At 70.2% G+C, this 110,625-nt stretch carries 116 protein-coding genes and 1 riboswitch (1 of these 117 only partly in view); of the genes, 40 read left to right on the forward strand and 76 right to left on the reverse strand.

Translation table 11 applies throughout. The annotated features are described in order from the left end of the window. Positions 1–264 (forward strand): hypothetical protein (locus tag AB0L64_RS32725; protein WP_363716477.1); only part of this gene is annotated, 264 nt, incomplete at its 5' end. A gap of 239 nt (positions 265–503) precedes the next feature. On the opposite strand, the gene tyrS is transcribed toward AB0L64_RS32725, so the two are convergent. Both tyrS and AB0L64_RS32735 read right to left on the reverse strand, forming a co-directional pair. Beyond that, complete coding sequence (gene tyrS / locus AB0L64_RS32730) at positions 504–1,796, reverse strand: tyrosine--tRNA ligase (RefSeq protein ID WP_363716479.1); 1,293 nt, start codon at positions 1,794–1,796, stop codon at positions 504–506. A 61-nt stretch (positions 1,797–1,857) separates the two neighbouring features. Continuing rightward, positions 1,858–2,895 (reverse strand): phosphatase domain-containing protein, encoded by a 1,038-nt coding sequence (locus tag AB0L64_RS32735; RefSeq protein WP_355699067.1) that lies wholly within the window; start codon positions 2,893–2,895, stop codon positions 1,858–1,860. A gap of 109 nt (positions 2,896–3,004) precedes the next feature. On the opposite strand from AB0L64_RS32735, the gene AB0L64_RS32740 reads away from it, so the two are divergent. Continuing rightward, positions 3,005–3,952, forward strand: coding sequence for an LLM class flavin-dependent oxidoreductase (locus AB0L64_RS32740; protein ID WP_363716481.1), 948 nt, complete (start codon positions 3,005–3,007; stop codon positions 3,950–3,952). Here AB0L64_RS32740 and AB0L64_RS32745 read toward each other — a convergent pair. The 10 genes from AB0L64_RS32745 to argC all read right to left on the reverse strand — a co-directional run bounded on the left by AB0L64_RS32745 (position 3,949) and on the right by argC (position 13,240). Then, positions 3,949–4,620: a DNA-3-methyladenine glycosylase gene (locus tag AB0L64_RS32745; protein WP_363716483.1), complete on the reverse strand. Its 672-nt coding sequence runs from the start codon at positions 4,618–4,620 to the stop codon at positions 3,949–3,951. The genes AB0L64_RS32740 and AB0L64_RS32745 overlap by 4 nt on opposite strands. 167 nt (positions 4,621–4,787) lie before the next feature. Then, positions 4,788–6,215 carry an argininosuccinate lyase gene (gene argH / locus AB0L64_RS32750; protein WP_363716485.1) on the reverse strand — a complete coding sequence of 476 codons (1,428 nt, stop codon included), beginning with the start codon at positions 6,213–6,215 and terminating at the stop codon, positions 4,788–4,790. Positions 6,216–6,231: 16 nt separating this feature from the next. Further along, a complete protein-coding gene (locus tag AB0L64_RS32755; RefSeq protein WP_363716487.1) occupies positions 6,232–6,915 on the reverse strand; it encodes a hypothetical protein in 684 nt (227 codons plus the stop codon). Next, positions 6,912–7,430, reverse strand: coding sequence for a sigma-70 family RNA polymerase sigma factor (locus AB0L64_RS32760; protein WP_363716489.1), 519 nt, complete (start codon positions 7,428–7,430; stop codon positions 6,912–6,914). Before AB0L64_RS32760 ends, AB0L64_RS32755 begins: the two co-directional genes overlap by 4 nt. Before the next feature lie 58 nt (positions 7,431–7,488). Beyond that, entirely contained in the window at positions 7,489–7,998 is a 510-nt protein-coding gene (locus AB0L64_RS32765; protein WP_363716491.1) for an arginine repressor, read from the reverse strand. Next, on the reverse strand, positions 7,995–8,924 hold the full coding sequence (gene argF / locus AB0L64_RS32770; RefSeq protein ID WP_363717048.1) for an ornithine carbamoyltransferase: 930 nt from the start codon (positions 8,922–8,924) through the stop codon (positions 7,995–7,997). Before argF ends, AB0L64_RS32765 begins: the two co-directional genes overlap by 4 nt. A gap of 2 nt (positions 8,925–8,926) precedes the next feature. After that, positions 8,927–10,129: an acetylornithine transaminase gene (locus AB0L64_RS32775; RefSeq protein ID WP_363716493.1), complete on the reverse strand. Its 1,203-nt coding sequence runs from the start codon at positions 10,127–10,129 to the stop codon at positions 8,927–8,929. Beyond that, complete coding sequence (gene argB / locus AB0L64_RS32780; protein WP_355699059.1) at positions 10,126–11,001, reverse strand: acetylglutamate kinase; 876 nt, start codon at positions 10,999–11,001, stop codon at positions 10,126–10,128. The genes AB0L64_RS32775 and argB overlap by 4 nt, the downstream gene beginning before the upstream one ends. Continuing rightward, positions 10,998–12,212, reverse strand: a complete 1,215-nt coding sequence (argJ, locus tag AB0L64_RS32785) for a bifunctional glutamate N-acetyltransferase/amino-acid acetyltransferase ArgJ (protein WP_363716495.1) — start codon at positions 12,210–12,212, stop codon at positions 10,998–11,000. The genes argB and argJ overlap by 4 nt, the downstream gene beginning before the upstream one ends. Then, a complete protein-coding gene (gene argC / locus AB0L64_RS32790) occupies positions 12,209–13,240 on the reverse strand; it encodes an N-acetyl-gamma-glutamyl-phosphate reductase (protein ID WP_363716497.1) in 1,032 nt (343 codons plus the stop codon). Before argC ends, argJ begins: the two co-directional genes overlap by 4 nt. Before the next feature lie 182 nt (positions 13,241–13,422). Here argC and AB0L64_RS32795 point away from each other — a divergent pair, with 182 nt between their 5' ends. The 3 genes from AB0L64_RS32795 to AB0L64_RS32805 are packed head-to-tail and all read left to right on the forward strand — an operon-like array spanning position 13,423 to position 15,400. Continuing rightward, positions 13,423–13,977 (forward strand): carboxymuconolactone decarboxylase family protein, encoded by a 555-nt coding sequence (locus AB0L64_RS32795; protein WP_363716499.1) that lies wholly within the window; start codon positions 13,423–13,425, stop codon positions 13,975–13,977. Beyond that, entirely contained in the window at positions 13,974–14,837 is an 864-nt protein-coding gene (locus tag AB0L64_RS32800) for an RNA polymerase sigma-70 factor (protein WP_363716501.1), read from the forward strand. Before AB0L64_RS32795 ends, AB0L64_RS32800 begins: the two co-directional genes overlap by 4 nt. 44 nt (positions 14,838–14,881) lie before the next feature. Then, positions 14,882–15,400 (forward strand): GNAT family N-acetyltransferase, encoded by a 519-nt coding sequence (locus AB0L64_RS32805; protein ID WP_363716503.1) that lies wholly within the window; start codon positions 14,882–14,884, stop codon positions 15,398–15,400. Between the two features lie 76 nt (positions 15,401–15,476). On the opposite strand, the gene AB0L64_RS32810 is transcribed toward AB0L64_RS32805, so the two are convergent. From AB0L64_RS32810 to AB0L64_RS32850, 9 genes are all read right to left on the reverse strand, one after another. Continuing rightward, the gene (locus AB0L64_RS32810) at positions 15,477–21,128 is read right to left on the reverse strand and encodes an Ig-like domain-containing protein (protein WP_363716505.1); all 5,652 of its coding nucleotides are present in this window, start codon (positions 21,126–21,128) and stop codon (positions 15,477–15,479) included. Between the two features lie 182 nt (positions 21,129–21,310). Next, a complete protein-coding gene (locus AB0L64_RS32815) occupies positions 21,311–23,521 on the reverse strand; it encodes a hypothetical protein (protein WP_363716507.1) in 2,211 nt (736 codons plus the stop codon). After that, positions 23,518–24,504, reverse strand: a complete 987-nt coding sequence (locus tag AB0L64_RS32820; RefSeq protein ID WP_363716509.1) for a glycosyltransferase family 2 protein — start codon at positions 24,502–24,504, stop codon at positions 23,518–23,520. Before AB0L64_RS32820 ends, AB0L64_RS32815 begins: the two co-directional genes overlap by 4 nt. Positions 24,505–24,544: 40 nt before the next feature. Beyond that, positions 24,545–26,086: a gamma-glutamyltransferase gene (locus AB0L64_RS32825; RefSeq protein WP_363716511.1), complete on the reverse strand. Its 1,542-nt coding sequence runs from the start codon at positions 26,084–26,086 to the stop codon at positions 24,545–24,547. 5 nt (positions 26,087–26,091) lie between these two features. Beyond that, the gene (pheT, locus tag AB0L64_RS32830; RefSeq protein WP_363716513.1) at positions 26,092–28,665 is read right to left on the reverse strand and encodes a phenylalanine--tRNA ligase subunit beta; all 2,574 of its coding nucleotides are present in this window, start codon (positions 28,663–28,665) and stop codon (positions 26,092–26,094) included. Further along, entirely contained in the window at positions 28,665–29,774 is a 1,110-nt protein-coding gene (gene pheS, locus AB0L64_RS32835; protein ID WP_363716515.1) for a phenylalanine--tRNA ligase subunit alpha, read from the reverse strand. Before pheS ends, pheT begins: the two co-directional genes overlap by 1 nt. 111 nt (positions 29,775–29,885) lie before the next feature. After that, positions 29,886–30,776 carry a hypothetical protein gene (locus AB0L64_RS32840; protein ID WP_363716517.1) on the reverse strand — a complete coding sequence of 297 codons (891 nt, stop codon included), beginning with the start codon at positions 30,774–30,776 and terminating at the stop codon, positions 29,886–29,888. A gap of 118 nt (positions 30,777–30,894) precedes the next feature. Further along, positions 30,895–31,230 (reverse strand): hypothetical protein, encoded by a 336-nt coding sequence (locus AB0L64_RS32845; protein ID WP_363716519.1) that lies wholly within the window; start codon positions 31,228–31,230, stop codon positions 30,895–30,897. Positions 31,231–31,301: 71 nt separating this feature from the next. Then, positions 31,302–32,816: an MFS transporter gene (locus AB0L64_RS32850; protein WP_363716521.1), complete on the reverse strand. Its 1,515-nt coding sequence runs from the start codon at positions 32,814–32,816 to the stop codon at positions 31,302–31,304. Positions 32,817–32,872: 56 nt separating this feature from the next. Between AB0L64_RS32850 and AB0L64_RS32855 the strand changes: the two genes are divergently transcribed. Beyond that, on the forward strand, positions 32,873–33,577 hold the full coding sequence (locus AB0L64_RS32855; protein ID WP_363716523.1) for a TetR/AcrR family transcriptional regulator: 705 nt from the start codon (positions 32,873–32,875) through the stop codon (positions 33,575–33,577). On the opposite strand, the gene AB0L64_RS32860 is transcribed toward AB0L64_RS32855, so the two are convergent. From AB0L64_RS32860 to infC, 5 genes are all read right to left on the reverse strand, one after another. Then, positions 33,567–34,463, reverse strand: a complete 897-nt coding sequence (locus tag AB0L64_RS32860) for a CehA/McbA family metallohydrolase (RefSeq protein ID WP_363716525.1) — start codon at positions 34,461–34,463, stop codon at positions 33,567–33,569. The two genes, AB0L64_RS32855 and AB0L64_RS32860, sit on opposite strands and share 11 nt — an antisense overlap. Beyond that, positions 34,460–35,263, reverse strand: coding sequence for an RNA methyltransferase (locus AB0L64_RS32865; RefSeq protein ID WP_363716526.1), 804 nt, complete (start codon positions 35,261–35,263; stop codon positions 34,460–34,462). Before AB0L64_RS32865 ends, AB0L64_RS32860 begins: the two co-directional genes overlap by 4 nt. 20 nt (positions 35,264–35,283) lie before the next feature. After that, the gene (gene rplT, locus AB0L64_RS32870; RefSeq protein WP_131296281.1) at positions 35,284–35,673 is read right to left on the reverse strand and encodes a 50S ribosomal protein L20; all 390 of its coding nucleotides are present in this window, start codon (positions 35,671–35,673) and stop codon (positions 35,284–35,286) included. A gap of 80 nt (positions 35,674–35,753) precedes the next feature. Further along, positions 35,754–35,948 carry a 50S ribosomal protein L35 gene (gene rpmI / locus AB0L64_RS32875; RefSeq protein WP_184842517.1) on the reverse strand — a complete coding sequence of 65 codons (195 nt, stop codon included), beginning with the start codon at positions 35,946–35,948 and terminating at the stop codon, positions 35,754–35,756. A gap of 82 nt (positions 35,949–36,030) precedes the next feature. Continuing rightward, positions 36,031–36,708 carry a translation initiation factor IF-3 gene (gene infC / locus AB0L64_RS32880; RefSeq protein ID WP_355475946.1) on the reverse strand — a complete coding sequence of 226 codons (678 nt, stop codon included), beginning with the start codon at positions 36,706–36,708 and terminating at the stop codon, positions 36,031–36,033. Between the two features lie 296 nt (positions 36,709–37,004). Here infC and AB0L64_RS32885 point away from each other — a divergent pair, with 296 nt between their 5' ends. Together AB0L64_RS32885 and AB0L64_RS32890 are read left to right on the forward strand one after the other, a co-directional pair. Continuing rightward, positions 37,005–37,421 carry a DUF1844 domain-containing protein gene (locus AB0L64_RS32885; RefSeq protein WP_363716529.1) on the forward strand — a complete coding sequence of 139 codons (417 nt, stop codon included), beginning with the start codon at positions 37,005–37,007 and terminating at the stop codon, positions 37,419–37,421. Between the two features lie 34 nt (positions 37,422–37,455). Continuing rightward, positions 37,456–38,433 carry an aldo/keto reductase gene (locus AB0L64_RS32890; protein ID WP_363716531.1) on the forward strand — a complete coding sequence of 326 codons (978 nt, stop codon included), beginning with the start codon at positions 37,456–37,458 and terminating at the stop codon, positions 38,431–38,433. Here the strand turns inward: AB0L64_RS32890 and AB0L64_RS32895 are convergent. Next, entirely contained in the window at positions 38,418–38,792 is a 375-nt protein-coding gene (locus AB0L64_RS32895; RefSeq protein WP_355699031.1) for a MerR family transcriptional regulator, read from the reverse strand. The genes AB0L64_RS32890 and AB0L64_RS32895 overlap by 16 nt on opposite strands. A 53-nt stretch (positions 38,793–38,845) precedes the next feature. Here AB0L64_RS32895 and AB0L64_RS32900 point away from each other — a divergent pair, with 53 nt between their 5' ends. Then, complete coding sequence (locus AB0L64_RS32900; RefSeq protein ID WP_363716534.1) at positions 38,846–39,706, forward strand: phosphotransferase; 861 nt, start codon at positions 38,846–38,848, stop codon at positions 39,704–39,706. A 117-nt stretch (positions 39,707–39,823) separates the two neighbouring features. Then, the gene (locus tag AB0L64_RS32905) at positions 39,824–40,213 is read left to right on the forward strand and encodes a hypothetical protein (protein ID WP_363716536.1); all 390 of its coding nucleotides are present in this window, start codon (positions 39,824–39,826) and stop codon (positions 40,211–40,213) included. 53 nt (positions 40,214–40,266) lie between these two features. Here the strand turns inward: AB0L64_RS32905 and AB0L64_RS32910 are convergent, their stop codons facing one another. Genes AB0L64_RS32910 through AB0L64_RS32920 form a run of 3 tightly spaced genes read right to left on the reverse strand, consistent with a single transcriptional unit; the run spans position 40,267 to position 43,348 of the window. Beyond that, positions 40,267–41,178 (reverse strand): carbohydrate ABC transporter permease, encoded by a 912-nt coding sequence (locus AB0L64_RS32910; RefSeq protein ID WP_363716538.1) that lies wholly within the window; start codon positions 41,176–41,178, stop codon positions 40,267–40,269. After that, entirely contained in the window at positions 41,175–42,053 is an 879-nt protein-coding gene (locus AB0L64_RS32915) for a sugar ABC transporter permease (RefSeq protein ID WP_363716540.1), read from the reverse strand. Before AB0L64_RS32915 ends, AB0L64_RS32910 begins: the two co-directional genes overlap by 4 nt. Beyond that, positions 42,053–43,348 carry a sugar ABC transporter substrate-binding protein gene (locus tag AB0L64_RS32920; RefSeq protein ID WP_363716542.1) on the reverse strand — a complete coding sequence of 432 codons (1,296 nt, stop codon included), beginning with the start codon at positions 43,346–43,348 and terminating at the stop codon, positions 42,053–42,055. The genes AB0L64_RS32915 and AB0L64_RS32920 overlap by 1 nt, the downstream gene beginning before the upstream one ends. Before the next feature lie 253 nt (positions 43,349–43,601). Here AB0L64_RS32920 and AB0L64_RS32925 point away from each other — a divergent pair, with 253 nt between their 5' ends. After that, positions 43,602–44,618 carry a LacI family DNA-binding transcriptional regulator gene (locus tag AB0L64_RS32925; protein WP_355699020.1) on the forward strand — a complete coding sequence of 339 codons (1,017 nt, stop codon included), beginning with the start codon at positions 43,602–43,604 and terminating at the stop codon, positions 44,616–44,618. Between the two features lie 38 nt (positions 44,619–44,656). Further along, a complete protein-coding gene (locus tag AB0L64_RS32930) occupies positions 44,657–45,820 on the forward strand; it encodes a glycosyl hydrolase (RefSeq protein ID WP_363716544.1) in 1,164 nt (387 codons plus the stop codon). 120 nt (positions 45,821–45,940) lie between these two features. Here the strand turns inward: AB0L64_RS32930 and AB0L64_RS32935 are convergent, their stop codons facing one another. Next, complete coding sequence (locus tag AB0L64_RS32935; RefSeq protein ID WP_363716546.1) at positions 45,941–46,657, reverse strand: TetR/AcrR family transcriptional regulator; 717 nt, start codon at positions 46,655–46,657, stop codon at positions 45,941–45,943. A gap of 140 nt (positions 46,658–46,797) precedes the next feature. Between AB0L64_RS32935 and AB0L64_RS32940 the strand changes: the two genes are divergently transcribed. Then, positions 46,798–47,223 (forward strand): DUF1707 domain-containing protein, encoded by a 426-nt coding sequence (locus AB0L64_RS32940; protein ID WP_363716548.1) that lies wholly within the window; start codon positions 46,798–46,800, stop codon positions 47,221–47,223. 1 nt (position 47,224) lies between these two features. Here AB0L64_RS32940 and AB0L64_RS32945 read toward each other — a convergent pair whose 3' ends face one another. Further along, positions 47,225–47,719 (reverse strand): SseB family protein, encoded by a 495-nt coding sequence (locus AB0L64_RS32945; protein WP_363716550.1) that lies wholly within the window; start codon positions 47,717–47,719, stop codon positions 47,225–47,227. Positions 47,720–47,807: 88 nt separating this feature from the next. On the opposite strand from AB0L64_RS32945, the gene AB0L64_RS32950 reads away from it, so the two are divergent. Both AB0L64_RS32950 and AB0L64_RS32955 read left to right on the forward strand, forming a co-directional pair. Continuing rightward, complete coding sequence (locus tag AB0L64_RS32950; RefSeq protein WP_363716552.1) at positions 47,808–48,311, forward strand: hypothetical protein; 504 nt, start codon at positions 47,808–47,810, stop codon at positions 48,309–48,311. Beyond that, on the forward strand, positions 48,298–48,972 hold the full coding sequence (locus AB0L64_RS32955) for a hypothetical protein (RefSeq protein ID WP_363716554.1): 675 nt from the start codon (positions 48,298–48,300) through the stop codon (positions 48,970–48,972). Before AB0L64_RS32950 ends, AB0L64_RS32955 begins: the two co-directional genes overlap by 14 nt. Here the strand turns inward: AB0L64_RS32955 and AB0L64_RS32960 are convergent. Together AB0L64_RS32960 and AB0L64_RS32965 are read right to left on the reverse strand one after the other, a co-directional pair. Beyond that, complete coding sequence (locus tag AB0L64_RS32960) at positions 48,951–50,630, reverse strand: DUF6596 domain-containing protein (protein WP_363716556.1); 1,680 nt, start codon at positions 50,628–50,630, stop codon at positions 48,951–48,953. The two genes, AB0L64_RS32955 and AB0L64_RS32960, sit on opposite strands and share 22 nt — an antisense overlap. Further along, complete coding sequence (locus AB0L64_RS32965; protein ID WP_355699072.1) at positions 50,630–50,965, reverse strand: YciI family protein; 336 nt, start codon at positions 50,963–50,965, stop codon at positions 50,630–50,632. Before AB0L64_RS32965 ends, AB0L64_RS32960 begins: the two co-directional genes overlap by 1 nt. A gap of 89 nt (positions 50,966–51,054) precedes the next feature. On the opposite strand from AB0L64_RS32965, the gene AB0L64_RS32970 reads away from it, so the two are divergent. Then, complete coding sequence (locus AB0L64_RS32970) at positions 51,055–51,939, forward strand: aldose 1-epimerase family protein (RefSeq protein WP_363716558.1); 885 nt, start codon at positions 51,055–51,057, stop codon at positions 51,937–51,939. On the opposite strand, the gene AB0L64_RS32975 is transcribed toward AB0L64_RS32970, so the two are convergent. Genes AB0L64_RS32975 through AB0L64_RS32985 form a run of 3 tightly spaced genes read right to left on the reverse strand, consistent with a single transcriptional unit; the run spans position 51,917 to position 53,559 of the window. After that, positions 51,917–52,384: a PH domain-containing protein gene (locus tag AB0L64_RS32975; protein WP_363716560.1), complete on the reverse strand. Its 468-nt coding sequence runs from the start codon at positions 52,382–52,384 to the stop codon at positions 51,917–51,919. The two genes, AB0L64_RS32970 and AB0L64_RS32975, sit on opposite strands and share 23 nt — an antisense overlap. A gap of 11 nt (positions 52,385–52,395) precedes the next feature. Further along, entirely contained in the window at positions 52,396–53,244 is an 849-nt protein-coding gene (gene hisG / locus AB0L64_RS32980; protein WP_363716562.1) for an ATP phosphoribosyltransferase, read from the reverse strand. 51 nt (positions 53,245–53,295) lie between these two features. Beyond that, on the reverse strand, positions 53,296–53,559 hold the full coding sequence (locus AB0L64_RS32985; RefSeq protein WP_355475986.1) for a phosphoribosyl-ATP diphosphatase: 264 nt from the start codon (positions 53,557–53,559) through the stop codon (positions 53,296–53,298). An 81-nt stretch (positions 53,560–53,640) separates the two neighbouring features. Between AB0L64_RS32985 and AB0L64_RS32990 the strand changes: the two genes are divergently transcribed. Then, positions 53,641–54,045, forward strand: a complete 405-nt coding sequence (locus tag AB0L64_RS32990) for a VOC family protein (protein ID WP_363716564.1) — start codon at positions 53,641–53,643, stop codon at positions 54,043–54,045. Here the strand turns inward: AB0L64_RS32990 and AB0L64_RS32995 are convergent. Next, positions 54,022–54,711: an MBL fold metallo-hydrolase gene (locus AB0L64_RS32995; RefSeq protein ID WP_363716566.1), complete on the reverse strand. Its 690-nt coding sequence runs from the start codon at positions 54,709–54,711 to the stop codon at positions 54,022–54,024. The two genes, AB0L64_RS32990 and AB0L64_RS32995, sit on opposite strands and share 24 nt — an antisense overlap. Before the next feature lie 18 nt (positions 54,712–54,729). Between AB0L64_RS32995 and AB0L64_RS33000 the strand changes: the two genes are divergently transcribed. Next, positions 54,730–55,827 (forward strand): P1 family peptidase, encoded by a 1,098-nt coding sequence (locus AB0L64_RS33000; protein ID WP_363716568.1) that lies wholly within the window; start codon positions 54,730–54,732, stop codon positions 55,825–55,827. Here the strand turns inward: AB0L64_RS33000 and AB0L64_RS33005 are convergent. The 3 genes from AB0L64_RS33005 to AB0L64_RS33015 form a co-directional block, all read right to left on the reverse strand. Then, entirely contained in the window at positions 55,802–56,296 is a 495-nt protein-coding gene (locus tag AB0L64_RS33005) for an anthrone oxygenase family protein (RefSeq protein ID WP_363716571.1), read from the reverse strand. The two genes, AB0L64_RS33000 and AB0L64_RS33005, sit on opposite strands and share 26 nt — an antisense overlap. Then, the gene (locus AB0L64_RS33010; RefSeq protein ID WP_363716573.1) at positions 56,296–56,934 is read right to left on the reverse strand and encodes an NAD(P)H-binding protein; all 639 of its coding nucleotides are present in this window, start codon (positions 56,932–56,934) and stop codon (positions 56,296–56,298) included. Before AB0L64_RS33010 ends, AB0L64_RS33005 begins: the two co-directional genes overlap by 1 nt. Before the next feature lie 85 nt (positions 56,935–57,019). Next, the gene (locus tag AB0L64_RS33015) at positions 57,020–57,985 is read right to left on the reverse strand and encodes a WYL domain-containing protein (protein ID WP_363716575.1); all 966 of its coding nucleotides are present in this window, start codon (positions 57,983–57,985) and stop codon (positions 57,020–57,022) included. 61 nt (positions 57,986–58,046) lie between these two features. On the opposite strand from AB0L64_RS33015, the gene AB0L64_RS33020 reads away from it, so the two are divergent. After that, positions 58,047–59,009: a hypothetical protein gene (locus AB0L64_RS33020; RefSeq protein WP_363716577.1), complete on the forward strand. Its 963-nt coding sequence runs from the start codon at positions 58,047–58,049 to the stop codon at positions 59,007–59,009. Between the two features lie 85 nt (positions 59,010–59,094). On the opposite strand, the gene ribH is transcribed toward AB0L64_RS33020, so the two are convergent. The 8 genes from ribH to AB0L64_RS33060 form a co-directional block, all read right to left on the reverse strand. Beyond that, the gene (ribH, locus tag AB0L64_RS33025; RefSeq protein ID WP_363716579.1) at positions 59,095–59,568 is read right to left on the reverse strand and encodes a 6,7-dimethyl-8-ribityllumazine synthase; all 474 of its coding nucleotides are present in this window, start codon (positions 59,566–59,568) and stop codon (positions 59,095–59,097) included. Then, positions 59,568–60,806, reverse strand: a complete 1,239-nt coding sequence (locus AB0L64_RS33030; RefSeq protein ID WP_355698984.1) for a bifunctional 3,4-dihydroxy-2-butanone-4-phosphate synthase/GTP cyclohydrolase II — start codon at positions 60,804–60,806, stop codon at positions 59,568–59,570. The genes ribH and AB0L64_RS33030 overlap by 1 nt, the downstream gene beginning before the upstream one ends. Further along, positions 60,807–61,481, reverse strand: coding sequence for a nicotinamide riboside transporter PnuC (gene pnuC / locus AB0L64_RS33035; RefSeq protein WP_355698982.1), 675 nt, complete (start codon positions 61,479–61,481; stop codon positions 60,807–60,809). After that, positions 61,478–62,104 (reverse strand): riboflavin synthase, encoded by a 627-nt coding sequence (locus AB0L64_RS33040; RefSeq protein WP_363716582.1) that lies wholly within the window; start codon positions 62,102–62,104, stop codon positions 61,478–61,480. The genes pnuC and AB0L64_RS33040 overlap by 4 nt, the downstream gene beginning before the upstream one ends. Further along, positions 62,105–63,100 (reverse strand): bifunctional diaminohydroxyphosphoribosylaminopyrimidine deaminase/5-amino-6-(5-phosphoribosylamino)uracil reductase RibD, encoded by a 996-nt coding sequence (gene ribD / locus AB0L64_RS33045; RefSeq protein WP_363717051.1) that lies wholly within the window; start codon positions 63,098–63,100, stop codon positions 62,105–62,107. It abuts the gene before it with no gap. A 172-nt stretch (positions 63,101–63,272) separates the two neighbouring features. Further along, positions 63,273–63,406, reverse strand: a riboswitch (FMN riboswitch). A gap of 57 nt (positions 63,407–63,463) precedes the next feature. Continuing rightward, positions 63,464–64,675, reverse strand: a complete 1,212-nt coding sequence (locus AB0L64_RS33050; protein WP_363716584.1) for an MFS transporter — start codon at positions 64,673–64,675, stop codon at positions 63,464–63,466. Positions 64,676–64,723: 48 nt separating this feature from the next. Beyond that, a complete protein-coding gene (locus tag AB0L64_RS33055; protein WP_363716586.1) occupies positions 64,724–65,728 on the reverse strand; it encodes a serine/threonine-protein kinase in 1,005 nt (334 codons plus the stop codon). 10 nt (positions 65,729–65,738) lie between these two features. Then, positions 65,739–67,643 carry a VWA domain-containing protein gene (locus AB0L64_RS33060; protein ID WP_363716588.1) on the reverse strand — a complete coding sequence of 635 codons (1,905 nt, stop codon included), beginning with the start codon at positions 67,641–67,643 and terminating at the stop codon, positions 65,739–65,741. A 109-nt stretch (positions 67,644–67,752) separates the two neighbouring features. On the opposite strand from AB0L64_RS33060, the gene AB0L64_RS33065 reads away from it, so the two are divergent. From AB0L64_RS33065 to AB0L64_RS33090, 6 genes are all read left to right on the forward strand, one after another. Next, a complete protein-coding gene (locus AB0L64_RS33065) occupies positions 67,753–68,361 on the forward strand; it encodes a DNA-binding protein (RefSeq protein WP_363716590.1) in 609 nt (202 codons plus the stop codon). 144 nt (positions 68,362–68,505) lie between these two features. Then, positions 68,506–69,360 carry an ABC transporter substrate-binding protein gene (locus AB0L64_RS33070; protein ID WP_363716592.1) on the forward strand — a complete coding sequence of 285 codons (855 nt, stop codon included), beginning with the start codon at positions 68,506–68,508 and terminating at the stop codon, positions 69,358–69,360. Further along, positions 69,360–70,124: an amino acid ABC transporter permease gene (locus AB0L64_RS33075; RefSeq protein ID WP_355698968.1), complete on the forward strand. Its 765-nt coding sequence runs from the start codon at positions 69,360–69,362 to the stop codon at positions 70,122–70,124. The genes AB0L64_RS33070 and AB0L64_RS33075 overlap by 1 nt, the downstream gene beginning before the upstream one ends. Further along, positions 70,111–70,848: an amino acid ABC transporter ATP-binding protein gene (locus AB0L64_RS33080; RefSeq protein WP_359941574.1), complete on the forward strand. Its 738-nt coding sequence runs from the start codon at positions 70,111–70,113 to the stop codon at positions 70,846–70,848. Before AB0L64_RS33075 ends, AB0L64_RS33080 begins: the two co-directional genes overlap by 14 nt. 64 nt (positions 70,849–70,912) lie before the next feature. Then, the gene (locus AB0L64_RS33085; RefSeq protein WP_363716595.1) at positions 70,913–71,596 is read left to right on the forward strand and encodes a polysaccharide deacetylase family protein; all 684 of its coding nucleotides are present in this window, start codon (positions 70,913–70,915) and stop codon (positions 71,594–71,596) included. Positions 71,597–71,729: 133 nt separating this feature from the next. Then, complete coding sequence (locus tag AB0L64_RS33090; protein WP_363716597.1) at positions 71,730–72,461, forward strand: polysaccharide deacetylase family protein; 732 nt, start codon at positions 71,730–71,732, stop codon at positions 72,459–72,461. Here the strand turns inward: AB0L64_RS33090 and AB0L64_RS33095 are convergent. After that, on the reverse strand, positions 72,458–73,249 hold the full coding sequence (locus AB0L64_RS33095) for an HAD-IIA family hydrolase (protein ID WP_359941583.1): 792 nt from the start codon (positions 73,247–73,249) through the stop codon (positions 72,458–72,460). The two genes, AB0L64_RS33090 and AB0L64_RS33095, sit on opposite strands and share 4 nt — an antisense overlap. 42 nt (positions 73,250–73,291) lie before the next feature. Here AB0L64_RS33095 and AB0L64_RS33100 point away from each other — a divergent pair, with 42 nt between their 5' ends. Further along, positions 73,292–74,503, forward strand: coding sequence for an MFS transporter (locus tag AB0L64_RS33100; protein WP_363716600.1), 1,212 nt, complete (start codon positions 73,292–73,294; stop codon positions 74,501–74,503). Here the strand turns inward: AB0L64_RS33100 and rpe are convergent. Continuing rightward, on the reverse strand, positions 74,468–75,133 hold the full coding sequence (gene rpe / locus AB0L64_RS33105; RefSeq protein WP_359941589.1) for a ribulose-phosphate 3-epimerase: 666 nt from the start codon (positions 75,131–75,133) through the stop codon (positions 74,468–74,470). The two genes, AB0L64_RS33100 and rpe, sit on opposite strands and share 36 nt — an antisense overlap. A gap of 34 nt (positions 75,134–75,167) precedes the next feature. After that, positions 75,168–76,016, reverse strand: coding sequence for an NAD(P)H-binding protein (locus AB0L64_RS33110; protein ID WP_363716603.1), 849 nt, complete (start codon positions 76,014–76,016; stop codon positions 75,168–75,170). A gap of 77 nt (positions 76,017–76,093) precedes the next feature. Here AB0L64_RS33110 and AB0L64_RS33115 point away from each other — a divergent pair, with 77 nt between their 5' ends. Beyond that, on the forward strand, positions 76,094–76,849 hold the full coding sequence (locus AB0L64_RS33115) for a TetR/AcrR family transcriptional regulator (protein WP_363716605.1): 756 nt from the start codon (positions 76,094–76,096) through the stop codon (positions 76,847–76,849). Here the strand turns inward: AB0L64_RS33115 and AB0L64_RS33120 are convergent. The 6 genes from AB0L64_RS33120 to AB0L64_RS33145 all read right to left on the reverse strand — a co-directional run bounded on the left by AB0L64_RS33120 (position 76,810) and on the right by AB0L64_RS33145 (position 82,455). Further along, complete coding sequence (locus tag AB0L64_RS33120) at positions 76,810–77,556, reverse strand: cobalt-precorrin-6A reductase (protein WP_363716607.1); 747 nt, start codon at positions 77,554–77,556, stop codon at positions 76,810–76,812. The genes AB0L64_RS33115 and AB0L64_RS33120 overlap by 40 nt on opposite strands. Then, positions 77,553–78,293, reverse strand: a complete 741-nt coding sequence (gene cobM, locus AB0L64_RS33125) for a precorrin-4 C(11)-methyltransferase (RefSeq protein WP_363716609.1) — start codon at positions 78,291–78,293, stop codon at positions 77,553–77,555. The genes AB0L64_RS33120 and cobM overlap by 4 nt, the downstream gene beginning before the upstream one ends. Continuing rightward, positions 78,290–79,492, reverse strand: a complete 1,203-nt coding sequence (cbiE, locus tag AB0L64_RS33130; RefSeq protein ID WP_363716611.1) for a precorrin-6y C5,15-methyltransferase (decarboxylating) subunit CbiE — start codon at positions 79,490–79,492, stop codon at positions 78,290–78,292. The genes cobM and cbiE overlap by 4 nt, the downstream gene beginning before the upstream one ends. Next, complete coding sequence (locus AB0L64_RS33135) at positions 79,482–79,862, reverse strand: PPOX class F420-dependent oxidoreductase (RefSeq protein WP_359941606.1); 381 nt, start codon at positions 79,860–79,862, stop codon at positions 79,482–79,484. The genes cbiE and AB0L64_RS33135 overlap by 11 nt, the downstream gene beginning before the upstream one ends. 83 nt (positions 79,863–79,945) lie before the next feature. Beyond that, positions 79,946–81,544, reverse strand: a complete 1,599-nt coding sequence (locus tag AB0L64_RS33140) for an ABC transporter permease (protein ID WP_363716614.1) — start codon at positions 81,542–81,544, stop codon at positions 79,946–79,948. Next, on the reverse strand, positions 81,541–82,455 hold the full coding sequence (locus AB0L64_RS33145; RefSeq protein ID WP_359941612.1) for an ABC transporter ATP-binding protein: 915 nt from the start codon (positions 82,453–82,455) through the stop codon (positions 81,541–81,543). Before AB0L64_RS33145 ends, AB0L64_RS33140 begins: the two co-directional genes overlap by 4 nt. A gap of 91 nt (positions 82,456–82,546) precedes the next feature. On the opposite strand from AB0L64_RS33145, the gene AB0L64_RS33150 reads away from it, so the two are divergent. The 3 genes from AB0L64_RS33150 to AB0L64_RS33160 all read left to right on the forward strand — a co-directional run bounded on the left by AB0L64_RS33150 (position 82,547) and on the right by AB0L64_RS33160 (position 84,117). Continuing rightward, positions 82,547–83,050, forward strand: coding sequence for a MarR family transcriptional regulator (locus tag AB0L64_RS33150; protein ID WP_363716616.1), 504 nt, complete (start codon positions 82,547–82,549; stop codon positions 83,048–83,050). Positions 83,051–83,194: 144 nt separating this feature from the next. Beyond that, positions 83,195–83,503, forward strand: coding sequence for a type IV toxin-antitoxin system AbiEi family antitoxin domain-containing protein (locus AB0L64_RS33155; RefSeq protein ID WP_363716618.1), 309 nt, complete (start codon positions 83,195–83,197; stop codon positions 83,501–83,503). Continuing rightward, positions 83,443–84,117, forward strand: coding sequence for a hypothetical protein (locus tag AB0L64_RS33160; protein WP_363716620.1), 675 nt, complete (start codon positions 83,443–83,445; stop codon positions 84,115–84,117). The genes AB0L64_RS33155 and AB0L64_RS33160 overlap by 61 nt, the downstream gene beginning before the upstream one ends. An 82-nt stretch (positions 84,118–84,199) precedes the next feature. Here AB0L64_RS33160 and AB0L64_RS33165 read toward each other — a convergent pair whose 3' ends face one another. Next, on the reverse strand, positions 84,200–84,859 hold the full coding sequence (locus tag AB0L64_RS33165; RefSeq protein WP_363716622.1) for an NBR1-Ig-like domain-containing protein: 660 nt from the start codon (positions 84,857–84,859) through the stop codon (positions 84,200–84,202). Positions 84,860–85,045: 186 nt separating this feature from the next. Here AB0L64_RS33165 and AB0L64_RS33170 point away from each other — a divergent pair, with 186 nt between their 5' ends. Continuing rightward, positions 85,046–85,516: a CHAP domain-containing protein gene (locus AB0L64_RS33170; protein WP_363716624.1), complete on the forward strand. Its 471-nt coding sequence runs from the start codon at positions 85,046–85,048 to the stop codon at positions 85,514–85,516. Positions 85,517–85,591: 75 nt separating this feature from the next. Then, positions 85,592–86,284, forward strand: a complete 693-nt coding sequence (locus AB0L64_RS33175; RefSeq protein ID WP_359941624.1) for a CHAP domain-containing protein — start codon at positions 85,592–85,594, stop codon at positions 86,282–86,284. A gap of 39 nt (positions 86,285–86,323) precedes the next feature. On the opposite strand, the gene AB0L64_RS33180 is transcribed toward AB0L64_RS33175, so the two are convergent. Then, a complete protein-coding gene (locus tag AB0L64_RS33180) occupies positions 86,324–87,046 on the reverse strand; it encodes an alpha/beta hydrolase (protein ID WP_363716626.1) in 723 nt (240 codons plus the stop codon). A 29-nt stretch (positions 87,047–87,075) separates the two neighbouring features. Then, a complete protein-coding gene (locus AB0L64_RS33185) occupies positions 87,076–88,125 on the reverse strand; it encodes a LacI family DNA-binding transcriptional regulator (protein WP_363716628.1) in 1,050 nt (349 codons plus the stop codon). A 135-nt stretch (positions 88,126–88,260) separates the two neighbouring features. Between AB0L64_RS33185 and AB0L64_RS33190 the strand changes: the two genes are divergently transcribed. The 3 genes from AB0L64_RS33190 to AB0L64_RS33200 are packed head-to-tail and all read left to right on the forward strand — an operon-like array spanning position 88,261 to position 91,367. Then, positions 88,261–89,163, forward strand: a complete 903-nt coding sequence (locus tag AB0L64_RS33190; protein WP_363716630.1) for a sugar ABC transporter permease — start codon at positions 88,261–88,263, stop codon at positions 89,161–89,163. Positions 89,164–89,173: 10 nt separating this feature from the next. Next, entirely contained in the window at positions 89,174–90,055 is an 882-nt protein-coding gene (locus AB0L64_RS33195) for a carbohydrate ABC transporter permease (protein ID WP_363716632.1), read from the forward strand. A gap of 13 nt (positions 90,056–90,068) precedes the next feature. Next, on the forward strand, positions 90,069–91,367 hold the full coding sequence (locus AB0L64_RS33200; protein ID WP_359941638.1) for an extracellular solute-binding protein: 1,299 nt from the start codon (positions 90,069–90,071) through the stop codon (positions 91,365–91,367). An 8-nt stretch (positions 91,368–91,375) separates the two neighbouring features. Here the strand turns inward: AB0L64_RS33200 and egtD are convergent, their stop codons facing one another. The 8 genes from egtD to AB0L64_RS33240 all read right to left on the reverse strand — a co-directional run bounded on the left by egtD (position 91,376) and on the right by AB0L64_RS33240 (position 99,286). Continuing rightward, complete coding sequence (gene egtD, locus AB0L64_RS33205; RefSeq protein ID WP_363716635.1) at positions 91,376–92,341, reverse strand: L-histidine N(alpha)-methyltransferase; 966 nt, start codon at positions 92,339–92,341, stop codon at positions 91,376–91,378. After that, entirely contained in the window at positions 92,338–93,099 is a 762-nt protein-coding gene (gene egtC / locus AB0L64_RS33210; protein WP_363716637.1) for an ergothioneine biosynthesis protein EgtC, read from the reverse strand. The genes egtD and egtC overlap by 4 nt, the downstream gene beginning before the upstream one ends. Then, positions 93,099–94,436, reverse strand: coding sequence for an ergothioneine biosynthesis protein EgtB (gene egtB, locus AB0L64_RS33215; RefSeq protein ID WP_363716639.1), 1,338 nt, complete (start codon positions 94,434–94,436; stop codon positions 93,099–93,101). The genes egtC and egtB overlap by 1 nt, the downstream gene beginning before the upstream one ends. Further along, the gene (locus AB0L64_RS33220; protein ID WP_363716641.1) at positions 94,433–95,653 is read right to left on the reverse strand and encodes a glutamate-cysteine ligase family protein; all 1,221 of its coding nucleotides are present in this window, start codon (positions 95,651–95,653) and stop codon (positions 94,433–94,435) included. Before AB0L64_RS33220 ends, egtB begins: the two co-directional genes overlap by 4 nt. A 159-nt stretch (positions 95,654–95,812) precedes the next feature. Then, the gene (locus AB0L64_RS33225) at positions 95,813–96,466 is read right to left on the reverse strand and encodes a (2Fe-2S)-binding protein (RefSeq protein ID WP_363716643.1); all 654 of its coding nucleotides are present in this window, start codon (positions 96,464–96,466) and stop codon (positions 95,813–95,815) included. Continuing rightward, entirely contained in the window at positions 96,463–97,236 is a 774-nt protein-coding gene (locus AB0L64_RS33230) for an ABC transporter ATP-binding protein (RefSeq protein WP_363716645.1), read from the reverse strand. The genes AB0L64_RS33225 and AB0L64_RS33230 overlap by 4 nt, the downstream gene beginning before the upstream one ends. Further along, a complete protein-coding gene (locus AB0L64_RS33235; protein WP_363716647.1) occupies positions 97,236–98,273 on the reverse strand; it encodes an iron chelate uptake ABC transporter family permease subunit in 1,038 nt (345 codons plus the stop codon). The genes AB0L64_RS33230 and AB0L64_RS33235 overlap by 1 nt, the downstream gene beginning before the upstream one ends. Then, positions 98,270–99,286 (reverse strand): iron ABC transporter permease, encoded by a 1,017-nt coding sequence (locus AB0L64_RS33240; RefSeq protein WP_363716649.1) that lies wholly within the window; start codon positions 99,284–99,286, stop codon positions 98,270–98,272. The genes AB0L64_RS33235 and AB0L64_RS33240 overlap by 4 nt, the downstream gene beginning before the upstream one ends. 78 nt (positions 99,287–99,364) lie before the next feature. Here AB0L64_RS33240 and AB0L64_RS33245 point away from each other — a divergent pair, with 78 nt between their 5' ends. Together AB0L64_RS33245 and AB0L64_RS33250 are read left to right on the forward strand one after the other, a co-directional pair. Next, positions 99,365–100,342, forward strand: a complete 978-nt coding sequence (locus AB0L64_RS33245) for an iron-siderophore ABC transporter substrate-binding protein (protein ID WP_363716651.1) — start codon at positions 99,365–99,367, stop codon at positions 100,340–100,342. 18 nt (positions 100,343–100,360) lie between these two features. Beyond that, positions 100,361–101,005, forward strand: coding sequence for a hypothetical protein (locus AB0L64_RS33250; RefSeq protein ID WP_363716653.1), 645 nt, complete (start codon positions 100,361–100,363; stop codon positions 101,003–101,005). Here the strand turns inward: AB0L64_RS33250 and AB0L64_RS33255 are convergent. The 5 genes from AB0L64_RS33255 to folP are packed head-to-tail and all read right to left on the reverse strand — an operon-like array spanning position 101,002 to position 104,894. After that, the gene (locus tag AB0L64_RS33255) at positions 101,002–101,910 is read right to left on the reverse strand and encodes an alpha/beta fold hydrolase (protein ID WP_363716655.1); all 909 of its coding nucleotides are present in this window, start codon (positions 101,908–101,910) and stop codon (positions 101,002–101,004) included. The two genes, AB0L64_RS33250 and AB0L64_RS33255, sit on opposite strands and share 4 nt — an antisense overlap. Positions 101,911–101,963: 53 nt before the next feature. Continuing rightward, positions 101,964–102,581 carry a TetR/AcrR family transcriptional regulator gene (locus AB0L64_RS33260; RefSeq protein WP_363716657.1) on the reverse strand — a complete coding sequence of 206 codons (618 nt, stop codon included), beginning with the start codon at positions 102,579–102,581 and terminating at the stop codon, positions 101,964–101,966. A gap of 1 nt (position 102,582) precedes the next feature. Further along, positions 102,583–103,284 carry a class III extradiol dioxygenase subunit B-like domain-containing protein gene (locus tag AB0L64_RS33265; protein ID WP_363716659.1) on the reverse strand — a complete coding sequence of 234 codons (702 nt, stop codon included), beginning with the start codon at positions 103,282–103,284 and terminating at the stop codon, positions 102,583–102,585. A 3-nt stretch (positions 103,285–103,287) separates the two neighbouring features. Continuing rightward, positions 103,288–104,013, reverse strand: coding sequence for a pyrimidine reductase family protein (locus AB0L64_RS33270; RefSeq protein WP_363716661.1), 726 nt, complete (start codon positions 104,011–104,013; stop codon positions 103,288–103,290). After that, the gene (folP, locus tag AB0L64_RS33275) at positions 104,013–104,894 is read right to left on the reverse strand and encodes a dihydropteroate synthase (RefSeq protein WP_363716664.1); all 882 of its coding nucleotides are present in this window, start codon (positions 104,892–104,894) and stop codon (positions 104,013–104,015) included. The genes AB0L64_RS33270 and folP overlap by 1 nt, the downstream gene beginning before the upstream one ends. Positions 104,895–105,081: 187 nt before the next feature. Here folP and AB0L64_RS33280 point away from each other — a divergent pair, with 187 nt between their 5' ends. The 3 genes from AB0L64_RS33280 to AB0L64_RS33290 are packed head-to-tail and all read left to right on the forward strand — an operon-like array spanning position 105,082 to position 108,106. Next, positions 105,082–106,398, forward strand: a complete 1,317-nt coding sequence (locus AB0L64_RS33280) for an L-fuconate dehydratase (RefSeq protein ID WP_363716666.1) — start codon at positions 105,082–105,084, stop codon at positions 106,396–106,398. Beyond that, positions 106,395–107,144: an SDR family oxidoreductase gene (locus tag AB0L64_RS33285; RefSeq protein WP_359925177.1), complete on the forward strand. Its 750-nt coding sequence runs from the start codon at positions 106,395–106,397 to the stop codon at positions 107,142–107,144. Before AB0L64_RS33280 ends, AB0L64_RS33285 begins: the two co-directional genes overlap by 4 nt. Further along, on the forward strand, positions 107,144–108,106 hold the full coding sequence (locus tag AB0L64_RS33290) for an aldo/keto reductase (RefSeq protein ID WP_363716669.1): 963 nt from the start codon (positions 107,144–107,146) through the stop codon (positions 108,104–108,106). Before AB0L64_RS33285 ends, AB0L64_RS33290 begins: the two co-directional genes overlap by 1 nt. On the opposite strand, the gene AB0L64_RS33295 is transcribed toward AB0L64_RS33290, so the two are convergent. Continuing rightward, on the reverse strand, positions 108,096–109,634 hold the full coding sequence (locus tag AB0L64_RS33295; RefSeq protein WP_363716672.1) for a helix-turn-helix domain-containing protein: 1,539 nt from the start codon (positions 109,632–109,634) through the stop codon (positions 108,096–108,098). The two genes, AB0L64_RS33290 and AB0L64_RS33295, sit on opposite strands and share 11 nt — an antisense overlap. Next, a protein-coding gene (locus tag AB0L64_RS33300; protein ID WP_363716674.1) for a DUF917 domain-containing protein crosses the window boundary here: on the reverse strand, positions 109,631–110,625 show its 3' portion. It continues 76 nt past the right edge of the window; 995 of the gene's 1,071 nt are visible here — the last part of the coding sequence; its start codon lies off the right edge, out of view; the stop codon is at positions 109,631–109,633. The genes AB0L64_RS33295 and AB0L64_RS33300 overlap by 4 nt, the downstream gene beginning before the upstream one ends.

Raw genomic sequence — 110,625 nt, forward strand, 5'->3', positions numbered from 1 at the left:
TGGCTTGTCATCCGTAATAATTTCAAAGGAATCCACCCACAGACAAACAACAACCCACACCCCAAGATCAAAGACCCAGGGCTAGGAGAAGTCATTCAACGCCTGTGGACAGGGTTAATGCATCTTTCGGCATTGACTTTCGGCACGCTGTTGAGTTCTCAAGAATCGGACGCACACCGCAGTCTGACTTCTCAGCCAGGCTCCCGGGGCAACCTGCAGTACTTTACCGGAGCAGATCCACCGAGTCAAGTCCCAGTTTTCTGACCCTCCACCCGCATCCAAGCTACCGCCCCGAGTCAGACGACCCGGTTCGGCTCAGCTAGCCTTGGGGGGTTCGGAGCGACCGGCCGCTTTCGCGTCCCGCGCCTCGCTCCAACGAAGAGAACATTACGTGGCCCGCAGGTCGACGGTCAAATCGGTTCCCGGTGCGCTGAATCACAGGCCTGTAATTTGCCGTCGGCAACCCCGATGTGGGAGTGGAGCCCACTCCCACGCCGGCACCGTCAGCCCTGCGTCCGCGCGGCCAGAACCCCTGCGAAGGAACGCTTCCCGCGACGCAGCACCAGCACGCCTCCAGGCAGCAGGTCCTCCGCGGCCGGCACGTACTCGGCGTCCTTCACCTTCTCGTTGTTCAAGTACGCACCGCCTTCGGCGACCGTGCGCCGCGCAGCCGACTTGCTGGCCACCAGCCCCGACTTCACCAGCAGGTCGCCGTACGTCGGCATCGGTTCACCGGCGCCCAGCTCCACATGCGGTGCTTCGCGCAGCGCCGCCACCAGAGTCGAGCCGTCGAGCGACCCCAACTCCCCTTGGCCGAACAAGGCCTTCGACGCCTCCTGCACGCGTAGGGTCTCGTCGGCCCCGTGAACCAGGGTCGTCAGCTCCTCCGCCAGTGCTCGCTGCGCTTCGCGGGCCTGAGGGCGTTCCGCGGTCGCCTGTTCGAGGGCGGCCAGCTCCTCCGGCGTACGGAACGTGTAGAAGCGCACGAGCTGCATCACGTCCCGGTCGTCGCTGTTGAACCAGAACTGGTAGAACGCGTACGGCGTTGTCAGCTCCCGGTCCAGCCACACCGTGCCGGACTCCGTCTTCCCGAACTTCGTGCCGTCGGCCTTGGTCACCAGCGGTGTCGCCAGTGCGTGTGCCTTCCCGGCCTCCGCCCGGCGGATGAGCTCGACGCCCGCGGTCAGGTTCCCCCACTGGTCGCTGCCACCGGTCTGCAGCGTGCAGTTGTGCCGCCTGTACAGCTCGAGGAAGTCCAGGGACTGCAGCAGCACGTAGCTGAACTCCGTGTAGCTGATCCCCTGCTCCAGCCGGGCCTTCACCACTTCACGGCCGAGCATCCGGTTCACCGGGAAGTGCTTCCCGATGTCCCGCAGGAAGTCGAGGGTGTTGAGGTCCTTAGTCCACTCGTAGTTGTTGACGATCCGGGCCGGGTTCGGCAGGGACGGATCGAAGTCGACGAACTTCTCCACCTGGGCGCGGACCTTCTCGACCCACTCGTGCACCACGTCCTTCGGGTTCAGCACCCGCTCGGAGGTCTCCTTGGGGTCACCGATCAGCCCGGTGGCGCCGCCGACGAGCCCGATCGGGTTGTGGCCGGCCAACTGGAGTCGCCGCAGCGTCAGCAGTTGCAGCAAGTTGCCCATGTGCAGGCTGGGCGCGGTGGGGTCGAACCCGACATAGGAGGTGATCGGTCCTGCCGCCATCGAGGCCCGGAGAGCGTCCGGGTCGGTGGAGTGGGCGATCAGGCCACGGCTCTGCAGGTCGTCGAGCACCTGAGTGCGGCGTTCGGTCACTAGTTCTCTCCTCGAGTACGTCGGGTCGGTACCAGTGTCCTGTACGGCGGCGTACCGCGACTCAGGTGGGTTCGGGACGTGTCAGCACCGACCGCAGCTGTGGGCGCAGCGCGTGTCCGTCCGGTCCCTGCACCGTGACCGCGGTCGGTCTGTGCGGGTCATGGGCGCCGGGGTCCGTGTTCGGGACCGGGAGACCGTGGGACAGGACCTGCTCGGCCGGAGTCAGCTGGCGGATCCCGATGGCCAGCACATGGTCCGGATGCGTCTGCGCGAAGTCGCCGTACAACTGGGGGTCGTGCTGGCCGTCGTCACCGATCAGCACCCACCGCACGTTGGGGAACTCGCGGGCCAGCCGGCGCAGTGCGGTCCGCTTGTGTTCCTGGCCGCTCCGGAACCAGCCGGTGTTCGTCGGTCCCCAGTCCGTCATCAGCAACGGGCCCAGCGGGTACCCGTGCCGGGCCAGGAAACGGGTGAGCGTCGGCGCGGTGTTCCACGCCCCGGTGGACAGGTAGAACATCGGCGCACCGGGGTGGTCCGCCAGCAGCTCCTCGTACAGACCGGCCATTCCGGGTACGACGCGGCGCGCCTGCTCGTCGCGGACGAACGTGTTCCACGCCGCGATCAGCGGACGCGGCAGCATCGTCAGGATCACCGTGTCGTCGATGTCGCTGACGAGTCCGAACGTGGCCTCGGGGTCCGGGACGAAGATCCGCGCCCGCGCCTGCCGGTCGCCGCGCACCCCCAGCACGACCTCGTGCCACCCGGGGGGCAGCACCACCGGCACGTTCAGGTCGATGAAGCCGCCGCGATCGGTCACGGTCTCGAACGTCTGGCCGCTGACCGTGACGGTGACCGGCACCTTGGTCGCCGGCGCCGTCACGAACACGCGCCAGCCGCGCACCACCTGGTCCTCGTCGTACCGCGGCTGGTTGCGCGGATCGCGGCCGAGCACCACACGGGCCAGCACCCGGACGAACTCGGTGTTGCCGTAGCCGACCTGCGGGATGATCCGCTCCTGCCAGCCACGACGCCGAAGCACCGCCTGCACCCCGAGGTTGAACCAGTCCTCGAGACGGGACGAGTAGTGCGGACGGGCCATACCAGAAACCTACCCGTCGCACGGGCCGCTAGTCGTCCTGCCTCGCGGTCCGCGGACACCTTTCACACGTCCTTCACGAACTGTCGGTCGCGTCGCCTACCGTCTCTGCATGACCGCTCTCGGAATGTGCTTCCCGCGTACCTATCCGGCCGCGCTCGTCACCGACGTGGCGCGGCGGCTCGACCGCGGCGGCGCGGACGGGCTGTGGATCATCGAGGACTGCTTCTTCACCGCCGGCCCGTCGCTGGTGGCGGCCGCGCTGACGTCGACCGAGCGGCTGACCGTCGGGCTCGGGATCGTGCCGGCCGTCGCGCGCACGGCCGCGGTGACCGCGATGGAGTTCGCGACGCTGGAAGCTCTCGGGCCCGGGCGGTTCCTGCCGGGCATCGGTCACGGCGTGCAGTCGTGGATGGGGCAGATGGGCGCCCGGCCGAAGTCGCCGTTGACGGCGCTCGACGAGGTGACGACCAGTGTGACCCGGTTGCTGCGCGGCGAGGAGGTCAGTTTCGAGGGGACGACGGTCCGCCTCGACAAGGTGAAGCTGGACGCGCCGCCGGCCGACGTACCGCCGATCCTGCTCGGGGTGCAGGGCCCGAAGTCGATGGCGCTGGCCGGGCGGGTGGCCAACGGGGTCGTCCTGGCCGAGCCCGCCACCGCGGCGTACGTACGTCAGTCGGTGGAGCATGCCGGATCGCCCGACGGGTTCGTGGTCGCGGTGTTCACGTCGATGTGCGTGCGCAAGGACCGCAAGACGGCGTACGAGTGGACCGCGCCGTGGCTGGGTTCGCGGATCGGCGACCGGCCGCCGCAGCTGACCGCGCTGCCGTTCTTCGACGAGATGAAGGCGCTGTACGACGCGTCCGGCGAGGCGGGGCTGGTCGGGATGCCGACTGACTGGTGGACCGCGATCGGCGCGATCGGCACGGTCGACGACGCGGCCGAACACATCGCCGGGCTGGAGGCGGCCGGGGTGCACCATGTGGGGCTGTTCCCGGATCCGGAGGTCGAGCACGGGTTGCCGCAGCTGGACCACGTGCTCGAACTGGCGAACCGCTAGGCGCGCTTCTTCGGGACGTGCGGGCGGTACGGCGAGACCGTCGGGTCGTTCGGGATCCAGAACCGCCACGGGTGGTCGGGGGCTTCGCGGAGGCCGACGCGCGGGCCGGTAGCGGGTACGCCGTCGAAGCCGGGGCCGTCGAGGAGCTGGATGGACGACGTCTTCGCGAGCAGGTCGGCGCCGTTGCCCTCGCGTCCGATGCCCAGGGCAACACAGAGGCGGGCCGGGCCACGGGCGAGGTCGCGGTCCGGGTTGTTGGCGGGGCGTTTGGGGAGCGGGCCCTTGCGGACTCCAGCGTGGTTGACGACCACTTTCTGCGGCGCTGTTTGACCGCGGCGGGCGCGGGCGAGGTCGACTCCTTCGATGACCTCGCCGGCGCGGAGCAGGACGGCCGACGGGACGCCTTCCGGGCCGGCGACGACGTTCATGCAGAAGTGCATGCCGTAGGTGAAGTACACGTACAGGAAGCCGGCCGGGCCGAACATGACCGCGTTGCGCGGTGTCTCACCCCGGTAGGCGTGCGAGCCGGGGTCGTTCGGCCCGTCGTACGCCTCAACCTCGGTCACCCGGACCGCAACCGTGCCCTCGTCGGTGGTGCTGCGCAGCACCATCCCCAACAGCCGCGGCGCCACCTCCAACACAGGACCCGCCAGCTGAGAACGACGCATGCCCAGCACCTTAGGCGACAGCTAGGCGGGCCGGCCCCTCGGCCGGGTGGGCGAGGGCACCGACCGGAGACCGGACCTGGTGACCTGAGACAGGTAATAGCAGGTCTCCAGACCCCATTACTTGTCTCAGGTCTTCCGAATCGCCGGCGAACCGCTGGTGTCTGCCGTCAGGCCAGGCGGGCGGTGTGGGCGGCGGCGCGGTCGCGGAGTTCGGTGAGTTGTTCGGCTACGCGGGGTTGGGCGGTGCCTCCGCGGGTGTTGCGGGACGCGAGGGAGCCGTCGACGGTGAGGACGCTGCGGACCTCGGGGGTGAGGTGGGGGGAGATTGCGGACAGGTCGTCGTCGGTGAGGTCCCAGAGTTCGATGCCGCGCTTCTCGCATTCCTGGACGCAGGCGCCGGCCAGTTCGTGGGCGACGCGGAACGGGACCTTCTGGCGGACCAGCCATTCGGCGATGTCGGTGGCCAGTGAGAAGCCCTGAGGGGCGAGTTCTGCGAGGCGATCGGCGTTGAAGCGCAACGTGCGGATCATGCCGGTGAAAGCGGGCAGCAGCACCTCGAGGGTGTCGATGGAGTCGAAGACCGGCTCCTTGTCCTCCTGCAGGTCCCGGTTGTACGCGAGCGGCTGCGCCTTCAGCGTGGCCAGCAGACCGCTCAGGTTCCCGATCAGGCGGCCGGCCTTGCCGCGGGCGAGTTCCGCGATGTCCGGGTTCTTCTTCTGCGGCATGATGCTCGACCCGGTCGAGAACGCGTCGTCCAGCTCGACGAAACCGAACTCCTTCGTCGCCCAGATGATCACCTCTTCGGCCTGCCGGGACAGGTCGACGCCGATCTGCGCGGTGACGAACGCGAACTCCGCGACGAAGTCCCGCGCCGACGTCCCGTCGATCGAGTTCGCCGACGAGTTCGTGAAGCCCAGCTCGTGCGCGACGAAGACCGGGTCGAGCCCGAGCGAGCTGCCGGCCAGCGCGCCCGAGCCGTACGGCGAATCCGCCGCCACCCGGGCGTCCCAGTCGGCCAGCCGGTCGAGATCCCGGATCAACGGCCAGGCGTGGGCGAGCAGGTGGTGTGAGAGCAGCACCGGCTGCGCGTGCTGCAGATGCGTTCGCCCGGGCATCGCGACGCCCAGATGCCGCTCGGCCTGCTCCGCGAGCGTGTTGACCTGCTCCAGCAGCAACCGCCCGATGATCCGGCCGTGGTCACGCAGGTAGCTCTTGAACAGCGTGGCGACCTGGTCGTTCCGCGACCGTCCCGCACGCAGCCGTCCGCCCAGCTCAGGCCCGAGCCGAACGAGCAGACCGTGCTCCAGCGCCGTGTGCACGTCCTCGTCCTCGGCAGCGGGCTGGAACTCGCCGGACAGTACGTCGGCCAGCAGCCCGTCGAGGCCCGCGAGCATCGCGTCCAGGTCCTCGTCCGTCAGCAGCCCCGCGCGGTGCAGCACCTTCGCGTGCGCCTTCGACCCGGCGATGTCGTACGGCGCCAGCCGCCAGTCGAAATCCGTCGACTTGCTCAACGCCGCCAACGCATCCGCCGGCCCTCCCGAGAACCGGGCCCCCCACAACGCGGAGTCCCGGGCTGCGCTCTCTCCAGTGCTCACACAATCATCCTCTCAGTCACTTGCTCAACAGCGTGCGCCAGGTCGCGGCATCGCCCGGCGCGTACGGCCGACTGAAGCCGCATCCGAACGCGTAAGCGTCTCTCAACGGATCGGCCCCGCCCCACTGTGGTTCGCCTGCGATGAGCAACCGGCTGCCAACGGTGTAGTCAGGGAAGTCGACGGACACGTCGTACCCGGATCCCTGCGGTGGGGTGGCGGTCCGCACCGTCACGGTCCGGCTGCCGCCGACCGGTTTGAACCACTCGTGGACCGTGAAGGTCAGCAAGTAGCTCGGGAACGTCCCGCCCGGAGCACGGACGGCCTTCTGGACGATGCCGTCGAAGGCGAAGGCGCGCTTCTTCAGCTCCGCCGGCGAATACACGACTGCGCAGGAGCCGGCGATCCCTTGACTCGGCCGGGACGACGTAGCGCTCGGCTGTGAAGCGCTGGATCGTGGGCCGGGGATCGCGACCGGGTCCGGCTCCGAGGCGCCACGGTAGATCGCGACGCCGCCGATGACAGCGGCGGCGATGCTCGTCGCGGCCAGAGCAGGCACGAGCACCCGGCGACGAACGGTGCGCGTATGTGATCGTACGGCGGCCTCCTCGAGCTGACGGCGGGCGTGAGCGAGGACCTCCGCGGACGGCGGTGGAACCGCGCCGGCGGACTTCAGGTCGTCCCAGTGATCGGTGGGGTTCATCGGTCAGCCTCCTGTCGCGTCCTTGCGGGGTCGGTGAGGTGCTCGTCCATGCGTTGGCGAGCTCGGTGCAACCGCGAGCGGGCGGTGCCAGGTGGGATACCGAGCACCTGCGCGGCTTCCGTCGGGGTCAGGTTCTCCCAGGCGACCAGGAGCAGCAGTTCGCGCTCGGCTGCCGGCAGATCGTGCAGCGCCGTCCGGAGAGCCGGTCCGAGGGCCGCGGCATCCAGGCGAGCGTCGACCGCGTCCGTCTCGTCCACCGGCCGCTCGAAGCCGAGGAGCGTTGGTACGCGGAGCCGACGTTTGCGGTAGTAACCGTGCAGCACGTGCCGAGCCACTCCGAACAGCCAAGCGCGCGGGGAGCCCAGATCGGGGTCGAACGACGAGCGACCGGCGTACGCCGCGACCCACACCTCACCGAGCAGATCGTCCGCGACTCCGTCGGCCGTACGGCGGCTCAGGTACGCGTGGATGTCACCGCCGTGCGCATCGACCTGCGCCACGAACCATTCGTCCATCGCCGCTCCCCTTCACCCGCCTCACCTCGTACTTGGCGATGGTCGGCGTCAGCGTTCGCTACTTCGGTTCGCGGGCGGCGAGGGACAGGAAACGGGCGGCGAGGTCGGGGCCGCCGGTGGGGTTGCGGGAGACGACCATGACGGTGTCGTCGCCGGCGATGGTGCCGAGGACGTCGTCCAGGCCGACGTGGTCGATCGCCGACGCGAAGTACTGGGCGGCTCCCGGCGGGGTTCGCAGGATGACGAGGTTGGCGCTGCCCTCGGCGGAGACGAGCAGCTCCGACGCGACCCGGGCAAGGCGGGCCTCGAAAGCAGCCGCCTCACCGGCGCGCGGCGTCCGGTCGCCGCCTTCGCCCGGTACGGCGTACACGAGCTGGCCGGCGGCGTCGCGGACCTTCACGGCACCGATCTCGACCAGGTCGCGGGACAGCGTCGCCTGCCCGACGACCAGCCCGGACGCGGCGAGCAGGTCGGCCAGCTCGGTCTGCGACCGGACCGGCTGCCGGCCGAGCAGGTCGACGATCCGCTGCTGGCGGGCCGTCTTGGTGGTGGGAACCGCAACGCTCACGACGAGAAACTCCTTGCCAACAGCCACGACAGCAGCGCCTTCTGCGCGTGCAGCCGGTTCTCGGCTTCGTCCCAGACGACCGACTGCGGTCCGTCGATCACGGCCGCCTCGATCTCCTTGCCACGATAGGCGGGGAGGCAGTGCAACACGATCGCATCGGGCTTCGCCTTGGCGAGAAGTTCCTCGGTCACGGCGTACGGGACGAACGGCGCCTCCCGCTCGGCCGCCTCGGCCTCCTGGCCCATCGACACCCAGGTGTCGGTGGCGAGCACATCGGCTCCGTCCGCGGCCGCGATCGGGTCCTCCGTCCAGGCGACCGATCCCCCGGTCGCCTCGGCGATCGCCGCCGCACGCACGAGGACGTCCGGGTCCGGCTGGTAGTCCGCGGGCGAACCGATCACGACGTGCATGCCGGCGGTCGCGCCGCCGAGCAGGTACGAGTGCGCCATGTTGTTGGCGCCGTCGCCGAGGTACACCAGCTTCAGCCCGGAGGTCCAGCCCTTGTGCTGCCGCACGGTCTGCAGGTCGGCCAGGATCTGGCACGGGTGGAACTCGTCGGTCAATGCGTTGATCACCGGAACCGACGACGCGGCGGCCATCTCCTCGATCCGCGACTGGCCGGAGGTCCGCCAGACGATCGCCTCGACCTGCCGGTCCAGCACCCGGGCGGTGTCGGCGATCGGCTCACCGCGGCCGAGCTGCGAGGTCTGCGCGTCGATGACCAGCGGTACGCCGCCGAGCTCGGAGATCCCGACCGCGAACGAGATCCGCGTCCGGGTCGACGACTTGTCGAAGATCACCGCGACGGTCTTCGGACCCGCGAGCGGCTGGTGCCCGTGCCGGTCCCCGGCCAGCTGCGCGGCCAGCGTCAGTACTTCGTCCTGCTCGACCGGCGACAGGTCGTCGTCCCGCAAGAAGTGCCGGATCGTCACGGAACCTCCACCTGGTCGAGCAGCCCCGGCAGGGCCGCGACGAAACTGTCGGCATCAGCCTTGCCGAGGATGTACGGCGGCGCCAGCCGCAACGCGTCCGGGACCGGGTTGTTGATCACGAAGCCGGCGTCCAGCGCGAGTGCCGCCACCTGGTCCGACACCGGCGCGGTCAGCTGGATCGCGAGCAGCATCCCGCGGCCCCGGACGCCCGCGATCAGCGGGTGGTCGAGCGCGATGATCGAGGACGCGAGGTGGTTGCCGACGGCATTCACCTGCGCGAGCAGGCCGTCCCGCTCGATCACGGTCAGCACCGCCAGTCCGGCGATCGCCGCGACCGGGTTGCCGCCGAACGTCGTGCCGTGATTGCCCGGCTGGAGCAGGTCGGCCGCCGGGCCGAGCCCGACACACGCACCGATCGGGATCCCGGCGCCGAGGCCCTTCGCCACCGTCACCAGGTCCGGCGTGATGCCGTCGGCCTCGTAAGCGAACCAGGTCCCGGTCCGGCCGATCCCGGTCTGGATCTCGTCGATCCACAGCAGAGCGCCGTGCTCGGACGTGATCCGCCGCGCCGCCTGCAGGTAGCCGGCCGGCGGTACGACGACGCCGTTCTCGCCCTGGATCGGCTCGAGCACCACCGCCGCCGTCTGGTCGTCGACCGCCGCGGCCAGCGCGTCCGCATCGCCGTACGGGACGAACTCGACGTCGCCCGGCAGCGGCGCGAAGGCCTCCCGGTACGCCGGCTTCCAGGTCACCGCGAGCGCACCCATCGACCGGCCGTGGAACGCCCCGACCGTCGAGACGATCTTGGTCCGGCCGGTGCGCCGGGTGATCTTGAACGCCGCCTCGTTCGCCTCGGTGCCGGAGTTGGTGAAGAACACCTTGCCCGGCACGTCGAACAGGCCGAGCAGCTTCTCGGCGAGCGCGATCTGCGGCGCGGAGGCGAAGAAGTTCGAGACGTGGCCGAGCGTGGCGAGCTGCGACGTCACCGCGGACACCACGAACGGGTGCGCGTGGCCGAGGCAGTTCACCGCGAGTCCGCCGAGCAGGTCGAGGTACTTGTTGCCGTCGGCATCCCACAGGTACGCGCCCTCGCCGCGGACCAGGACCCGCTTCGGCGCGCCGAAGGTGTTCATCAGGGCGCCGGAGTAGCGCGACGTCAGCGCCGCCTGCGTTCCGTCGACGGTCAAGAGCTCGGTCATGACGGGATCACCTGGGTTCCACTTCCGGCGTCGGTGAAGATCTCGAGCAGCAAGGAGTGCGGCACGCGGCCGTCGATCACGGTCGCCCGGGAGACCCCGGACTCGACGGCGCGCAGGCACGCTTCCATCTTCGGCACCATGCCGGACGCCAGCGACGGCAGCAACCGGGCCAGCTCGGCGGTGTCGATCTGGGTGATGATCTCGTCGCTGTCCGGCCAGTTCCTGTACAACCCGGCGACGTCGGTCAGGACGACGAGCTTCTCCGCGCCGAGCGCCGACGCGAGCGCCGCGGCCGCGGTGTCCGCGTTCACGTTGTGCGCCTGACCGTCCTCGTCCGGGGCGATCGTCGACACCACCGGGATCCGGCCGGCGTCGATCAGGTCGATCACGGCCTCCGGGCGGACGCCGACCACGTCGCCGACCAGGCCGATGTCGACCTGCTCGCCGTCCACCAGCGCCGTCCGGCGTTCCGCGGTGAACAGGCCCGCGTCCTCACCGGACATGCCGACCGCGAACGGGCCGTGCGCGTTCAGCAGGCCGACCAACTCCCGGCCGACCTTGCCGACCAGCACCATCCCGACGACGTCCATCGCCTCGGGCGTGGTGACCCGGAGCCCGCCGCGGAACTCGCTGTCGATGCCGAGCCGGCCGAGCATGTCGCTGATCTGCGGCCCGCCGCCGTGCACGACGACGACCCGCACGCCGGCGTACCGGAGGAACACGATGTCCTCGGCGAAGGCGCGCTTGAGCTTCTCGTCGACCATCGCGTTCCCGCCGTACTTCACCACGACGGTCTTGCCGTGGAACTGCTTCAGCCACGGCAGCGCCTCGGTCAGTACGGCGGCCTTCTCGATCGCATCCGCCTGGATCATGACGAGTACGCCGAGTTCTCCTCGACGTACGCGTGCGACAGGTCCGTGGTGAGAACGGTCGCGGACGCCGGGCCGGCGTGCAGGTCGATGACCACGTCGATCTCGAGACCGCTGAGGTCCGCCTCGGACCTGTCCACGCCCTTGCCGCCTGCGACGCAGATGGCCGCGCCGTTCAGGGTGATGTCGAGCAGCGACGGGTCGAACGCCGTGGGCGCGTTGCCGACCGCCATCGCGATCCGTCCCCAGTTCGGATCGGAGGCGAAGAACGCCGTCTTGCACAGGTTGTCCTCGGCAACGATCTTGGCGGCGGCCAGCGCCTCCGCCTCGGTCGCGGCGCCCTGCACCGTGATGCTCACGTGCTTGGTGACACCCTCGGCGTCGGCCTGCAGCTGCTTCACCAGGTCAGCAGCCAGGTCCGTGAGCGCCGCTTCGAACGCCTCGGGCGTGACCGGCACGCCGGACGCGCCCGAGCTGAGCAGCAGGACGGTGTCGTTGGTCGAGGTGCCGCCGTCGACGTCGAGCCGGTTGAAGGTCTTGGCGACCGCGTTCCGCAGCGCGTGGTCGAGGTGCGGCTGGTCGAGGACGGCGTCGGTGGTGATCACGCTCAGCATCGTCGCCATGTTCGGCGCGCACATCCCCGCGCCCTTGGCGAACCCGCCGATGCTCCAGCCGTCGGCGTGCTTCAGCGCGGCCTGCTTCGGCACGTTGTCGGTCGTCATCACCGCGGTCGCGGCCGCGAGACCGGCCTCGGGCCCGTCGCCCAGCGCATCGACCCCCGCGGAGATCCCGGGAAGCACCTTGTCCATCGGAAGCCGCTCGCCGATCAGGCCGGTCGAGCAGACCCCGATCTGGGCCGCGCCGACGCCGAGCACCTCGGCCAGCTTCTCTGCGGTCTTGTGGGTGTCCTGGAAGCCTTCCGGCCCGGTGCACGCGTTGGCCCCGCCCGAGTTCAGCACGACAGCCTTCAGCGCGCCGGCCGACAGCACCTGCTGTGACCACAGCACCGGCGCGGCCTTCACCTTGTTGGTGGTGAAGACGCCGGCGGCGACGTCGTGCGGGCCGTCGTTGACCACGACGCTGAGGTCCGGCGTACCGGCTGGTTTGATCCCGGCGATCACTCCGGCCGCTCGGAAGCCGGCCGGCGCGGTCACTCCGGCGCTCCGATCGACTCCAAAATTCAGCGCAGCGTCCGGTGTGATACCTACGGTCACGGGGCTACTCCTACGAGGGGCAGGGCCGTGGTCTCGTCGAGACCGGTGGCCAGGTTCATGCACTGCACGGCGGCGCCGGCGGTGCCCTTGGTGAGGTTGTCCATCGCGGCCACGACGACGGCGCGGCCGGTGCGCTGGTCGAGGGCGACCTGCAGCTGCACGGTGTTCGCGCCGAGGGTGGCCTGCGTCTGCGGCCACTGCCCCTCGGGAAGCAGGTGGACGAAGAACTCGTCGGCGTACGCGTCCGCGTAGGCCTTCCGGAGCGTCGCGTAGTCGGTGCCGTCGGCGACCGGTGCGCTGCAGGTGGCGAGGATGCCGCGGGCCATCGGGGCGAGCACCGGCGTGAACGAGACGCTCACCGGCTGGTCGGCGTACGGCGTGAGGTTCTGCTCGATCTCCGGCGTGTGCCGGTGGACGCCGCCGACGCCGTACGCCGAGGCGGATCCCATCACCTCGGCGCCGAGCAGGTGCGTCTTCGGCGCCTTGCCCGCGCCCGACGTACCGCTGACGGCGACCACGACCAGCTGGGCCGGGTCGACGAGCTTGCTCTGCACGGCCGGCAGCATCGCCAGCGTGGAGACGGTGGGGTAACAGCCCGGTACGGCGACCCGGTTCGACCCGCGGAGCTTGTCCCGTTGCCCGGGGAGCTCCGGGAGCCCGTACGGCCACGAGCCGGCGTGCTCGCCGCCGTAGAACTCGGTCCACACCTCGGCTTCCGTCAGCCGGAAGTCCGCGCCGCAGTCGATCACGGTGACGTCAGCGCCGAGCTGCTCGGCGATGGCGGCGGACTGTCCGTGCGGAAGGGCCAGGAACACCACGTCGTGACCGGCGAGGTTCTCCGCCGTGGTCTCGACCAGGATGCGCCCGGCCAGCGGCACGAGGTGCGGATGGTGCACGCCGAGCGCCGTACCGGCGTTTCCTCCGGCGGTCAGGGCGCCGATCTCGACGTCCGGGTGGCCACTCAGCAACCGGAGCAGCTCACCCCCGGCATACCCACTGGCCCCGGCCACCGCCACCGTCACGCTCATGTGAATGAGTATGCCACGAACCGCATGAATATCCAACAGGCTCGGGTCGAGTTGATCCACTCGCGCGCCACCGCTCATACCCTGCCACGCTGAACTCCATGCGCCCAGATGTGAGCCAGGTCATGTCACAGCACGCGGGGCGGCGCGTGTCCCCCGGGTGACGACGACTTTCGGAGGTTGGGATGGCTCGGGTTGGGATGGTGCATCGGCGGGGTCTGGTGGTGCGGCTGGTGGAGTGGGGCAGCCGGCGGAAGTTCCGGAAGGTGCCGGATCCGGTGAAGGTGGCGTTGCACAACCGGCCGGTGTTGCTGTCGACGGCGCTGCTGGAAGGTACGGCGGCGCGCTGGAAGGCGCTCGCCCCGGAGCTGAAGGCGCTTGCGGTGATGGTGGCGTCGGCGCGGATCGGCTGCAGCTGGTGCATGGACTTCGGCTACTGGGAGTTCCACCACCAGGGTGTCGACCCGGCGAAGCTGCACAATGTGCCAAGGTGGCGCGACAGCGACGTCTACACGGATCTGGAGCGCGCGGTGATGGACTACACCGAGGCGATGACGGCCACTCCACCGGAAGTCACCGACGAGCAGGTCGAGCGGCTGCGGCGGGACCTGAGCGAGGAGCAGCTGGTCGAGCTGACCGCGATCGTCGCGCTGGAGAACTACCGCTCCCGGATCAACTCCGCCCTCGGACTCACCAGCCAGGGCTTCAAGGAGTTCTGCGAACTGCGGCCGGTCCGATGACCGACGACCAACTCGCCCGCGAGTTCGCCGAGCACCGGGCGGTGCTGGTCGGCGCGGCGTACCGGGTCGTCGGCAGCGTGTCCGACGCCGAGGACGTGGTCCAGGAGGCGTGGCTGCGCTGGTCTGCGATCGAGCACGACGACATCCGCGACGTGCGAGCGTACCTGATCCGGATCACCACCCGGCTCGCGCTGAACCGGCTGCGCGAGCAGAAGGCGCGCCGCGAGCAGTACGTCGGCCCGTGGCTGCCCGAGCCGCTGGCGACCGACGAGGACGACCCGGCGGCCGCGGCCGAGCTCGCGGACTCGGTCAGCATGGCGATGCTCGTCGTCCTCGAGACGCTCTCGCCGCTCGAGCGCGCCACGTTCGTGCTGCGCGAGGTCTTCGACCTGCCGTACGACGAGATCGCGGACACGCTCGGCCGCTCGGAAGCCGCCGTCCGGCAGCTCGCTCACCGGGCCCGCAGCCATGTGCACGCGCGGCAGCCGCGGCACCACGTCGACAAGGCGAGCCACGACGAGCTGACGATGCGGTTCATGCAGGCCGCCGGGTCGGGCGACTTCGACCAGGTGGTCGCGCTGCTCGCACCGGACGCGGTCCTGATCAGCGACGGCGGCGGCAAGAAGCGCGCCGCGCTGCGGCCGATCCAGGGCGCGGAGAAGATCGCCCGCTGGCTGTTCGCGGTGATCGCGGACAACCCGGGGTTCGAGATCCGGATGGGCACGCTGAACGGCGAGGTCGCCTACATCGCCTATGACGGCGACGAGCCGGACACGGTCGCGTTCCTGGAGGTCAGCGACGGCCTGATCAGCGACCTGTACCTGATTCGGAACCCGGACAAGCTGCATCAGGTGAAGTGACCGCGCCGTAGACTATCTGCAACTCAGTCGCAGATGGAGGTGCGGTGAAGTACCTGGTGGCGACCCCGGACGATGCGCTCGAGCCGGGCTTGCGGGCAGATCTGCTGGACACGTGGGTCGCGGCGACGAACGCGGGCGGCGCGGTCGGGTACACCGCGCCGGCTCCGGTCGGGAAGATCGCGGAGAACCTCGACGGCGCACTCGGGCGGGTTGCGGCCGGCCTGGACCTGCTCGGCGTCCTCCATGACGGCGAGCGGTACGTCGGGATGGGCATGCTGGTCAGCCGCGGCAGCGAGCTGCAGGCACACTGGCGCACGGTGCTGCGCGTCATGGTGCACCCCGGCAGCCAGGGCACCGGTGCGGGCCGGGTGCTGATGGAGGGGCTGCGCGGGTCCGCCGTCGACCTCGGTCTCGAGCAGCTGCAGCTGACGATCCGCGACGGCCTCGGCCTGGAGAGGTTCTACGGCCCACTCGGTTACCGCGTCGTCGGCCGCCACCCGCGTGCCGTCCGCGTCGCCCCCGACGACTACCGCGACGAGATCATGCTCGTCCTGGATCTGTAGGCCGTCACAATCGCCGGCGCGGGGCACGGACACGCGGCGACGGCCGCCGGCGGCGCGATTGTGATGGCCTGGCGGTTCACCTGCGGGTGCGTGACAGCAGCGCGAGAGTCGCGCCCAGCGCGGTGAGCAGGGCGCCGAGCGTGAGGATGATGGGCGGCGGTCCGCCGGTCGATGGGAGCTCGGCGCGGTTGACGGTGCGGAGGTCCTCGGCGGGCTCGGCGCCGACGGTGAGCCTGACCGGCGCGGCGAGCGTCGCGCCGGTCTCATCGGTCCGCTCGTAGGTGACCTTCGCGGTGCCGGTGAAGGCGGCCACCGGCTTGAGGGTGACCGTGCCGTCGGTCCCGACCGACCAGGTGCCCGCGCGGTCGGTGACGTTCTTCGCGCAACTGCCGGTCGCGGTGCGGAGACAGACCGAGCTCGGCCGGATGGTGCCGCTGTCGTTGAGCAGCGGGTTCACCGCGACCGGGTTGCCCGGCGTACCGGTGGCCGTGTCAGGGGCCGCCTTGGCGAGCAGGGGGCCGGCAACCGTGACGTCGATGAGTGCAGTGCCCGACGTGCCGTTCGCATCCGTGACTCGGTAGACCAATGCGGCCGTCGTACCGGCGAAGCCCTGCGCCGGGGTGTATGTGACGGCGTCCGCGCCGACGACGAAGGTGCCCTCGTGCGGCACGGTCACGGTCTTCTTCTCGCGACCGTCGGCCGGATCCCGCAGGACGACCGATCCCGGGCGGAGCGGTGCGGACGGGTCACCGGGCTTGTCGTTGGCGAGCACGTTTACGGCGACCGCCGTACCGAACGCCGTCTTCGCACTGTCGTCGGCGACGACCGGTCGCACCGGCAGCACAGTGACGGTGACGGTGGACCGCGCCGAGTTGCGATTGCTGTCCTTCACGTCGTACGCCGCCGGTCGCGCGGTGCCTGTGAACGCAGACTCCGGCGTGAACGTGACCTTGCCGCCGGCAACGACGTACGCACCTTGCCCGCGGATCGTGAGGTGGTCGACCAGCGCACCGCCCGGCCCGACCAGCAGCACCGACGCCGGATCGAGGGTCGCGTCCGGCCCGGGCTTGTCGTTGGCGAGCGGGTCGACCGTCACCGCGACGTGCTGCTTGGTCCGGGCCTCGTCCGGTACGGCGACCGGGCGCGCCTGCACCGTGATCGTCAACGCACCGGATCCGACCGTGCCGTTGCGGTCGGCCACCTGATACCCGACCGGGACCGCCGCGCCGGCGAACCCGTCCGCCGGCGCGAACCGGATCGCCCCGGAAGGCTGAACTGTGAACGTGCCCTCCCCCGGCACGGCCAGCGCCGCCAACGGGCTCCCGGTCACCGGATCGATCAACCGCACGCCACCCGCGACGAGCGGCGCACTCGCGTCGCCCGGCTTGTCGTTGGCCAGCACGTCGACGGCGATCGCGGTCTCGTACGGCGTGGCCGCAGCGTCGTCCTTGATCACGGGGACGACCGGCGTGACTGTGACCGTGACGGACGCGCTCGCCGTGTTCCCGGTCGTGTCGCGGACCCGATAGGCGACCGACACGACCCCGCGGTACGCCGGTTCCGGGTCGAACGTGATCTTCCCGGTCTGCACGGCGAACACGCCTTGCCCGGGGATCGTCACCCGCTGCCCCCAGGTCCCGCCGAACACCTGGACCGACTTCGCATCGAGCTCGGCACCCGTGCCCGGCTCGTCGTTCGCGAGTGGATCGACGGTGATCGTCACGTTCTGCTTGACGACAAGAGCATCCGCCACGGCCGTCGGTCCCTGGCCGACCGTCAGCAGCAGCAGACCTTCCGCGGTCGTGCCGTTGGCGTCGGCGATCCGGTACGTCGTCGGCGTCGTCACGCCCTGGAACCCCTTGACCGGCGTGAAGGTCACCGCGCCGTACGCAGCGACCGCATACGTACCTTCGCCGGCCCGGATCATCGTCTTGCCGAACTGTCCGGCCGCGTCTTTCACCACCACGCTCGCCGGCTTCAGCGGCGCCGACACGTCACCGGGCTTGTCGTTCGCCGGCACGTTGACCGTGATCGCGTGCCCGTACGGCGTGATCGCCGAGTCGTTGACCGCGACCGGGCTGACCGGCGTCACCGTCATGCTCAACGTCGAGGTCGCGTGATTGCCGTCCGAGTCGGCGACCCGGTAACTGACCGGATTCGCCTTGCCCCGGAAGCCCGGCAGCGGGTCGAACTCGACCGAGCCAGTCGACTGCACGGTGTAGGTGCCCTGGCCGGCGACCGTCAGCGTCTTCGCGGATCCGTTCAGCTCGACCGAACCGCGATCAAGCGTCGCGTCGGTGCCCGGCTGGTCGTTCGACAGCACGTTCACCGTCACGGTCACGTTCTGGAGCGTCGATGCGTTGTCGGCGACCGCGACCGGCGGCCGACCGACGGTGACGGTCAACCGCGCGGTCGCCCTGGTCCCGTTGGCGTCCGCCACCTGGTACGTCACCGGCGTACCGGGACCGCGGAACGTGGCGCCGGGATCGAAGCGGACCAGTCCCCCGGCGGCCGAGTACGCGCCCTCGTTGGGTATCCGCACCGTCGTCTTCAGTGCACCGTCGGCCGGATCGACGAGCAGCAGACTGCCCGGGACCAACGGCGCCGTCGCGTCGCCGGCCTTGTCGTTCGCGAGCACCTTCACCGTGACGCTCTTGTCGTACGGCGTCCGCGCGGCGTCATCCGTCGCGACCGGCGTGATCGGCGTGATCGTGACCGTGATCGTGGACCGCGCGGTCTGACCGAACAGGTCGGCGACCCGATAGCCGACCGGACTCGCCACGCCCCGGAAGCCGGGCAGCGGATCGACGGTGACCGCGCCGTCCGGGGTGACCTGGTAGTCGGCCTGCCCAGGGATCTTGACGATCTTCTTCAGCGAACCGTCGGCTGGATCGACGAGCGCGAGGCTGCGCGGATCGAGCGCGGTCCCCTGTCCGGCGAGGTCGTTGGCGAGCGGCGCGACGCGAGCCGTGACGTTTTGCTTCGTGGTCGCGGTATCGGGTGCAGCGCTCGGCGCGGGCGGTTTCGCGACCGTGACGGTCAGCGTCGCCGTGGCCGTCGTACCGTTCACGTCCGAGACGCGGTAGGTGACCGGCGTCGCGGCGCCGGTGAACTTCGGCAGCGGATCGACGTCGACCGTCCCGTCCACCGTCACGCGGTAGGTCGCCTGGCCGGGGATCACCACCGTCGCGGTCGGCAGCTTCGTGGCCGGATCGATCAGCCGCACGGAGGTCGGCACGAGCGGCACCGACAGGTCACCGGCCGTGTCGTTCGCGAGCACGGGCACCGTCACGTTGGTGTCGTACGCCGTACCTGCGGTGTCGTCGGACGCGTCCGGGACGACCTTGGTCACCCGGGCGGTCAGCGTCGACCTGCCGATCGCATTGTTGCTGTCGGCGACCTGGTACCCGACCGCGGTCGCAGTACCGCTGAACGTCGGCAACGGCTCGAACAGCACGCGGCCGTCGGCCCGCACCGAGTACTTGCCCTGGCCAGCGATGACGAGCGACAGCACCGGCTGCGTCGGTGTCAGCAGCCGTACGCTACCCGGTTTCAGCGCCGCGCCCGTCGGCCCCGGCTTGTCGTTGGCAAGCACGGCGGCCGCGACAGACCGGCCCTGCAGCGTAGTGATTTTGTCCGGGTTCGCGACGGGCGGGCCGGGCGCAGCGACGGAGACGGTCAGCTCGGCGCGCGCAGCCGTACCGTTCTTGTCGAGCACCTGGTAGGTCACGGGCGTGCCGACGCCGGTGAAGCCGTGCAGGGGCTGGAACGCCACGCTGCCGGCCGCAATCAGGTAGGTCCCCTGCTGGGCGATCGTCACCTGGTCGACGAGCTGCTCGCTGGCCGGATCCACCAACCGGAGCGTGGCCGGCACGAGCGGTGCGTCCGGCGAACCGGGCAGGTCGTTGTCCAGCACGGGTACGTCGAGGTCCGTGTCGAACGCGGTCCACACCGAGTCGCCGTTCGCGGTCGGCGTCACCGGCGTGACCGTGATGGTCAGCGTCGACTCCGCCGTCTGGCGGGTGGTGTCGGTGACGCGGTAGCCGATCGACGTACCGACGCCGGTGAACTGCGGCTTCGGGACGAAGTCCACACCACCGCCGGGCTTCACGACGTACTCGCCCTCGCCCGCGATCACGACCTTCTTCTTGAACGTCGCGTCGGCCGGATCACGCAGTACGACGGAACCGGGCACGAGCTGCACACCCGCGGCGGCGCGGTCGTTGGCGAGCGGCTTGACGGACAGGCTGACGTTCTGCGGAGTCGTCGCGGTGTCGGGAAGCGCGACCGGGCGGTCCGGCAGCGAGACGGTGACGGTCAGCTTCGCGGTGGCCGCCGTACCGTTGCTGTCGGCAACGCTGTAGGTGACCGGCTTGGCCGGTCCGACGAAGCCGGGCACCGGCTCGACGCGGACAGTGCCGTCGGGCATGGCGACGTACTTGGCCTGGCCGACGACGTTCACCATCTGCACGCACTTGCTGCCGTCGACGAGGCAGAGCGTCCCGGGCGCCAACGGCACACCCGGATCACCCGGCTTGTCGTTGGCGAGCACCTTGACGACGACTGCCGTGTTGAAGGCGGTCGTCGCGGTGTCGTCGGTCAGGATCGGCGGTGGCGGCGGCGTGATCGCGAACGGGTAGTCCTCGACCTCGCCGGCATCGGCCGCGCCGGTCGGCTTCTCGACCTGCGCATCGGTGTACCCGACGCGCACCCGCGCGTACGACGCTCCGGCCTTCGGCGCGAGCTCGGCCCAGCGCAGCGTCACCGTGGTCTGCCCGGCGGCGAAGGCGGCGCACGCACGCTCACCCGGCTCGAACGTCCCGTTGACGTTGACGTCGATCCACGCACACGCCCGCCCGGCCTTCGACGTACCCGCGAGCTGCAGGTCGGTCGTGTACGTCGTTCGGCTGGTCCGGAGCGGCTTGAAGGCCACACCGTCGTCGGCCTGATCCGGTGTCGCCGGGCCGGTCGTGCCGTTCGCGACGCCGGCGTTGTCCTCGGTGACGTCCTTCCCGAGGTGTACGTCGCTCAGCGCGGACCACGCGGCGCCGTACGACGCCGGTGCGTCGCCGAAGTCCTCGGGAGCCGACGCGACGACCGAGAACGCGTCGCCCGACGAGCCGTTGTTCACCGCGGGAAGCTTCGGGTGCTTGGTGAACAGCGCTGTCACGTCGAAGCTGACCTTGGTGACGACCCCGTTCACGCGGACCGATCCGCAGGCGGCAGTCGCGGACGTGTCGAGGCCGGACGGGGACTTGGTGTTGACGCAGTTCGGACCGGAGTCGTGGTCGGCGGCGGTGATCGTGTCGCTGGTGACCGCCAGGTTGTTGCCCTGGCCGAGCTTCGTGAGGCTGAGGCCCGCCGTGCTGAGCTTCAGGACCGCATGCAGCTCGGACTGCGCGGTCGTCCGGCCGCTCACGGTCCGCGTGACCGATCCGCCGAGGCCGCCGAGGTGCAGGACCGGGTTCCGCACCGGCTGGGAGAACGCGATCGTCAAGGTACCGCGCTCGCCGCAGCCGCCGATGGACGCACAGTCGCCCGTGTTCACCACCACGTCCTGCGCCGGAGTGCTCGTCCCGATCGCCGGCTGGTAGGTGGCCGGACCGATGCCGCGGAATCCGGCGGTCGTCGGATCGCCGAGCTCGGTCTGCCCGCTCACGGTGATCGTCTGCCGCAGTCCGGAGCCCGGCATCACCGTGGTCGCCTCGGTGAACGCAGTGGTCGGCACTTCGTAAGCGGTCGCTGTCAGAGTGCCGAGGCTCAACAGGCCGGTGGCAACGAGAATGGCCCCCGGTCGGGTTGCCCGCATCAGTCCCGCCCTTCCGAGCAATCAGGTGCATTGCTGCGGCCGCGTGGCGGGCGGGCCTGCGTAGACGTAACGGTCCACGCAGACTCTATGTTACGGGCAAATCACTCTCCGAGGTCGTAGATTCGGACCTTCCCGATGCTGTGTCGGCGGACGGCGAGCTGGTCGAGCGCCGGCGACACCGCTGCGTTGCGCAAGTCGGCATACAGCCAGCGGACGCCGTACTCGTCGCGCATCCTGTGCAGCACCTCGGCGGTCGGTGCGGTCAGGGCCTGGTTCGTGAGGGCAACGCGGTCGGGCCACGGCGACGGCTGCTCGGTGTAGCGGCGGCCGCCGGCGCCCTGCCGGGCCATCGCCTGGTTCGTGTACGCCCAGCCCTCGATCAGTGTGCGGCGGCCGGCGATACCGCTGACGAGATAGCCGCGGGCGTCGCAGCCTGGCGCGGTTGAACCCGCCGGACGGCACCAGGTGTTCGTCGCCACCACATCGGTGGGGGCGGAGTTCTGCCCGAGCCACAGCGCCGCCTCGGCCTCGTCCGGGTACACCCACCACCGCGCGGCCCGGTACGTCGGCGCCTTCTCGGTGTCGCCCCGGATCGCGCTCTGCACGAACGAGCTGATCGGAGCGGTCGAGAGCAGCACGAGGACGACGAACATGCCGCCGCCTGCTTGTCGCAGCGTCAGCCGCCACACGAGCAACAGGAACAGCGTGATGGCGAGAACGACCAGCAGCATCCGCGTGCTGAGCCACAACTGGCGTCCGGTCGAGGCAGCCGGAACACCACGGGCCCAGACCAGCAGACCGGCGTACCCGACCGAGAGCACGAAGGCGGCCACCGCGATCGGCACCGGACGGCCGGAGGCTCGCGCACTGATCGCGGCGAACCACCCCGCTCCGGCCAGGCTGAACGGGGCGGCGGTGTAGACGAAGTACGACTCGCTCACCGACGGATGATCGACGAGCAGGTAGCCTGCCCAGCCCGCGACCATCGCACCGAGCAGGAACCACGCGACCGGATCCCTGCGTCCGACCACGCCGAACCCGGCCCAGGACATCGCCTGCAGAGTCAGCAGTAGCCCCAGCAACAGACTGAGCGTCCCGATCACCTCACCGTGCACGAGCGCCGGCAGGATCGGTCCACCGGCACCAGGCTGCGTCCTGTCACCAGTGGCCGCGGTGTAGACGGGCAGCGACTTCAGTACGGCCAGAAACTGCAACCGCGAGCCGCTGGTGCTTCCTGCGACGGTCAGGAACGTCACCGCGCCTACCACCAGCAGCACCGCCGCCGTACCGATCAGACGCCACGGAAGCCGCCGGGTTGTCACCAGGGTGTAGAGCGCAGCGAGAGCGACTGCCGCGACCAGCAACGGCAGCACGGTCGGCTTGGAGCCGCCGCCGACCACGGCGATCGGCACGATGAGTAGCCAGAGCCGGTGGCTGCCGTTCTTGAACAGGAGCTCGATGAGGAAGACGGCCGTGGTGACGGCCGCGACCATGCCGAAGGTCTGCGACGGGCTGAGCAGGCTGACCGGTGGTGCGAGGTTCACACTCGTGTCGACGAGCAGGAACAGCTGCGGCGCGGCCAGCGCGAGCGCGGCGAGCACGCCGGTCCACCAGGTGCGGCTGACGATCCGGGCGAGTGTCGCGCAGACGAGCAGCGAAACGACCAGCCACGGCAGGACCCAGAGACGGAACAGCACGATCAGCGGAGTGAGCCGCGTGACGTCGACGGCCGCGGCCATGTCGGCATTCGCGAACCAGTGGTAGTCGAGCCGCTCGCCGACGACCTGGGGAACCTCCGGCGGCACTGCGCGGGTCAGCTCGTGCACCATCGACAGGTGATACAGGAGGTCCGGGTAGTACGCCTCGCCGTGCGGCGGCATCGGGTGGTACGCCATCACGCCGAACGTCGCCGCGCCGAGCATCACTGCCGCGGACACCGCCAGCCCGACGGTCCACGCGATCGGCAGCGGGCTGGGCTCGGCGATCCGGAAGTGCTGCCGCCCCGCGACAGCGAAACCGATCAGGACGAGCGCCGGCCACACGATCAGCCAGTCCTGCAGGCCGGCCGCGGTGAAGAGCGCCCAGCCGATCAGCTGCCACGTCGCGCCGACGACCGATCCGAGTCCGAGATCCTCCGCCCAGTTGCCCGTACTGCGCCACACAGCCCGCAGCAGCAGCGTCCCGGGGAGCGCGATCGCCCCGGCGAAGTACACGACGTACTTGACCAGCGGACCGGCGCCGACGTCGCCGAGCGACGCGAACCCACCGGCTGCCACCAGGATCGGCAGCAGCCACGGGAGGGACCGCTTCATCTGTTGGTGGGCGTGCTCTCGTGGACGGGCTCCTGGTGCCCGTGGTCCTCGAGGCTGTCGTAGCCGACGAGGAACTGCGGTCTGCGTTGGCTCGACTGGAACAGGCGGGCGACGTACTCGCCCAGGAGACCGAGGCAGAGCAGCTGGATCGCGCCGATCACGCTGACCGCGAGCACCGTCGATGTCCAGCCGGGGATGCTCCGGCCGGTCAGCTTGATCACGAGCGCGCCGACGACGAACAGCCCGGACATCGCGCCGCCGAGCAGCCCCAGCCAGGTCGCCAGCCGCAGCGGGGCCGCCGAGAACGCGGTCACACTGTCGAACGCGAGCCGCACCATCTTGGAGACGCTGTACTTCGTGGAGCCCGCGGCCCGCTCCGCCCGGACGTACCTGACCTCGGTGCTCGGGAAGCCGAGCCACGGGATCACCAGCCGGAACACCCGGCCGTCGTCGGGCAGCGCGTTCACCGCGTCCACCACGCGCCGGGTCACCAGCCGGAAGTCGGCCGCGTCGAACGGGATGTCCTTGCCGACCAGACGACACATCAGCCGGTAGTACAGCCGGGCCGACGTACGCTTCGCCCAGGAATCGCTCGAGCGGTCCGAGCGCACTCCGTACACGACGTCGACGTCGTGCTCGCGGACGGCCTGCAGGAACTCTGCGATGACCTCCGGCGGGTCCTGGAGATCCGCGTCGATCGTGACCACGTACCGCCCGCGGGCGCGGCGGAAGCCGGCCGACTGCGCGGCCTGGTGACCGCTGTTGCGGAGCAGGCGGACCACTCGGAGCTGCGGCCAGTCCTTGGCGGCCTCCAGCAGCAGCGCCGCGGTCCGGTCCCGGCTGCCGTCGTCGACCACCAGCAGCTCGTAGCTGATGCCCAGGCCGTCGAGCAGCGGGTGCATCCGCTCGAAGAAGATCGGCAGCACCTCTTCCTCGTCGTACATCGGTACGACGACGGAGAGCTCGGGGTGGGTGTCCCGCATCGGCTGCCTTTCGGATCTGTCTGTGGGCTGACCTTACCGGTCAGGGTGAGATCGCCACGGCTCCGGTACGGCGCGGGTCGCCGACCGCGAGCAGACCGTCGGCCGGATCCCAGAACGCGGCCGCGACGCCGCCGAAGTACATCGAGTGCGGCGGCATCGGCCGGGACCGCAGCGCCGTCGTCCCGGACACCGGCAGGTCGTCCTCGTAGTCGACGACCACGTCCTCGCGGACGCGGACGTGCAGCCGCGGATGCTCGACGGCCTCCCGCAGCGGCAGGCCGCCATGGGTGTGCAGCGCGTAGACCTGCGCGAGCGCGGTCGGGATCCGGTCCGAGCCGGGCGAGCTGATCGCCAGCACGGCGCCGTCGCGGTCGCGGCGGGCGACGCTCGGGGCCATGTTCGAGGTGAGGCGGGTGCCCGGAGCCAGGCTGTGCGGTCCGCCGTGCAGGAGCTCCTGCTCGCCGAGGGCGTTGTTCAGCCAGATGCCGGTGCCGGGCGTGAGGACACCGGAGCCGTAGCCGGACGAGACCGTGATCGCACACGCGTCGCCCTGGTCGTCGACCACCGACACGGTCGCCGTGCTCGGCGAGGTCAGCGCACGGAGGTCGCCGGCAGCTGCGAGGTCGAGCAGCTTCTGGCCCTCCAGCTTGCGGACGTCCTCCCTGTCGAGCTCGGCCAGCCGGCGCCCGAGGACCGCGTGCTGGACGTCGACCAGCCGCTCCAGCTCGGAGTGACTCCAACTGCCGTCGGCCGGTACGCCGTCGAGCAACGCGAGCATCGCCGCCGCGGCGACTCCCCCGACCGCGGGCGGCGGGTTGGTCGCGAGGCGCCAGCCGTTCTGCTCGACGACGAGCGCCGGGCGGACGACGGCCTCGTACGCGGCCAGGTCCTCGGCGGTCAGGATGCCGTCGTTGGCGGCCATGTCCCGGATCAGCATCCGGGCCAGCTCACCGGTGTACATCGTCTCGGCGCCGTCGCGGGCGATCAGCTCGAGCGCCTCGGCGAGCTCCGGGATCACGACCGTGCTGCCGGCCTTGATCACCTCGCCCTCACCGTCGTGCACGACACCGTGGCTCGGCTGGTGCCAGCCGAAGATGATCTCGTGGGTGAAGCCCAGGTAGTAGCCCGACGTGCGGCTGAGCGGGAAACCGTTCCGGGCGATGTCGATCGCGGGCTGGACGACCTCGTGCCACGGCGCCTTCCCAGAGCGGCGATGCGCCAGGTCGAGCGCTTTCATCCCGCCGGGCGTGGCGACGGAGCCGTGGCCGACGGTGGTCGTCGTACCGCCGCCGTAGTCGGTGGTGATGTCCCAGACGCTGCGGCCGAAACGGTCGGCCGACAGGCCGCGGCCGGGCATCTCCACCCAGCCGTCGATGGTGACCGGGTCGCCGCCGGCGACCTGCAGCGTGACGAACCCGCCCGAGGCCGGCGACACGATGCCGACCTCGTTCACCATCGTGACGAGCGTGGCGGCGATCGCGGCGTCCACCGCGTTGCCGCCTTCCGCGGCCACCCGCACACCGGCGTCGGCGGCCGCCGCATTCGCCGCCGCGACCGCCACCCGCGGGTGACCACCCCTCATGACCGTCAGCCGACCCGCTGAACGGCGCCGAACCGGTCGACCGTGACCTGGACCGCGGCCTGCCGGGCGTCGGCGACCTCGTTCTCCTTGAGCGTCCGGTCCGGCGCCCGGAACCGCAGCGCGAACGCCAGCGACTTCTTGCCCGCCCCGATCTGCTCACCGGTGTACACGTCGAACAGCCGCACCGACTCCAGCAGCTCGCCCGCACCCTCGGCCAGCGCCACCTGCACGTCCGCCGCCGCGACCTCGGCCGGGACGATCAGCGCGACGTCCTCCTTGGCCACCGGGTACGACGAGAACGGGTGCGCGGTGATCGACTCCGGACCGGCCGCGATCAGCGCCTCGAGGTCCAGCTCGGCCGCACTCGACCGGGCCGGCAGGCCGAACGCCTGGCAGACCTTCGGGTGCAGCTCGCCCGCGTGCCCGACGACCTTCCCGTCGACCGACAACTCCGCACACCGGCCCGGGTGCCACGGCGCGAGCTCGGCGTTCTTCACGACCGGCTCGACACCGACCGCGGCCGCGATCAGCCGCGCGATCTGTACGGCGTCGGCCCAGCCGGCCGGGCGGCCCTTGCCCCACCAACCGGTCGGGGTCAGCGCACCGGTCAGCACCACGCCGACGTGCAGCGGCTGGTCCGGGAGCGCGTCGTACAGCGACTGGACCTCGGCATCGCTCGGCCGGTGCTCGACCGACGGAAGCGGCGCGGGCTTCGTCTCCGGCTTCGGGTGGAAGACCAGGCCGGTCTGGAAGATCGCCAGGTCGCTCGCGCCGCGGCCGACGTTGCGCTCGGCGGTCCGGAGCAGTGTCGCGAGCAGCGTGGTCTGCATCGACGGCTCTTCGTCGGACAGCGGGTTGACCAGCTTGACCGTCGTACGGCGGGAGTCGTCGGCCGGGATGCCCATCGCGTCGAAGTCGGCCGCACCCGTGAACGGGTACGAGACGACCTCGGTCAGGCCCGCACCGACGAGCGCGGTCGCGACCTTCCGCCGGCGCTTCTGGGACACGGTCAGCCCCTGCCCACCCGGCGCGGGCGGCAGGATCGACGGCACGTTGTCGTAGCCGAACAGCCGGATGACTTCCTCGGCGAAGTCGTTGGGGTCCCGAAGGTCAGGCCGCCACGAAGGCGGCGTCACCGTCAGCAGGTCGTCCCCCTCGATCCGGGTGGAGGCGACGGTGGTGGTGCCGGCCTCGGCCAGCGCGGGAGCGTGCGCACCGGCAGCCAACGCAGCGGCGACCGCGTCCGCCGCGGCAACCTCGATCGTGCAGCCCACGGACTCCAGATGCCGGACCGTTTCCTCGAGGGTGATCGGGGCGCCTGCCACGCGGGCCGCGTGGTCCGCGCGGAGCGTGACCGGCGACGGCTGCGGGTGGGTGTCGACGACGGTCTCCTCGGCGAGGATCGTGCCGCCGGCGTACTCGGCCAGCAGGTCGGCGACGCGCTGCGCGGCGTACCGCGGCAGGTTCGGGTCGACCTCGCGCTCGAACCGGCGCGACGCCTCCGACGACAGCTTGTGCCGCCGCGACGCCCGCGCGATCACGATCGGGTCGAAGTGCGCGGCCTCGATCACCACGTCCGTGGTGGCCTCGGAGATCTCGGTCGACGCGCCGCCCATCACCCCGGCGATGCCGATCGGGCCGGAGTCGTCGGTGATCAGCAGGTCCTCGGCGTCCAGCTCGCGCGTCTGGTCGTCCAGCGTCATCAGCTTCTCGCCGGCGTTCGCCCGGCGGACGACGATCTCGCCGGACAGCCGCGCCTTGTCGTAGCCGTGGATCGGCTGGCCCAGCTCGAGCATCACGTAGTTCGTGACGTCGACGCCGATCGAGATCGGCCGCATCCCGGCGGCGAGCAGCCGCTTCTGCATCCACCGCGGCGACAGCGACTTGGCGTCGATCCCGGTCACCGTCCGCGTGACGAACACGCTGCACGCCTCGGCGTCGTCCACCCGCACCGGATACCCGCCCTCGCCGGACCCGTTCAGCGGCAGGCCGGCCGGGTCCTTCAGCGGCACGCCGTACGCCGTGGCGGCCTCGCGCGCGACGCCCCGGATCGACAGGCAGTACCCGCGGTCGGGTGTCACCGCGATGTCGAGCACGTCGTCGCGCAGCGCCAGCAGCTCGATCGCGTCGTCGCCCGGGGTGGCCTCGCCCGGCTCCAGCACGACGATGCCGTGCGTGCCGTCGTCGCCGAGACCGAGCTCGGCGCTGGAGCAGATCATGCCGTTGGACACGTGGCCGTACGTCTTGCGCGCCGCGATCGCGAACCCGCCGGGCAGCACCGCACCCGGCAGCACGACCACCACGAGGTCGCCGACCTCGAAGTTGTGCGCACCGCAGACGACCCACTGCGGCTCGTCCTTGCCGATGTCGAGCGAGCACCAGCGGATGGTCTTGCCGTTCTTCTGCGGCTCGTTCTCGTACGTCAGCACCTTGCCGACCACGAGCGGACCGGTCAGGTCGGACTCCTCGACCGTCTCCACCTCGAGACCGGCCCGGATCAGCTGCTCCGCGACCTGGCGGCCGGTGACGTCACCCGGCAGGTCGACGTACTCACGAAGCCATGACAGTGGGACCCGCATCAGATCTCCATCCCGAACTGGCGGCTGAACCGCACGTCACCCTCGACCATGTCCCGCATGTCCTCGACGCCGTTGCGGAACATCAGCGTCCGCTCCAGGCCCATGCCGAAGGCGAAACCGGAGTACCGATCGGTGTCGATGCCGCAGGCCTGCAGGACCCGCGGGTTCACCACGCCGCAGCCGCCCCACTCGATCCAGCCCTCGCTGCCGCAGGTCCGGCACGGGCGGTCCGGGTTGCCGACGGACGCGCCGCGGCAGACGAAGCACTTCAGGTCCACCTCGGCCGACGGCTCGGTGAACGGGAAGAAGTTCGGCCGCAGGCGGGCCTCCAGGCCCTCGCCGAACATCGAGACGACGAAGTGGTCGAGCGTGCCCTTGAGGTGCGCGAGCGTGATCCCTTCGTCCACCACCAGGCCCTCGACCTGGTAGAAGACCGGCGTGTGCGTCGCGTCCAGCTCGTCGGTGCGGAACACCCGGCCCGGGCAGATCACGTAGATCGGCGGCTTGCGGGTCAGCATCGACCGCGCCTGCACCGGCGACGTGTGCGTCCGCAGCACCTTGCCGGAGCCGGCCGGCTCGACGAAGAAGGTGTCCTGCATCTGTCGCGCCGGGTGGTCGGGCTGGAAGTTCAGCGCGTCGAAGTTCAGCCACTCGGCCTCGACCTCGGGACCCTCGGCGACGTCCCAGCCGAGCGCGGTGAACACGTCCGCGACCTGCTCGGAGATCAGCGACAGCGGGTGCCGCGCGCCGAGCTCCGGGGTGTGCCAGGGCAGCGTCACGTCGACGCGCTCGGTGTCCAGCATCCGCTCCTCGTGCTCGGCCTCGAGCACCGCGAGCCGGGACGCGAACCCCTCGTTGATCGCCTTCCGGGCGGCGCCGATCCGCTGCCCGGCCTCCTTGCGGGCCTGCGGCGGCAGCGCGCCGATCTCCCGGTTGGCCAGCACGATCGGCGACTTGTCGCCGAGATGGGTGGACTTGGCCTCCTGCAGGGCGGCCAGATCGGCCGCCCCGGTGAACGCCGCCAGCGCCTCGTCGCGGGTCCGCTCCACCTCTTCGGCGTGCAGCGGCGTCACTTCGACCGGGTCGTAATCAGTGTTGGGACCGGACATGGCTCGCTCTCGGGTTGGTACGTCTGCGGATTGCAGTCTAGAAACCCCAGCCCCAAGACCGTGAATCGGCCGTCCACAACCACCCCACCCACCTCCGCCCTGGGGAGGTTTTCACCCCCACATCGGCACGCGATCCTCCCCAACCTGGCTAGGTGGTGAGCGGGCATGCAGGTGAGCGGCCGCGTTGTCCCGGGTCATGTCCCGCCAGCGACCGACCGGATCCGCATGACCCGCATGACCCGCCTGACCGTCCAGTTCGACGAGCACGCCGTACGGCGCATACTCGGAGTCCCGGTAGACGACGGCGCCCCCGTCGACGGCGCGCACCTGTCGTCGCGCCCGCGGCAACCCATGTGCGCGCTCGACGCGTCGAAGGTACGCCTGCTCGAGGAACGATTGCACGCCTTCGGCTGCCTCGCCCAAGATCCGCCGGAGAATCCTGCGGCCGGGCAGTTCCGGCAGCGACTCCAGTTCCGCCAGCAACCGGGCCGCCGTCGTCAGGCGCTGGCGGCAGGCATCGAACAGTACAGCGGCCCGCCGCGACACATCCTGTTCCACGGCAGCCGCGACCAACAGCGCGACCTCCAACCGCACGGTCGGCGGTTCGCGGGATGTCTGCACGAGCGCGGACAAGTGCCGGTGGCGCGTGACCACGACCCCGGATTTCGGGTCGACCCGGCGCGAATGCAGTACCGCGACGTGAATCCTGTCGTCCCGCCAACTCCCGGCAACGCCGTGCATACGGAGCGCGGTCACCCCCGTCAGCACCGCCTCCGGCCCACACGACAGCCAAGCCGCCCACAGCCTGGTCTTCCAGGGCAGCGGTCCGGTGAAGTCGACGTACACGCCTGTGTGCACCCGCTGCAACTGCCGGGCTCGGCGCCGTCCGAGCAACACCTTGTCGCTGATTCCGTGCTCGATCGCCTGTGCCCGCGTGAACGCACCCGCCTGCCGCAGACGCACCTCCGCGAACGCCCCGTACCTCTCACTCCGCTGCTCCACGCCCAAGAACATGCACGCGTCCCACCACCCCGGCCGTCGCCACTTCTCGCCTGTGGACAGCCGCCTTGGGGAGGATGTCTTCCCGATTCGGGGCGAAAATCCTCCCCAAGACGGGGCGTCAGCCGAGGCGGTGGTGGGCTCGGGTTACGCCGATGAGGATGGCGAGGCCGGCGATGAAGGCGCCGACGCCGATCGGGAGGTAGAAGTACGGGTCGTCTGCTGCGCCGGGCGGTGTCATCCACGAGCCGTTCCGGGGCTCCGACAGGAGCAGGAAGACCGCCCCGGCCAGGTCGTACGCGAACGCCAGGACGATCGTCGCGACCGCGAGCGTGCGTGCCCACTTCAATACCCGCCGGTTTCCGCGTGACCGCCCGGCCAGCATGGTCCCGAGCGCGATCGGCGGTAGCAGGAACACCAACATCAGCACCAGGTTCGCCGCGCCCTGCTCAGTCACGGCCCGCCGACCAGAACCGGAGTCGGGTCGGCGGGTCGATCAGCCACCGTCGCGTCATACCGCAAATGCTGTCAGTGCACCGGGTCGTCCACCGGCTGTACGGCGTCCTGCACCTTCTTCTCGCCCTTCGGCAGGATGGCCAGCGCCACGACCGCGCCGGCGACCGCGCCGATCGCGCCGACCGTCATCGCGATCGACATGGCGTCGACGAAGGCGTGCTTGGCGGCGGCGAGGAAGTCCGGGCCGAGCGCGAGCGTGTCCGCGATGGACTTGCGCGCCGCCTCCGGGACCGAGTCCGGCAGGGCCGACGAGTACGCTGCGGCGAGCACACTGCCCAGCACGGCGACCGACAGCGCGGCACCTGTCTGCTGGACGGTGTCGTTCATCGCCGAGCCGACCCCGCGGTGGTCCGGCGGAACGGCCTGCATCAAGAGCGTGTACGCCGCCGGGCCGGCCAGGCCGCCTCCGACGCCCATCACCAGCAGGCCGACGATCAGCAGCCCGTATCCGGTCGAGTCGGACACCTGGGTGAGGATCGCGAAGCTGCCCGCGATGATCAGCAGACCCAGCGAGATCAGCGTCCGGTCCGCGATCTTCTTCCCGAGCGTCGCGCCCAGCCCGTTGAACAGCGCGGCCGACACGGCGTACGGGATCAGCGCGAGCCCCGCCTTCAGCGGCGAGTACCCGAGTGCGAACTGCAGGTACTGCGTCAGCGCCAGCAGCAACCCGCCCGCGGTGAACGACAGCAGCACGATCGACAGACTCGTCCCACTGAACCGCCGGTCCTTGAACAGCGCCAGCGGCACCATCGGGTGCGCGCTCCGCTTCTCCCACAGGGCGAACGCCGCCAGTGCGACGACGCCGACGGTCAGCGCACCGAGCACCCGGGCGGATCCCCAGCCGTGCAGCGGGATCGACACGATCGCCCACACGATCGACGCCATCCCGACGATCGTCAGCACCGCGCCCGCCGGGTCGACGGCGCGCGCCGGGCCCTTCGACTCCGGGATCAGCGCCAGCGTGCCGATGATCGCCAGGATCGCGATCGGCACGTTCAGCCAGAAGATCGAACCCCACCAGAAGTGGTTCAGCAGGACGCCGCCGACCGTCGGGCCGGCCACCACGCCCACCATCGCGACCATCGACCAGCCCGCCATCGCCTTGCGCTGCTCGTCCGGCGGGAACACCGTGAACAGCAGCGACAGCGTGCTCGGCATCAGCAGCGAGCCGCCGACGCCCATCAGGCCGCGGCAGGCGATCAGTTGCCACGGGTTCTCGGCCAGGGTCGCCAGCAGCGACGCCACGCCGAAGATCACCAGCCCGAGCAGCAGCATCTTCCGCCGGCCGAAGCGGTCCGACAGGCTTCCGGCGGTCAGCAGCAGCCCGGCGAAGGCCAGGATGTAGGCGTCGATCACCCACTGGATGTCCGCGGGCGTCGCGCCCAGGTCGCGCATCAGCGACGGGATCGCCAGGTTCAGGACGGTGTTGTCGACGACCAGCACCATCAGGCTCAAGCACAGGATCAACAGGATCCACCAGCGACGAGGGTGCCCCTCGGTGGTGGACTCGAACGGTGTACTAGTCACTCGCACACTGTACGACTTACTCGAACGGTGTGCGAGTCTTTTGTAGGATGGGTGTCATGAAGGAGTGGATCTGGACCCGGGAGCGCAAAGCCTCCCCCGCCCGGGAGACGCTCAGCCGGGAGCAGATCGTGGCCGCCGCGATGACGATCCTCGACACCGACGGCGTCGCCGGGCTGAGCATGCGCAAGCTGGCCGCGAAGCTCGACGCCGGCGCGACCAGCCTGTACTGGCACGTGCCGACCAAGGACGACCTGGTCGACCTGCTGATCGACGAGGTCTGGGGCGAGATCGACGTACCCGAGCCGGAGCTCGCCGGATGGCGGGCCGGCGCGCTGCTGTTCGGGCACAGCCTGCGATCCGCCGTCCTGCGGCACCCGTGGCTGCCCGAGGTGATGTACACCCGCCCGAGCATCGGCCCGAACGCGATGTCCCTCGGCGCCCGCGGCCTGGTGCTGTTCGGCGCCGCCGGGTTCACCGAGCACGAGATCGACCTGGCGATGAGCAGCGTCATGTCGTACGTCCTCGGCACCGTCAGCGCCGAGGTCGCGACCCGCGAGATGGTCCGCAAGTCCGGCCGCTCCGAGGACAACTGGGTCAGCGAGATCGTCGAACAGGCCGAGGCCGTCGCCGGCGACTACCCCGAGATGCAGGCCTCCGTCCGCCGCCGCACCGCCGTAGGCCTCGACGCCGGCCTCACCCAGAACTTCGTCTTCGGCCTCGACGCCCTCCTGGACGGCCTCGAGGCGCGCGTCAAACGCTGACCGGGTAGATCGGGTTCGTCCAGGCTCGACGGCCGGACGCGTCCTCGACCGTGACGCGGCAGTTGGTCGCGCGGAAAAGCTTCAGGGGGAACGTGGCCTCGGTGAGGTCGGTGCCCTCGGCCCACTCGGCGCCAGGGTGGCCTCCGCTCAGGAGGATCTTGGCCGCGGGTGAGCACTGCACCGTGATCGTGTCGCCTTCGATGCGTACGTCGTACAGCTCGGGGCCGGTGCTCGAGTAGAAGTGGCCGGCTTTGAGGGCGGTCAGGAGAGCGTCCGGCTCGAGGGATTCGGCGCGGACCTGGACCCAGGCCTGGCACGGTGGCGGGTCCTGGGGCTGCAGGTGGGCGTCGTCCGCGGCGTACGTCGTGAGCCGGTGGCCGCGGTTCAGCAGGACGTCGGCGAGGTGCCAGCTGTCGCCACGGTTCTCGCGGTCGGAGAGCGCGTTGTAGATCTCGATGGAGTGCGCCGCGTCGAGGCTCTCGGCGTCGGCCGCGGTCAAGAGGGAGGCTGACGGGTGGGCCAGGCCGACGAATGCGCCGGCGGCACGGGCTCGGCGGGCCAGCTCAGGACCGGTTTCGGAGGCGGACGGCGGCGCGAAGTCCAGCGGGAGGCCGGCTGCGACGATGTGCCATTGCTGGCCTGCTTCGGTGCGCGGGGCGTGGAGTTCGGCGCCGATGATCGTGGTGAAGCCGGCTGTGCGGAGGTCTCGGGTGTCGCTGATCGGGAAGCCGTACTCGGCGCGGAAGTGGTCGGTGATCGACACGAAGTCGTAGCCGGCGCTGCGGTACACGTCGACGGTGTCGGCCGGGGTCAGCGCTCCGTCGGAACGGTTCGAGTGGGTGTGCAGGTTGCCACGCCAGAACCGTCCCGGCAGGGCGAAGATCATCGGCGTTGCTCCCGGGCGGACGCGTAGAGACAGATGGCGGCCGCGGTGGCCAGGTTCAGCGACTCGGCGCGGCCGTAGATCGGCACCTTGACCGAGTGGTCGACGAGTGCGTTGATGCCGTCTGGCAGACCGTGCGCCTCGTTGCCGAACAGCCACACGGTGGGTTTCGCCAGGGTGCCGTCGTCGATGCAGGTGTCCAGATCGGTCGCGCCGTACCCGTCGGCGGCGAGCACCTGCAGGCCCTGTTCACGCCAGGTGCGGACAGCCTCGACGAGGTCGACGTCCGTGCTGATCGGCACATGAAAGATGCTGCCGACGCTGGCCCGGACCGCCTTCGGGTTGTGCGGGTCGACGGACTCGGTCGTCAGTACGACGGCATCGGCGCCGGCAGCGTCCGCCGTACGAATCAACGTGCCGACATTGCCGGGGTCGCGGACCTGGACGCCGGCGGCGACGAGTTGCAGGGAGCCGGCCGGCAGCGGGACGGTCACCAGCGAGCAGACGGCGACGACGCCCTGCGAGGTGACGGTCTCGCTCAACGCCTCGACGGCGGCACGATCGACCTCGAACCACGGGACCCCGGCGGTCACGGCGAGGTCGTGGAGATCGCGGTGCCGGGTGGCGACGGCGGGCTCGGCGTAGACCTCGACGACGAGCTCGCGGTGTTCCAGCGCTTCCCGGACAGCCTGCGGGCCCTCGACCAGGAAGCGTCCGGACTTGCGCCGGAACGAACGAGTGGCGAGCCGCCGAGCCTGCTTGATCCGCGCGGATTGCGCGGTCAACAGACCGGGACTCGCCACTTCGCAGCTACGGGTGGTGCTCAGGCCGCGTCGGTCTTCGGCGCGTTCACGTCCGCCGGCAGGGCGGCCTTGGCCACCTGCACGAGCGCGGAGAACGCGGCCGGGTCGTTGACGGCCAGGTCGGCGAGGATCTTGCGGTCCACCTCGACCTCGGCCAGGCGCAGGCCCTGGATGAAGCGGTTGTAGGTCAGGTCCTCGGCGCGGACCGCGGCGTTGATGCGCTGGATCCACAGCTTCCGGAAGTCGCCCTTGCGCGCCTTGCGGTCACGGTAGGCGTAGACGAGCGAGTGGGTGACCTGCTCCTTGGCCTTGCGGTACAGCCGCGAGCGCTGACCGCGGTAGCCGCTGGCCTGCTCGAGTACGACCCGGCGCTTCTTGTGGGCGTTGACTGCCCGCTTCACGCGTGCCATGAGGTGTTACTCCTTGTATTTCTGCGCCGGAGCCGGACGGAGTCCACTCGGCGGGGGATGTTCGGGGGGTGTGGGGGTGCTCAGATGCCGAGAAGCTTCTTGGCCTTCTTCACGTACGCCGGGGCGACCTCGACGGTGCCGGACAGGCGGCGCTTGCGCTTCGAGGTCTTCGCCTCGGCGAGGTGGCGGACACCGGTCTGCTCACGACGGATCTTGCCCGACCCGGTGACCCGGACCCGCTTCTTCATCCCCGAGTGGGTCTTCATCTTCGGCATGGCTGTTCAGCTCCTGGTTGTTTCTTCGTTGACTCGAACTTCGGTGCGACGGCTCCGGCCCGTCACGAGCCGGAGCGTGACGTCACTCCGGGTCGAGGTTGTCGGCCGGACCCTTCGGCTTCTTGGTGACACCGGCGGCGCGCTGGGCCTCGTGGGCCTGAGCCTGCTCGGCGCGCTCCTGGCGCTCCGCCTGCTCCTCGGCCTCGCGCTCGGCCTTCCGCTGCGCCTTCTCGGCTTCCACGTCCACGCGCGCCTCGGACTTCTTCTTGTGCGGTCCGAGCACCATGATCATGTTCCGGCCGTCCTGACGCGGCGAGGACTCGACGAAGCCGAGCTCGCTGACGTCCTCGGCGAGCCGCTGCAGCAGCCGGAAACCGAGCTCCGGCCGGGACTGCTCACGTCCGCGGAACATGATGGTGATCTTGACCTTGTCCCCGGCCTTCAGGAACCGCACCACGTGACCCTTCTTGGTCTCGTAGTCGTGCGGGTCGATCTTCGGCCGCAGCTTCATCTCTTTGATGATGGTGTTGGTCTGGTTCCGGCGGGACTCGCGCGCCTTCTGCGCGGTCTCGTACTTGTACTTGCCGAAATCCATCAACTTGCAGACCGGAGGCCGTGCGGTCGCCGCGACCTCGACCAGGTCGAGGTCGGCCTCCTGGGCCAGCCGCAGTGCGTCCTCGATCCGGACGATGCCTACCTGCTCACCGTTCGGTCCGACCAGCCGCACCTCGGGAACGCGGATGCGCTCGTTGACGCGCAAATCAGTGGTGATGGGTCCTCCTGGGTTGAACTCGTACTGGATGCCACCTCGTGATCACCGCGAGCCCCCTGGAAAACACGAAGGCCCTCGTGCGATCACACGAAGGCCCAATTCCCAGCGGTACGACGTCCCGACCCGGGCGGGTGGTACGCCGTACTGTTGACCGGGACCCGCCGACTGTTCATCGACTGGGTGGGAGGTGGCCCTCCGCTTAGACTCGAACGGCTGGCGAACCTGAGGTATTCCGCTCAGGGGTCACCAACAGACCGGGTCGGTCGCCGTGCAAGAGTAGCAGCATGACCGACGCAGATGCCACTTCACAGCCTGGCCCCCACCAGGACGCCCAGTCCGACGCCCAGCCCGGCCCGCTCTCGACCGCGTCCCGCGACATCGCCGAGGTCCCCGCCGTGGAGATCATCTCCACCGCCGCGCTGCACCTGATGAGCGCCGCCGCCGTCAACCTCGGCCTGGCCGCCGACCTGCCGGACCACAAGGACCTCGACGAGGCCCGCTCGCTGATCGACTCGCTGGCCGGTCTGCTGGACGCCTCCGCCCCGGCCCTCGGCCATCACCACGCCGCGCCGCTGCGCGACGGCCTGCGCTCGCTCCAGCTCGCGTTCCGCGAGGCCAGCAGCATCCCGGACGAGCCCGGTCAGGGCCCTGGCGAGAAGTACACCGGCGCGGTCTTCCCCTCTGCGACGCAGAGGTCTTGAGCTGGAGCGCGGTCCAGCTCCTAGCGTCGGGGAGATGGACTACAGGAACCTGGGAACGACCGGCCTGAAGGTCAGCGAGCTCTGCCTGGGCGCGATGATGTTCGGCGACCGGACCGACGAGCAGGACAGCCGCAAGATCCTCGAGACGTTCACCGACGCCGGCGGTACGTTCATCGACACCGCCGACGTGTACGGCGCGGGCGCGTCCGAGGAGGTGCTGGGACGATGGCTGAAGGCGCAGCGGCGAGCGGACTACGTCATCGCGACGAAGGTCTACTGGCCCACCGGCCCGGGCCCGACCGATCAGGGCCTGTCGCGTAAGCACGTTCTCGACGCGGTCGACGCAAGCCTGCGCCGGCTCGGAACCGACTACATCGACCTGTACCAGCTCCACCGCTGGGACGACAGCACTCCCCTCGGCGAGACCTTGTCGACGCTGGACAGCCTCGTGCAGGTCGGCAAGGTCCGCTACATCGGCGTCAGCAACTTCCGCGGCTGGCAGCTGCAGAAAGCCGTCGACCTGTGCGCGCAGAACGGATGGCAGCCGCTCGCCAGCCTTCAGCCGCTCTACACCCTGCTGGACCGCTCACCCGAGTGGGAGCTGCTTCCGGTCTGCCAGAACGAGGGTCTCGGCGTCATCACCTGGTCTCCCCTGCGTTCGGGCTGGCTGTCCGGCGCGTTCCGGCGCGGCATGACCGCACCGCCCGCGGGCAGCAAGGTGTCCACGCCCGGCACCCACGACTGGGATCGGTACGCGAACGAACGGACCTGGCGGGTCATCGACGAACTGACGGCGGTTGCGGCCGAGACCGGGCACACGATGCCGCAGGTCGCGGTCCGCTGGCTGATGCAGCGGCCCGGCGTGACGGCACCGATCATCGGTCCGCGGACGCCGGCGTACCTCGACGACCTGCTGGGCGCCGCGGACTTCGTCCTGGCCCCGGAGCACCAGGACCGGCTCGACGCCGCCAGCCGACCGGAGCCGGTGCCTTATCCCTACTTCTTCGACTGACCGTCCTGGGCGCTGTAGTAGGCGATCTTGTCGTCCAGTACGCCGAGCGCGAGGTTCATCTTCGCAACCTCGTCGCGCAGCCGGGAGCGGTGCTCCTCGAGCAGCTCGACCAAGCCGGTCGGGCCGCTCGAGCGGTCCCGCATGCGGCCCATGAACTGCTGGAGGTCGCTGATCCCCAGCCCGGCGTTGCGCAGGCACACCAGGAGGCCGACCCACGCCACGTCATGGTCGCTGTAGACACGGCGTCCGGCGGTGTCCCGGTGGACCGGACCGAACAGTTCCAGGCGTTCGTAATAGCGCAAGGTGTCCAGGCTCAGACCGGTGCGCTCGGAGGCCTCGGCCGGTGCGTACGTAGTCATGCCCTCCATCCTCCGACCTGGAGTGCACTCCAGGTCAACTACTGTCGGGTGTCGTGAGTCCTGACGGCGTACCCGCTCCGGTGGCGAAGCTCGACGCACAGCAGTTGCTGCGGGATGTCAACGACGCCACCGGCGCCGGACTGGAGTTCCTGGGGCAGGCCGCGGCGGGCGAGGTCGGGGCCGCGTTCGTGCGCTGGCCGGACGGGCGGGACGGCGTCCTCACCCGCGGATTCGGCTCGGCGGCCGACCTCCGGCGTACGGCGGAGGTCCTCGACGCGGCGCGGCAGGACGGCCTGCCCGTCCCGCGGTACGACTTGCTGGCCGAACTTCCCGGCAGCGTCGGTGTCGTGCAGGAGCGCCTGCCGGGGCAGGCGCCGCAGACGGTCGACCGGGCGCTAGTGGAGTCGATGATCGCGCTGACCGACCAGTTCGCCGGCCGGGGCGGAAACCTGCCGGTTCCGTCGATGTACCTGCTCGAGAGCGGCCCGGGCTTCTGCCTGCACGAGTCGCTCCAGGTGTACGACGACCGCACGCGGAAACTCCTGGACCGCCTGCATGAGATCGGCCGCGCCGAGCCGGGCGGCATGGCGGGCGACGACCTCGTGCACCTCGACTTCCACACCGGCAACGTGCTGACCGACGCCGACCGGATCACCGGGATCGTCGACTGGGACGGGATCGGTCGCGGCGATCGCCGGTTCGCCCTGGTCACGTTGCGGTTCGACGCGCACGTCCGGCTGCCCGGCGCGGACCTGGCGTGGTTCGACGACCTCCTGCAGACCAGGCTCGACCCCGCCGTACTGCGCCTCTACTGGGCCCACATGACGCTCCGCCTGGTGGACTGGTCGATCCGCCACCACACGCCCGCGGACACCACCCGCTGGCTCGACTTCGCCGAACCGCGGCTGCACTGATCAACCCTTTTCGGCCCAGCCCGAAACTGGATCGAACACCCTGCCTGCACAGGGTCATCGCCCCTACCTTCGACAGTGAGACCTCCGACCGGAGGTCACCACTCGGGAGGGACAGAAATGCGCAAGATTGCTATGACTGCTGCCGGCATCGCCGCCGCTGTGATCGGTACCGGGATGGCGCTGGCGCCGACGGCCGACGCGGCGTCGACGGCGTCGGCAGGGGCCGCGGCGACCATGGGCACGACGGCGACCTGCCCGTCGGGCGCCGTGTGTCTGCGGGAGCCGAACGGCAGCATCCTGAGCAAGAACATCTGGTACAGCTACGGCGCGCACAACCTGCAGAACGTGACCGGTTACAAGGTCCTGATCAACAGTCAGACCGGCGGCGCCGGCTTCCAGATCTGCAAGGGCTACAACGGCACGAACTGCTACCCGGTGCAGCGCTACACCGGTGAGTACGCGTCGTACGACTTCACGCCGATCAACTCGATCGTGCTGGTGAGGTAGTCCGGCGGCACGCGACCGGGCTCCGGCCACCGCGGGGCCGGAGCCGGGTCGCGTCAGCCCTTGACCGCGCCTTCCTCGACGCCCTTGAAGAAGAAGCGCTGGAGGGTGGCGAAGACGATCACGATCGGGATGAACGCGATCATCGTGCCGGCCGCGATCAGCCGGGGGTTGTTGCTGAACGTGCCGGACAGGTACTGCAGGCCGACGGTCAGCGTGTACTTGTCCGGATCGGTCAGCACGATCAGCGGCCAGAGGAAGTCGTCCCAGGCGCCGATGAACGCGAAGATCGCGATCACGCTGATCGTCCCGCGCACCGACGGCAGGCCGATGTACACGAACCGTTGCCATGCGTTCGCGCCGTCCACGATCGCCGCCTGGTCGACCTCGAGCGGCAGCGCCCGGAACGCGTTGTACATCAGCAGCACGTTGAGGGCGCCGATCATGCCCGGCAACGCGACGCCGAACAACGTGTTCGCCAGCCCGAACTCCCGGACCGTCACGTACTGCGAGATGATCGTGACCTCACCCGGCAGGACCAGCGTCGCGAGGAACAGGCCGAGGACGATCTTGCGGCCGCGGAACTGCAGCCGGGAGATCGCGAACCCGGCCAGCGACGCGCCGACGATGTTGCCGCCGACCACCAGGAACGCGACCACGAGCGAGTTCCGCGCGTAGTCCCAGACCGGGATCGTGTCGGTGACCGCCTTGTAGTGGTCGAACGTCGGTTGCGCCGGCAGCAGCCGCGGGATCCGGGTGTAGATGTCCTCCCCGGATCCCTTCAGCGACGTCGACAGCTGCCAGAGGAACGGCCCGATCGTGATCAGCAGCACGAACACCAGCAGGACGTACCGCGCGACCTTCTCCCGCGGCGAGACCGAGTTGAACCCGAACGATCCCTTGCGCCGGACGGGCTTCGGCGCCTCCGGGGCGACGGCCGGCCGGGCCGGATCGGTGACAACGCTCATGCTTCAGCTCCCCGGCGATTGAGACGGGCCAGCACCAGCATCGGGACGACCGTGACGAAGAACAGCACGATCGACAACGCGGACGCGTACCCGAGGTTGCCCTCGAAGCCCTGGCTGTACTGCTGGATCAGCATCACCACCGAGTTGTCCCGGCCGCCCGGTCCGCCCTTGCCGCCGCTCAGGATGAACAGCTCCGAGAACACCCGCAGCGCGGACACCGAGATCAGGATCGAGATCAGGATCATGGTCCCGCGGACGCCCGGCACGGTCACGTGCAGGAACCGCCGCAGCGGCCCGGCGCCGTCGACCGCGGCGGCCTCGTGCAGCTCACGCCCGACGTTCCCGAGAGCGGCCAGGTAGATGATCATGTAGTACCCGAGCCCCTTCCAGATCGTCAGGCTGATCGCGCTCAGCAGCAACAGCCACTGGTCGGACAGGAACGGCAGCGGCCCGGAGATGACCCCGAGCTTCTCGGCCAGCCCGTTGACCAGGCCGCGGTCGTCCAGGATCCACTGCCAGATCAGGGCCACCACGACCGCCGACGCCACCACCGGGGTGTAGAACGCGGTCCGGAAGAACGTCATCCCGGGCAGCTTCTTCTCCACCAGCACGGCGAGCAGCAGCGGCAGGACGGTCAGGAACGGCAGGCAGACCACCATGTAGATCACGCTGTTCAGCAGCGCCCACCGCAGCTGCTCGTCGTGCAGCAGGGTCTCGAAGTTCTTCAGGCCGACGAAGGTCCCGCCACCCAGCGGCTTGGCGTTGGTGAACGACAGGATGACGGTGTTGATCGACGGCCAGAGGTTGAAGACCAGCAACCACGTGAGTGCTGGGATCACCAGCACCCACGGGGTGAACCAACGGTTGGAACGCATCACTGGGTCAGCAGCTGGTTGGCCTTGGCCACCGCGGCGTCGAGGGCTGCCTGCGAGGAGATCTTGCCGGAGATCGCCAGCGAGATCTGCTGCCCGATGAAGTCGTTGGTCGCGCCGCTGATCACCGGCGGCTGCAGCACCTTGGCCTTGGCCAGCGACTCGAACGCGAGCACCTTCGCGTCACTCTCCGGCGTGCCGTCGGACTTCGAGAAGTACGGGTCGGACGCGGACGCCTTGGTGGACGGGAAGATGTTCACGATCTTCGCGAACGCGGCCTGGTTCTCGGCGTTGGTGACGAACCGGGCGAGCGCGATCGCCGCGGCTTGGTTCTTGGTCTTGGCCGAGACCGACAGCCCCTGCACGTACAGCGGCGGGGTGTCGAGCGCCGGCGACGGGACGACCTTGCCCTTCAGCGACGGGTTGTCCTTGTTGAAGTCCTGGATCGCGTTGCCGCCGCCGGTGGTCCAGGCGACCTTGCCCTGGGTGAAGAGCTTGGAGTTGCCCAGGTACTCGTTGGTCAGGATGTCGCGCGGCATGTACCCGGCCTTGTAGGCGTCGCGGTACTTGTCCAGCAGCGCCGCGGCCTCGGGGGTGTTGAAGACGAACTTCTTGCCGTCGTCGGACAGGATCTTGACGCCGGCGTTGGTGAAGTCACCGATGCCGGGCAGCCGGCTCATCAGGTATTCCTTGCCGCCGGTCTTGTCGTGCATCGTCTTCGCGGCGGCGAGCAGCTCGTCGAAGGTCTTCGGCGGGTTCTTCGCGTCCAGGCCGGCCGCGGCGAACTTGGTCGCGTTCCAGTAGTCGATGTCGGTGTTCAGGTACCACGGGTAGCCGAAGGTGCCGTCCATGCCCTGGTACTGGTACGCCTGCACGCCGCCCTCGACGTACTCCTCGCTCAGCTTCGGGTCCGCGGCGGCGACGTCGAGCAGCATGTTCTGCTTGGCGAGACTCAGCGCGAAGTCGGGCGGCAGGTTCGTGACGTCCGGGAGCTGGCCGGCCGACGCCTGGCTCAGCACCTTCTTGTCGTAACCGTCGCCGGGCTGGTCCAGCCAAGTGACGTGCGTGCCCGGGTACTTCGCCTCGAACGCCTTGATCACGCCTTCGACGTACGACGTGAACTTGGGCTTCAGCGCCCAGGTCTGGAAGCTGACCTCACCGGTCACCTGGGCGTTCGCGTCGACGGTCGGCTTGGCACCGCCGCTGCCGCCGGAATCCTCGGAACCGAGGCCGCATCCGGCGAGGGTGAGAGCGGCGGCGGCAAGACTGGCCACGAGCGCCGAACGGCGTCTACGCATGGGATCTCCTGGATTTGATAAACCGGTATAGCTCCCGAACTATCCACATCGTAGAATCCGCTGTCAAGGGAGAGAGGGTGTCTCGGGACTCTGCGCCGTCGCGAGCAGGTGCTCGGCGGAGCGCAGCGCAAGGCGGAGGACGAGGCACGGAGTGGGGTTCTCCGTGCCTCGTCCTCCAACGCAGCGATGTGCCCGCCGAGCGCCGCGCAGTAGGCGCAGAGTCCCGAGACACCCTCAGAAGGAGGTGCCAGGCATGGCGAGACCGACGATCGCGGACATCGCGACCAGGGCCGGGGTGTCCAAGGGCGCGGTGTCGTTCGCGCTGAACGGGCGGCCGGGTGTCAGCGACGCGACCCGGGAGCGGATCCTGAAGATCGCCGAGCAGATGAGCTGGCGGCCGCACAGCGCGGCGCGCGCGCTCGGTGCGTCGCGGGTCGACTCGGTCGGCATGGTGATCGCCCGACCGGCCCGGACGCTCGGCGTCGAGCCGTTCTTCGCGCACCTGCTGTCCGGCGTCCAGTCGGGCCTGTCCGCGGAGTCGATCTCGCTGCAGCTGCTGATCGTCGAGGACACCGCGGCCGAGATCGAGGTGTACCGGCGCTGGGCGTCGGAGCACCGGGTCGACGGCGTGATCCTGGTCGACCTGACCGTGAAGGACCCGCGGGTCGAGGCACTGAAGGCGCTCGAACTGCCGGCCGTGGTGATCGGCGGCCGCGGCGGCAAGGGCGCGCTGGCCTCGGTCTGGGCCGACGACCGGGACGCGATGCTCTCGATCGTGGAGTATCTGGCCGCGCTCGGTCATCGCCGGATCGCCCACGTGGCCGGTACGCCGAACTTCCAGCACACCCAGCGCCGGATCCGGGCCGTCCGCGACGCCGCGCCCCGGCTCGGGCTGCTCGACGCGCCCTCGCTGACCACCGACTTCAGCGACGCGGAGGGCGCCGCGATCACCCGCAAGCTGCTCTCCCAGCCGGACCGCCCGACCGCGATCGTCTACGACAGCGACGTGATGGCGGTGGCCGGGCTCGGCGTCGCGATGGAGATGGGCGTGTCGGTCCCGGGCGACCTGTCGATCGTCGCGTTCGACGACTCGATCCTCACCCAGCTCATGCACCCGGCGCTGACGGCGCTGTCCCGCGACACCTTCGACTTCGGCCGCCAGGCCGCCGAGGTGCTGCTGCAGACCATCGCCGACCCCGGCACGGTGATCAACCGCCGCTCCGCCGACCCGGTCCTGACCGTCCGCGAGTCGACCGCTCCCCCGGCCTGATGTTGCCCTGATGGCCTAAACCGATTTAGCATCCTCGCATGGCTTCGGAGACCGTCGTGCCCAGGTTCGGTGCGAACTACGTGCCCTCGGCGGGATGGTTCTACAGCTGGCTGGATTACGACGGCGACGCGGTCCGCCGGGACTTCGCGGACCTGGCCGGCCTCGGCCTGGACCACGTCCGGGTGTTCCCGGTCTGGCCGTGGATCCAGCCGAACCGGGCGATCATCCGCGAGCGTGCGATCGCCGACCTGCTGGACACCATCGACGCGGCCGCCGAGCACGGGCTGAGCGTCGCGGTCGACCTGATCCAGGGGCACCTGTCCAGCTTCGACTTCCTCCCGTCGTGGGTGCTGACCTGGCACAAGAGCAGCCTGTTCGAGGACAGCACGGTCCGCGACGGACTCACGGCGTACGTCGACGTCGTGGCCCGGGCGGTCGCCGCAAAGCCGAACGTCTTCGCGATCACGCTCGGCAACGAGGTCAACAACCTCTGGCCGGACAGCCCGACCACGCCGGAGGCCTCGACCGCCTGGGCGCAGGACCTGCTGGCCACGCTGAAGCAGGCCGCGCCCGGCGTCCTCGCGCTGCACTCTGTCTTCGACGACGCCTGGTACAAGGGCGACCATCCGTTCCACCCGGTCGACGCGGTGGATGTCGGGGATCTGACCACTGTCCACTCGTGGGTTTTCAACGGGGTCTCACGAGTGGACGGTCCCCTCGGCCCGGCCACCCTCACGCACGCCGACTACCTGATCGAGCTCGCGAAGTCCCTGGCGCCGGAGCGCCCGGTCTGGCTGCAGGAGATCGGCGTGCCCGGGCCCGATATCCCCGTCGAACTGCAGGCCGAGTTCACCCGGCGGACCGTTGAGACAGTCCTGGGCAACCCGGCGCTGTACGGCGTGACGTGGTGGTCATCGCACGACATCGACCGCCGCCTGCTCGACTTCCCGGACCGCGAGTACGACCTCGGCCTTTTCACCGTCGACCACCGGCGCAAGCCGGCTGCTGACGCGCTCGCCGACCTGATCGCGACGGTGCGCGCGAACGGCGTACCGGCGCAACCGCCCGCCACCACGCTGACCGCGCCGATCAACCTCCGCACGGAGCCCGCCCGCCGCGCGGAAGTTGCCCCCGGCAGCGACTTCCACCTCCGCTGGGTCGAGGCCCGCACCGAGGGGCCGGTACGGATCGCGCTGCCTTGATCGTGTACCAGGTCGACAGGACGTCTCGGCGCGCTGCGGCACCGACGCCCGCCGGTTGAGCGTGAGACCGGCCGACTGGTTGCGACACGTCCTGTCGAGATGACACAGACCAGCCAGGGCCTAGGACTGCTTGGCGATCAGTACCTCGATGCCGTCGAGGATGCGGGCCAGCCCGAACTCCAGGTCGTCGTCGAGCTCGTCCTCGTACTCGTGGTTGAGGTACAACGCCGTCAGCGTCGGGTAGCCGCCCTCGATCAGCCGTGGTACCAGGAACTTGCCGACCTGCTCGGCCTGGACCGGCGTGGTGTCACTCGCTCCGAGCTGACGGGCCAGGGTTGCGTAGTTCCGCGACCAGCCGTCCAGCAGCACCAGACAGCCGAGGTTGTCGTGCTGGCTGAGCCCGGTCCCGGCGAGGGCCGCGAGCATCACCTCGACCCAGCGCAGCAGGTTCGGCGTGACGGGCGCGCCCCGGATCGGTACGTCGAGCAGCCACGGGCGCTCGGCGTACAGCTTGACCTGCGCGTCCACCCACGCGATCGCGGCGGCACGCCAGCCGGACGGCAGCTCGGGCGGTAGGCCGACCGCCTGGTCGTGGACGAGCACGATCAGCTCTTCCTTGGACCGCACGTAGCGGTACATCGCGTTCGTGGTGACGCCGAGGTGCGCCGCGATCCGCTGCAGCGAGACCGCCTCGAACCCGTACCGATCGCCGAACTCGATGCCGGTGGCCACGATCTGCTCGATCGACAGCGCCGGCTTCGGCCCGCGCCGCTGCACCGGCAGCACACCCCAGGACAGGGCCAGCCCCGGCGGCAGGTCCGCGTGGTCCTCGGTCATGTCTCCCATCCTGACGTACGCCGCCGCGCACCGGACAGGGGTGTTAGCACCACCGCGGAAACGGGTCCTGAGCAGCGCGCGCCGAAACTGTGCAATCCATACGCTTTTTACATCGGAACCCGCTGAAAGGACCAACGACCATGAACACGATCCTCGAACCGCTGCTGACCCCCGACCAGGTCCAGCTCACCGACGCCGACCGGCGCGCGGCGATCTCCAAGCTCGAAAGCGCCGTCCGGCAGGCCGCGCTGACCCCGGCCCAGGCGAGCGACCGGCAGGACCGCGTGCTCGCGGCCCGGACCCGCGGCGAGCTCCGGAGGATCCTCGCCGGCGTCGCGGACGCGGCCCCGCCGCGCGGGCTGACGACTGCGCTCCGTGTCGCGACCGGCGTCTGGCTGGTCACCTGCGTGGTGCAGTTCGTGGTCTGGGCGTCGCTGGCGATGTTCGGCCACTTCGACAGCCCGTGGTGGCTCTGGTCAGACCTCGGGCTCGGCGCAGTCGTCGCGATGCTGTGGTGGACGAACGAGTCCTACCACCGCAAGTCCGACGTACTGGTTACCCAGTGATCTACTCCGTGACCTCGACCCACGCGTAGCCGCCGTCCTCCAGCCGCACCACCTGGAAGCCGGCGGCCAAGCGGCGTACGTCGTCGGTCTCGATCACGCCCGCGGCCGGGCCGGCGATGTCCAGCACGATCGCGGCCGCGCCTTCCTGGATCGCCGCTGTGGCGACCAGCTGCGCCTGGGCCGGCATCGGGCGGGCCTCCGGACTCCAGCGCGCCAGGCTCTCGGTGCCGGTGAACGCGAGCAGCGCGTTCCGCCCGTCCTGGCCCTGGAGCAGCGCGACAGCCATGTCCGACGTCTTGTCGTGCGCCAGCCCGTTCTCGTCGTACTCCACCTCGCCGAGCATCGCGACGACCGGCACCAGCAGCCGTGCCTTGGTGAGCGCCGCGAGCACCGCTCCCCCGTCGCCGGTGGCGAGCGCGGTCGCCAGCGCCGGGTCCGCCGACCCGTCGTCGTTGTCGAACCCGGTGAACGCCAGTCTCCGCTGTGGTGGTTGCACGGCTTCATTGTCCCCGGACCGGGGTTTCAGGGGTCCGTCAGGGCTGTTCCCCTCTTGGATCGCGGTCCAACTGTGCGAGCCTGGGTATGTGCCTGACTTCAACGATTTGACGCTGCTGCCGTTCTGCGTAGGGCTCACGCTGCTCGGTCTGATCGGCTCGTGGGCCGCGTGGCGGCGCCGCGGGGTCGCGGCCGGCACGCGCGGTGTGGCCTGGTCGCTGCTGCCGGTCTCGCTATACCTGACCGGGCTGCTGGAGCTGGTCTGGGACGTGGTCCGCTCCTCCGTGAGCTGGGTCACGCACCTGATCTTCTCGCCGACCGTCTGGGCCGGTGTCGCGCTGTTCGGCGTCTCGGTCGTGCTGTACGTCGTGTCCGGTGTAGCCCGCGGCCGCGGTGGGAACCAGAAGAAGGCAGAGAAGAAACCCGCCTCGCCCGCGGGAGAGCTGACGAGCACAGGTCCAGCGCCCGCGTCGGCCACTACCACCAAAGCTGCTGAGCGCTCAAGGGGGCCGTCAAAGGGGAAGGCGAAGCAGCAGGAATCGTCGGAGTTCGACGAGATCGAGGACATCCTGAAGCGCCATGGAATCAACTGACAAGGCCCCTGACCACGGCCCCACGCCCCTGACCATCGACTCGCTCCTGGACAACGTCCAGGCCGGATCACCCCATCTCGGCCGCACCCGGCTGATCGGCATCGACGGACCGGCCGGCTCCGGAAAGACCACCGTCGCCGCCCACGTCGAGGCCCGCGCGAAACTGCGCGACCTGAACACGTCCGTCATCCACATGGACGACCTCTACGACGGCTGGACCGGAGCGGAGCGCGGCTTCGCTCTGCTCCGCGACCATGTCCTGCAGCGGCTGGCCGACGGCCGCGAGGGACGCTACCGGCGGTACGACTGGTACCAGGGCGCGTACGCCGAGTTGCACGTCGTACCGAGCACCGTCGATCTGCTGATCGTCGAAGGCGTCACGGCCTGCGACCGGGACGCGGCGCACTGGCAGTCGCTGCGCCTGTGGGTCGAGACGTCGAACGAGGTCCGGCTGGACCGCGGCATCGACCGCGACGGCGAGGCCCTGCGCGACCACTGGCTGGAGTGGATGCGCTGGGAGCGTGACCATTTCGCCGAGCAGGCCACCCGCTCCCGCGCCCACGTCATCGTCGACGGCAACCCGTCGACACCCTTCGACCCCGCGCTCGAGCTCGTCGCCACGTCGGTGGCACTACCGCCTCACGACTCAGCCGCGTCCTGACGTCCGTCCCACGACCACCGCGTGACGGCCTGGCCGTCGTCGATGTCCTCGGTGTTGTGCCGGTACATCGTGTTGAAGGTGGCCCAGGCGAAGTAGTCGTGCAGCACCGAGCGGACCCGCTCGTCGTCGATGCCGGCATCGACCAGCGCCGCGTCGAAGCAGTCGATCGCGCGATGGTTCATCTCGTCGTGTTCACCGTTACCCGCGTGGCGGCGCTGGACGGATGCCTCGCTGCCGTAGGACTCGGTGTAGACGGACGGTCCGCCCAGGGCCTCTCCCCAGTACGCCGCGAGCCGCTCGGTGTGATCCGGTCGCGCCCCGCCGTGAAAGGCGTGGCTGACGACCTCGTCCGCCATCACCCGCTCGTGCCACGCCGCCGCCAGCCGCAGCATGCCGTCGGCCCCACCTGCCGCTTCGTAAACGGTCTCCATGGCGTCAGTCTGCTGCAACGCGGCAAGCCGGTCACGGATCTGAGCTCGTTCCGGCTCGGAACCGGCCAGCGCAAGTGCGTGCTCGTAAGCGGTGATCGCCTCGGGCACTTGTCCGAGGCGCTGCAGGAGGTCCGCCCGCGCCAGCGCGAACGGGTGGTAGTCCTGGAGGCGGGGTTCGGCGGCGAGCTCGTCGAGGAGTTGAAGGCCGGCGGCGGGTCCGTCGCGGAGCGCGATCGCGGCGGCGCGGTTCAGGGCGACCACCGGGGACGGGTCGAGGTCCAGCAGCACGTCGTACAGCTGGACGATCTGCGGCCAGTCGGTGCCGGCGAAGTCGATCGCCTCGTCGTGCACGGCGTTGATCGCGGCCTGGACGGCGTACGGTCCGGGCGGTCCGCCGGTGAGGGCGGCGACGACCAGGTCGCGCCCTTCGGCGATCATGTCGTGGTCCCAGCGGCCGCGGTCCTGGTTCTCGAGCAGCACGATCTCGCCGTCCGGGCCGGTGCGGGCGTCGCGGCGGGCGTGGATCAGCAGCATCAGGGCGAGCAGGCCGGTGACTTCGCGCGCGTCCGGGAGCAGCCGGTGCACGATGCGGGCCAGGCGGATCGCTTCCTCGGCGAGGTCCAGGCGTTGCAGGTACGGGCCGGCGCTGGCGGCGTACCCCTCGGTGAAGACGGAGTAGATCACCTGCAGGACACCGGGCAGCCGCTCCGGCAGCTCGTCCGGCCCGGGCACCCGGAACGGGATCCGCGCCTCCCGGATCTTCTTCTTCGCGCGGACGATCCGCTTCGCCATCGTCGCGGTCGGGACCAGGAAGGCCCGCGCGACCTCCGGCGTGGTCAGCCCGGCCAGGCAGCGCAGGGTCAGCGCGCCGCGGTCCTCCGGGGCGAGCGCGGGGTGCGCGCAGGTGAAGAACAGCTGCAGCCGCTCGTCGGGCAGGTCGTCCCCGGCGGCCTGCGGCGCGGACCGGTCCGCCTCGACCTGCAGAATCGCGAGTTTGGCGGCGTACACCTGGTCCCGCCGGAGCCGGTCGACCGCCTTCCGCCGGGCGGTGGTCATCAGCCAGCCGCCCGGGTTCGGCGGGACGCCGTCGATCGGCCAGCGGGTGAGCGCCGCCTCGATCGCCTCCGACGTGACCTCCTCGGCCAGGTCGAGGTCCCCGAAGCGCCGGGCGAGCGCGGCCAGCAGCCGGCCGCGCTCCTCCCGGAAGACCGCCTCGACCTGCTCCATCAGAACTCGGCGACCGGCCGGACGATCACGGATCCGCCGCCCCGCGACCCGGGGCACTTCGCGGCCCAGTCGAGCGCGACGTCCAGGTCCGGTACGTCGATCACGTAGAACCCGCCGAGCACCTCCCGGGTCTCCGCGAACGGCCCGTCGGTCACGGTCCGCCGGCCGTCGTTGGCCACCTCGACCCGGGTCGCGGTGACCAGATCGGCCAGCGACTCGGACGCGACCACCACGCCGGCGTCCTGGATCTCCTTGTCGAACCGCATCCAGTCCTCCGGCTCGCACCCCACCGGCGCGTCCTGCAGGTCCAGCTCACCGGCGTTGATCAGCAGCATGTACTTCACGTCGTACCTCCTGTCAGCGTGTCTACAGCATCACCACGAACGGGGTCGCTCCCGATGGACAGGTCGGTGAGGATAGACCCATGAACGTTTTGCCATCGGGTGAGCAGTGGGTCCTTCGCAGCGGCGGGTTCGAGGCGACCGTGGTGAGTGTCGGGGGCGGGGTGCGGGAGCTGACGTACGAGGGGCGGCCGGTCCTGCTCGGGTACGCCGAGGACGAGGCCGCGCATGCCGGGCTCGGGCAGCACCTGTTCCCGTGGCCGAACCGGATCACCGACGGGCAGTACACGTTCGACGGTGCCGACCAGCAGCTGTACCTGACCGAGCCCGCCCGGCAGAACGCCATCCACGGCCTGACCCGCTGGGCCAACTGGACCCGCGCCGACGACGGCTCGGACCCGGCGGTCGTCGTCGCCACCCACCGCCTGCACGGGCAGCCCGGCTACCCCCACCAACTCGACCTACGCCTCACCTACCAGCTGACGGACCGGCTCACGGTCACCGCTGTCGCCACGAACATCGGCAGTAGTGCGGCGCCGTACGGCTACGGAGCACATCCGTATCTGACGGTCGGACGCGTGATCGACGACTGTGTCCTCGAGTTCACCGCCGCCGATCGCCTGGAAGTGTCCGCGGACCAGATGACCCCGACGGGCCTCGCGCCGGTCGCCGGGTCGCCGTACGACTTCAGCGGTGGCCGCCTGATCGGGGAGACCTCGATCGACAACGCCTTCACCGGGCTGGATGCCGAGTGGTCCGTTGCCCTGACCGACCCGGACAGCGGCGCGCGGTCCGTACTGACGGGTGACACGCCGTGGATGCAGCTGTTCACCGGCGAAGCTGTCGGCCGTACGGCGCTCGCGGTCGAGCCGATGACCTGCCCGCCGGACGCGTTCCGCACCGGTCAGGACCTGGTCGTCCTCGCGCCGGGCGAATCGCACACGACTAGTTTTCAGGTGTCTGTCTAGGGCCCGCGCCGTGCTCGCGGGCGACCGCCGCCAGTTGCTTGGCGGCCCGGGTCGCCCGCGCGCCCTCGGCGGTCTGGACCGCGAGGATGCCGATCCGGTTGTCGTCGGCATCGAACAGCTGCAGCCACGCGTCCCCGGGCCGGAAGCGCAGCGCGGTGACCTCCGACCAGGTCAGCGTGTAGGACTTGAACACGTTCCGGATCCGCAGCCGGTCCGGGTACGCGGTCACCCGCAGCGTCGACATCCGGTACAGGATCCAGAGCACGGCGCCGAAGAACGCCAGCAGGGTGATCCGCTGGAACCAGTCGAACGTGGCGCGGTCCTCCGGCGACAACCGGAACCAGATCACCCCGAACACGGCGATCAACGACAACCCCATGCCGGCCGCCATCGCCGCCACGATCCGCGGATGGAACGCGTACACGCTGTCTGTCGACCCGGACATGACCGCAGGCTTCAGATCCGGCATGCGTGGATGTCGGTGGTGAGGATCGCGCGGGCGCCGACCTCCCAGAGCTGGTCCATCAGCCGCTGCGCCTCGGCCCGCTGGACCATGACGCGGACGGCGACCCAGCCCTGCCGGTGCAGCGGCGAGACGGTCGGCGACTCCAGACCGGGCGCGACCGCGGTGGCGGCGTCCACGTCCTCGGCGCGGATGTCGTAGTCCATCATCACGTAGTTGCGCGCGATCAGGACACCCTCGAGCCGGCGGACGAGCTGCTGCAGGCCGTTCGGCGGGATCTCGACGCCGTGCCGCTTGATCAGCACTCCCTCGGACTGCAGGATCGGCTCCCCGAACACCTCGAGCCCGGCCTGGCGCAGCGTCGTCCCGGTCTCCACGACGTCCGCGATCACGTCCGCGACGCCCAGCTGGACGGCCGACTCCACGGCGCCGTCGAGACGCACGACCGACGCGTCGACCCCGTTCTCGGCCAGGTGGTCCTGCAGCACCCCGGCGTACGACGTGGCGATCCGCTTGCCGGCCAGGTCCTTCACGGTGTCCGCGACCCCGGGCCGCCCCGCGAACCGGAAGGTGGACGAGCCGAACCCGAGGCCCATGATCACGTCCGCGTCGGCGTGCGAGTCGAGCACCAGGTCGCGGCCGGAGATGCCGACGTCGAGCGTGCCCTCGCCGACGTACACGGCGATGTCGCGCGGGCGGAGGTAGTAGAACTCGACCTCGTTGGCCGCGTCGGTGAGAGTGAGGTCCTTGGTGCTCCGGCGCTGCTTGTAGCCGGCCTCGACGAGCATCTCGGTGGCGGCTTCGCTCAGCGAGCCCTTGTTCGGTACTGCGACGCGCAGCATGGCGACTGACCCTTTCTGGGGTTGTGAACCGGTGATCTGCGGGAGGTGCTCCTACAGATGTCGGTACACGTCGTCGAGCTCCAGGCCGAGCGCGTGCATCATCACCTGGGCGTGGTAGAGCAGCTGGGACAGCTCCTCCGCGGCCCGCTCCTTGCTCTCGTACTCGGCGGCCATCCAGGACTCGGCGGCTTCCTCGACCAGCTTCTTGCCGATCGCGTGCACGCCGGCGTCCAGCGCCGCCACAGTCCCGGAACCCTCCGGCCGTGTCGCCGCCTTCTCACCCAGCTCGGCAAACAGCTCCTCGAAACTCTTCATCGCGCGCCCAGCCTACGGGTCCCGGTCGCGCGGCCCGCCGCCAGGTCCGGTGGGCGGACCTTCGCCGTGCGTTACTGGGGCATGGACAGACCGACGCAGATCTCGGTGATGCTGGCGGTATCCGACGCCCCGGCCGCCGCACGCTGGTACGCACAGGCGCTCGGCGCCGTCGAACTGTGGAACCTGGGCAGCGTGATCGGGCTGAGTATCGGCGGCGCCCCGCTGTTCCTCGGCGAGCCCGGGAACAACATCTGGAACACGCCCGCGGCGACCGGCGCCCCCACGGTGCGGGTCGAGGTGTTCGTGGACGACCCGGACGGCTTCGTCCAGCGTGCCGTCGAGGCGGGCGCGGACGGGAGCTTCGACCCGGTGCGCGATCACGCCGTGCCCTGGGGGACGCATCGGCAGGGGTCGTTCCTGGACCCGTTCGGGCACCTGTGGTTCGTCGGCGACCGATCGCCGCTAGGGGATGGCGAGCGCGGCTGACCGGCTGCGGGGCGGTGAGTGCGCGTCGACGTACCAGTCGTGCCGCTCGGACAGCAACTGCTTGATCATCGCGTAGTCGACCGTGTCGTCGGGGGTGCGCAGGTGGTACGGCGGCGGGTAGAACGCGTCGCCGAGGAGGGCGACACCATCGGCGAGGACGATGAGGGAGTCGGGCGCGTGGTTGCCGCCGACATGCCGCAGTACGACGTCAATCGGCAGCGTGAGCGTGTCGTCGAAGGTTTCGTCCGGGAGGACGATGCGGAAATCGGTCCAGTCGGGAACGGCCAAGGCGCGGGCGCGGAAGCTCGGGCCGAGTTTCGGGTCGGCCTCGACCTGGTCGTGAAGGTAGCGGTGGCTCCAGGGGCGCTCGGACTCCTCTGCCAGCAGGTCGACGGCGCTGGAGTGTGCGATGACAGTCACGTCCGGCCAGCCGCAGGCGCCCCAGGTGTGATCCCAGTGGTGGTGGGTGTAGACGAGCCACCTCGGCGCGGGCAGTCCGGCCGCCTCGATCGCCGTACCGATGGCGCGGGCGTGCTCGGGACTGTTACCGGCGTCGACGAGCACGCTGCCGCGGTCGTCGGCGACCACGGCGACGGACGGGCGGATCGCGTCCGGATCCGGGTCGTGCGGGTAGATCCAGACCCGGCCGGCCAGGTGCTGCAGCATGTGGCCGACGATAGCTGGATGCACAGTCCACGGAGAGCCCGCGAGCTCGGCGTCGTCGTCGGTACGCTGCCCACCGGGCCGCTCAACGCGATCACCGACGTACCCGGCGTGCTCGTCGGCCAGACGACGATCACCGGCGACGGACTGAACACCGGCGTGACCGCGATCGTCCCGGCCGGGTGGGCGGACGGGCTGCCGGCCGCGGTTGCTGTCGGCAACGGGTACGGGAAGCTGGTCGGGACGACGCAGATCGACGAGCTCGGGGTGATCGAGACGCCGATCCTGCTCACCGGGACCCTCAGCACGTTCCGCGTCGCCGACGCGCTGATCACCTGGCTGCTGGACCGCGACCCACGAGCCACCAGCCTCAACCCAGTAGTCGGCGAAACCAACGACGGCCACCTCTCCGACATCCGCCGGCGCCCCATCACCCCGGCCCACGTCCATCACGCCCTCGACACCGCCTCGTCGGCCCTCCCAGTCGAAGGCTGCGTCGGAGCGGGCTCGGGCACCACCGCGCTAGGCTTCAAAGCCGGCATCGGCACGGCCTCCCGCACCCTCACCGGGCCCACGCCTGCACCCCTTGCCCCGCCCCAACCCGCCTGGGATTCCGCGGTCTCCCCGCCCGCCACCTCACCCGCGCCGACCGCAGGTCCGGCGGCAGCTGCCGACGTCCAGCCGACTCCCGGCGACGGGTACACGGTCGGGGTTCTGGTACAGGCGAACTTCTCCGGACTGCTGTCTGTGCTGGGCAAGCCGGTTCCCGCCGAGCCGATCGACGCGGACGGCAACTCCTGCATGATCGTGGTGGCGACGGACCTCCCGCTCGATTCCCGCCAGCTCGGACGCCTGGCCAGGCGGGCGATCTTCGCGATGGGCCGCGTCGGCTCCGACTACGCGCCGGGCAGCGGCGACTACGCGATCGCCTTCACCACCGCCGGTACGCCGGACTACGCCGACCGCGACCTCCGCGGCCCGTTCCAGGCCGTCACCGAATCGGTCGAAGAAGCCCTGCTCAACTCACTGACCATGGCTCGAAGCACCACCGGCTTCCAGGGGCGCACCGCCCAGGCCGTCCCCCACGACCTCATCACCGACCGACTCGGACCCCGCTGACGGCCGGCGAACTCGACCGGCCGCCACTGCGCCGACGCACGGCGGCCCCGACCAGCAGCCCGAACGCCGCTACCGCCGCGACCGTACGCACCGCGTGTGCGATCTGCCAACGATCACGGACGCCCGCCCAGTCCGCCGGCGGCTGCTGGACCGACCACGACGACTGGTCCGAGTTGATCGACAGATTCACCGCCAGCGTCGTCACGAACACGATCACCAGCAAGGCGACCGCGGTGATCGCCAACCGTCGACCGTCGCCGCGGCTCCGGATCACCACCGCCACGGTCGTGACGATCGCCGGTATCAGCGTCACCGACGCGAGCTTGTCCAACGAGTCCAACTCCACCAGCCGTACCTGCGTGTAGACGCCGGCGCCGAACGAGCGCAGCGAGGTCTCCAGCACCATCACACACACCAGGAATCCGGCGAACAACCCGCTGAAGAACAAGCTCACCCCACGCAGCACCATCAGTACCCCACCCCGATCGGCTGACCAACGGCTGCCGGGTCGTCGAGCACCGCCAGCATCAGATGCGCCGCGTCCGCGCGCGAGATCGAGTAACTCCGCGGCACCGTGCCGCCGACAACAGTCCGGTAGCGGCCCGTCAACGGCTTGTTGGTCAGCTTCGGCGGCCGCACGATCGTCCAGTCCGTCGCGCTCGCCCGGATGTCGGCCTCCATCACCCGGAGGTCGGCGTACACGTCCGCGGCGAACGCGTTGATCGCCGGATAGAGCAGCCGCCGGTTGAGAAAACCCTCATCCGCCGGGATCGGCCCGAGCGGCGCAGCGCTCACTGCGACGAACCGCCGTACCCCGGCCGCTTCCATCGCCCCCAGGATCGACTGCGTACTGCGCGACGCGACCGGCCCGTCCTTCCGCCCGCGCGGCCCCACTCCCGAAATCACCGCCGTACTGCCGTCGACCGCCTCGCGCAGCGGCTCGGCCGCATCCAGCCCCGGCACCCGCACCACCGCCAGCGACGGGTGCTCCAGCTCGAACGCGGACGCCGTCCGCACCACCGCCGTCACCTTGTGACCCGCATCGAGCGCCTGCCGTACGACGTGGCCGCCGATCCCGCCCGTCGCGCCGAACACCGTGATCCTCATCGCGCCTCCTCTTCCGTTATCCATATAGTACGAAACTCGTAATATATGGAAAAGACAGAATCAGGTGACGCGCGCCACCATGGGCTCAGGAGTAGAGCCGGAGGATCCTGCGGGCCAGCTCGGCGATCTCGGCCCGCAGCTCGGGCGGTTCGAGGACCTCGACCGCGTCGCCGAACCGGCTCAGCGACGCGGCGGCGTTGCCGATCGACTCGATCGGGATCGTGACCACGACACTGCCGTCGGGCTCCGGCGTCGCCGCGGCGACCGCCTTGACGAGAGTCGGGTACGAGACGTCGTACATCCTGCCCGCGAGTCGCGCCGCCACCCGGACGACGGCGTCACCGGTGAAGCGCAGGCGGTCGAATCCCGTCAGATGGTGCTGCCAGAAGTCCGCGAGGTGGAAGTCGGCCGCCCGCTCGAACGCCTCGTCGGTCGGCGTCAGCTCGAGGATGTTGGAGACGCGGTACGTCCGGAGCCCGCCCGGCGTGGACGCCACGACGTACCAGCTGCCGTTCTTCAGGACCAGCCCGTACGGCTCGAGGACCCGCTCGACCTCGCGAGGCTCCTCCCACCGGCGGTACCGGACCTGCACCCGGCGGTCGTGGAGCACGGCGTCGGCGATCGCGGACAGGTGCGGGGAGTCCTCGGCGTCCTGGTACCAGGCGGGCAGGTCCAGGTGGAAGCGGTTCTTCAGCCGGCCGGCGCGGTCCCGCTGATCGGGAGCCAGCGCGGCCAGCAGTTTGAGTTCGGCGGCGCTCGTCTCCGCGGTCAGCCCGAGCGCAGCGGCCGCGCCCGGCATGCCGACGAGGAAGAGCGCGGCCGCTTCCTGTTCGGTGAGACCGGTCAGGCGGGTGCGGTAGCCCTCGACCAGGCGATACCCGCCCGCTCGGCCCTGGTCGGCGTACACCGGAACTCCCGCCGCGGCGAGCGCCTCGACGTCGCGATAGATCGTCCGCAGCGACACCTCCAGCTCGTCGGCGAGCTCACGCGCGGTCAACCGCCGGCGCGTCTGCAGCAACAGCAGGATCGACAACAGCCGGCTCGAACGCATACTCCGAGGTTAGTCCTGATCGCTGCCATGGGTTGTCAGGTTTAGCTCGCAGGCTGGCACCATGACGACTTGGACCAAGGTGACCGGCGACTTCGACTTCCTCAACGGGTACTTCGACGTCCACCACCGCACGCTCAAGCAGGCGTTCGCGGGGTGCGACGAATGGCTCGAGTACGACGGGACCACGACCGCCCGCACGTACTTCGACGGGCAGATCAGCATCGACGAGATGCGGTTCCCGACCAAGGGGTCGTACGGGCTGTCGCTGCGGCTGTTCGACCCGGTCAGCGAGCAGTGGAGCATCTGGTGGGTCAGCAGCACCACGATGAAGCTGTACCCGCCTGTGCACGGCGGATGGGCGGCCGACGGGTCCCGGTGCCGCCTGGTCGGCGAGGACACCCACGACGGGCGCCCGATCCTGTGCAGCTACGAGTGGTCGGACATCACCGCGGACACCGCCCACTGGGAGCAGGCGTACTCCGCCGACGGCGGCGAGACCTGGGAAACCAACTGGATCATGGACTTCACCCGGCGCTCCACTCCCCCGCCCGCACTCGACGTACCCAAGCTCACCGACGACTTCGACTTCCTCGTCGGACGCTGGTCCTTCCACAACCGGCGCCGGCGTCCCGTGCTCGGCGAGCCCTTCGAGTGGTACGAACACGACGCCACGATGGAAGCCACCACGTACTTCGACGGCGCGATCAGCTTCGACGAAGGCTGGTTTCCGAGCGAAGGCTTCCGCGGCGCGACCTTCCGCCTCTACGACCCCGAGGCCAAAACCTGGTCCATCCACTGGATCAACAGCCAGCGCGGCCGCCTCGAATCCCCCGTCATCGGCTCCTTCACCCCCGACGGCACCGGCACCTTCGAAGGCCCCGACGACTGGAACGGCCAACCCATCGACGTCCGCTTCCTCTGGACCCCCGGCACCGACAAAGCCGCCTGGCAACAATCCTTCTCCACCGACCAGGGCAAAACCTGGACCACGAACTGGCACATGGAACACACCCGCGTCGACTGAGGTCTGTGAACAAGCAATGGGGTCGGTGAACAGGCTATTAGCTGTTCACCGACCCCATAGGGTGTCGCATGAGCTCAGGTTCGTCCTACCCCAGTTGGCGGACGGCGGCCAGGGTCGAGAGGGCTGCCTGGGTGGCTTCGTAGCCTTTGTCTTCTCGGCTGTCGGGGAGGCCGGCTCGGTCCAGGGCCTGGGGGTCGTTGTCGCAGGTGAGTACGCCGAAGCCGACAGGGACGCCGGTGCTGACGCCGACCTGCATGAGGCCTTCGGTCGCCGCCTGGCAGACGTATTCGAAGTGCGGGGTGTCGCCGCGGATCACCACGCCCAGCGCGACCACGGCGTCGTACCCGGACTTCGCGGCGTGCAGTGCCGCGACGGGGAGTTCGAACGACCCGGGCACGCGGATGACGGCGTGGTCGGTGACGCCGGAGTCCTCCAGTGCGCGGAGGGCGCCGGCGAGCAGGCCGTCGGTGACCTTCGGGTGCCACTGGGCGGCGATGATCGCGACCCGGGCGCCGTCCACGCGGGGTGCCTCGATGGTGGGTGCTCCACTGCCCGACATCAGCCGGCTCCGTTCTCTTCGGTCAACACGCCACCTGGCAGGTGGTGGCCCATCCGGTCGCGCTTGGTGCGCAGGTACCGCAGGTTGTGCTCGGTCGGGTCGATGAAGATCCCGCGGCGCTCGACGACGTCGATGCCGTACCCCTGGACGCCCGCGAGCTTGTCGGGGTTGTTCGTCAGCAGCCGCGCCGACGTCACCCCGAGGTCGGCGAGGATCTGCGCCCCGGTGCCGTAGTCGCGCGCGTCGGCCGGCAACCCGAGGTCCAGGTTCGCGTCGACGGTGTCCCGCCCCGCGTCCTGCAGCTCGTACGCCTGCAGCTTGTGCAGCAGCCCGATCCCGCGCCCTTCATGGCCGCGCAGATAAACGACGACACCACCCTCGGCAGCGACCTGCCGAAGCGCCTCGTCCAGTTGCGGCCCGCAGTCGCACCGCAGCGAACCGAACACGTCGCCGGTCAGGCACTCCGAGTGCAGCCGCACCAGCGTCGGCCCGTCCCCGATCTCGCCGCGGACCAGCGCGAGTTGCTCCGACCCGTCCACGACGTTCCGGTAGCCGTGGGCAACGAAATCGCCGTACCGGGTCGGCAGCGTCGTCGTCGCGACCCGCTGGATCTGGGACTCGGTACGACGCCGGTACCGGATCAGGTCGTCGATCGACACCAGCACGAGCCCGTGCTCGTCGGCGAACTCCCGCAGCTCCGGACCGCGCTTCATGGTCCCGTCGTCGTTCACCATCTCGGAGATCACCGCGGCCGGCGTCAACCCGGCCAGCCGCGCCAGGTCGATGGACGCCTCGGTGTGCCCGGGCCGAACCAGTACGCCGCCTTCGCGACCGCGCAGCGGGAACACGTGCCCCGGCTGCACCAGGTCGTACGGCTCCGAGGCGGAGTCGGCCAGCACCCGGATCGTCCGCGCCCGGTCGGCGGCCGAGATCCCGGTGGAGATGCCGTCCCGCGCGTCGACGGAGATCGTGTACGCCGTCCGCATCCGCTCGCGGTTGTGCGGCGTCATCAGCGGGATCCCGAGCCGGTCGAGCTCCGCGCCCTCCATCGGCACGCACACCACACCGGAGCTGTACCGGATCAGGAACGCCAGCAGCTCGGGCGTCGCCTTGGACGCGGCGAAGATCAGGTCGCCCTCGTTCTCGCGGTCCTCGTCGTCGACGACGATCACCGGCCGCCCGGCGCGGATCTCCTCGATCGCGTGCTCGATCGTGTCGAGCTTCAGCACGTCACCCATCTAACCCACCACCACCGGTTCAGGAGTCTGGATCCGCTCACGGTTCTGGATCTTCCACCACGACGCGAATCCGAGGACGCAGAAGAGGCCGTACACGATGTACATCGTCGCGGACGGGTAGAACTTCGCCTGCACCAGCAGCGGTACGCCGACCACGTCGACGGCGATCCAGATCAGCCAGAACTCGACGAAGCCGCGCGCCATCCCGTACGTCGCCAGGATCGAGCCGGTGAGGATCCACGCGTCCCACTGCGGGCCCCACGAGCCGAGCTCGCGCAGCACGAAGTACGAGATCGCGTACAGCACCACGGCGACACCGCCGAGTTCGAGCCGCTCGCGCGCGGTCGCCCAGCGCGGCTGCACCGCCTTGTCGGCGCCGTGGTGCCGGGTCTGGTACCAGCGGTACCACCCGTACAGGCTGACGAGCGCGAAGAACACCTGCCGGCCGGCCTGACCCCAGAGGTCCTTGTCCTGCGGGGTGTCGAAGATTCCGCCGACGAAGACCGTGAACAGCAGCACGTTGCCGACGATGCCGACCGGCCACGCGGCGACCAGCCGGCGCATGCCGAACAGTGCGCTGGCCAGACCGAACACGTTGCCGACAATCTCCCGGACGAGCACCGGCGACCCGGCGATCGTCACCTGGGAGTGCAACAGCCAGTCGATCGCGTTCACTTCTCGCCTCCGTTGTCCTGCACTGTGCCGGCGGTCAGCAGCCGCTCGACGTACTTGGCGATCACGTCGACCTCGAGGTTGACGGTGTCGCCGACCTTGTTCGCGCCCAGCACGGTCAGCTCGAGCGTGGTCGGGATCAGGCTGACCCCGAACGTGCCGGTCGCGTCGTCCACGTCGGTCACGGTCAGCGAGACGCCGTCGATCGCGATCGATCCCTTCTCGGCGACGTACCGCAGGATCTCCGGGGACGTCGCGACCCGGACGTCCTCCCAGCGCTCCGCCGGGGTCCGGGAGGCGATCGTGCCGGTGCCGTCGACGTGCCCCTGGACGATGTGGCCGCCGAGCCGTTCGTGCGCGGCGACGGCCCGCTCGAGGTTGACCGGCGAGCCCTTCTCCAGACCGCCGAGGCTGGTCCGCTGCAGCGTCTCGCGCATCACATCCGCGGTGAACAGGCCACCGCCGTACTCCACCACCGTCAGGCAGCAGCCGTTGACCGCGATCGAGGCGCCGTGCGCGGCGTCCTCGGTCACCTTCGGACCGCGGATGGTGAGCCGCGCGGCGTCACCGTCCAGTAGATCCAGGGACTCGACGGTGCCGAGTTCTTCGATGATGCCGGTGAACATCTACTTTCCTCCCAGAGGAACCAGGGTCAGCCGGACGTCGTCGCCGAGGCGGGTGACGTCCGCTAGCTTGAACCGCCGCAGGTGGTCGATCGATTCCGCGCCGAGGTCGCCGACCGCGGCGTAGCCGGAGCCGAGGACGGCCGGAGCGACGTACGCGACGATCTGGTCGACCAGACCGGCGCGCAGGAACGCGGCGGCCAGCGTCGGACCGCCTTCGAGCCAGAGGTGCCGGATCTGCCGGTCGTCCAGCTGCCGGAGCACCTCGGCGGGATCGTGGGTCGGCAGCAGCAACGTCTCGGCGCGGTCGTTGCGGACGCGCGCGGTCGGCGGGATCTCGCGGTCACCGACGACCACCCGTAGCGGCTGCCGCACCGCGGGAACGTCGTTCTCGTCGCGGACCGTCAGCTCGGGGTCGTCGTTCAGCACCGTCTGGGTGCCGACGACGATCGCGTCGCACTCCGCCCGCAGCCGATGGACGTCGGCCCGCGCAATCGGGCCGGTGATCCACTTGCTGGTCCCGTCCGGCGCCGCGGACCGCCCGTCGAGCGTGGTCGCGAACTTCCAGGTGACGAACGGGCGCCCGACCCGAACGCTGTGCAGCCAGACGTGATTGACCGCCTCGGCCTCGGAGCGCAATACGCCCTCCACGACCTCGATGTTCTTGGTCCGGAGCTTGTCGGCGCCGCCCGCGGCGGTCCGGTTCGGGTCGGGTACGGCGTACACGACGCGCGCGATCCCCGCCTCGATCAGAGCGTCCGCGCACGGACCGGTCCGGCCGGTGTGGTTGCACGGCTCGAGCGTGACGTACGCCGTACCGCCGCGGGCGCGGGCACCGGCCATCCGGAGCGCCTCGACCTCGGCGTGCGGGCCGCCGGCAACGGCATGGAAGCCCTCGCCCACCGGATGCCCGTCGCGGCCGGTGATCACGCACCCGACCACCGGGTTGGGATGGGTGCTGCCGACAGCTCTCGCAGCCAGCTCGACAGCACGCCTCATCCAGGCGATGTCGATCGGCGACGCGTCGTTCACTGCTCGGGCCCCTCGTCGTCACGGACGCACTCCGGGGCCTCCGGCCGGCACGTCCGCTCCGCCGCCCACCGGGAACCGCGTCGCGCGGGCCGTCACAGCCCACGCTCCGCGCCGTCGGGCGCCAGAGCGCACCCGTCGACCGCGTGCGCCTCCCATCCGGACTTTCACCGTCGGTCCTGGAATTCCACCAGGTCAACCGATCGCCATACCGCAGCGACCGGGTCGCGGACTGTTACCGCCGGCTCGGAATTACACCGACCCCGGAGCACGCGAGTGGGTTCACTCGTGCTTCAAGTATGCCCTCTGCCGCAACCCGCACCACGACCCAGGTCACATCCTGGTCGACGCCGGCGGCACCAGCCGGCGGGTGAGGGCCAGCGCCGCTCCGGCCAGCGCGCAGCCGGCGGCCACCGCGAGGATCAGCGGCCGGTACCCGAACGCGCCGGCCAGCCCGGCGCCGACGAGTGGCCCGACCGCCTTCGCGATCGTGGTCGGCGTGCCGAGCATCCCGGCGATCGTGCCGAAGCCGCTCGCGCCGTACCGGTCGAGCAGGATCGCCGGGGTCGCGATCGACGACACCCCGAACCCCAGGCCGAACAGCACCAGGCACCCGATCGCCCCGCCGACGTGCTCGCCGACGGCGGGCAGCAGCGCGACCGCGACGCCCTGGACGAGCAGGATCAGCGCGGTGATCGTCGCCATCGGCAACCACCGTGCGGACACGCTCGCCACCAGTCGCCCGGTCACCGACATCAGGCCGAGCAGCCCCGCCAGGCTAGCCGCCCGCGCCGGCGGGTGGCCCAGACTGACGAGGTAGAGGACCAGGTGGACGGCGATCACGGCGAGCGCCGCGCTGTGTACGACGAACGCCCCGGCGAGCAGCCAGAACCCGGGATCGCGCAGAACTCTGGCCGGTGACTTCGGGTGCCGCGTGGATGTGGGCCGTGGCGCTTGCCGCGGTACGGCGAGGAAGTGCAGCGGGACTGTGGTGACGGCGAGGATGCCGGCCAGCACGACGAGGGCGGAGCGCCAGCCGAGGCTGTGGGCGAGGTAACCGGTGAGCGGGATGAAGATCGAGCTGGCCAGTCCGCCGACCATCGTGATGGTGAGGATCGAGTTCGTTCGGGCGGTCGGGGCCGCGACGGCGACCACGACGGCGAAGGCGGGCGGGTAGAGGACCATCGCGCAGGCGACGCCGATCAGGACGAAGACGGCGTACAACTGGACGGTGTTCTGGACCTGCGACCAGCCGAGGACGGCGGCCGCGGCCAGGGCCGAGCCGGACGCCATCAGACCGCGCCCGCCGCGGACGTCCAGGCGGCGACCGACGGGGATCGAGATGAGGCCGCTGACCAGCACGGCGATCGTGGACGCGCCGACCGCGGTCGTGGTGGAGATGGACAGCTCGTGGCTCATCGGGCCGACGAGGGCGCTGAAGGCGTACGTGAGCACGCCGTACCCGACGGTCGTCGTGATCGCCAGCGCGGCGATCAGAAACCGCAGCCGACCCGTCGTCGGCGCGGTGACCACTGACGGATCCATCACCAAAAGTCTTCCACGCCACGCCCCCCAGGTCCGGCGAATTACCACTCAGCGAAAGAACAGCCAGCCGGCCGTCCCCACCAGCCCAATCCCCCCAGCCAAACAAGCCACAGCCACCACCCACAACACCCGACCCCGCCCAGCCGCAGCAGCCGGCCGCGGCCCAGACGATGCGCCCCGCCCATCCGCAGCAGCCAGCCCGGGTGGTGGTGTGGGGGCCCAGTTGGGTGGGAGTGGGGGGAGTTGGTCGAAGACCTCGGGGGCGTCGGGGGTGTGGGACCAGGGGTCGGTGTCTGGTGGCGGGAGGGTGCCGGTTTCGGCCAGGAGGCGGCCGGCTGCTGCGGCGGAGGCGGGGCGATCGGACGGGTCCTTCGCCGTGAGGATGCTGATAAAGGTGCCCAGCGGCCCGCCGAGCTCCGGAAGGGGGCCGGTTGCGCCGGGGCGTTCGCCGGTGAGGAGTTCGACGGCGACGGCGCCGACGGCGTACAGGTCCTGGCGCGGGTCGGGGTCCGCACCCGTGAGCTGCTCGGGGGCGAGGTAGCCGGGCGTCCCGAGGACCGCGCTGTGGCGGGTCATCCGCGGCTCGTCGAGCAGACCGGCGACGCCGAAGTCCGACAGGCGCAGGTGCGGCCGCCCCGTCCCGGTGACGTCGAGCAGCAGGTTGGCCGGCTTCACGTCCCGGTGCACGACGCGGGCGGCATGCACCGCGGACAGTGCGTGCAGCAGCTGATCCAGCAGCACGGCGACGTACGCCGGGGGCAGCGGGCCGTGGTCGCCGAGGAGGGTCGCCACCGAGCCGCCGCGGACCAGGTCCATCGCGAACACGACCCGGTCGTCGTCCGCGGCCCACCCGTGCGGAGCGACCACGTGCGGATGCTCGATCCGCAGCGACTGCTCCCGGACGAACCGCAACAGCGTCGCCGCATCGTGCTGGCCGAGAACCTTCGCGGCGACGAAGGTCTCCCGCCGCAGGTCCCAGGCCCGCCAGACCGAGCCCATCCCGCCCGTCCCGATCAGGTCGATCAGCCGATACCGGCCCGCAAACGCCTCCACCGCCCAGAACTTACCGCCGCAGCCGGACCACCAGCAGCACGCCGACCATCAGGAGCAGCAGACCCCCACCGCCCAAGCCCGCCACCAGCTCGACCGGCGGACCGGCGTCGCCGTCGACGCGCCCCTGCACCGGACCGCTCGCCTGGTTGGGCTGACCCGGATCCTGGGACGGCGTGGTGCTCGGTGTCACGGACTCGCCGGCGACCGGCGTCGCACCGTCCACGTACGTCGGTTTGCCCGTGCCTGGCGTGCCGACGAAGCCGACGGTCAGCGTCATCGGAACGGTGAAGGCCTTGTCGTCGGTCTTCCGCGTCATCGACACCGCGACGTAGTACTCCCCCGGCAGCGAGGTCCCGGTGTCCTGATTGTTCGCACCGTCGCGGTTCAGGTACCGGATCTCCTTCGTGGTGATCGCCTTGACCGTGCCGTGCGGGTCGAGCACGGTGCGCTTGCCGGCCCCGCCGGGCACCTTCTTCGCGAACACGGCGTACACGTCCTCACCGGTCGGCGAGATCACGTCGAGGTCGACATACCGCCCGACGTCCACCGCCTTCGCGGTCGCCGCACCGAGCTGCGGAATGGACACCTGTGCCTGGATCCGCTGCCCCCAGTCCGCCTTCACCTTGTACAGCTGGACCTCTCCGGGCATCAGCGTGGTCTTGTAGCTGCCGGCGGCGACCAGCGGCGCGTCGGCGAAGCTCGAGCCCGGAACGATCTCGCGCGGCGTCGAACCCGGCATCGGTGTCCAGGTCGGGTCGCCCGCCTCGGCCGGCAGGTTCGCCATGGTCTCGACGGCCGGCTCCTCGTCGACGCGCAGCTCGTACGGCGCGGACTTCAGCTGGGCGTAGTCCCTGCCGCCGGAGACCGTGAGCACGAGCTGCTCATCGGTCTCGCACTCCTTCGGGTAGTCGCCGGTCCAGCTCGACGCCGAACCGGTGGCGATGCCCTGCTCGCCCTCGAACGACAGCGGATAGCTCCAGCCGCACGCCTCACCGCTCAGCGTGTTCAGCTTGACCGCGGCCTCGATCACGGTGCCGCCGGGAACCGGCCGGCGGAAGCTGATCCCCGCGCGCAGCGTCGACTTCGCCATCGTCCGCTTGATCGTGTAGTACTTCGCGGTCCGGTCGGTGCCGAACGTGTCCAGGTAGTGGCCGGGGGCAAGCACCGGCGCACCCTCCTGCTGCGCGGCCCCGCGCACCGGCGTGCCCGACAGCCGGAACGGCCGGAACGCCCGGGTGGACAATCGGTCCAGGCCCGCCTCCAGGTCGACGGTCGAGTCGGCGTCGTAGTAGTCGCCGCGGCCTTCGCGAGCCACGCACTGGAGCTGGCTGCGCGCCTTCCCGCCGACGCGGAACCCGACGACGTCGATCTTGACATCGATACCCTGCTGGGCGATCGACCGCGCGACCGCGCACGGCTCGGGTGCACAGGTGGCCTCGCCGTCGGAGACCAGGACGATCGTGCGCTGGCCGACCGGGCCGACATCCTTCGCCGCCTGCTGGAGCGCGTAAGCGATCGGCGTCTCGCCATACGGCTTGTACTTGGCGATGGCTGCCTGCAACTGCGGCCGGTTGCCGGTGCCGATCGGGACGGTGAGCTGGGTGTCGGTGCAGGCGCCGGCCTGCGTGCGCTTGAACACGGTCGCGCCGTACACCCGGAGTCCGACCTCGGCGCCGTCCGGCAGCTTGCGCACCACACTCGTCAGCGCTGTCCGCGCGGCCGCGATCTTGGTCTGCCCGTCACCGGCCGGCTCCGCCATCGAGCCGGACGAGTCCAGGACCAGCACGAGCTTGCCGCCGCTCGGGGCCGGGTCCGCCAGTGCCGTCGGCGCCGTCAGACCGCCCAGGACGGCGGCGAGCGTGACGGCGAGGAGCGCCCACACCGCGGCGCGGCGGTGAGCCTGGTGAGTCGTCATCGTTGTCCTCCGCTGAGATTCGCTGCCGCAAACCTTGGCAGTTTGCTATCGCAAATGTCAAGCCGGTTCCAGGCTGGAAATTCGGGTTCGCAAATGCGAAGATCTTTGCATGGAGCAGACGGCGCAGAACCTGCAGCAGCAGGTCGAGTTGTACGGCGAGCCGCTCGGCGAGGTGGTCCGGCGGATCACCGCGACGCTCGGCCTGACCCAGGGCGGGCTCGCCCAGGTGATCGGGCTGTCGGCGCCGATGCTCTCGCAGCTGGTCAGCGCGCAGCGGGTGAAGATCGGCAATCCGGCCGTCGTGACCCGGCTGCGGGCCGTCTCCGAGCTCGCCGACCTGGCGGTGGCCGGCGGCATCGAGCCGGAGCACATCGCGCACGAGCTGGACGGCATCCGCGCCGCCACCAGCGCCTACACGCGGCCGACGACGACCCACCTCCAGCGATCGGCCACGGCCGGCCGGCCCGTCGATCCGCCGGCCAGGTTCGTGCGGCCGCTGACGATTCCTGGCGGGCCACCCGACCCGCAAGCGCCGTCCGCACGCGCCGTCGTGAGAGAGATCCAGGATCTCTTCCGCGCGGTCGCGTCCGCCGACGAGATCCAGCGGGCCGCCACGGCGGCGGCCGCGGTGTCACCCGGGGTGGCCGAGCTGTTACTTGCCTATGGCACCGGTCGGACCGCGGACGCGCTCGCGCACTATGACCGGCATCACGGCTGATCGCTCTGATATAGCACAACCCGAGTAGACATTCGGCCCCGTCTCACAGTTCGTCGGCACGGAATGCGCGTCGCAGCGCTGGTGTTGGCTTGCTGCGGCAGCGGCGAACCGCCCTGCCTTCGTTGACGTTGTGAGGAGACAGTTGTGCGCGCGTTCGGCGCTTTTCGGCGGGTTGTCGCAGTGGTCGGGGCCATCACCTTGGCGAGCGCGATGGTTGCCTGTGGCAGCAACGGGGACGACGCCGCGGCGGGCGGCCAGGATCTGGGCCTGATGTCGGCGGGCACGCTGCGGATCGGCACGCTCACCGACGCGCCGCCGAACGTGTACGTGAAGGACGGGAAGTTCACCGGCTTCGACAACGACCTGATCACCGCGGTGGCGGCGAAGCTGAACCTGAAGCCCGAGTTCGTCGGGACCGACTTCTCCGCGCTGCTGTCGCAGGTGAACGGCGGCCAGTTCGACCTCGGCAGCTCGTCGATCACGATCACCGAGGCGCGCAAGAAGACAGTTGCTTTCAGCAACGGGTACGACTTCGGCTACCTGGGACTGAACACCACGAAGGACTCCGGGATCACCTCGTTCGACCAGCTCACCGGCAAGCGGGTCGTGGTGGTCCAGGGCACCGTCCAGGACGACTACGCCACCGGCAAGAACCTGAACCCGGTCCGGGTGCCGAACTACAACGCGGCGCTCGGTCAGCTCAAGGCCGGTACGGCGGACGCCTGGGTCTCCCCGGCCGAGATCGGCGAGAAGATGGCCAAGGAGCAGGGCGGCGGCACGGTGATCCTGGCCGCGAAGGAGCTCAGCGACGCGCCGATGGCGTTCGCCGTGGCCAAGAACAACGACAAGCTCCGCGAGGCCGTGAACAAGGCGCTCGACGAGGTCATCGCCGACGGCACCTGGACCAAGCTGGTCGAGCAGTACTACCCCGGCCGCGCCGTCCCGGCGAACTTCAAGCCGGGCAGCGGATCGGTCAAGTTCACGGCTCCCAAAGCCTGATGGACATCTGGTCCACCCTGAGTGACACCTTCCTCGACTGGGAGTCGATGAAGGCGGTCCTGCCCGAGATGCTGAAGGTGGGACTGGTCAACACCCTCATCCTGGCGGCCGCCTCGGTCGTGCTGGGCACCTTGCTCGGCATGGTCGTGGCGGTCCTCGCCCTGTCCACGAAGCGCTGGCTGCGCTGGCCCGCGAAGATCTACACCGATATCTTCCGCGGCCTGCCCGCGATCCTGACCATCCTGCTGATCGGCCAGGGCCTGTCGCCGATCACCCGGCACTGGTGGGGCCCGAACCCGTACCCGCTGGGCATCCTCGCGCTCTCGCTGATCGCCGCGGCGTACATCGGCGAGATCTTCCGCTCCGGCATCCAGAGCGTGGAGAAGGGCCAGCTCGAGGCCGCCCGAGCGCTCGGCTTCAGCTACACCAGCGGGATGCGGCTGGTCGTCATCCCGCAAGGGGTACGGCGGGTGCTGCCCGCGCTCGTGAACCAGTTCATCGCGCTCGTGAAGGAGTCCAGCCTGGTCTACTTCCTCGGGCTGCTGGCGAGCCAGCGGGAACTGTTCCGGATCGGGCAGGACGCGGCCGCGACCAACGGCAACCTGTCCCCGCTGCTGCTGGCAGGCATCTTCTACCTGGTGATCACCGTGCCGCTCACGCACCTGGTGAACCACTTCGACAAGCGGCTGCGCGAAGGCCGGCCCGCCGAACCGTCGGGGCCGGAGGACGTCAAGCTGGAGGAGCTCGCCCATGCGAACCATTGAGGCCACGAGCCTGGAGGTGTCCGGCGTCGAGCTGGCCTTCGGCAGCAACAAGGTCCTGCGCGGCGTCGATCTCGCCGTACCGGCCGGGCAGACCGCGTGCGTGATCGGCCCGTCCGGGTCCGGCAAGTCGACCTTGCTGCGCGCGATCAACCGGCTGCTCGAACCGGACGCCGGCGACGTGAAGCTCGGCGGCGAGTCGGTACTGCGGGGTGATCCCGACGTCCTGCGGCGCCGGATCGGGATGGTGTTCCAGCACTTCAACCTGTTCCCGCACAAGAGCGTGCTCGACAACATCACGCTGCCGCTGCGCAAGCTCAAGAAGCTCGACGTGGAGCCGGCGCGCGCCGCGGCCCGCGCGCAACTCGAGCTGGTCGGCCTCGAGCACAAGGCGGACGCCCGGCCCGGGAACCTGTCCGGCGGCCAGCAGCAGCGGGTCGCGATCGCGCGGGCGCTGGCGATGGAGCCCGAGGTGATGCTGTTCGACGAGGCCACCTCGGCGCTCGACCCCGAGCTGGTCAAGGGTGTGCTGGCGCTGATGGCCGACCTCGCCGAGACCGGGATGACGATGGTCGTGGTCACCCACGAGATGGGTTTCGCCCGCGAGGTCGCGGACCAGGTCGCGTTCATGGACCACGGCATCGTGGTCGAGTCCGGCGCACCCGGACAGATCTTCGGCGCGGCCGAGTCACCGAGGCTCCGTCAGTTCCTGTCGCAGGTGCTCTGAGGATCTGGCGAGTCTGCCCCGTCAAGGCGCACGATGGAAGCTCACGCTGCGTCCGGGGGTGGCCATGTCTGTGTACCGACGAGCAACGGCCGGGCTTCTGACTGCGGTACTCGCGATCGGAATGCTCGCGGCCCCGTCGACGCCCAAGACGACCACCGTCGCAGCCACTCCGGCGGCCGCGGTGGTTCACAAGTACGTCTATCTCACCTTCGACGACGGCCCGAGCCAGTACACGCCCCAGATCCTGAGGATCCTCCGGGCCTACGGGGCACGGGCAACCTTCTTCGAGCTCGGCCAGAACGTGGCGCGCTATCCGTACCTGACCCGGCGCGTCTTCCAGCAGGGCAACAGTGTGCAGAACCACACCTGGTCGCATCCTGATCTCCGGCACGTCTCGTGGCCGGTCTTCAGGTCCCAGGTCCAGAAGACCGACCGGTACATCCGGGCCCAGACCGGCTACACCCCGCGCTGCCTCCGGCCGCCGTACGGCGGCACGAACCGGCTGGTGTCGCGCCGCGCGGCCGTCCTCGGCAAGAAGATCCGGGTCTGGACCATCGACACCCGCGACTGGTCCCGCCCCGGCACGTCGGTGATCGTGCGCCGGGCCCTCGCGAACGTGCACAGCGGCTCGGTGATCCTGATGCACGACGGCGGCGGCAACCGCAGTCAGACGGTCGCCGCGCTGCCGACGATCCTGCGCACCGTGAAGGCCCGGGGCTTCGTCTTCACCACGATGTCCTGCACCTAGGGCGCGTCCGGTATGCGTGAATTGTTGACGCGGAAGCGGCGTGGGCGCTGGCTTTCTGCGGCCGTTCGCCCAGGATGCAGTGAGGTCTCAGTGAGGTTGTGAACCCACCGCCGGGGGGAACATGGACGTTCGCTTGACGCGCACGGGGAACAGGGTCATCGGTCTCGCGCTGATGATGCTGGTGAGCGCGGTGATCGGCACGGTGGTCGTCGCGGCGGCGAAGTCACCGGCCAAACCACCCACGCCCACACCCACCCCACCCGCGGCGGCGGTCGCGGTCACGCCGACGCCGACACCGCTGCCGACCAAGTACGTCGTCCTGACGTTCGACGACGGGCCCGATGCCGAGTACACCCCGAAGGTGCTCGACATCCTCGCGAAGTACGACGCCAAGGCGACGTTCTTCGAGGTCGGCCAGAGCGTGCGGAAGCATCCAGAGCTGACCAAGCGGATCCACGCCGCCGGCCACAGCGTGCAGAACCACACGTGGACGCACGCCGACCTCCGGCAGCTCGGCGCGGCGGCGTTCCGGCAGCAGGTGCTGTCGACGGATCAGGCGATCCGGGCCCAGACCGGTAGTACGCCGGGCTGCCTGCGGCCTCCGTACGGCGGGGTGAGCGCGGCCGTCCGGCAGCGGGCGAAGGCGCTCGGCAAGGACCTCGTCGTGTGGACCGTGGACTCGCGGGACTGGACGAAGCCGGGCGTCGCGGCGATCGAGCAACGGGTGCTGAAGAACGTGCACAGCGGCTCGGTCATTCTGATGCACGACGGCGGCGGCAACCGCACCCAGACCGTGGCCGCCCTGCCGGTGATCCTTCAGGCTCTGAAGGCGCAGGGGTACGGGTTCCGCACGCTGACCTGTTAGGCCAGGGCGGTCACCAGCGGCACGACGTCGGCGATCGACTGGACGACGCGGGTCGGGCGGTACGGGAAGCGCTCGACCTCGTGCTCGCCGGTCGAACCGGACAGCACGAGCACGCTGCGCAGGCCCGCCTCGAGACCGCTGATGATGTCGGTGTCCATCCGGTCGCCGATCATCACGGTCGTCTCGGAATGCCCCTCGATCCGGTTCAGCGCGCTGCGCATCATCAACGGGTTCGGCTTGCCGACGAAGTACGGCGCGACGCCCGTCGCCCGGGTGATCAGCGCGGCCACCGAGCCGGTCGCCGGCAGCGGGCCCTCCTGCGACGGGCCGGTCGGGTCCGGGTTGGTCGCGATGAACCGCGCACCCTCCGCGATCAGGCGGATCGCCCTGGTGATCGCCTCGAACGAGTACGTCCTGGTCTCGCCGAGGACCACGTAGTCCGGGTCGCGGTCGGTCAGCACGTACCCGATCTCGTGCAGCGCCGTGGTCAGCCCGGCCTCACCGATCACGTACGCCGTTCCGCGCGGCCGCTGGTCCTCGAGGAACTGCGCGGTCGCGAGCGCACTCGTCCAGATCGACGTCTCCGGGATGTCGATGCCCGCGGCAAGCAGGCGGGCGCGCAGGTCGCGCGGGGTGAAGATCGAGTTGTTGGTGAGCACCAGGAACTTCTTGCCGGACGCCTGCAGCGCTCCGATGAAGTCACTGGCTCCGGGAATGGCGCGCTCCTCGTGCACGAGGACGCCGTCCATGTCGGTCAGCCAGCTCTCCACCGGTTTGGGGTCGGTCATCTCGTCATCGTAAATGTCGGTGGCGGCGTTCAGGATGAGGGCATGAACCTGGGCGGGTACCGAGAGTTGTGGCGGACACACGGCGTGACGGCATTGCTGCTGTCGTCGCTGCTCGCCCGCCTGCCCGTGCTCGCGACGATGGTTCCGGTGGCGTTCCTGGCCAAGGACGCGAGCGGTTCGTTCCGCTGGGCAGGCGTCGTCGCGGGGGCGTATTCGGTCGGTATGGCGATCGCCGGGCCGTTGTGGTCCCGAGCCGCCGACCGCCGGGGCGCACGAGGTGTGCTGCTGATCACCGGGCTGTCGTGGAGCGTCGCGCTGTTCGCGATCGCGCTGCTACCCGCCGGGCTGTACCGGTTGCTGCCTGTGCTCACCATCATCGCGGGAGCCCTCGTCCCACCCGTGATGCAGACGTTGCGCGCGGCCTGGCCCCGAGTGGTGCAAGGCCCGGCGCTGCGGACGGCGTACGCGGTGGACGCCACCGCGCAGGAGCTGCTGTTCATGGTCGGGCCGATGCTCGGCGCGACCGCGGTGAGCGTGGCGAGCCCGCGGCTGGGCGTGCTGCTCGCGGCGGCGATGTCCGCGCTCTTCATCTGGTGGTATGCGCTCCGACAACCGAGGCCGCTCACCCACGACGATCACGCCGCGGTGCCGTTGACCGCGCGGCAGCTGCTGTGGCATCGGCACCGGTTGCCGCTGATCCTCGCGTTCGGCCTGTGGATCATGTCGTTCAACGGGATCTCGCTGGCGATCGTCGCGTTCGCCGACGATCACGGGCAGCGGTTGATCGCCGGGATCTTCGAGGCCGTCTGGGCGTTCGGCAGCCTGGTCGGCGGCGCCGTCGCGGGCGCGTTGCCGGGCCGCCGTACGTCGTACCTGTGGCGGGGGGCCGCGCTGGTCGGGGCGGGCATGCTGCTGTGCGTGTTCGCGACCTCGTCCACGGTCACGCTCGGGATCGCGTTGGCGTTGTCGGGGCTCACGCTGGCGCCGGCGATCGGCGCGCTGTACGAGCGGCTGGGCGCGTTGACGCCGGACGTGGCGCGGACCGAGGTGTTCGGGTGGATGGGCAGCGCGGCGATGGGCGGTGCGGCGATCGGGTCCGCGGTAGCGGGTGCGGTGATCGAGGGCTTCGGCGTGCAGTACGTATGGCTGCTGGCCGCCGTACTCGCGGCGATCTCGACCGTGTTGCTGCTGCGGGTGCCGCCCGAGGTGGAGCCTGAGTTATCGACCGGCGGACTGCTCGGCGAGACCGCGTAGCTGCTCGACCATCGCGTTCGGGTCGTCGGCGGCGTAGACGGCCGAGCCGGCCACGAACACGTCGGCCCCGGCCTCGGCGCAGCGCTCGATCGTCTCGGCCGAGACGCCGCCGTCGATCTCGATCCACAGGTCGAGGCCGTGCTTGTCGAGCAGCTGCCGGGTGCGGCGGATCTTCGGTACGCAGACGTCGAGGAACTTCTGCCCGCCGAAGCCGGGCTCGACGGTCATGATCAGGATCATGTCGAGCTCGGACAGCAGGTCCTCGTACGGCTCGATCGGGGTCGCCGGCCGGAGCGCCATCGCGGCGCGGGCGCCCTTGGCGCGGATCTCCCGCGCGGTCCGGATCGGCGCCCGGCAGGCCTCGACGTGGAAGGTGACGCTCGACGCGCCCGCCTCGACGTACCCGGGCGCCCAGCGGTCCGGGTCCTCGATCATCAGGTGACAGTCGAGCGGCATGTCGGTCGCCTTGGCCAGCGACTCGACCACCGGCAGTCCGAGGGTCAGGTTCGGCACGAAGTGGTTGTCCATGACGTCGACGTGCAGCCAGTCGGCGTTCGACACCGCGGCCGCCTCGTCGGACAGCCGCGCGAAGTCGGCGGACAGGATGCTCGGCGCGATCTGAATCCCCATGGCGTCAATCTATCGAGCCGCCGACCGGTGAGCGTCAGGTGGGGAGCTCGGCGGCGAGCACCTCACGCAGCGTCGTGGCGGGGCGACCGATCAGTGCGGGCAGGGTGGGATCGACAACCGCGAACTCGCCACGCCGCGCGGCCGCGAAGATGCCCAGGGTCAGGTCGACGAGGAACTCCGGCATGCCGCGGCCGAGCGCGGCCTGTCGCCATTCCTCGTCCGGCACCGTGATGCGGGTGACCTTCCGCCCGAGGAGGTCCGAGGCGATCGCGGCGACGTCCGCGTAGTCGAACAGTTCCGGGCCGGTCAGCGGTGGCGTGATGCCGTCGACGCGCCCGGGTTCGGTCAGGGCGATCGCGGCCGCGTCGGCCAGGTCCCGGTGCGCGGTCCAGGAGAACGGCCCGTCCTCCGGCAGGATCAGCTCGCCGGTCTCCAGCGCGGACCGCACCATTAACACCGGAGTACTCGCGTAGAAGCCGTTGCGCAGGGCCGTGAACGGTACGCCGGAATTCAGCAGGTCCTGTTCTGTCGCGGCGTGGCCACGGGTCGCGATGAAGAGCGAGTCCGGGTTCGCGGCCTGGTGGCTGGTGTAGAGGACGCGCTCGGCGCCGGCGGTCTTGGCGCTGTCGAGCGCGACGTGATGCGGCGCCGGCTCGGCCGGACCCGAGACGACCAGCACCTGGCGGGCGCCCTCGAAGGCGAACGCCAGCGAGTCGGGATCGTCGAAGTCGCCACGCCGGACCCGGATGCCCTGAGCCGCGAGGTCCGCGGCCTTCTCCGGGTCGCGCACGCTCACCCCGAGCTGATCGGCCGGGACGCGTTCGGTCAGGCGGTCGACCACAGCACGGCCGAGGCGCCCGGTCGCTCCGGTAACGATGATCATTCGGACTCCTTGTTATCAGTGAATACAGATCTACGCTATCACTGTTAACAGCATGCGCCGACCGCTACGGTTGGCGCGTGGAGGATGCGAGCGGGCGGGACCGGATGCGGGCGCAGATCGTCGAGGTCGCTGCCGGGCTGCTGGCGAGCGGCGGGCGCGACGCCGTGTCCACCCGGGCGGTCGCGGCCGCGGCGGGGACGCAGGCGCCGACGATCTACCGGCTGTTCGGCGACAAGGACGGGCTGCTCGCGGCGGTGCTGGAGTACGGGTTCGCGACGTACCTCGCGGACAAGCCGCCGCTCGATCCGACGACCGACCCGATCGCGGACCTCCGGTCGGGCTGGGACCTGCACATCGAGTTCGGGCTCGCGAACCCGGCCCTGTTCCTGCTGATGTACGCCGACACGCAGCCGGGGAAGCGTCCCGCGGCGGCCGAGGCCGGAATCGCGATCCTGCGGACCCGGATCCGCAACATTGCCGCCGCCGGACGACTGCGGGTCGACGAGGACCTGGCCGCGGACCTGGTGCAGGCGGCCGGCTCGGGAGCCGTACTGGCCCTGCTGGCCGAAGAGGCCGATCGCCGCGACCCACGCCTGGCGGACGCGATGTTCCACGCCGTTGTCTCGGCGATCACCACCGCTCCGGCCTTCCCGCGCACGGCGGACGGAGCGACAGCACGTGCGGCGGACGGTGAAGCCCGGGCGGTCGCGCGGGCGGACGCGGGTGCGGTGGCTGCGGCGAACGCGTTGCGGGTGCGGTTGGCGGAGCTCGGGGTGCTGACCGACGGCGAGCGTCACGTCCTCGGCGAATGGCTCGCCCGGATCACCCACTGAACGGCGTCCTCGACCGTCTCGACCGCCTCGTGCCCGACCGGCAACGGCGGGCGGCGGATCACGACGACCGGGATTCCGAGCTCACGGGTCGCGGTGAGTTTCGCGGCCGTGGCGGGGCCGCCGCTGTCTTTGGTGACCAGGACGTCGATGCGATGGTCACGGAGAATCGCCTGCTCGTCGGCGAGGGCGAACGGCCCGCGGGCGAGGATCAGCTCACACCAGGCCGGTCGCGGGTCGGGCGGATCGACGCACCGGGCGAGCATCCACAACCCGGCGCTCGCGAAGGCGTCAAGGCCTTGGCGCCCGATGGTGAGGAAAGCGCGGGTGCCGATCCGCGGCAGCAAGCTGGCGGCCGCCGACGTGGAGTCGGCCCAGTGCCAGTTGTCGCCGGGTCCCGGCGTCCAGCCCGGCCGACGCAGTACGACCAGCGGCGTACCGACCTCGCGAGTCGCCGTGAGTGCGTTCGCGGTCATCGTCGCCGCGAACGGATGCGTCGCGTCGACCACCGCGTCCACCGGATGCTCCCGCAGCCAGGCCGCCAGACCGCTCGCACCGCCGAACCCACCGACCCGCACCTCACCGACAGGCAGCCGCGCGTCCGAGGTCCGTCCCGCCAACGACGACACGACCTCGACCCCGGGAACACCGGCCAGCACACCCGCGAGTTCGCGGGCCTCCCCCGTTCCGCCGAGCAGCAGAACCTTCATCGGCTGCGGTCGGCCGAGTACAGATGGCTGTCCCGGAAAGCCGTTGCGGACAGCACCTTTCCGGCGATGATGACCGCCGTACGGCGAACACCTGCCGCTTTCACCTGTTCCGCGATGTCGGCGAGCGTCCCGCGCAGGACCACCTCGTCGTCGCGGGAGGCGCGTGCGACGACCGCGACCGGGCAGTCGGCGCCGTAGTTCGGCACGAGCTCCGCGACGACGCGATCGATCTGCTGGACGGCGAGGTGGAGGACGATCGTCGCCCGGCCGGCGCCCAGTGTCGCGAGATCCTCGCCGTCCGGCATCGCGCTGGCGCTGCCGCCGATCCGCGTGAGTACGACGGTCTGCCCGACCTCGGGGACGGTCAGCTCACGGCCGAGAGTCGCCGCGGCGGCGGCGTACGCCGGGACGCCGGGCGTCACGTCGTACGGGATCTCGAGCGCGTCGAGGCGGCGCAGCTGTTCGGCCATCGCACTGAAGACGGACGGGTCGCCGGAGTGCAGCCGGGCGACGTCGAGGCCGGCCACGTGTGCGGTGGCGAGTTCGGCGATGATCTCGTCGAGAGTCAGGTTCGCGGTGTCGACCTTGCGGGCGCCGGGCGGGCAGTGCTCGAGAAGCTCGACCGGGACGAGCGCGCCAGCGTACAGACAGACCGGCGACGCGGCGATCAGATCGCGCCCGCGGACGGTGATCAGGTCGGCGGCTCCGGGGCCGGCGCCGATGAAGTGAACCGTCACTTGGTCACGCTCCAGATGGTCACCGGCATGGCTGGGCGCCAGCCGGTCATAGTGCCGACGGCGGAGGCGCGTTGTACGTCGAGGCGGACGAGGTCGCCGCCGACGGCCTTGTACCACTGGGCGATCAGGGACTCGGTCTCGATCGTGACGCCGTTGACGACCAGGCGGCCACCGGGTTTCAGCCCGTTCCAGCAGGCGTCGAACATACCCGCGGCGGTCGCCCCGCCGCCGATGAAGATCGCGTCCGGTGGCTCGAGACCGTCGAGGACCGCCGGCGCGGCGCCTTCCACCACGTCCACCGCGGCCCCGAGTGCGGCCGCGTTCCGCTCGAGGCGCTTCGCCCGGTCGGGGTCGCGTTCGACGGCGATCGCGCGGCAGGACGGGTGGTGCCGCGACCACTCGATCGCGATGCTGCCTGCTCCGCCGCCGATGTCCCACAACAGTTGGCCGGGGACAGGCGCGAGGCGGGACAGGGTGACGGCGCGTACTTCGCGTTTGGTGAGCTGGCCGTCGTTCTCGTACGCGTCGTCGGGCAGGCCGGGTGCGGTGGACAGGACGGGAGCGTCTGCCGGGCATCGGATCGCGATCACGTTGAGCGGATCGACCTCATGGGACCAGTCGGCCGCGGTCGCCGTACGGACGCGTTCGGCCGGGCCGCCGAGCTGTTCGAGAACGGTGAACTCGCCGGCGCCGTAGCCGCGCGCGACCATCAGGGCGGCCACCTCGGCCGGGGTCTGCGCACCGCGGCTGAGAATCAGCACGCGCCGCCCGGGCTGGAGATGCGGATGGAGCCGCTCGACCGGGTTGCTCACCAGGCTCACAACCTGCACCTGATCCTGCGCCCAGCCCAGCCGCGCACTCGCCAGCGAGACACTCGACGGCTGCGGAATCACCCGCACGGCGTCGGCCCCCAGCAACCGAACCAGCGTCGTACCGATCCCGTAGAACGTCGGATCCCCACTCGCCAGCACACAGATCCGCCGTCCTCGGTGCTCCTCCAGCAACCGAGGCAAAGCCTCGGACAACGGCGAGCCCCACGCGACCCGCACGGCCCCAGAGGATTCAGTTGGGAGGAGAGCCAGTTGGCGGGGGCTACCGAGGATTACTTCGGCGGACTGGATGGCATCGCGGGCGGCCGGGGAGAGGGTGCGCCAGCCGTCGGGGGTGATGCCGATGACGGTGATGGGGTCAGCCGGCATTGCCGAGGACCTTGGTGATGGTGATTTCGATGACCACGCGCTGCGGATTGACGCGCGGCTCCCGGTAGCGCTTGGCGTAGCGCCGTTCGGCTTCGCGGACGTGCGCGGGGTCGTCGCTCACCACGGCGCGGCCCTCGATCGTGCTCCAGCGCCGGCCGTCGACCTGGGTGACCGCGACCGCCGCCTCACCCAGCCGCCGGATCGCGCGCGCCTTGTACGACGTACCGGAGCAGATCACCCGCACCAGCCCCGCCTCGACGTCCAGCGTCGCCCCGACCGGCGTCGCATGTACGGTCCCGTCCGCGCGCGCCGTACTCAGCACGCACAGATGTCGCTCACTCCAGAAGTCCACCAGCCGCTCACTGAACACGCAGCGATCGTAAACAGGCCCGCCCGGCGAGGTGCCGGGCGGGCCCGTGGGCGCTGGACCCCTCAGACCAGCGCGATCCGGATTCAGCCGATGTCGCGGCGGCGGAACGTGACGAAGCCGGTCAGCGTGAGCGCGGCTGCGATCGCGGTCAGCCAGAGCACCGGCGTGGCGGAGAACTCACCGCCGGGCAGCCGCGGCGTGTGACCGTACGGGCTGAGGTCGATCATCCATTGCGGCAGGTTGAACACCTCGCCGAACTGACCGATCAGCAAGAACAGGCCGTACAGCGCCCAACCGCCGGTCACCAGTTTCGGCGCCAGCCCGAAGAGGAGGACGACCAGCCCGGTCACCAGCCAGATCGCCGGCAGCTGTACGGCGGCCCCGGCGAGCATCCGCGGTACCTGACGGCCCATGTTGCCGAGCGACGCACCGCTCGAGACGCCGGACCCCAGACCGGCGACGAGGATCAATACGGCGGTGCCGAACAGCGCCATGACGACGTGGCTCCCGAGCCACTGCGCCCGGGTGACACCGGTCGCCAGCAGCGGCTCGGCCCGCAGCGCGGTCTCCTCCGACCGGAGCCGGAGGGCCGCCTGGATCCCGAACGCCGACGCCAGCAGCCCCATGATGCCGAGTTCGGTCGCCAGGAACGCGTCGGTGATGCCCTCCACGCCGCCGAGCTTCTGCACCATCTCCTTCGCGCTGTCGCTGGTGACGAACCCGTCGACGTTGCTGGCGATGTTGCCGACCAGCAGACCGAGCAGCAGGAACCCGAAACCCCACGCGACCAGCGAACCCCGATGCAGCCGCCAGGCCAGTGCGAGCGGCGAACGCAACGACGCGGCACCGCGCGGCGGTCCGGGACGCGGCCGCACCAGACCGGCGCCGACGTCGCGCCGCCGGATCAGTGCGATCGCCGCCGCGACCATCAGCGCCAGGAACACGACTGGCAGCAGCAGGACGACCCACCGGTCACCGGCGTACGCACGGACTTGCTGGGACCACCCGATCGGCGACAGCCACGACACCCACTGCGTGCTGCCGTCGGCCGACGAGTCGCCGATCGCCCGCAGTACGTACGACACACCGAGCACGATCGCCGTCAGCCCGTTCGCGGCCCGGGCGCTCTCCGTGACCTGTGCCGTCACCGCGCCGACACCCGCGAACGCCAGTCCGGCCGCGGCCCACATCAGCCCGAATGCGAATGAGCCTTTCGTGTCCAGGCCGCTGCCCATCAACGAGAGCGCGGTCAACAGGCCGAGCACGATCGCGGTTCCCCCGGAGACGATCAGCGCGGCGGCGAGAGCGGCGTACCGACCGAGGACGCCGGCGCTCAGCAACTCCAGCCGCCCGGCCTCCTCCTCGCTACGGCTGTGCCGGACGACGAGCATGCCGCCGAGCAGCCCGACCAGGAGCGCGCCGAAAGCGGTGAGCTTGAACAGCGAGACCTCACCGAGCGACGACTCGTCGAAGATCCGGCCGTACAGCGACACCAGGGCCGGCGACGCGTTCGACGTCCGAGCGGCCTCGACCAGCGCGTTCTGGTCGGAGTACAGGTCGATGGACGCCTTCGCCGACCCGGCCGCCGACATCACGAACACGACGATCCAGATCGGGATCAGGATCCGGTCCCGGCGCAGCGCGAGCCGGACCAGCGTCCCGGTACCGACGAAGTCGTTCATCGCACGGCCGCCTCGGGCTCGAGGTCGCCGTCGTAGTGCCGCAGGAACAGCTCTTCCAGCGTCGGCGGCTGCGCCACCAGGCTCTTGATGCCGCTCGCCGACAGCTGCCGCATCACCGCGTCGAGCTGGGCGGTGTCCACCTCGCACCGCACCCGGTTGCCCTCGACGTCGAGGTCATGGACGCCGGGCAGTTGGGCCAGCCCGTTCGGCGATGCGGTCAGCTCGGCGTGGATCGACGTCCGGGTGAGATGCCGCAGGTCGGACAGCGTGCCGGTCTCGACCACCTTGCCGCGGCGGATGATGCTGACCCGGTCGCACAGCGCCTCGACCTCGGACAGGATGTGGCTCGACAGCAGGACGGTGCGGTCGCCGTCGCGGGCGCGCTCCTCCTCGATGACCTGCCGGAAGACCTCCTCCATCAGCGGGTCCAGGCCGGAGGTCGGCTCGTCCAGGATCAACAGCTCTACATCCGAAGCCAGTGCGGCGACCAGGGCGACCTTCTGCCGGTTGCCCTTCGAGTACGTCCGGCCCTTCTTGGTCGGGTCGAGGTCGAACCGGCGCAGCAGGTCGTCGCGCTTCTTCTCGTCCAACCCGCCGCGGAGCCGGCCGAGCAGGTCGATCACCTCGCCGCCGGTCAGGTTCGGCCACAGGTTCACGTCACCGGGCACGTACGCCAGCCGCCGGTGCAGCTTGGCCGCGTCGTGCCACGGGTCCCCGCCGAGCAGCGAGACATCTCCGGCATCACCGCGCAGCAGACCGAGCAGGACGCGGATGGTGGTGGACTTCCCGGCGCCGTTCGGCCCCAGGAAGCCGTGCACCTCACCGGTCGCGACCTCCAGGTCGAGACCGTCGAGGGCGTGCGTACTCCCGTACGACTTGTGCAGTCCGGAGACCACGATGGCTGATGTCATGATTCATAACGTACACTTCATTCAGAAGTTTGTGAATCTTCCTAACGCGTTTCTGACACGTCAGGCGACCCGGGGAGGAGATGATGGGTCCGTGAGCGCAGAGCGAGACGACGACGCCGTCCGGCGGTACACCGAGCAGTTCGGCAACCTGCTCGCCGAGACGGGCTGGCCGCGGATGGCGGCCAGGGTTTTCGCCGCGATCCTGTCCAGCGAGACCGGACGAATGACGGCCGCCGAGCTGTCCGACCAGCTGCAGGCGAGCCCTGCCGCCGTGTCCGGGGCGGTCAACTACCTACTGCAGCTGCGCCTGGCGACCCGAGAGCGCGAGCCCGGGAGCCGCCGCGACGTGTACGTCGTCCAGGACGACGCCTGGTACCAGACGATGATGACCGAGAACGCCTCACTGATCCGCTGGTCCGACTCCCTGCGCAAGGTCCTCGACGCCTCCGGCGACGGCACCGACGCCCACTACCGGATCCGCATCTCGCTGGGCTTCATCGACTTCATCGGCGAAGAGGTCAAGGGCCTCAGCGAACGCTGGATCAAACGCAAGGCCGAACTCGACGCCGAGATCGCCGCGGACTACGACAACTAGAGCCACCGCCCGGACCTGAGACCAGAAGATGCAGCTTGAGACCTGCTCTGTCAGCTCCCAGGTAGCAACTGCAGGTCCCAGGTGTTGTCCACAGGTGGCGAGGACGGGCGTCCGTCAGGGTGCCGAGCGCGGCATGTTGTTGGTGTGAATCCGAGATTGAGAAGGCTGGTGACGGCGCGGGGCGGGTGGTTCTCGCGGGCGAACGCGCTGGACGCCGGGTACAGCGCCGGTGAGCTCCGTCTGCGTGTGCGGCGAGGGCACTGGTTGCGCCTCTCGCGGGACGTGTACGTCGATCCGCTCGACTGGCCGGCGGACGAGGCGCCCTGGGAGCGGGCGCAACGCATGCATGTCCTCACCGCACGGGCCGTCGCCGGCCGGATGGCCCTGACGCGGTGGTCAGTCACCAGTCGGCCGCAGTACTTCACGGGCTCCCGACCTGGGGACTGGACCTGAGCCGGATCCACGTCACCCGCCCCGCCAAGCGGACACGGTCCGACAAGATCACGACGGTCCATCGTTCCCCCATCGGCGCCGAGGAGATCACGCAGGTCGACGACATCCGGGTCACCAGCCCGGCGCGGTCGATCGTCGAGACGGCCTGCACCACGTCGTACGAGGTCGGCGTGGTGCTGGCCGACGCCGCCCTGCACCTCGAGCTGACTACGCCAGACGAACTCATCGCTGCGGCGGACCGGCACAAGCACTGGCCAGGGTCGCCGCGCGCCAAGGCAGCCGCGCTGTTCGCCGACGGGCTCAGCGAGTCGGTGGGCGAGTCGCGGACCCGGGTACTGATGGCGAACGCCGGGATTCCCGCCCCGCGGCTCCAGGTGGAGATCCGCGATCAGGACGGCCGGCTGATCGGCCGGGTCGACTTCCTGCTGTTCGGCAACCGCATCGTCGAGTTCGACGGAGCGCAGAAGTACGGGGCCGACGCGCACACCGTGATCGCCGAGAAGTGGCGGGAGGACCGCCTGCGGGCGCTCGGGTACGAGATGGTCCGGGTCGGCTGGGCCGACCTGAACCACCCATGCACCACTGCCGCCCGCATCGCCGGAGATCACACCTGAGACGACCAATGGCATCCGGAGACCTGATATTCCAGGTCTCCGGATGCCATAGCCGGGCTCCGCATGCCACTTCGCGGACCAACTACAGCTCGTAGACGGTGAAGATGGTGCAGTAGAGGGGTGGGGACTCCAGGCCGGGGTAATAGAGGCGGCCGGCCTCGTCGGTGAGTTTGAAGTATGCCGTGGAGGCGCCGACCTGGCACGGGGCCTGGAGGGACATCGCGACCGTGACGATGTCGCCCGGTTCGGCGTCGGGGACCGGGGCGCGGTTCGGGGAGCGGAGCCAGCCGGGGGTGCCGGCGGCGCCTTGGCGGGTGAGCCAGCGGTCGCGCCACGGGCGTTCGCCGCTGTTGCGGATCATCCAGGTCTTCTCGAAGACCTGCTCCCGGCACACCTGGGTCCCGTCCGGCACGGTCTCCCCCACCAGCTCCGCCCGGTCGTCCGGGTGGTGGTCGATCGGTACGGATCCGCCGAGCAGCACCGGCTGCACGTGGCGGCGCATGTCCCGCTGCGACATGTCCCGGCCGGCGCGGACGGCGGCGTCGAGCTCCATCAGCTGATTGACCAGCGCCTGGTTCGCCCCGAACGAGTCGTCGTACCACTCGATGAGCTCGCGGCTCGGCTTGGTGTGACCGCGCTCGACCCGGGACAGGTGGCCTTTGTCCCAGCCGGACTCGGCGGCCGCCCGGGTCAACGGCATCCCGGCAGCCTCGCGCAGCTCGCGCATGCGCGCTCCGATCACGTATCGAGCCTGGGCTGGGCGCACGGCGCACTCTCCGCTCTCGCCGTCACTTATCTACACAAAGTATCAAACTGCAGTGATTCAGTTCCGTTGCCCACTGCGACAATCCGATCACGCTCTGATTGTCTGCACAAAGGAAGGGATTCTCCAAGACAACAGGCAGTTCAGAGCGAAAGGGTTTCCACCATGTTCAAGCGTCTGATCGCCACCGCCGCACTCGCCACGCTGCCCCTCGCAGGCGCCGCCCTCCCCGCGACCGCCGCATCCACGGCGACCACCACGGCGCCGATCGCCGCCACCACGGTCGCGCCGCAGTCGCGCGCCGACGACGCGATCGCCTGGTTCGCCGCCCGGAACGGCTCCACCGCGTACCAGGGCTACTGCGAGAAGGCCGTCGAGAACTCGTACGGAAGGAGCGGCGTCTACGCCTCGGCCATCGCCAACTGGAACGACGCCGTACGCCGGGGCGCCGCGCACCGCGGCGACCTGAATCCGCCGAAGGGCGCCCTGGTGTTCTGGAACATCAGCTCCTACGGCCACGTCGGGCTGGCCACCGGTGACGGGAACTTCTGGGCCACCAGCGTGAACGGCGCGATCGGCAAGCGGAGCCTGCCGTACTTCTCCAACTACCTCGGCTGGGCGCAGCCGAACTTCTGAGCCCTTGTTGCCCACTGCGACAACACCGTCACGGTTTGATTCCCTGCGAGTACAACTCCAGAAGGGATCATCACCATGCGTACCGCCCTCATGCGCATCACCGCCCGCCTTTCTGCCATGACCCTGCTCGCCGGTGCCGCCGTCCTCGGCACCGGCGTGCTCCCGGCCAGCGCCGCGACCGGGACCGTGGACACCGACAGCAACACCGGTGTCGCCATCCGGTCCGGCAACGCGACCAGCTTCGGCTCGGTCGGCAACCAGCCGGACGGCCCGGTCGAGATCGACTGCCAGCTCTACGGCGAGCCGGTCACCGGCAAGTTCGGCCGCAGCCTGATCTGGGACCACATCCCCGGCAAGGGCTTCATCACCGACGCGTACGTCAACACCGGCAGCAGCGGCCTGGTCGCGCCGCTGTGCACCAGCAACCCCCGGGCCGACAAGGCCGTCGCCTGGTACGCCGCCCGCAACGGGTCGACCGCCTTCCAGGGGTACTGCGAGATGGCCGCCGAGAACTCGTACGGGAAGACCGGGATCTGGGCCTCGGCGATCGCCGACTGGAACGACGCCGTGGCCCGCGGCGCCGCCCACCGCGGCGATCTGAACCCGCCGAAGGGCGCCCTGGTCTTCTGGAACATCAGCGCCTACGGCCACGTCGGAGTCGCCAAGGGCGACGGCACGTTCTGGGCCACCAGCGTCAGCGGCGCGATCGGCACGCGCACGCTGCCGTACTTCTCCAACTACCTCGGCTGGGCCTGGCCGAACTTCTGATCCACCCCTCGCGCAGCACCCGGACGCGTGTCCCGCCCCTCACGCGTCCGGGTGCTCGATCCTGTCCAGCCAGTCCTCGACCAGCGCGCGATACACGGCCGCGCCGGGGCCGGGCAGGAAGTGATCCTCCTGATCCAGTACGGCGAACGTCGCGCGCGGGTAGTCCTCGATGATCGTCCACGCGTCGGCGTACCCGGCCGTGGTGTCCTGCCGGCCCGTCACGACCAGCGTCGGCCGCTCGAAGCGGATCGACGGATCCTCCCGCAGGCCGTACGTCGAGACGTCTTCCTGGATCCGCCCGAGAAAGGCGAGGTCCGCCGACGCCTCGGCCGCGTCGTAGTACTGGTGCTGACGCTCGCGTGCCGCCGACGGGCGCAGGTGCTCGTCCGTCGGGAGTGTGCGGCGGGAGCGGTCGATGACGATGCCCGGTGCTCTCAGCAACAACCCGAGGACGCGGGACGGGTCGCGCTGAACGATCCCGCGGGCGTGCAGTCCGCCGGCCGACGTACCGGCGAGCGCGAACGGTTCGGCACCGGCGAGCGAGTCGATCAGCCCGGCGATGGACGACAGCATGCCGTCCTGGTCGGTGATCGACGGGTCGGCCGGGGATCGGCCGGTGCCCGGCGGGTCGACGTAGATCCGGCGCCAGCCCGGGCGTGCCTCGAAGATCGGCTCGTGGACGTCGCGGCCCTCACCGGCGTCGCCACCCCAGCTGGGCAGGAAGAAGATCGGCCGGCCGCTGCCGAAGCTCTCGTAGTACACGCCGCGACCCTAGCCAGGACGGCGGCGGCTCATCGAGCTTTTCTGTCGGCAGCAGAAGGCGGCCGCTCGCCCGACCCGCGCTCGATCAACGCGCACGGCAGCACGATCCGCTGCGGTGGCCGGGTGTCCATGCCCGATGCGCGATCGAGCAGCAACCGCGCCGCGCTGCGGCCCAGCTCGGCGATGTCGGAGGCAACGACCGTGACCGGCGTCGGCAGCATGTCGGCCAGCCGGAAGTCGTCGAACCCGACCACCGCGGGCTCCGGGCCGCTCAGCTCGCCCAGCGCGCGCAGTACACCTTCGGCGAGGAAGTTCGTCGACGCGAAGATCGCGGTCGGCGGATCGGGGCGCAGCATCACCTCCCGGGTCGCCTTCTCCGCGGCCTCCGCGTTGCCCTCGGGCAGCTGGATGACGAGCGACTCGTCGACGTCGATCCCGGCCGAGCGGTGCGCCCGCCGGAACCCGCGCAACCGGCGCCCGATCGTGTAGTACGACGGGGCGAGCAGGATCGCGATCCGCTGGTGCCCCTGCTGCAGCAGGTGCTCGGCCGCCAGCCGTCCGCCGCCCTCGTTGTCGACCATGACGATGTCAGCGTCGATCCCGGTCGCCGGCCGGTCGACGAACACCACCGGCACGCCGGCGCCCTGCAGGAACGCGTGGTCGCCCTGGTCGGGCACGATCATCAGACCGGCCACCTGCCGGCTGACCAGCTCCTGGATGGCCCGCTTCTCACCTTCGGGGTCCTCGTCCACACTGCCGAGCACCACGGCGAACCCGGACTGCCCGGCGACCTCGAGCGACGCCTTCGCGATGCTCGCGTAGAACGGGTTGGTCAGGTCGCCCAGGACCAGGGCGAGCGAGGTCGACTTCTTGCCCGGCCGGAGCGCCCGGGCCACCTCGTTGCGCTGGAACCCGAGCTCGTCGATCGCGGCCCGGACCCGCTGCGCGGTCTCGTCACGGACGCCGTGCCCGCCGTTGACCACACGTGACACCGTGCCGAGGCCGACACCGGCCCGCCGGGCGACGTCGATCATCGTCGGCCGGGGAGCCTCCGGCTGGCTTGGAAACGTTTCGGACACGGGGTTGACTTCCTTTTCACGACACGGCATCGTCACCCAACAGTAAAACGTTGGAAACGTTACCGTCCAGGAGGCCGGGTGAATTCAGTCTCTGCCGGCGGATCCGCTACCCGAAGGCGCACGACCCGTGGTGGCATGAGCCGCAATGCCGGCTCCGACGTGAAGGCCGCGTACCTGTTCATCGCACCCGCGGTGATCGGGTTCGGAGTCTTCGTGGGGTATCCGCTGATCCGATCGTTCTATCTCGCGCTGACGAAGTACAACGGGCTGACCGACCCGATCTTCGTTGGCCTCGGCAACTTTCGCCGGCTGTTCACGACCGACCCGGCCTTCTGGCCGTCGTTGCGGGCGACCGGCTATCTGGTGCTGCTCTATGTCCCGCTGTCACTGGTCCTCGGCCTGGCGCTGGCGATGTTCCTCAACCAGCGGTTCGCCGGGGTGCGGGTCGTCCGCACGCTCGCGTACCTACCGGTGGTGCTGCCGGCCGTCGCGACGATCACGCTCTGGAAGTTCATGCTCGACCCGCAGGTCGGCCTGCTGAACACGATCCTGGACCGGATCGGGCTGCCCACGAGCCTGTGGCTGCAGAGCCCGAAGATGGCGATGCCGTCCGTGGTGCTGGTCATGCTGTGGGGCGTCGGCGGGACGATGATCATCTTCCTGGCCGCGCTGCAGGCGGTGCCGACCGAGCTGTACGAGGCCGCGAAGGTCGACGGCGCCGGGCCGTGGTCGGTGTTCATCCGGATCACACTGCCGGTGATCAGCCCGATCATGCTGCTGCAGGTGATCCTGCAGACCACCGCGGCGCTGCAGACGTTCAACCAGCCGAAGATCCTCACCGGCGGTGGACCGGGGTTCAGCACCAACGTGCTGATGCTCGGGATCTACAACAACGGCTTCCCGACCCTGGGCAAGATCCCGCAGCTCGGGTACGCCTCGGCGCAGGTGTGGGTGCTGTTCGTCATCATCATCGCCGTGATCGCCCTGACCGCGAAGTTCTCCTCGCTCTGGACGTACAGTGACAACACTCCCGACTGAAGCTCCCCCGGTGACGGCGGCCGACCACGCCGTCAGTCCCGCGAAGAAGAAGCCGCGCGTCGTCGGTACGACGGCCTGGTACGTGGTCGCGTTGTTCATCTGCGCGGTGATGATCGTGCCGCTGCTGTGGATGATCACGATCGGCCTCAAAAGCCGCACCGCCGTGTTCGACATCCCGCCGCGGCTGCTCCCGCACGAGTTCCAGTGGAGCAACTTCGTCAAGGGGCCGCAGGCGATCCACTTCCCCCGGTTGTTCCTCAACTCGATGGTGATCACCGCGCTCAGCGTGCTGGGCGGCGTGATGACCGCGATGATGGCCGGCTACGCGCTGGCCAGGTTGCGGTTCCCGGGCCGCAAGACGTGGTTCTACCTGTTCGTCGGCAGCATGCTCCTGCCGGGCGTGGTCGGGCTGATCCCGTTGTTCCAGCTGTACAAGAGCATCGGCTGGTACGACACCTGGCTCCCGCTGATCGTGCCCGCGTTCCTCGGCGGGAACCCGCTGTTCATCTTCCTGGCCCGGCAGTACTTCCTGGCCATCCCGTACTCGATCGACGAGGCGGCCAAGATCGACGGCGCCGGCCATCTGCGGATCTTCGTCAGTGTGATGCTGCCGTTGACCCGGCCGGCCTGGCTGACGATGGCGATCCTCGCGTTCCAGGCGTCCTGGAACGACTACCTGAACCCGCTGGTCTACCTGTACTCGTCCGGCAAATGGCCGTTGTCGGTCGGGATGGCGTCCTTCATCTCCCCGTTCGCCGGGAAGACGCCGGACTGGAGCTACTACATGGCCACCAACCTGCTGTACATGCTGCCGCCGCTGATCATCTTCTTCGCCGCGCAGCGCTACTTCATCCAGGGCCTCGGCGCTCTCGGCAGCACGAACCAGAAATAGAGGGAGAATCCTTGTGAAGAGGACATCGGTTGTGACCGCGCTGGCGTGCGCGGGGTTGCTCGCGGCAACGGGCTGCAGCGGGTCGGACTCCGGCGGCTCGAGCGACGGCCCGGTCACCGTGACCGTGATGACGTGGGAGTCGGCCGAGACGAACGCCGCGATCAAGAAGGCGCTGGCGGACTTCAAGGACGACAACGTCACGGTCCAGCTGCTCGACACCCCGAGCGGTCAGTACGGCGACAAGCTGGCGTCGCTGACCCAGGCGAAGAAGCTGCCCGACCTGTTCTGGTGCGGCAACGACACCGAGCAGCAGTACACGTCGCAGGGCCTGCTGGTCGACTGGGCGGACAAGATCCAGAACGGCGACGGCGACTTCAAGGCCGACAAGTTCGTCCCGTCCGCGATGGAGAACTGGAAGACCGCCGACGGCCAGATGGGCGGTCTGCCGTCGCTGATGAACACGTACGGCGTCTGGTACAACGCCGACGCGTTCACCGCGGCCGGGCTGCCGCTGCCGAAGGCCGGCTGGACGTGGGACGAGATGTACGCCGCGGCCGCGAAGCTGGCGAACAAGAACGGCGCGAAGTACGGCCTGATCGCCGACCAGCTGACCGGTCCGGACGGCCCGTTCACGATGAGCATGTACTCGGTCTCGGCGGGCGGCGCGCCGTTCACCGACAACGTGAACCACCCGACGAAGGCCGAGGCCGACGACAAGTACAAGGAAGGCGTCGAGAAGCTGACCGCCGCGATCAAGAACGGGTCGGTCGCGCCGCCCGGGTACGACGCGGCGAACGTGCAGTCGCTGTTCGCGGCCGGCAAGATCCCGATGACGTTCGGCGGGCAGTGGCTGGCAGCCGGATTCCAGACCGACAAGCCGAAGATCAAGTACGGGTTCGCGCCGTTCCCGCAGGTGCAGACGCCGACCACGCTGTACGACTCGGTCGGGATCTGCACGCCGCAGTACACCAAGGACCAGGACGCGACGTTCAAGGTGCTGCAGTACCTCAACACCAAGGTGTGGGACGCCGTCCTGCCGGCCTCGCCGGTCGCGCCGCCGGCGTACACCCCGGCCCAGACCAGCTACTTCGACGCGCTGACGAAGGCGCAGCAGACCACGGTCGTCGACACGGTCAAGGCCGACCTGGCAGCCGAGAAGACGGTCGGCGTCCGCTTCACCACCCAGTGGGCCCAGCAGGTCGGCGACCTGACCACGGCCAACTACCAGCCCATCCTGAGCGGAAAGAAGCCGATCACCGACCTGCCGGCCTACGTCGACAAGATCAACGGATTGATCAAGCAAGGCAGCTAGCAGGGCAGCTAGACAGCCTGCCAGAGTGACAATGCGAAGCGGGCTTCGCCGTCGGTCCACCATGCGGCCGGGGTGAAGCCCGCTTTGTCGAGCTCGGCCTCGACGCCGGAGCGGTGGAACTTGGCGGAGATCTCGGTGCTGATCTCCTCACCCTCGTCGAACGTGACCTCGAGGTGGATCTCCGGGATCAGCACCCGGAGCGCGCGGGTGGCGCGCAGGTGCATCTCGATCCACTCGTTGTCCGCGTCCCAGATCGCCACGTGCTCGAAGGCGTCCACGTCGAAGTCCGCGCCGAGCTGCCGGTTGATCACCCGCAGCACGTTCTTGTTGAACTCGGCGGTGACGCCGGCGGCGTCGTCGTACGCCGCGACCAGGGTGGCGGGGTCCTTCACGAGGTCGGTGCCGAGCAGCAACGACTCGCCCGGCTCGAGCACCTCGCGGACCGAGCGGTAGAACGCCTCGCGCTCGGCCGGGATCAGGTTGCCGATCGTGCCGCCGAGGAACGCGACCACCCGCGGCGGCTCGCCCGGCAGCTTGTCGAGGTGGGCGGTGAAGTCGCCGACCACGCCGTGGACCTCGAGATCCGGGTAGTCGGCGTTGATGGCGTCGGCGGCGTCCCGCAGTGCGGACTCCGAGACGTCGAGCGGGACGAACGACGTGAGCGTGCCGTGGTCGCGGAGGCCGTCGAGCAGCAGCCGGGTCTTCTCCGACGAGCCGGACCCCAGCTCGACCAGCGTGTGCGCGCCGGTGATCGTCGCGATCTCCCCGGCACGCGCGTCCAAAATCTCGCGCTCCGCGCGGGTCGGGTAGTACTCCGGCAGACGCGTGATCTCCTCGAACAGCTCACTCCCCCGCGCGTCGTAGAACCACTTCGGCGGCAACCACTTGGGCGTGGCCGTCAGCCCTGCCCGAACGTCCTCCCGCAGAGCCCGAGCGGCGTAGTCCGGCGTCAGATGTACGTCTATGAGGGTCACGCTTGTCCTTCCATGCTGGTGATCTGCACTGTGGTGGCGGTGGCCACGAGAAGCGAGCGGTCCGGTACGGCGGTCCAGTCGCCCGCGCCGAACGGCTCGGACGCGACGGTCACGGAGTCGGCGGTCCGGCGTACGTGCAGGGAGTGGGTCCAGGCGGTGGCGACGAGTTGTTCGCCGTCGGTGAGCAGGATGTTCAGCCGCGATCCCGGCGCGAGCGTGTCCACCTCGTGCAGGACCGCGGCGATCGCGTCCGCCGGAGGCACACCCTCCGCGAGCCGATGAGTGATCAGGGCCCACAGGAACACCGAGTCGATCGGCGCGCTGAGGCTCAGCAGGTCGGCGACCGGCAACTGCTCGGCCAGCTTGAGCGTCGCCTCCGGCCAGCCGGGGATGCGCCCGTTGTGGCTGAACAGCCAGTGGTCCGAGGCGAACGGCGCGACCGCGGACTGACCGTACGGCATGCCGACGGTCCCGTTCCGGACGGCGGCCAGGACGGCGCCGGACCGGATCGTGCCGGCCAGGCCGGGCAGGTTCTCGTCGGTCCAGATCGGTACGTCGCGCCGGTAGCGCACCGGCCCGCCGGACACGGCCGCGTCCCCTTCGGGATACCAGCCGATGCCGAAGCCGTCGGCGTTGACCGATCCGCCGCCGCGCATGTCCGCCGGCGCCCAGCTCTGCTCGTAGAGCGAATGCTCCGGCTCCAGCACCAGCGAGGCGAGCGTCACGGGCGGACCCAGGTAGGCCAGGTGGCGACACATCAGGCGTGCAGCTCCTCGGGACGCGGGTCGCGGGCGCACCGGAAGCCGGCGAAGATCTGCCGGCGGATCGGGTAGTCCCAGTTCCGGAAGGTGCCGCGGGCAACGACCTCGTCGGTGCCGAACGAGCCGCCGCGGAGCACCTTGTAGTCCGGCCCGAAGAAGACCAGCGAGTACTCGTCGTACGGCCAGGCGCGGAACCCCGGGTAGCCGCGGAAGTCGCTCGACGTCCACTCCCACAGATCGCCGATCAGCTGCTCCACGCCCAGCGGCGAAGCACCGGCCGGGTACGCGCCGACCGGGGCCGGCCGCAGGTGCCGCTGCCCCAGGTTCGCGTGCTGCGGACCGGGCGACTCGTCACCCCACGGGAACCGCCGCGTCCTCCCGCTCTCCGGGTCGAACCGGGCCGCGAACTCCCACTCCTCCTCGGTCGGCAGCCGCTTCCCGGCCCACTTCGCATACGCCTCCGCCTCGTAGAAGCAGACGTGCATGACCGGCTCGTCCAGCGGCAGCAGCTCCCGGTGCCCGAAGCGCAGCCGCCACCACTCGCCGTCGGCCTGCGACCAGAACCGCGGCGCGACCAGCGACGCCTTCCGGACGTGCGCCCACCCGGCCTCGGACCACCACTGCGGATCGGAGTACCCGCCGCCGAGCACGAACCGCAGGTAGTCCCCGTTCGTCACCGGCACCGTGTCGATCACGAACGGCTGCACGTGAACGGCGTGCGCGGGCCTCTCGTTGTCGAGCGCCCACGGCTCGATCGACGTCCCCATCTCGAACACGCCGCCCGGCACGAACACCTCGGCCGACGGCAACGGCCGGCCCGCGGGAGGCGGCGGCGCGTCCAGCACCGGCGCACCCTCGCGGAGCTGGTGCGTGGCCAGCATCGTCTCGTCGTGCTGCTGCTCGTGCTGCGCGATCATGCCGAACGCGAACGCGTTGTCCACGAGCTCCCGGCCGTTGTCGAACTTCACGTGGTCGAGCACGTCCAGCACCTTGTCGCGTACTTCGTTCACGTAGACGCGGGTTTCGGCCGGGCCGAGCAGCGGCAGCGACGGGCGGTCGGCGCGCGCGTGCTGGAACGCGTCGTACAGCTCGTCGATGTCCTGGCGCAGCGGCTCGCGGCCGCCGACGTCACGGACCAGCCAGAGCTCCTCCTGGTTGCCGACGTGCGCGTAGTCCCAGACCAGCGGCGACATGAGTCTGGAGTGCTGCTTGACCAGGTCGTCGGTGTCGACCGCGTCGGTCAGCTGGACCGTCCGCGCCCGCGAGCGCTCGAGCTGCTCACCGACGAACGCCCGCAGGCCTTCGGGCGACAGGTCGGACAGTTGGTGATTCATGAAGCTCGCCTTCCGTGGGTGGTGTCGACGATGCGCTGCAGCCGGGTCGCGACGGCAGCGACGAGATCGGGATCCGCGCCGGTCCGGTCCATGACCTCGGTGCCCAGCGCGACCACGGCGCGCGCGGCCCGCAGGACCAAGGAGTCCTTCAGGCCCTCGCGGGCCGCCGGGAACCAGCGCCCGGCGGCAGGCTCGGCCGCGGCCAGCACCTGGTCGATCGGAGCCGACATCAGCGCGGTGAGCAGCAGGGTCGGGGCGATCCACCCGTCGCCTGGCTGCGCGTCGAGGTAGCGCACCTCGAGATACCCGCGCGGGCGGACCGGCGGGAAGAGTGTGGACAGGTGGTAGTCGAGGTCGTCGTACGTCGGTCTGTCGCCGGGCAGCTGTCCGTCCGCCCACGCTCCGAACGTCAGCCCGGTCGGTGCGTCCCAGGTGTCGCCCCGCCGCAGGCAGAGCACCGGCGCCTCCATGGCCGTGCGGGCCCAGGCCGCGGCCGGGTCGGCGTCGAGCGGCGGCGGCTCGGTGAACGGGGCGCAGGTGCCGAAGGTCGCCTGCGTGCGGGCCGAGGCCCAGCCGGTGTCCGCGCCCGCCCGGCGCCGGGAGTTGGCGAACAGGCCGACCAGCGCGGGGCCGAGATCGTGCAGCGCACGCCAGCGCAGTGCGGTCTGGTCCGCCTCGCCGGCATCGAGGCAGATCTGCAGGCCGGCGGTGCTGCACATCATCCGCGGTCCGTGCGGCCCCAGCCGCTGGAAGGCGTGTTCCATCGCGGCGTACCTCGGGACGGTGAGGATGCGGCGCGGCAGGCGGAAGGGGTCCAGGCCGTGGTCGCCCGGAACGAGGTCCGCGTCCAGCAGAAGGGCCGTCAGCTCGGCGGCGTCGGCGGCGGTGTCCTCGATCAGCCGCGGGATCGAGTCCGCCGCGGGGCCGGAGATCTCCACCTGGCCACCCGGCTCCACGGTGACCAGGGCGCCCCGGCTCAGCGGCAGCTGCGGACTGCCTCGCACCAGGGTCGCCGGGGCGTGCACGCCCAGGGCCTTGCTCAGTCGGCCGGCGTCGAGCGGCCGGTGCGGGTCATCCGCGTGATGCACCGTCCACTCCAGCTCGACGCCGAACAGTCGTGGTGGACCGTGCTTGAAACAGACCATCGCGACGTAACCCTCCGCCTCGGCCCGGGAGCCGATCGGGGTCGTCGCCGGAGAACCACCGGGCGAGGTCACGTCAGCGAACCTAGCTCCGGGTCCAGGGCTGGACAACCGACCGGAAATTACCCGTCGGTGACGTCTGGGGTGCGTAGGGGCTCATACCGAGCATGCTTCCCGAGGCCACCGACACTTTCCGGCCGGATCCGGACAACCTCGCGATCCGGAGGTTCGCTCTCAGCGAAACCGGGGGCAGGTGGTACAGGCGGTCACGTTCGGCAACACGTAGAAGTAGCAGCACGACGTCCGCAGCTTCTCCTCCAGCGACACCCCGAACGCCGCCGCGGCCCGGTCGGCGTACGGCGCGTCCTCCGGTAGCCGGATCGCCGCCCGCACCTCGTCATCCGCCGCCCCGAACCGCTGCAACGACCCCAGCTTGACCCCGGGACGGTACGAGTCGAGGAACGCGCTGACGTGGGCCTTGTGCTGTGCTGCAGCTTCCTCGACCGGCACGACCACGTCGGACAGCAGCGCCACCTCAGCCGGGTAGTGCGCCACCGGGTGCCGCTTGAACGCCAGGGCCGCCGGTGAAACCTCAGGCGAGAAACCTGTCGCCGCCCCGGTGACCCCGGCGACCAGAGACGGCACCTGGACGTACCACATCAGCGTGAACATGGCCGCGACCTGCACCGGCGGCTCGATCCCGTAGTCCCGCGCGTAGTCGGCTGCGGCAGCCGACCGCCACGCCAGCGTCGGGTCGCCGCCGGCTTCCTGTTCCGCGATCAGCTCCGCACACGAGACCCAGCCCGGGCCGCGCGCCGCCGTACTCACGGACAGCCAGCTGACCGAGTCAGCCAGCACGTCCGCCAGACGGCCCACGGTGCAGGTCATCCAGCCAGCCTACGATCCGGTACGACGACCGGTGCGCCGCCGACCTCGACAACAGTCGCCTTCAGCCCGAACACCTCGGCCAGCAAGTCCGCGGTCAGTACGTCGACCGGACGGCCCTGCGCGGCGATCCGCCCCTCCCCCATCACGACCAGGTGGTCGGCGTACTGGGCTGCGAGGGTGAGGTCATGCAGCACGGCCACGACGGTCCGTCCGGTCGTGGCTGCAGCGTGGACCACGTTCATCACGTCCACGGCATGTGCGAGGTCGAGGTACGTCGTCGGCTCGTCCAGCAGCAGGTGCTGCGTCCCCTGCGCGAGAACCATCGCGATCCACACCCGCTGACGCTGACCGCCGGACAGCTGGTCGACCGGCCGGTCACGGAGCTCTGTCAGCTCAACTGCCCGCAGGGCGTCGTTGATCGCGGCATCGTCATCACTGGTGAGCCTCCCGAACAGACCGCGATGCGGATGCCGTCCACGCGACACCAGCTCGGCAGCGGTGATCCCTTCCGGTGTGGCCGGCCCTTGCGGCAGGACACCGAGCTTGCGGGCCAGTTCGCGCGCAGGCAGTTGGTGGATGTCCTTGCCGTCCAGCAGCACACGTCCGCTCTGTGGAGCGAGCAGTCTGCCCATCCCACGCAGCAGGGTCGACTTGCCGGATCCGTTCGGCCCGACAACCGCAGTCAGCTGACCGGGCGGCACCTCCAGCGTCAGGCCGTCGACCACCGGCACATCAGCGTCGTACGCGAGGGTCAGGTTCTCGACGTGCACTAGCGTCCCTTCTGCTGGCGACCGATGAGGTGAAGCAGGTACGGCGCTCCGCACGCGGCGGTGACCACGCCGACAGGCAACTCGTACGGGCCGACATGCGCCCAGTGCAGCCCGTTCCGCGCCAACAGGTCGGCGAGAACGACGAACAGTGCGCCGAGCATCGCCGTGGTCAGCAAAGGCGGCCGTTCCGTCCGGGTGAGCCGCAGCGCGACCTGCGGCGCCACCAGCGCGACGAACGCGATCGGACCGGCGCCCGCGGTCGCCATCGCGGCCAGCACCGTCGCGATCACCAGCAGCGCCAGCCGGATCCGCGCCACCCGGACGCCGAGCGACGACGCAACGTCGTCACCGAGCACCAGCGCGGACAGGTCCCGGTTGAACATCATTGTCACCGGCAACAACAGCACGACGGCGATCAGCACCGGGATCGCGTCGCTCCAGGTGCGTGCGTTCAACGATCCGGCCAGCCAGGCGGCGGCCCGGCCCGCGTCGTTCACGTCACCGACCACCAGCAGCCAGGCGACGAGCGAGTTCGCCGCGGCCGCGACGCCGACGCCGATCAGCACCACCCTGCCCGCGTCCACCACCCCGCGCTGGACCGACAGCGCGCCGACGACCAGCGTCGCGAGCAACCCGCCGAGGACGGCCGCCAACGGTATTCCGACCTTGGCCGCGACGCCGGAGATGTTGCCGCCGCCGGTGCCCGCGAGCACGATCACCGCGACCGCCCCGGCGGACGCGCCGGAGTTCACGCCGACAATGTCCGGGCTGGCGAGCGGGTTGCGCGACAACGTCTGCAACAGGGCACCCGACACCGCGAACGCCATGCCGACCAGCAGCCCGGTCGCAACGCGCGGCAGACGCAGCTCCAGCACCACCAGCCGCGTGCCGCGCCGACCGCCGCCGAGGAGTACCTCGACCACGTCGGCGAGCGGGAGCTTCGTCGTACCCACGCTCAGCGAGACCAACGCGATCACGACCGCGAGCGCCGCGAACAGGATGCTGAGGACGACCGTCCGTGATCTCACAGATTTCACAGCGCCACCGCCCGGCGACGTACGACGAGGACGAACATCGGAGCGCCGACGATGCCGAGGACGACGCCTGCCTGGACCTCGCCCGCGCCGCCGACGAGCCGGCCGACGAGGTCCGCGAGCACCAGCGCGGTCGCCCCGATGACGCCCGCGGCCGGGATCAGCCAGCTGTTGCGGGCGCCGAAGATCCGGCGCGCGGCGTGACCGGCCAGCAGGCCGAGGAACCCGATCGGACCACACGCCGCGACACCGGCGGCGGTCAGCAGGCCGATCGCTGCCAGTCCGACGAGCCGGGCCCGGCCCACGGACAGGCCGAGGCCGGCCGCCACGTCGTCGCCGAGGGCAAGCAGGTCGAGGTCGCGGGCGTTCACGGCGGCGAGCAGCAGGCCGACGACAGCGAACGGCAGCACCTGAGCGGCGACATCCAGCCCGCGGCCGGCGACCGATCCGACCGCCCAGAACCGATAGCTGTCGAGGGTGTCTGCGTCGAGGAGAACGACGGCTGAGGTGAGCGCGCCGAGCAGTGCGGCGACCGCTGCACCGGTCAGCGCCAGGCCGACGGGCGTGGCGCCCGAGCCGCGGGAGGCCAGTTGCTGTACGGCGAAGGTGGCGATCAGTGCGCCGATCAACGCGACCCAGACGGTCGACGACACCGACTCGACCAGACCGAGCTGGAGTCCGAGCACCACGGCGAACGCCGCGCCGGAGCTCACGCCGAAGATGCCCGGCTCGGCCAGCGCGTTTCTGGTGTGTCCTTGCATCAACGCGCCGGCGATCCCGAGACAGAGCCCGATCAGGACCGCGACCACCGTGCGTGGGAAGCGCAGGCTGCGCACGATCACGTCGGCGTCCGACCCGGAGTTCGCCGCGAGGGCGTGCCAGACCGCGCCCGGTCCGAGCCAGCGCGAGCCGAGCGCGAGGCTCGCGGCGCACGCGAGCACCAGGACGACGACCAGGACGAGGAGTGCCGCGGTACGCCGGACGGCCAGGCTCGCAGTAGGAGCGGCGGAGGACATATGGTTAGGTTTACCTTACTTCGCTGAGGTCGTGAGTCACCCTATCCCGTTGCCTGATCCGGTTGCTTGGAGACGTCTGTGCGCCTGCCCCGCATTACCGCCCTGCTCGCTGTCGCCGCACTCGCCCTCACCGCCTGCGGCGGGTCCCAGGACGACGACTCGCCGGAGGCCGCCGGTGCGTCCGACGGGTTCCCGCGCACCATCGCGCACGCGATGGGCAGCACCGAGATCCCGGCGAAACCGAAGCGCGTGGTCGCACTCGACGCCAGCTTCGTCGACGCCACGCTGATCCTCGACACGCCGGTTGTCGGCTACACGGAGTACCGCAGCATCAAGGGCAGCCTGCCGGACTACCTCGGCGACGACCGGACGAAGTACGGCTCCGAGGCGCAGGCGGTCGGCACGCTCGCCGAGCCGAACCTGGAGAAGATCGCCGAGCTGAATCCGGACCTGATCGTCACCGCGAAGGTCCGGCACGAGAAGCAGTACGAGCAGCTGTCCAAGATCGCGCCGACGATCATGTCCGAGACCACCGGCCCGACCTGGAAGGACAACATCCGGCTGGAGGCCGAGGCGCTCGGTCAGGAGGCGCTCGCCGAGCAGGAGATCACGGCGTACGAGAAGGCGGCCAAGACCGTCGGCGACGCGATCAACGCCAAGGCGGGCAACCCGACGATCTCGGTCACCCGGTTCGTCGACGGCCCGACCCGGCTGTACCAGAAGAAGAGCTTCTCCGGCATCGTCATGCAGGACGCCGGCCTGGCCCGCCCGAAGTCGCAGGACGTCGACGACTTCGCGCTGGAGATCAGCCCGGAGCGGATCAAGGACGCCGACGCGGACGCGATCTTCGTCACCGTGTACGCCGACGAGAAGGGCCTCGGCCAGAAGACCGCCGCCCAGTTCAAGGCGAACCCGCTGTGGAAGCCGCTGGCCCCCAAGGTCCACGAGGTCTCCGACACCACCTGGATGACCGGCGTCGGCCTGCAAGGCGCTTGGGCCATCCTCACCGACCTCGCCCAGACCTTCGACGTCCCGGCCCCGGCGAAGGCGAGCTGACCGATTAGTGTCGGGGCTATGACGGCTCTCGCGCGGTGGCACGTTGGTCCGTGGACTGCCCGGGGTACGCGGCCCGGTGAGCCGACGGTGCCGGGGCGGCGGCGGACCGCTGACGAGTTGAACTTCGACGTGGTCGGGCTGGCGCGGATTCTCGGGCGGCGGTTGTCGGGGCGGGACGAGTTGCAGGTCCGGCTCTGGCAGAACGAGTTGCGGCCGACGCACACGCGGATGTGCGGCGTCCACACGCTCGCGGATCCGGACAACGCCCGCCTGCTGCACGACACGGCGCAGGAGGCGCTCGCCTGGTTGGGAGAGCGCGCGCCGGCTGGGTACGAGTTCGTTCTCACGGACGCGGTCGAGCTGCGAGCGCTCGTCGACCTGTCCGCCGACGTGATCGCCGTCGACGCGGTCGTGCAGCTCGCAGACCGCCCTCTCCCTGCCGCACGACTGGCGACCGCCCACGTACGCCGTTCCGCCACGGGTGACTGGTACGCCGGGGACGCGGTGTGCAACTGGTCCGGCCCGCACGCCACGTCCGACGACGCGGTCGCCGCAGTACGAGCTGCCCGCGACGAACTGGTGGAGCAACTACGCGCCGCTGGCCGCGAGGACCTGGCCGCGACAGCGGGCCGCTGGCCTGCCGTGCCGATCGAGTCGGCCTAAGCGGCTGGACTGGTCGGGGCTGGTCTCGGGGTCAGGTGTTTCTGGAGGAAGGCGAGTTCGGCCTCGACGACCTGTTCGTAGGCGTCGAGGAAGGGCGCGTAGTGGTTGCCGGGCACCTGGAGGACGTCTGCGTTCGGGGTGCTCGCGGCAGCTTTCAGTGTCGGGGCTGCCAGGGCCGACTGGTCGTCGGCGCACACGACGTACAGCATCGGGCAGCGGGCATCAGGCGCGTACTTCAGCGGACGGTAGAGCGCGGCCGGGAACACGGATCGAGCAGCGATCGACTGCTGCCACTCGGGATAGCGGTTGTCCGGGTTGAGGGTCGCGTTGCTCAGTTGGGCGTCGGGGGTGTTGAGAAGCGCCACCGTGCCGGGCGGCCCGGCGAGATCCACCAGGCGAGGTGGCCGGCCGAAGAGACCGCCGGCCAGGTCGAGCAGGCTGCGGCCGATCAGCCGGAGCGCGCTGCCGGGAGTCTGGTAGCGCGAGGCGTTGCGCGTCACGGTCGGGCCGTCGACGTTGGCGGACTGGGCGATCGCGGCGGCGATCCCGAGATCTTCCGAGGCGAGCTGCACGATGTATCCGCCGGGGAGTGAGAACGCCCAGATCGCCACCCGCTCGACACCCGGAAGCGTCTTGGCACAGGCGATCGCGGCGCGCCAGTCGGCCAGCTGATCGGACACCCGGGCGACCTGCCGCGGCTCACCCGCACTCTCGCCGAAGTTCCGGTGGTCGAACGCCAGGACACCGAACCCGGCCGCGGCGAACCGCTCCGCGAACCGGTCCGTGCCCGGCTCCTTCGTGACGCCGAAGCCTCCGGTCATCACCACACACCCGCCGTTGGCGCCGGGGTAGTGCCAGGCCGCGCACGTGACCCCGCCACTCGTGAAGCTCACCTTCTCGCGCATAGCAGAAGTGAACCACGCGGTTCGCAAAACTGTCTACGCCTGCTCCTCGCGGTCTACATCTGCTCCTCGCGGTCGAGGGCGCGCACGAGCGCCGCGAAGCCGGCCTCGATCCCGGCCGCGTCGCCGCTCGTCCGCCACTCGATCAGGAAACCGCGCAGCGTCGCGAGGATCAGCTCTGCCACCTCGGTCTTGCGTTGCTCGTCCCAGTCCTCGGGGCACAGCGACAGCAACGCCGGCAGGTACTGACGCGAGGCCGACCGGGCGAGGTCGGCGTACCGCCCGGCGTCGTACATCGCGAGGCCGATCGCCTGGTCGAGGACCCACGACTCGGTGCCGATGAGCGTCGGCCACATCGAGTGCACCCGGTCCGCCAGCGACCGGCCGTCGCCCTCACCGGCCGCGACCACGGCACGGTCGATGCGGCGCTCGCGCAGCTGCAGGACTGCCTGCGTGAGCAGGTCCTCGGGTCCGTCGAAGTGGTACAGCAGGACCTTGTGTGTCGTACCGGCCGCGCGCGCCGCCCGGCGCAGCGAGAAGTCGACGAGCCCGTTGGTCCCGAGCTCGTCGGCCACCTTGTCCAGCAGTTCACGCCGCCGGGCCTCACCTCGGGGCGACTTCGCCGAGCGCCGATACCCGGCACGCTCCCCGGACGGCTCAGGTGAATCGGTCATTTCAGGTGAAGCTCGCGACGAAGTACCCGACGCCGTACGGCGCTGCCTCGTAGCGGAGATCGCCCGACAACGGCGTCCCCGCGAGGGCTCCGGCGAGCACCTGCCACGGCGCGCGGCCGGCCGCCTGCAACTCGCCGGCCAGGTCCGGGTCGAGGGCCTCGAGGACGTCGAGATCCTTGTGCTGCAGGGCCTTCGCGACCGTGGTGTCGAAGATCTCGGCGCGCGGGTGCAGATGCACCGGCGAGTGCTCGCTGCGGCGCGCCGAACCGTCGCCCATGACCAGCAGACCGACCCGATCGTTGCCGTCGGCAATCTCCCGGCCGAGCCGGACGCACTCGACCGGTACGGCGTCCGTCGGCACGGCCCAGTACGTACGCGGCAGCGAAGCCGCCTTCGACTGCTCGAGCAACCAGCCACCGACCGCCAGGGACAACGGCAGAACCTCCGGCCCGGCGCCGAACCGCACACCGGGCGCCCCGTAGGCCCCGAACGAGCCACCTGCATCGGCGCCGTAGACCCGTGGAAAGGCAGGGGTGCCTGCGGGGATCGAGCCGACGACCAGGACGGTGGTTGCTGTTGCGAGCGCTTCGATCGCGGTCAGGCAGGCAGCTCGGAGCGGGTCGAGGTCGGGGGCGGCGCCGGAGGCCACCTCGGGGATCAGCAGCGGTGGGTGCGGGCAGACCGCGGCGGCAACGACGGGCACGGGTCAGGCCTCCCGGAGGTAGCGGAAGAACAGGTAGTCGTCGGAGGCAACCAGCCGCGAGCCCAGCGTCATCCGGCGGGTCAGCGTCGACGGCAGGCCGGCCGTGATGCGGCCCGATCCCGGCCCGGCCAGCAGCGGCGCCAGCGCCAGGCACAGCTCGTCGACCAGGTCGGCATGGGTCAGCGCACCCAGCAGATGCGGCCCGCCCTCGGACAGGATCTGCTGCAGCCCACGCCCGGAGAACTCCTCGACGACCGCCGGCAGGTCGACCTCGGCCTCTCCGAGGACGAGCACCTCGGCGACCTCCTCCAGCGCCTCCCGCCGGTCCGGCGGCGCGGCCGCGTGCGTCACCACGATCGGCCGGACGGCGGACCTGAACACCGGGTTGACCGGACTCAGCTCGAGCCGCGAGGACACGATCGCGAGCGTCGGGTTCTCGGCGAGCCCGGCCGCGGTCCGCCACTCGCGGGCCTTCGCGGACAGCTTGAGCGGGTTGTAGCCCTCGTCGCGGATCGTCCCGGCGCCGACCAGAACGACGTCGGCGAGGCGCCGGATCATGCTGAACACCCGGCTGTCGGAGTCGCTCGACAGCGCCTTCGACTGCCCGTCGATCTCGACCGCGCCGTCCAGGCTGCTGACGAAGTTCGCGCGCAGGTGCGGCACGCTCCGGTCCGCGACCTCGTAGACCGCGATCAGTTCCTCGTCGCTGAGCTCGTCCAGCAGCCGCATCAGGCCAGGCTCCTTCGGGTTCCGGCGGGCTGTGCCGTGCCACGCAGTACGGCGATGAAGTCGAGGGCCTGCCGGGCGGCCGGGACGTCGTGCACGCGGAACACCCGGGCGCCGAGCCAGGCGGAGACGGCGAGCGCGGCGAGAGTCCCGTTGCCGCGCTGCCCCGGCGGCAGTTCGAGGGTCTCGCCGATGAAGTCCTTGTTCGACACCGCGACCAGCACCGGCCAGCCGGTCGCCGTGAGTTCTTCCAGGCGGCGGGTCAGCTCCAGCGACTGGAGCGTGTTCTTGCCGAAGTCGTGCGTCGGGTCGATCAGGATGCCGTCCCGCCGGACGCCCGCGGCGAGCGCCCGCTCCGCGAGTGAGGTCGTCGTACGGATCACGTCCGCGACCACGTCGTCGTACGCCATCCGGTGCGGGTCGGTGCGCGGCGAGAGACCGCCGACGTGGCTGCAGACCAGGCCGGCGCCGGCTTCGGCGGCGGCGTGCACCAGGTCGGGATCGGCACCCGCCCAGGTGTCGTTGATCAGGTCCGCACCGGCCGCCGCGACCTGCCGGGCGACTCCGCTGCGATAGGTGTCCACGCTGATCACGAGCGACGGGTGGCGGGCCCGGATACCGGCCACGAAGTCCACGGTCCGGCGCAGCTCCTCGTCCTCGCTGACCGGCTCGCCGTACCCGGCCTTCACGCCGCCGATGTCGACCAGGTCGGCACCCTCGGCGACCGCCTTGTCGATCGCCGCGTACGCCGCGTCGGTCGCGTAGGTCGCGCCGCGGTCGAAGAATGAGTCCGGGGTCCGGTTGACGATCGCCATCAGCGCGAACTCGTCCACCCCGAACGACCGTTTGCCCAGCCGCAGCACTCCATCACGCACGTCCGCCACGCCACCGACTGTAACTGGCGGACCTGGGTCACTCACCAACCCCCGCGCCCTGCGCCGCTCGAGCGGGCGCGACGCCTTCAGCGGCGACTTGGTGGGTGACCCAGGTCCGGGACCACCTATCGCGCGAGCCACATATCCTATAGGATCCGTCCCGACAGACCGCCCACCGCAGCAGATCGGGTCCTCGATGCCACGATTCACCGAGTTCGAGACGTACGACGTCCGCTTCCCCACGTCGCTGGACCTGGACGGCTCCGACGCGATGAACACCGACCCGGACTACTCCGCGGCGTACGTGATCCTGCGGACCGATGCCGGGGACGGGCTGGAGGGACACGGGTTCGCGTTCACGATCGGCCGCGGCAACGACATCCAGACGACCGCGATCGAGGCGCTCCGTGACCACGTCCTCGGGCTCGACCTGGACGCCACGCTCACCGACCTCGGCGGCTTCTGGAAGTCGCTGGTGCACGACTCGCAACTGCGCTGGCTCGGCCCCGAGAAGGGCGTCATGCACATGGCGATCGGCGCGGTCGTCAACGCGGTGTGGGACCTCGCCGCCAAGCGTGCCGGCGTCCCGCTGTGGAAGCTGCTGTCGGACCTCACGCCGGAGCAGATCGTCGACCTGGTCGACTTCCGGTACCTCACCGACGCGCTGACGCCGGAGGAGGCGCTGGACATCCTGCGCAAGGCCGAGGCCGGCCGCGCCGAGCGGGAAGCGGTCCTGCGCGAGCGCGGGTACCCGGCGTACACGACGACGCCCGGCTGGCTCGGGTACGACGACGCGAAGCTGGTCCGGCTCTGCCACGAGGCCGTCGCCGAAGGGTTCACGCAGATCAAGCTCAAGGTCGGCGCGAACCTGGACGACGACATCCGCCGGATGCGGCTGGCCCGCGAGGCGGTCGGTCCGGACATCCGGATCGCCGTCGACGCCAACCAGCGCTGGGACGTCGCGGAGGCGATCCGCTGGGTCGAGGCGCTGGCGCCGTACGACGTCTGGTGGGTCGAGGAGCCGACCAGCCCGGACGACATCCTCGGGCACGCGGCCATCGCGAAGGCGATCGCCCCGATCCGGGTGGCCACCGGTGAGCACGTGCAGAACCGGGTGGTGTTCAAGCAGATGCTTCAGGCCCAGGCGCTGTCCGTGCTGCAGCTGGACTCGGCCCGCGTGGCCGGCGTCAACGAGAACGTCGCGAACCTGCTGCTGGCGGCCAAGTTCGGCGTCCCGGTGTGTCCGCACGCGGGCGGGGTAGGACTGTGTGAGTTGGTCCAGCACCTGTCGATGTTCGACTACGTCGCGGTGAGCGGATCGATGGACGACCGGGTGATCGAGTTCGTGGACCACCTGCACGAGCACTTCCTGGACCCGGTGGTGATCCGGGACGGGCATTACGTGGCGCCGGTGCGGCCCGGGTTCGGCGCCGAGATGGATGCCGAGACGCTGACCGACTTCCGGTTCCCGGGTGGCAAGATCTGGACCGACCTGACCAAGGAGAAGAAGTGACTGATTTCGCCGGCCTCCGCGCGGTTGTCACCGGTGGCGCCTCGGGGATCGGGCTCGCGGCCGCCGAGCTGCTCGCCGCCCGCGGCGCCCAGGTGGTCGTGTTCGACCTGAAGCCGGAGGTCGCCGAGCCGCTGACCGGGATCGCCACCGACGTCACCGACGACGGCTCGGTGCGGGACGCGGTCGCGGCCGCCGCGCTGCAGCTCGGCGGGATCGACATCGTGGTGAACAACGCCGGCATCGGCGCGCAGGGCAACGTGACCGCGAACGACGACGACGAATGGCACCGGGTGCTGGACGTGAACGTGGTCGGCATCGCGCGCGTGACCCGGGCCGCGCTGCCGTACCTGCGCAAGTCGGACGCGGCCGCGATCGTCAACACCTGCTCGATCGCCGCGACCGCCGGCCTGCCGAACCGCGCGCTGTACTCGGCGAGCAAGGGCGCCGTCCTCGCGCTGACGATGGCGATGGCCGCGGACCACGTGCGCGAAGGGATCCGGGTCAACTGCGTGAACCCCGGTACGGCGGACACCCCGTGGGTCGGGCGGCTGCTCGACGTCGCGGCGGACCCGGCCGCGGAGCGTGCGGCGCTCGAGGCGCGGCAGCCGATGGGCCGGCTGGTGTCGGCCGCCGAGGTCGCGCAGGCGATCGTTTACCTGGCCAGCCCACTCTCGGGCTCGACGACCGGTACGGCGCTCGCGGTCGACGGCGGGATGCAGAACCTGCGGCTTCCGGCGGCGCGCTGATGAAGCTCTTTCCGGACGGTCAGCGCGTCGGGCTCGGCGGCGCGCCGCTGGGCAACCTGCTCGGCGAGGTGCACGAGGCGGACGCCGTCGCCGCCGTGGACGCGGCGTGGGACGAGGGCTGGCGGTATTTCGACACCGCACCGCACTACGGTCTCGGGCTCGCGGAGGAACGGCTCGGCCTCGGCCTGCGATCCCGGCCGCGGGACGAGTACGTGTTGTCGAGCAAGGTCGGCCGGATCATCTACGAGGCCTCCGACGCCGCCACCGACGACGAGGGATTCGACGTCAGTACGACGCGGCGGCGGCGCTGGGACTTCTCCCCGGACGGCGTCCTGCGCAGCATCGAGGACTCGCTGCGGCGGATCGGGACCGATCGGCTGGACGTGGTGTTCGTGCACGACCCGGACGACCACTTCGAGGAGGCGGTCGCGACCGCGTTCCCGACGCTGATCGAGCTGCGCGAGCAGGGCGTGATCGGCGCGATCGGCTCCGGGATGAACCAGTCGGCGATGCTGACCCGGTTCGTGCGCGAGATCGACATCGACGTGATCATGCTGGCCGGTCGGTACACGTTGATCGACCCGGACGGCCTCGACGACGTCCTGCCGGCTTGCGTGGAGAACGACGTACAGGTGGTTGCCGTGGGCGTCTTCAACTCCGGGTTGATGTCGCAGCCACGGCCCGCGGCCGGGACCACGTTCAACTACGAGCCCGCGGCGCAGTCGCTGATCGACAAGGCGAACAAGCTCGCGGACATCTGCGAGTCACACGGCACCACGCTGCCTGCAGCGGCGCTCGCGTTCCCGTTGGCACACCCAGCCGTCGCCGGCATCGCCGTCGGCTGCCGCAACGCCGAAGAGGTCCACACCAACGCCGCCCTGGCCCGCATGGAGGTTCCCGCCGCACTCTGGTCGGACCTGAAGTCGGCCGGCCTCCTCCGCGAGGACGCACCTACTCCGTAGGGGTTGTGCGGGAGGCCAGGTGGAGGGCCAGCCGTTCGTCCGGGTTGGTGAGGTCGACACCCAGGAGGTGCTGGATCTTGGCTATCCGGGCGGCGGCGGTGTTGCGATGGATGCCAAGCACTGCGGCTGTTTCGGCCACGGAGGATTCTGTGTCCAGGTAGACAGCCAGTGTGGTGACGAGGTCGCCGGGCTGGTCCTTGATCGGAGCCAGCAGCGCCCGCGCGGCGGGCTGGAACGTGTCGGTGCGGGTCCAGGCCAGCAGGAGTTGCGCCAATCCCAGCCGGTCCACGTGCAGGAAACGGCCGGTCTCGGCCCGGCCGCGCGCCAAACCGGCCGCGTCGCCCGCTTCGGCCAGGGTCGTGGCGATTCCGCTCGGCCCCGGCTGCACCCGCCCGACGCCGACGTACGCGTCCACGGTCTGCACCAGTCGCCGCTGGACCCGCCGGATCGCGGCGGCCTGCTGCTGCACCTCGGTTGCCGTCGGTTCCCGGACAGCGGTGATCCACGCGGACCAGCCGTCGCCCTGCTCCACCACAACAGCCCGTAGCCCTTCGGCGTCGAACGCCTCCACCACATCGGCTCGCCGACCGGCGACATCAACTTGTCCCTCGGCCCCGATCCGGATCCCGGTGTGCCAGCCGTCGAGCTGCCAGCCGAGATCCACCGCACGCCGCCGCGTCGCCTCCGACGGCTCTCCGTGCAGCAGCTCACCGAGCAACGACGTCCGCTGACGGGCGTCCCGCTCCAGCTCCAGCCGTCTGAGCGCCATACGCTCACCGACCGCCGGTGCGACGACGCTGAGCACGTCAGGCACGGCGGCGACCTCTGCCGGCACCGCACCGGGCAGCCGCGCCACCAGCCAGCACACCGGGCCGACGCCGAGCACAGCAACCGCAAGCAGTACGGCGCCGCTCGGGAGGTCGATGCGGTACGGCGCGGCCCATGCCACAGGCACGCGTGGCAGGGCCGTCGCCAGCGCCGTACGTTCGTCCGGCTCCAACGGCTCACCGGCCAGCGTGCCGCCGTCAGCTCCCGCCAACGTGACCGGCCGGTCCAGTACGTCGGCCGTGGTCCGCAGTACCGCGTTGAGGTCGCCGCCGGCGCGCCGCAGAGCAGAGACAGCTCGCAGTACCAAGTCCGACCGGAGCACCTCCGGCTCTGCTGTCACGCGGCGCAGGTACTCGTGCGCTGCCAGCGGGTCCGGGCAGCCCAGCACGGGCAGCTGCAGCCGCTCCGCCAGGAGCTGCGCACCGCGCCCCAAAGGCTCCACACCCGCAAGCAGCAACGCACCCGCGCCGGCAGCCGACGCCCTGCTGATCAGTGCGTCGATCCGCCAGTCCGCGTGGTCATCTGCCAGCAGTACGACGAGCAACCGTCCGTCCAGCTGCTCCGGATGCGCGGAGACCTCCAGCACCACCTGGGAGCCTGTCAGACGAGGCTCCCGGATCGCCGTGGCGGCGAGGACGACCACGTCGTTCCAGCCCGGCGAGCTGAGCATCGCGGTCAGCGTCGGCGCCAGGTCTGTCATGACGCTTCCAGCAGCTGCGGCGGACACGACAGTCCGAACGCCTGCGGGCCCACATGGGCGAGCCGGTCGGGCCGCCGCCACCAGGCGGGCCCTGGCAGCGCCACCGCCACAACCTCGTCGCCGGTGCGGATGGCGTCCACCGCGATCGGCTGGAGCGTCCGGCGATCGAGCACGCAGAGCAGGTCCGGTGTGGTGACGACCGGTGTCCCGTCGACCAGAGCGAGCAGGTACTCGTTCTCGGTCTCGATCCGGATGACCGCGCGGCTGCCGGCATCGACCATGCACATGCTGCCGCGACCGAAGGCAGCACCGCCGTCGGCGATGAGATGACGGGCGACCTCCTCGACCCGCCCGGCACCGACCAGCCGTCCACCGAGACCCGCGGCGACCGCAGCGGGCGTGGCATCGGAGTCGAGGGCGGCATGGGCTCGTCCGAGCGTCAGCGCCCGGGTCAGACTCCCCCGTACGGCGTCCGCGGTCGCGGCCCCCACCGCTGTCGGCGCCAGCGCGAGCACGGCCCACCCTCCGGTGTGGGCGACGAAGCTGCGCACGGCCCGTTCGAGACCGGCGGCGTCGATGTTGTCCACGACGATCACCTGACCGCTCGGCTCACTGAGCGCACACGGAGTCAGAGAGCGTCCCGCGACTGCCCAAGAGAACTGATCGAGCCGCGGCAGCGCCCGCCCCATCAGGTCCGCGTCGACCACCGGGAGGCCAAGGTCCAGGGCGGCGATCAACGGCGTCAGCCCGTTCAGCCCACCCGCTTCGAGCGGCATCAGCCCGGTGACCTCGGTACCCGTCCACCGGCTGACGGCCCGCACCGCGGCGTCGAACTCACCACCGCCCGGCAGCTTCTCCATCAGCACACTGGTCGCTCCGACGACGCCGATCGGACTCACCGAGGCATCGGGCAGATCCGCGGCGTCCCGCAGTACCAACTCCCCCGCACCGAGCCGCCGGCGCAGCATCCGGCCGAAGGCGCGCGTGTCAC

Source organism: Kribbella sp. NPDC051936 (assembly GCF_040680955.1).
Taxonomy (GTDB): Bacteria; Actinomycetota; Actinomycetes; order Propionibacteriales; family Kribbellaceae; genus Kribbella.

What these genes read in the sequence shown, in the direction of transcription:
- AB0L64_RS32735 (WP_355699067.1), bottom strand. Translation starts at nt 2,895, where the DNA reads ATGGCCCGTCCGCACTACTCGTCCCGTCTCGAGGACTGGTTCAACCTC.
- AB0L64_RS32740 (WP_363716481.1), top strand. Translation starts at nt 3,005, where the DNA reads ATGACCGCTCTCGGAATGTGCTTCCCGCGTACCTATCCGGCCGCGCTC.
- AB0L64_RS32745 (WP_363716483.1), bottom strand. Translation starts at nt 4,620, where the DNA reads ATGCGTCGTTCTCAGCTGGCGGGTCCTGTGTTGGAGGTGGCGCCGCGG.
- AB0L64_RS32755 (WP_363716487.1), bottom strand. Translation starts at nt 6,915, where the DNA reads ATGAACCCCACCGATCACTGGGACGACCTGAAGTCCGCCGGCGCGGTT.
- AB0L64_RS32760 (WP_363716489.1), bottom strand. Translation starts at nt 7,430, where the DNA reads ATGGACGAATGGTTCGTGGCGCAGGTCGATGCGCACGGCGGTGACATC.
- AB0L64_RS32775 (WP_363716493.1), bottom strand. Translation starts at nt 10,129, where the DNA reads ATGACCGAGCTCTTGACCGTCGACGGAACGCAGGCGGCGCTGACGTCG.
- argB (WP_355699059.1), bottom strand. Translation starts at nt 11,001, where the DNA reads ATGATCCAGGCGGATGCGATCGAGAAGGCCGCCGTACTGACCGAGGCG.
- argC (WP_363716497.1), bottom strand. Translation starts at nt 13,240, where the DNA reads ATGAGCGTGACGGTGGCGGTGGCCGGGGCCAGTGGGTATGCCGGGGGT.
- AB0L64_RS32795 (WP_363716499.1), top strand. Translation starts at nt 13,423, where the DNA reads ATGGCTCGGGTTGGGATGGTGCATCGGCGGGGTCTGGTGGTGCGGCTG.
- AB0L64_RS32800 (WP_363716501.1), top strand. Translation starts at nt 13,974, where the DNA reads ATGACCGACGACCAACTCGCCCGCGAGTTCGCCGAGCACCGGGCGGTG.
- AB0L64_RS32815 (WP_363716507.1), bottom strand. Translation starts at nt 23,521, where the DNA reads ATGAAGCGGTCCCTCCCGTGGCTGCTGCCGATCCTGGTGGCAGCCGGT.
- AB0L64_RS32820 (WP_363716509.1), bottom strand. Translation starts at nt 24,504, where the DNA reads ATGCGGGACACCCACCCCGAGCTCTCCGTCGTCGTACCGATGTACGAC.
- AB0L64_RS32825 (WP_363716511.1), bottom strand. Translation starts at nt 26,086, where the DNA reads ATGAGGGGTGGTCACCCGCGGGTGGCGGTCGCGGCGGCGAATGCGGCG.
- pheT (WP_363716513.1), bottom strand. Translation starts at nt 28,665, where the DNA reads ATGCGGGTCCCACTGTCATGGCTTCGTGAGTACGTCGACCTGCCGGGT.
- pheS (WP_363716515.1), bottom strand. Translation starts at nt 29,774, where the DNA reads ATGTCCGGTCCCAACACTGATTACGACCCGGTCGAAGTGACGCCGCTG.
- AB0L64_RS32855 (WP_363716523.1), top strand. Translation starts at nt 32,873, where the DNA reads ATGAAGGAGTGGATCTGGACCCGGGAGCGCAAAGCCTCCCCCGCCCGG.
- AB0L64_RS32860 (WP_363716525.1), bottom strand. Translation starts at nt 34,463, where the DNA reads ATGATCTTCGCCCTGCCGGGACGGTTCTGGCGTGGCAACCTGCACACC.
- rplT (WP_131296281.1), bottom strand. Translation starts at nt 35,673, where the DNA reads ATGGCACGCGTGAAGCGGGCAGTCAACGCCCACAAGAAGCGCCGGGTC.
- rpmI (WP_184842517.1), bottom strand. Translation starts at nt 35,948, where the DNA reads ATGCCGAAGATGAAGACCCACTCGGGGATGAAGAAGCGGGTCCGGGTC.
- AB0L64_RS32885 (WP_363716529.1), top strand. Translation starts at nt 37,005, where the DNA reads ATGACCGACGCAGATGCCACTTCACAGCCTGGCCCCCACCAGGACGCC.
- AB0L64_RS32890 (WP_363716531.1), top strand. Translation starts at nt 37,456, where the DNA reads ATGGACTACAGGAACCTGGGAACGACCGGCCTGAAGGTCAGCGAGCTC.
- AB0L64_RS32895 (WP_355699031.1), bottom strand. Translation starts at nt 38,792, where the DNA reads ATGACTACGTACGCACCGGCCGAGGCCTCCGAGCGCACCGGTCTGAGC.
- AB0L64_RS32905 (WP_363716536.1), top strand. Translation starts at nt 39,824, where the DNA reads ATGCGCAAGATTGCTATGACTGCTGCCGGCATCGCCGCCGCTGTGATC.
- AB0L64_RS32910 (WP_363716538.1), bottom strand. Translation starts at nt 41,178, where the DNA reads ATGAGCGTTGTCACCGATCCGGCCCGGCCGGCCGTCGCCCCGGAGGCG.
- AB0L64_RS32915 (WP_363716540.1), bottom strand. Translation starts at nt 42,053, where the DNA reads ATGCGTTCCAACCGTTGGTTCACCCCGTGGGTGCTGGTGATCCCAGCA.
- AB0L64_RS32920 (WP_363716542.1), bottom strand. Translation starts at nt 43,348, where the DNA reads ATGCGTAGACGCCGTTCGGCGCTCGTGGCCAGTCTTGCCGCCGCCGCT.
- AB0L64_RS32925 (WP_355699020.1), top strand. Translation starts at nt 43,602, where the DNA reads ATGGCGAGACCGACGATCGCGGACATCGCGACCAGGGCCGGGGTGTCC.
- AB0L64_RS32930 (WP_363716544.1), top strand. Translation starts at nt 44,657, where the DNA reads ATGGCTTCGGAGACCGTCGTGCCCAGGTTCGGTGCGAACTACGTGCCC.
- AB0L64_RS32935 (WP_363716546.1), bottom strand. Translation starts at nt 46,657, where the DNA reads ATGACCGAGGACCACGCGGACCTGCCGCCGGGGCTGGCCCTGTCCTGG.
- AB0L64_RS32940 (WP_363716548.1), top strand. Translation starts at nt 46,798, where the DNA reads ATGAACACGATCCTCGAACCGCTGCTGACCCCCGACCAGGTCCAGCTC.
- AB0L64_RS32955 (WP_363716554.1), top strand. Translation starts at nt 48,298, where the DNA reads ATGGAATCAACTGACAAGGCCCCTGACCACGGCCCCACGCCCCTGACC.
- AB0L64_RS32960 (WP_363716556.1), bottom strand. Translation starts at nt 50,630, where the DNA reads ATGGAGCAGGTCGAGGCGGTCTTCCGGGAGGAGCGCGGCCGGCTGCTG.
- AB0L64_RS32965 (WP_355699072.1), bottom strand. Translation starts at nt 50,965, where the DNA reads ATGCTGCTGATCAACGCCGGTGAGCTGGACCTGCAGGACGCGCCGGTG.
- AB0L64_RS32970 (WP_363716558.1), top strand. Translation starts at nt 51,055, where the DNA reads ATGAACGTTTTGCCATCGGGTGAGCAGTGGGTCCTTCGCAGCGGCGGG.
- AB0L64_RS32975 (WP_363716560.1), bottom strand. Translation starts at nt 52,384, where the DNA reads ATGTCCGGGTCGACAGACAGCGTGTACGCGTTCCATCCGCGGATCGTG.
- hisG (WP_363716562.1), bottom strand. Translation starts at nt 53,244, where the DNA reads ATGCTGCGCGTCGCAGTACCGAACAAGGGCTCGCTGAGCGAAGCCGCC.
- AB0L64_RS32985 (WP_355475986.1), bottom strand. Translation starts at nt 53,559, where the DNA reads ATGAAGAGTTTCGAGGAGCTGTTTGCCGAGCTGGGTGAGAAGGCGGCG.
- AB0L64_RS32990 (WP_363716564.1), top strand. Translation starts at nt 53,641, where the DNA reads ATGGACAGACCGACGCAGATCTCGGTGATGCTGGCGGTATCCGACGCC.
- AB0L64_RS32995 (WP_363716566.1), bottom strand. Translation starts at nt 54,711, where the DNA reads ATGCTGCAGCACCTGGCCGGCCGGGTCTGGATCTACCCGCACGACCCG.
- AB0L64_RS33000 (WP_363716568.1), top strand. Translation starts at nt 54,730, where the DNA reads ATGCACAGTCCACGGAGAGCCCGCGAGCTCGGCGTCGTCGTCGGTACG.
- AB0L64_RS33005 (WP_363716571.1), bottom strand. Translation starts at nt 56,296, where the DNA reads ATGGTGCTGCGTGGGGTGAGCTTGTTCTTCAGCGGGTTGTTCGCCGGA.
- AB0L64_RS33010 (WP_363716573.1), bottom strand. Translation starts at nt 56,934, where the DNA reads ATGAGGATCACGGTGTTCGGCGCGACGGGCGGGATCGGCGGCCACGTC.
- AB0L64_RS33015 (WP_363716575.1), bottom strand. Translation starts at nt 57,985, where the DNA reads ATGCGTTCGAGCCGGCTGTTGTCGATCCTGCTGTTGCTGCAGACGCGC.
- AB0L64_RS33020 (WP_363716577.1), top strand. Translation starts at nt 58,047, where the DNA reads ATGACGACTTGGACCAAGGTGACCGGCGACTTCGACTTCCTCAACGGG.
- ribH (WP_363716579.1), bottom strand. Translation starts at nt 59,568, where the DNA reads ATGTCGGGCAGTGGAGCACCCACCATCGAGGCACCCCGCGTGGACGGC.
- AB0L64_RS33030 (WP_355698984.1), bottom strand. Translation starts at nt 60,806, where the DNA reads ATGGGTGACGTGCTGAAGCTCGACACGATCGAGCACGCGATCGAGGAG.
- AB0L64_RS33040 (WP_363716582.1), bottom strand. Translation starts at nt 62,104, where the DNA reads ATGTTCACCGGCATCATCGAAGAACTCGGCACCGTCGAGTCCCTGGAT.
- ribD (WP_363717051.1), bottom strand. Translation starts at nt 63,100, where the DNA reads ATGAGGCGTGCTGTCGAGCTGGCTGCGAGAGCTGTCGGCAGCACCCAT.
- AB0L64_RS33050 (WP_363716584.1), bottom strand. Translation starts at nt 64,675, where the DNA reads ATGGATCCGTCAGTGGTCACCGCGCCGACGACGGGTCGGCTGCGGTTT.
- AB0L64_RS33060 (WP_363716588.1), bottom strand. Translation starts at nt 67,643, where the DNA reads ATGACGACTCACCAGGCTCACCGCCGCGCCGCGGTGTGGGCGCTCCTC.
- AB0L64_RS33065 (WP_363716590.1), top strand. Translation starts at nt 67,753, where the DNA reads ATGGAGCAGACGGCGCAGAACCTGCAGCAGCAGGTCGAGTTGTACGGC.
- AB0L64_RS33075 (WP_355698968.1), top strand. Translation starts at nt 69,360, where the DNA reads ATGGACATCTGGTCCACCCTGAGTGACACCTTCCTCGACTGGGAGTCG.
- AB0L64_RS33080 (WP_359941574.1), top strand. Translation starts at nt 70,111, where the DNA reads ATGCGAACCATTGAGGCCACGAGCCTGGAGGTGTCCGGCGTCGAGCTG.
- AB0L64_RS33085 (WP_363716595.1), top strand. Translation starts at nt 70,913, where the DNA reads ATGTCTGTGTACCGACGAGCAACGGCCGGGCTTCTGACTGCGGTACTC.
- AB0L64_RS33095 (WP_359941583.1), bottom strand. Translation starts at nt 73,249, where the DNA reads ATGACCGACCCCAAACCGGTGGAGAGCTGGCTGACCGACATGGACGGC.
- AB0L64_RS33100 (WP_363716600.1), top strand. Translation starts at nt 73,292, where the DNA reads ATGAACCTGGGCGGGTACCGAGAGTTGTGGCGGACACACGGCGTGACG.
- rpe (WP_359941589.1), bottom strand. Translation starts at nt 75,133, where the DNA reads ATGGGGATTCAGATCGCGCCGAGCATCCTGTCCGCCGACTTCGCGCGG.
- AB0L64_RS33110 (WP_363716603.1), bottom strand. Translation starts at nt 76,016, where the DNA reads ATGATCATCGTTACCGGAGCGACCGGGCGCCTCGGCCGTGCTGTGGTC.
- AB0L64_RS33120 (WP_363716607.1), bottom strand. Translation starts at nt 77,556, where the DNA reads ATGAAGGTTCTGCTGCTCGGCGGAACGGGGGAGGCCCGCGAACTCGCG.
- cbiE (WP_363716611.1), bottom strand. Translation starts at nt 79,492, where the DNA reads ATGCCGGCTGACCCCATCACCGTCATCGGCATCACCCCCGACGGCTGG.
- AB0L64_RS33140 (WP_363716614.1), bottom strand. Translation starts at nt 81,544, where the DNA reads ATGAACGACTTCGTCGGTACCGGGACGCTGGTCCGGCTCGCGCTGCGC.
- AB0L64_RS33145 (WP_359941612.1), bottom strand. Translation starts at nt 82,455, where the DNA reads ATGACATCAGCCATCGTGGTCTCCGGACTGCACAAGTCGTACGGGAGT.
- AB0L64_RS33170 (WP_363716624.1), top strand. Translation starts at nt 85,046, where the DNA reads ATGTTCAAGCGTCTGATCGCCACCGCCGCACTCGCCACGCTGCCCCTC.
- AB0L64_RS33175 (WP_359941624.1), top strand. Translation starts at nt 85,592, where the DNA reads ATGCGTACCGCCCTCATGCGCATCACCGCCCGCCTTTCTGCCATGACC.
- AB0L64_RS33190 (WP_363716630.1), top strand. Translation starts at nt 88,261, where the DNA reads ATGAGCCGCAATGCCGGCTCCGACGTGAAGGCCGCGTACCTGTTCATC.
- egtC (WP_363716637.1), bottom strand. Translation starts at nt 93,099, where the DNA reads ATGTGTCGCCACCTGGCCTACCTGGGTCCGCCCGTGACGCTCGCCTCG.
- egtB (WP_363716639.1), bottom strand. Translation starts at nt 94,436, where the DNA reads ATGAATCACCAACTGTCCGACCTGTCGCCCGAAGGCCTGCGGGCGTTC.
- AB0L64_RS33225 (WP_363716643.1), bottom strand. Translation starts at nt 96,466, where the DNA reads ATGACCTGCACCGTGGGCCGTCTGGCGGACGTGCTGGCTGACTCGGTC.
- AB0L64_RS33240 (WP_363716649.1), bottom strand. Translation starts at nt 99,286, where the DNA reads ATGTCCTCCGCCGCTCCTACTGCGAGCCTGGCCGTCCGGCGTACCGCG.
- AB0L64_RS33250 (WP_363716653.1), top strand. Translation starts at nt 100,361, where the DNA reads ATGACGGCTCTCGCGCGGTGGCACGTTGGTCCGTGGACTGCCCGGGGT.
- AB0L64_RS33255 (WP_363716655.1), bottom strand. Translation starts at nt 101,910, where the DNA reads ATGCGCGAGAAGGTGAGCTTCACGAGTGGCGGGGTCACGTGCGCGGCC.
- AB0L64_RS33260 (WP_363716657.1), bottom strand. Translation starts at nt 102,581, where the DNA reads ATGACCGATTCACCTGAGCCGTCCGGGGAGCGTGCCGGGTATCGGCGC.
- AB0L64_RS33270 (WP_363716661.1), bottom strand. Translation starts at nt 104,013, where the DNA reads ATGCGGCTGCTGGACGAGCTCAGCGACGAGGAACTGATCGCGGTCTAC.
- AB0L64_RS33280 (WP_363716666.1), top strand. Translation starts at nt 105,082, where the DNA reads ATGCCACGATTCACCGAGTTCGAGACGTACGACGTCCGCTTCCCCACG.
- AB0L64_RS33290 (WP_363716669.1), top strand. Translation starts at nt 107,144, where the DNA reads ATGAAGCTCTTTCCGGACGGTCAGCGCGTCGGGCTCGGCGGCGCGCCG.
- AB0L64_RS33295 (WP_363716672.1), bottom strand. Translation starts at nt 109,634, where the DNA reads ATGACAGACCTGGCGCCGACGCTGACCGCGATGCTCAGCTCGCCGGGC.